Consider the following 111,017-nt stretch of genomic DNA (forward strand, 5'->3'; position numbering starts at 1 on the left):
CCCCACCGGGCTGTCGGGTCGGTGTGGGGGGTCCCTCTCCCCCCCCGCCGCGTTGGCGCGTACCAAGACGGATCAGGAAAATAGTTTGAGCGAAGCGAATCTATTTTCCCCGTCTTGGTACGCGCCAACGCGGGAACCCTCCGAAGGAGGGCGGAGGCAGTAGCGGTCGCCTTCTTTTGCTTACTTTTCTTGGCGAGACAAGAAAAGTGAGCGGCTGCCGGGCCGCCCCCGGCGCGCTCCTCCGACCGGAGAAAGATCAGCATTAAGCTAGAGCGTACACAAGCATTCCGTGCAAATGGCCCAGAAGGCTGGTATCAGAACCAAAGCTCAACAAGACCAAGGAAAGCAGCAAATCAATCAGGAAGCCATCAGGAAGCAGCAGGAGGAAACTGCTCCCGCATAACCCGCTTGTTAAGCTTGCCCACGCTAGTGCGCGCCAGTTCAGGAACAAAGCGCACCTGATCCGGCACGCCATAACGTGAAATCTGCCCAGACTCAGCCGCCGCCAACACATGCTGCCGGATATCCTGCTCCGTCACACCCGAAGCAGCGGCATCCTTCTTGAGCACCACCAGCGCCAACGGCCGCTCCCCCCATTTACCGTCCTGAATCCCGATGACAGCAGTCTCGGCCACTGCGGGATGGCGCGTGATGATGTCCTCGATCTGCAGAGAGGAGACCCATTCACCGCCGGTCTTGATGACATCCTTGATGCGGTCGGTCACTTGCAGATAGCCCCTGCCATCGATATGCCCGATATCCTGGGTATGCAGCCAGCCGCCGCGCCACAGGTCTTCGGAAGCCTCGGGCTGGTGCAGGTAACCCTGGGTCAGCCAGGGCGCCCGGACCACCACTTCACCGGTGCTCTGGCCATCGCGCGGACAGTCGTTCATGTCGCCATCGACCGTGCGGATCGCCACCAGCGGCAGCGGCCGTCCGGTCTTGACGCGGATCGCAGCCTCATTCTCGCCCCCGAGTTCCTCGGTAGGCACTTGCGCCAGTGTCAGCACCGGGCAGGTCTCCGACATGCCATAGCCGGTGAACACATCGATGCCGCGCTCGCGCGCGGCACGCGCCAGGCTGCCCGTCATGGCCGAACCACCGATGATCATCTTCCAGCCGGACAGGTCGACCTCGCGCGCCATCTCGCAACTGAGCACCATCTGCAGGATGGTCGGCACACAATGCGAGAAGCTCACCTTCTCGCGCTGGATCAGCTTGCAGATGGTGTCAGGCACATAGCGCCCCGGATAGACCTGCTTGACGCCGGCCATCGTCGCCACATAGGGCAGACCCCAGGCGTGGACGTGGAACATCGGCGTGAGCGGCATGTAGACGTCATCCCGGTGCAGGCGCCCCTGTTGCGGTGCCAGCGCCAGGCCGGCGGTGGTGCCCAGCGTGTGCAGCACCAGCTGGCGATGGCTGAAGTAGACGCCCTTGGGCAGGCCGGTGGTGCCGGTGGTGTAGAAGGTGGTGGCGCGGGCGTTCTCGTCGAAGTCGGGGAAGTCGTAGGCGGCCTCGGCCCTGGAGAGCAAGTCCTCGTATTCGCCGGCAAAGCCCGGGCCTTGCGGGCAGGGCGTGCCGTCGTCGGTGATCACCACGCAGCGCGTGAGGGTGTTGAGCTCGCCACGGATCTGCTTCAACACCGGCATGAAGTCGGAATTGACCAGCAGCACATCGGCCTGCGCATGGTTGAGCGTGTAGGCGATCTGCTCCGGAGAGAGCCGCACGTTCACGGTCTGCAGCACGCAGCCCATCATCGGGATGGCGAAGAAACACTCCAGGTAACGATGGCTGTCCCAGTCCATTACGGCCACCGTGTTGCCGGCCTGCAGGCCCATTTCCTTGAGCACGTTGGCCAGGCGCTGCACGCGCCGGTAGAACTCGGCATAGCTGTGGCGACGATCGCCGTAGACGATTTCCTGTTCCGGCGCGGTGGCCAGTGCACTGTGCAGCAATTGCTTGATCAGCAGCGGATATCCATAGGCGGAGGGCGTCTGGCTGATGGGTTGGGGCATACCGGGTCTCCTCTGTGGCGGCGGGGCCGTCCGTTGTTCGAATGAAGCCCGATGATACCGCCAAGTGCCCTCCAGGATGGTCGCCAGGACGACGAAATTTACATGTGGCAACTCGTCGCCCCGGCACATCACGGCATGCCGCCGCTCAGGGCCTGTCTTCGACCGAGGTCACCGTCAACGCGCCTTCGACGCGGTCGGCGGTGAAGCGGATCTTCTCGCCTTCACGCAGGCGGCCGACGATGTCGGGGCTGGCCTTGAAGACCATGGTCATGCCCGGCATCTGCAGGTTGGGGATGTCGCCATGACGGATGGTGAGCTTGCCGGCGCCGGCGTCGATCTTGCGGATCTCGCCGTCGACCTTGGGGGCGTCGGTCTGGGCATGGGCGTTCAGCGTCGCCAGTGCCAGTGTCAGGGCCGCCAGCAGCGGCAGGGTGCGTAACAGTGTTTTCATCGTATCGGCTTTCTATGAGGTGAGGGAGAAGTCTAAAAAATCCGGTCAGTGGTGGCCCTGATGGCCGCCTTGTGAACCTGGCTTGACCACATCCAGGTCGGCCTTGCCGCTGTCGCTGCCGGGGGCACGCGGTGCAGTCGGGGTGGTGGCATCGCCGCCGCTCCATTCGCGCGCGACCGTGCCGGCCGGGGCGCGGTACCAGCCGGGGTCACGATAGTCGTCGCGGGCCAGTTGCCGGCGTACCTTGACGGTGCTGAACATGCCGCCCATCTCGATGGCGCCATGCGGGCCGCGTCCGGTCATCATCGGCAGGGTGTTCTCGGGCAGGGGCATTTCCATGTCGCCCATGGCGCCGCCGGTCTCGCCCATGGCCATGTAGTCGGGGATGAGCCGGGCGATCTTGCCGGCCACCATGGACTGGTCCACGCCGATCATGGTGGGCAGGTCATGGCCCATGGCATTCATGGTGTGATGGGCCTTGTGACAGTGCAGCGCCCAGTCGCCTTCCTCGGTGGCGTCGAACTCGATGGCGCGCATCTGGCCCACGGCGATGTCGGTGGTGACTTCGGGCCAGCGCGCCGCTGGCGGCACCCAGCCACCGTCGGTGCCGGTGACGGCGAATTCATGGCCATGCAGGTGCAGCGGGTGGTTGGTCATGGTGAGGTTGCCCACGCGGATGCGTACCCGGTCGTTCTGCCGCACCACCAGCGGATCGATGCCGGGGAAGGCGCGGCTGTTCCAGGTCCAGAGGTTGAAGTCCAGCATGGTGCTGACCTTGGGCGTGGCCGCGCCGGGGGCGATGTCGTAGGCGTTCATCAGGAACACGAAATCGCGATCCACACGCATGAAGCCAGGGTCCCGGGGGTGGGTCACCCAGAAGCCCATCATGCCCATGGCCATCTGCACCATCTCGTCGGCATGCGGGTGGTACATGAAGGTGCCGGCGCGCCGTGCCGTGAATTCGTAGACATAGGTCTTGCCCGGCGGGATGGCCGGCTGGGTCAGGCCGGAGACGCCGTCCATGCCATTGGGCAGGCGCTGGCCGTGCCAGTGGACCGAGGTGGCTTCGGGCAGCTTGTTGGTGACGAAGATGCGCACCCGGTCGCCTTCCACCACTTCGATGGTGGGGCCAGGGCTCTGGCCGTTGTAGCCCCACAGGTTGGCCTTCATGCCGGGGGCGATTTCCCGCACCACCGGTTCGGCCACGAGGTGGAATTCCTTGACGCCGTTTTTCATGCGCCAGGGCAGGCTCCAGCCGTTGAGCGTGACCACCGGCTGGTAGGGCCGGCCCTGGGCTGGCTGCAGCGGTGGCTGGGTGACTGCGCTGGCTTGTAGCGGGGCCTCGGGCAGGGCGGCTGCGCCCACCCGGCTGACGGCACCGGCGGAGACGGCCAGGGCCGCGCCCTGCAGGAAGGCGCGGCGACGGGTATCGGTATTGGGGGGAGTCATGGTTGTGTTCCTTGTGTGGGACGGCCACCCAGGGCCAGTTGCAGGCTGGCGTCGGCGATCCAGAAGTCGCGCTGGGCATTGATGGCGGCGTTGACGGCGCTGGCTTGTTCGCGGGCGTCGGCCAGCAGGGTGAAGACGCTGATGAGCATGCCGTTGTAGCGCAGCAGGTTTTCATCGGCGATGCGCTGGCGCAGCGGCAGCAGTTCGTCGCGGTACTGGCGCGCCAGCTCGAAGGCATCCTGACGCTCGCGCCAGGCCTGGCGTGCCTGCGCGCGTGCGTCCAGCACGGCACCGGCCAGCTTGTGGGCCGCTTGCAGGTAGATCGCCTCGGCCTTGGCCACGCGTGCCTGGCCCCAGTCGAAGAGCGGGATCTCCAGCGAGATCTGGTAACCGATCTCGGGTGGCTTGCCGCTTTCGGAAGTGCGCAGCGCGCCCAGGTCCAGCACATTGACGAAACGGGTCGCGCGGGTCAGGCCCAGCGAGGCTTGCAGGCCATCGAGTTCGGTGCGGACGGCTTGCACATCCAGCCCTTGTTGCAGGGCCTGCTGTTCGATGTCGCCGGCTTCTTCCAGCCTGGCCGGCAACGCGGGCAGGCGTTCGGGCAGGGCAAAACCGGGCGCCATGCCGAGCAGGCGGGCCAGGGCTTCCTGGTCTTGCGTGGCCAGCCGGCGGGCCTGCTGCAGGTCGGCGCGGGCCTGGCCGTAGAAGAACTGTTCGCGCGCGGCATCGAGTGCGCTGATGTTGCCACGCCGGGCCATCTGCGCGGCCAGTTCGTGGGCGGCCTCGGCGGCCTCGGCCACCTGTTGCTGGTAGCGCAATCCCTGTTGTGCCGCCACGGCCTTGTAGTAGGCCTGCCGGGTCTGCGCCGCGGTGGCCAGCACGCGGGCGGCCAGCGTCAGTCGTACCTGCTCGAAGCGGCGCGCCTCGATGCGCGCGGCGGCAGGCAGCGTGATCAGGCGCATCAGGCCCAGCGACAGGCTGCGTTCGATCTTGATGTCGTCACCGGCATGGGTGCGCGCAAACGAAAAACCGGGATTGGGCAGGCGACCGGCCTGTACCAGGTCGGCGTCGGCCACGCCCAGCTCGGCGAAGGCGGCTTGCAGGTCGGGATTGTTGATCAGGGCGATCTGGACGGCGGTGTCGGCATCGGCCAGGCGCGCGTGCTGCTGGCCATCGGCGTGCAGCAGCCGGGCGACGCGCTCGCGGCTGGCCTGGTCTTGTCCGGGTGTGCGGTTCCAGGCCGGGGCCTGGCCCAGGCGCTGCTGGCTCAACTGCTCGACCTGGCTGAAACCGGCGTCGGGCGTGATCTGTGCGCAACCGGCCAGCAGCGCACAGGCGGCCGCTGTCGCGGCAACGCCGCGCAGGGGACGTAATACGGGGGGAATCATGGCATCCTCGTCTGATGATGAACGTCATCTGCTGCGCTCCGGGTGACGGGCGCGCAGCAGCTCAGGCGCACGCAGGCGTGCGGTGTCGTCGATCAGGCCAGGGCAGGCGGTCGGTCGGGGTTTTCCGGCAGGTAGCCGACGAAGCCTGCGGTCGGCTGCACGAGGTATTCGCGCGAGGGAAGCTCAGGTGCCGGCGGGGTCGCCAGCGCCAGGGGGAGGAGGGCGCCTACCGTGCAGGCGGCGCAGAAACTGCAGCTGAGGTTGGCGTGATGCTGGCCGTGATGCGCGGGGCTGCCATCATCGCCAGCGGCCACCGACATCGGGACAGTATCGTGATGACCATGATGCGCATGTGCATCGGCACTCATGCCGTGGTCCATGGGTGCCATGGTGTCCATGCGATGCTGCTGCACGGGTTGCACGGGTTGCACGGGCTGCACCTGTGCCGCCTGCGCCATGGCCGGCGCGCAGGCCTGCAGCACGGCGGCGAAACCCTGGATGGGGATCGCCAGCGTCAACAGCCAGAGCAGGAGGATTTTTGCGCGCAGCATCATGGGCGCCAGTATAGACCGGCTGCCGGTCCGCGATCAACCGGCCTGCTGGCCGCTGCGCTGCGGCAGGCCGCGGACCAGGCGCAGACCGTTGAAGACCACGATCAGGCTGGCCCCCATGTCGGCAAAGACCGCCATCCACAGGGAACTCATCCCCGCCAGCGCCAGCACCAGGAACACCGCCTTGATGCCCAGGGCGATGCTGATGTTCTGCGTCAGTACCGCATGGGCGCGGCGACTGAGACGGATGAAGTCGGGGATCTTGCGCAGGTCGTCATCCATCAGGGCGACGTCGGCTGTTTCCAGTGCGGTATCGGTGCCGGCCGCGCCCATGGCGAAACCGGTGCCGGCGCGGGCCAGTGCCGGGGCGTCGTTGATGCCATCGCCCACCATGCCCACGCCTTGCTCGCCATGGCGCCGCGCCAGCGCTTCGATGGCCGCCAGCTTGTCGTCGGGCAGCTGGTCGCCGCGTGCATCGGCGATGCCGGTCTGGGCGGCAATGGCCTGTGCGGTGTGCGGATTGTCGCCGGTCAGCATGATGACCTCCACGCCCAGCGCGCGCAGCTCGGCCACGGCCTGTTTGCTGCCGGGGCGCACGGTATCGGCCACGGCGATGAGCAGTTCGGGGCGATTGGCGCGGCACAGCAGGGTGGTGGTCTTGCCCTGCTTTTCGAATTCCTGCAGGCGGGCTTCCAGCGCCGGGCTGCATTGGCCCAGCTCATGCACCAGGCGGTGATTGCCGAGATGGAACAGCTGGCCGCCGATGATCCCTTGCACGCCACGCCCGGCCAGTGCGGCGAATTGTTCCACCTCCAGCGGGGTGCCGCTTTCCTGGGCGGCGATGGCGCGCGAGACCGGATGGTCGGAGCGGGCCGCCAGCGAGATGGCCAGCTGCAGCAGCGCTGCCTGTTCGCTGTCGGTGTTGAGCGAGACCACATCGGTCACCTGCGGCCGGCCGAAAGTGAGCGTGCCGGTCTTGTCCAGCGCCAGCGCACGCAGCTTGCGGCCCTGTTCCAGATAGACGCCACCCTTGATCAGGATGCCATGGCGCGCCGCCGAGGCCAGGGCGCTGACGATGGTCACGGGGGTCGAGATGACCAGCGCGCAGGGGCAGGCGATCACCAGCAGCACCAGCGCCTTGTAGAGCCAGGGCGTGAAGGCCGCGCCTGCCAGCAGCGGCGGCAGCAGTGCCACCAGCACCGCCATGGCGACCACGGCGGGGATGTAGTAGCGCGCGAAATTGTCGACGAAGCGCTGGGTCGGGGCGCGCTGGCCTTGCGCCTGTTGCACGCTCTTGACGATGCGCGAGAGGGTGGAGTCACCCTGCACGGCGGTCACGCGCAGTTCGAAGGCGCCATGTTCATTGATGGTGCCGGCGAAGACGGCGTCGCCCACCTGCTTGGCTACCGGGATGCTTTCGCCGGTGATGGGGGCCTGGTTGATGCTGGTACTGCCGGCGCTGACCTCGCCATCGAGCGGCACGCGCTCGCCGGGCGCCACGCGCACGGTCGCCGCCAGTGCCACCTCGCGGGCCGGCATGCTGCGCCACTGACCGTCGGCGTCGCGCACCGTGGCCAGGTCGGGCGTCATCGCCATCAGGCCGGCGATGGCGTTGCGGGCGCGGTCCAGCGAAAGCGCCTCGATCATCTCGGCCAGGGTGAAGAGCACGATCACCACCGCCGCCTCCGGCCACTGGCCGATCACGGCCGCGCCGATGACGGCCAGCGACATGAGGAAGTTCATGTTCAGCGAGAAGTTGCGCAGCGCGATCCAGCCTTTCTTCAAGGTGCCCAGGCCACCCAGCAGGATGGCCAGCAGCGCCAGCGCGATCACCGGCAGGGAGCGGTCGTCGCCGCTGGTCCAGGCCAGCACTTCGGCCCCCAGCGCGGCGACGCCAGCCGCGCCCAGCAGCAGCCAGCGGCGCAGCGGGATGCGGTAGGCTGCAGCCTGGTCGGGGGCGTTGCGGGCGGCCTCGGCGTCCAGCGAATCGGACTTCACGGCCGGCAGCATGTCCAGCGCCTTGAGGGTGGACACCAGCGGGGCGATCGAGGGCAACTGGTGTTGCACGGTCAGTTCGCGCTGGATCAGGTTGAATTCGAGCAGGCCCACGCCCGCCATCTGGGAGAGGCGTTCGCGGATCAGCTTTTCCTCGGTGGGGCAATCCATCTTCTGGATGAAGAACACGGCTTGCTCGGTGCTGCCTTCCAGGCGACGGGCAGCCGGGGCGGGCACGGCCGGGCTGTCGTCGCAGGCATGGCTGCCGCAGCAGGCGTGGGCATGCTCGTGCGCATGTCCGTGATCGTGATCGTGTGCATGCCGGTCATGATCGTGGTCATGCGGATGGGGGTGCGAATGTGCGTGCGAATTTACGTGCGAATGTGCGTGTTCTTGTCCAGCCATGTGATGCTCCTTGTGCAGCCAACAGGTTTCAGGGGTATATTAAAAACCCTGAAGTAACTACAAGGTCAAGCAAGGAGTTGGCATGGATACGTTGAAGATCGGTGAGCTGGCCGGACGGGCTGATTGCCCCGTGGAAACCATCCGCTATTACGAGAAGGAAGCGCTGCTGCCCGAGCCCACGCGTTCGCAGGCCAACTACCGGCTGTATGGCGAGCGTCATGTGGAGCGGCTGCAATTCATCCGTCATTGCCGCTCGCTGGACATGACGTTGGACGAGGTGCGCGAACTGTTGCGCCTGCGCGATGCGCCCGAACAGGATTGTGGCGGCGTCAATGCCTTGCTGGACAAGCACATCGGCCACGTCGCCGAACGTATCGCCCAGTTGCAGGGTCTGCAGTTGCAATTGCTGCAGTTGCGCGCCCAGTGCGAGGCCGAACAGCCGGCGCGCGATTGCGGCATCCTGCAGGGCCTGGCCAACCTGCCCGATGAAGCCAAGCCGGCCAACCTGGGCAGTCACGGCGGTGGCTGCCACTGAGCCAGTGGCGCCGGATCAGCGCGCCAGCCAGGCCATCACTTCCTCGATCACTTCATCGGACTTCTCGCGCTGGGGGAAGTGGCCGGCGCCGGGAACCACCACGCGCCGGTAGCCGTTGCCGAAGAGTCTTTCCTTGCCCTCCGAGGTGGAGGGATGGTTGGCGCCATCCTCGGCGCCATGCAGCAGCAGCGTGGGCACCATGATGCGCGGCGTCTGGGCCAGCCTGGCATCCAGTTCCGCATAGGCCGGGTCGCCCTCGGCAAAGCCCCAGCGATGGCGATAGGAGTGCAGGCAGATTTCGGCCCAGTCGGGATTGTCGAAGGAGGCGGCGGTATTGCCGAATTCGCTCTCGGCAAACTTCCACGAGGGTGACCAGCTATTCCACATGAAGCGGGTAAAGCCGCGCCGGTCGTCGCGCAGCTCGGTTTCGCCGCGCGAGGTGGCGAAGAACCAGTGGTACCAGTAGTTGCGCGATTGCTGCAGCGACAGCTTCTGGTCGGGGGTGTTGGTGCCCCAGCCCACCGACAGGGTGATGCAATGGGAGATGCGTTCGGGCGTCTGGGAGGCGGCGATATAGGCCGCACGCGCGCCCCAGTCGTGGCCGATGAGGGCGTAGCGCTGCAGGCCCAGGGCATCGGCGAAGGCCATCAGGTCGGCCCCCAGCGCGGCCAGCTGGCCACTGCGGGGAGTGTCGTCGGACAGGAAACGGGTCGGGCCGTAGCCGCGCAGGAACGGGCGGATCACCTGGTAGCCGGCCGTGCGCAAGGGTTTGAGCAAGGTGTCCCAGGTCCGTACATCATCGGGCCAGCCGTGTACCAGCACCACCGGTGGTGCATCGGGCGGGCCGCTGACTTCGTAGCCGATACGCAGCTTGTCAGTATCGATGAAGCTCAGATGATTGGACTGGGGCATGGCGGGTATTCTCCCTGTTGGTGCACACAGACTTGGTCAAAGAAGCACATTGCGACGACTGGAGATTATCATCTCAGCAAGGAGCGCGTGCGGCAATCCCGAAAAGCGGCTGGCAGATGAAAATTCCTCACCGATGCTGCAGGATCGCCTCCATCATCCAGGCGGTCCGTGCCGCGCTGGCGCCGCACGAAGGATGGGGCGCGCCGCCACGCAGGTGCTCGTGCAGCCTGGCCACGTGGTATTGCTGGATGTGCGCGGGGTTGGGGATGTCCAGTTCCAGTCGTTCGTGCGCCGTGCTCAGCACCAGCGGCTGTTCCTCGAATACCGAGAAGACGATCTTGCCGGCGCTGCCGGTGATCTCGACCCGGTCGGCGCGTTCGAAGCTGCCGAAATGCCAGCTGCCGCTGCCGGTGACGCCACTGTGATAGCGCCAGCTGGCCGCTACCGCGTCACGCGCGCTGTAGAGGCCCTGCTGGTTGGCGCTGCTGCCGGCTGCCTGATCCACCTCACCAAGGAAATGCGAAAACAGGTTCAGGCCGTGGCTGGCCAGGTCATCGAAATAGCCGCCCGGCGCGATGCGCGCGTCGGTGCGCCAGCGGTAGCGACCTTGCAGGTCGTCCGGGCCGGGCGTGCGGGCCAGTTGCCAGTGGATGTGGCGTGGCGTGCCGATGCGGCCCTCGGCCAGCCATTGCCGTACCTGCTCGAAGCGCGGCAGCGAGCGGCGGTAATAGGCCACGAACAGCGGCTGCCCGGCGGCCTCGAAGGCGGCCAGCATCTGCAGGCACTGGTCGTGGCTGGGGGCCATGGGCTTTTCGACGCAGCAGGGTTTGCCGGCACGGGCAACCTTCAGGGCGTAGTGCAGGTGGCTGTCGGGCGGAGTGGCGATGTAGACGGCGTCGATGTCGGCATCGTTGATCAGGGCATCGGCATCGCTGAACCAGCGCGGCACGCCGTGACGCTGCGCGTAGTCGGCGGCGAGGGCCGCGTCGCGCCGCATGACGGCGGCCAGTTCGAATCCGGGCGTATGCTGGTAGGCCGGGCCGCTTTTTTTCTCGGTGACCGCGCCGCAACCGATGATGCCCCAGCGGATCGGCGTCATGCGGCATCTCCGGCCGGCGTGGCGCAGCAGTGGGCATCGCCGCCCAGGGCATCGAGGATGGGGCAGTCGGGGCGATGGTCGCCATGGCAGTCATGCACCAGTTGCTCCAGGGTCGCCTTCATGGCCTGCAGTTCGCCGATGCGCTGGTCCAGTTCGCCGATGTGGGTTTGCGCCAGCTGCTTGACCTTGCGGCTGGGACGCGACTGGTCCAGCCAGAGTCCGATCAGGTCACTCACCTGCACCATGGAAAAGCCCAGCTGCCGTGCCTGGCGGATGAAGCGCAGCAGGTGCACGTCGCGCTCGCGATAGACCCGGTAGCCGGCATCGGTACGGCCGGCCTTGGGGATCAGGCCGGTTTCCTCGTAGTGGCGGATCATCTTGGTCGAGACGCCCGAGGCGCTGGCGGCTTCTCCGATGTTCATGTCTTCACTCCTTCGCATGGGGTTGCCAGCGGCGCAGCAGCAGGGCATTGCTGACCACGCTGACGCTGGAGAAGGCCATCGCCGCGCCTGCCAGCATGGGATTGAGCATGCCCAGTGCCGCCAGCGGGATGCCGACCAGGTTGTAGATGAAGGCCCAGAACAGGTTCTGGCGGATCTTGCCGTAGGTGCGGCGCGAGATGTCGATGGCGTCAGCGGCCAGCCCCGGGTCGCCATGCATGAGGGTGATGCCGGCCGCCTGCATGGCCACGTCGGTGCCGGTGGACATGGCGATGCCGACGTCGGCCGCGGCCAGCGCCGGGGCATCGTTGACGCCGTCACCGACCATCGCCACCACGCGCGTGCCGTCGGCGCGCAGCGCGTTGACGGCGGCGGCCTTGTCGCCCGGCAGCACCTCGGCACGCACGTCGCTGATGCCCAGTTCGCTGGCCACGCGCTGCGCGGCGCCGCGGTTGTCGCCGCTGAGCATGACGGTGGCGATGCCCAGCCCGTGCAGGGTGCTGATGGCGTTCCGGGCGCCGCTCTTGACCTGGTCGCCGAAGGCCAGCAGGCCCAGCACCTGGGCGCCGTGGCCATCGTCATTGCGCCGCGCCAGCCAGGAGAGGGTGCGGCCCTGCTCCTGCAAGGCTTGCGCCTGGGGCGCCATGGCCTCGGTGGGGGCCTGCAATTGCTGCATCCAGCGGCTGCTGCCCAGGTACAGCAGATGACCATCGACTTGCCCCTCGATGCCCAGGCCGGCCACGCTGCGGGCTTCGGTGGCGGTGGGGATGGCCAGATCCTGGCGCTGGGTTGCGGCGTCAAGCACGGCGCGGCCCAGCGGGTGTTCGCTTCTTGCCTGCAAGGCGGCGGCCAGTGCCAGCAGGGTGTCGGCCTGCACGCCGGTGGCCGCCTGCAGTTCGGTCAGGCGGGGCCGGCCCACGGTCAGGGTACCGGTCTTGTCGAAGGCGATCACGTTGACGCGGTGGGCGATTTCCAGCGCCTGCGCGTCCTTGATGAGGATGCCGTGGCGCGCCGCCACACCGGTGCCGGCCATGATGGCCGTGGGCGTGGCCAGGCCCAGGGCGCAGGGGCAGGCGATCACCATCACCGCCACCGCATTGAGCAAGGCCTGCTCCCAGTCGCCGGCGGCCAGGCCCCAGCCCAGCAGCGTTGCCAGCGACAGCAGCAGCACGGCCGGCACGAACACCGCGCTGACCTTGTCCACCAGGCGCTGGATCGGCGCCTTGGCGGCCTGGGCCTGCTCCACCATGCGCACGATGCGCGCCAGAACGGTCTCGGCGCCGATGGCGGTGGTTTCGAACACCAGTGCACCCTCGGCATTGACGGCGCCGGCTGCCAGGGTGTCGCCGGCCTGTTTGGCTTGCGGGTGGCTTTCGCCGGTCAGCATGGATTCATCCAGGTGGCTGCGGCCTTCGCGCACCACGCCATCGACCGGGACCCGTTCGCCCGGACGCAGCACCACCATGTCACCCACGCGCACCTCCGCCAGCGCCACCTCGAACTCCTGGCCATTGCGGCGCACGCGGGCGCGGTCCGGGCGCAGCGCATTCAAGGCCGCGATGGCGTCGGCGGTCTGGCGCTTGGCGCGGCCTTCCAGCCATTTGCCCAGCAAGACCAGCGTGATGACCACGGCCGAGCTTTCGAAATACAGGTGGGGCGCGGCCATGCCATGCGCCTGCATGTCGCCGCCGGCCAGCCATTGCCACAGCGACAGCCCATAGGCAGCACTGGTGCCCAGCGCGACCAGCAGGTCCATGTTGCCCGAACGCGCCCTCAGCGCGCCCCAGCCGGCATGGTAGAAGCGCCAGCCCAGCCAGAACTGCACGGGCGTGGCCAGCAGCCATTGCCACAGCGGTGGCAGGTCCAGGCGCAGGCCCAGCGGCGCCAGCAGCATGGGCAGTACCAGCGGCAGCGACAGCGCCGCCGCCAGTGCCACCGGCCACCAGGAGGGCAGGGTAGTGCCGGGAGCGGCGTCCCGGCCGGCTGCTTCAGGCGGGACGTGCTGTCGGGCGTGGTAGCCGGCCTTCTCGATGGCGGCAATCAGGCTTGCCGGTGAGGCAGCATCCTGGGTGGTGATGCTGGCGCGCTCGGTGGCGAGGTTGACGCTGACGTCGGTCACGCCAGGGACTTTTTTCAGGGCCTTTTCGACCCGCGTGACGCAGGAGGCGCAGCTCATGCCTTCGATATCGAGGCTGATCTCGCTCGCGGCGGAAGAGGTGGTGGTCATGGCGAATACTCCGGAAAGGATGAATCGGACAGCATCATGTTCATCCTTCCCATGATGGGAAGGTCAAGCCTGATTTTCGCACGAATGCACCATGAGGGTGGTTGACCTTGCCATGGTAGGAAGGTTTAAGCTTCCGGTATTGTCACTACCACTTGAATGAAAGGAAATCCGATGAGCACCACCTTCACCGTCAACGACATGACCTGCAACCACTGCGCCGGCGTCATCACCAAGGCCGTCAAGGACGTTGACGCCAATGCCCGTGTCGAGATTGCCGTGGCCGACAAGCGCGTGGTCATCGATAGCAACCTGCCGGCGCAATCCTTTGCCGAGGCGATTGAGGAAGCCGGCTATACGCCAGTTGCTGGCTGAATCCTTGCAAACCGTTCGGGCTGAGTAGCCGCTTGCGGCGTATCGAAGACGCGCGTTCCGGTAATCATCGGAGCGTCTTCGATACGCCGCGTTGCGGCTACTCAGTCCGAACGGTAGTTTTTTTCGCCAGGGCGGGGCGGCTCACTTGCTCAACAGCCGCATCGCCCCTTCCAGCCCATCCATGGTCAGCGGGAACATGCGGCCATTCATCAGCTGGCGGATCAGGGCGATCGACTGGCGGTATTGCCACAGGCCTTCCGGCTCCGGGTTCAGCCAGGCGAAGTGCGGGAAGGTGGCCGTGAAGCGCTGCAGCCAGTCGGCCCCGGCCTCGGCATTGTTGTATTCCACCGAGCCGCCCGGCTGCACGATCTCGTAGGGGCTCATGGTGGCGTCGCCCACGAAGATGAGCTTGGTGTCGGGCGTGTACTTGCGCAGCACGTCCCAGGTCGGGAAGCGCTCGGCATGGCGGCGCCGGTTGTTCTTCCACAGGTAGTCGTAGACGCAGTTGTGGAAGTAGAAGAAGTCCATGTTCTTGAACTCGGTGCGCGCGGCCGAGAACAATTCCTCGGTGCGGGCGATGTGGTCGTCCATCGAGCCACCGACATCGAAGAGCATCAGCACCTTGATCTTGTTCTTGCGCTCGGGCTGCATGCGGATGTCGAGATAGCCGGCATTGCTGGCGGTGGCGCGGATGGTGTCGTCCAGCGCCAGTTCTTCCTCCAGTCCTTCGCGGGCGAAGCGGCGCAGGCGCCGTAGCGCCACCTTGATGTTGCGCGTGCCCAGTTCGCGCTCGCCGTCGTAGTCCTGGTACTGGCGTTCGTCCCATACCTTGACGGCGCTGCGCTGTCCGCCCTTGCCGCCGATGCGGATGCCTTCCGGATTGAAGCCGCCGTGGCCGAAGGGCGAGACCCCGCCCGTGCCTATCCACTTGCTGCCGCCTTCGTGGCGTTCCTTCTGTTCTTCCAGCAATTGCTTGAGGCGCTCCATCAGCTTGTCGTAGCCGAACTTCTCGATGGCGGCCTTTTGCTCGGGCGTCAGGTCGCGCTGCAATTGCTTGACCAGCCATTCCAGCGGGATATCGGGGCGCTTCTCGAAGATGGTTTCCACGCCCTTGAAGTAGGCGCCGAAGGCACGGTCGAACTTGTCGAAGTTGGCCTCGTCCTTGACCAGCGTCAGCCGCGAGAGATAGTAGAACTCATCCAGCGAGGGGACGATGACCTGCTTGTCCATCGCCTCCAGCAAGGTCAGGAATTCCTTGATCGAGGCCGGCACGCCGGCCTGTTTCACGGTATAGAAGAAATCGATCAGCATGGCGGGGGAGAGCGATCAACGGCCCAGCTTGAACTGCAGGTGCCGGCGCACGGTCGGCCACTCCGATTCGATGATGGAAAACACCACCGTATCGCGCAGCGAGCCGTCGGGCATGCGCTGGTGGTTGCGCAGGATGCCATCCTGCTTGGCCCCCAGGCGGGCAATGGCCGCGCGCGATTGCTGGTTCATCCAGTGGGTGCGGAACTCGACGGCGATGCAGTGCATGTCCTCGAAGGCATGGTTGAGCATCATCAGCTTGCACTCGGTATTGATGCCGGTGCGCTGGGCGCTGGCGGCATACCAGGTGGAGCCGATCTCGACGCGGCGATTGACGGCGTCCGCATTCATGTAGGTGGTCATGCCGCACAACGCGCCGGTGTCGTTGCGGCGGATCACGAAGGGCAGCATGCTGCCCTGTTGCTGCAGCTGCAGGCGGCGCTCGATTTCGGCGCGCATGTTCTCCGGCTTGGGGATGGCCGTGTACCAGAGCTTCCACAGCTTGCCGTCGGAGACAGCAGCGATGAGGGCATCGTGGTGCTCGGGGTGCAGCGGCTCGACATTGGCGAACTGGCCCTTGAGCGTGATCGGCGACAGGAATTGCATGGCGGCTCCGGATGAGGTCAGCGATGTTTCAGCAAGGTGTTAGCGGTTGTTGCGCGACATGAAGACCAGCCGCTCGAACAGATGCACGTCCTGCTCGTTCTTGAGCAGGGCGCCATGCAGCGGCGGCACCACGGCCTTGTTGTCCTGGCTGTGCAGGGCTTCGGGCGGGATGTCCTCGGCCATGAGCAGCTTGAGCCAGTCGATCAGTTCCGAGGTCGAGGGCTTCTTCTTCAGGCCGGGCACGTCGCGCACCTGGTAGAAGGCTTCCAGCGCCTGCGCCAGCAGCTCTCGCTTGATGTGCGGGAAGTGCACGTCGACGATCTGCTGCATGGTGGCCTTGTCGGGGAACTTGATGTAGTGGAAGAAGCAGCGGCGCAGGAAGGCGTCCGGCAATTCCTTCTCGTTGTTGGAGGTGATCACCACCAGCGGCCGGTGCCTGGCGCGGACCAGTTCGCGCGTCTCGTAGACGTAGAACTCCATGCGGTCGATCTCGCGCAGCAGGTCGTTGGGGAACTCGATGTCGGCCTTGTCGATCTCGTCGATGAGCAATACCACCGGTTCTTCGGAGGTGAAGGCCTGCCACAGCACGCCCTTGACGATGTAGTTGTGGATGTCCTTGACGCGCTCGTCGCCCAGTTGCGAATCGCGCAGGCGCGAGACCGCATCGTATTCGTAGAGGCCCTGCTGGGCCTTGGTGGTGGACTTGATATGCCATTGCAGCAGCGGCCGGCCCAGTGCGGCGGCCACTTCTTCGGCCAGCATGGTCTTGCCGGTGCCGGGTTCGCCCTTGATCAGCAGCGGGCGCTGCAGGGTGAGCGCGGCATTGACCGCCAGCTTGAGGTCATCGGTGGCGACGTAGTTCTCGCTACCGGTAAATTTGGTCTTGCCGGAAGAAGTGGCGGAATGATCGGGCATGGATGTTGTCCTTGTGAGGTCTCGCTCTGGAAGCTGCCGGCCCGGTCGCATGTGGCGCTGCACCACCGGGGGCAGTCGATTTGTTCGAGTATAAGGGAAAACGCGGGCTTTCCCGGCACCGCTTGAAATCGGCGAAAACGTTCCTATATAGGGGGCTCCGCATGCAACAAACTGATAGCGCCCAAGGCGCTCACTGCTCATGAAATTTCTTTTCTTCAAGATGCTGGTGATGTGGAGACGAATGCGTCACGGCATGCAGGCGCGTTACATGGACAGGCAGGATGTCGGACGACAGCTGGAAGTCCTGATGCGCCGCATCGATCCCTCGGCCAGCTGGCACGAGCGCGCCAACTGGATGATCGACCTGGCCGAGTGGCTGCGCCATCGTCCGGCGGTCTCGCTGCTGGATCGCCAGTCCTGGCACCAGGTACGGCGCCAGCGCCTGGCCATCATGCTCGACTGGCTGGACCAGCATCGCGATGTACGTCGCACGGTGCAGAATGCCCTGCAAAAGACGCTGCGCGAGGCCACCGGCCCCGAACTGTTTTCCACCACCGGCCTGCCGCACGAGCCCGGCTTCTTCGGCGAACTGGCCGAACGGCTGGCGCGCCTGCTGCTGCCGCGTCATCTGTCGCCGACCGACCTGTCTTCGCTCTTCACCGCCATGTTCCCCGATCCGGACGATGCCGCCTGGCTGCTGGAGCTGGACAATGACCTGCTGGTGCGCCTGTGGAAGCTCATGGCCGACGACGGCATCTCCCACATGTACTGGCAGCAGGTCGAGGAAGCCATCACCTACCTCACCATGACCGTGGTGGCCGATGGCATCAGCCCGGCCTTCCGCCAGCGCCTGGAACCGAAGATGCCCATGCGCGCCACGCCATTCCTGGCGCTGCGGCGCGAGGTGGAAAGCTGGCTGCGCGCCCAGCCCGGCGATGTCGGCGCATTGCGCAGCGTGCGCATGCTGGTGGCCGTGTGCCACGCGCAGACCGATCGCATCTATGCCCACCTGGATGAGTATGGTGTCTCGGTCAGTCTGGTCTATCGGGTCGAGCGCATGCGCGCCCACCTGCAGCGTATCGGTCGGCTCATCGACGTGCGCGCGGGCGTAGCAAGTGTGCAGAGTGTGCCGAGTGTGCAGGGAGTGTCCGGCGCTGCCGGCACAGCCGGTGCCGGGCGTATGCAGCTGCTGCTGGCCGACCTGATCTCGGCGCATCATCATCGCGACTCGGTACGCGGCCTGATGCGGCGCAGCTTTGCGCTGCTGGCGCGCAAGATGGTCGAGCGCAATGCCGATCACCGCGAGCAGGCCATCGCCCATGACCGCACCAGCTACCGCAAGGTGCTGCGCGCGGGTCTGCTGGGTGGTGCGGTGATGGCGGCGACGGCGCTGGTGCAATCCAGCCTGTCACGCTGGGGCGCAACGCATTTCGTTGATGGCGTGCTGGCCTCGCTGAACTATGCGGGCAGCTTCCTGCTGATCGCCGCGCTCGGGGGCGTGCTGGCCACGCGCCAGCCGGCCGTGACCGCGCCTGCGCTGGCCGCCCGCATGGGCGAACTCGATGCCGAGGGCATGCGTGGCCTGATCGCCGAATCGGGGCGACTGCTGCGTTCGCAGTCGGCAGGTATCTTCGGCAACCTGCTGGCAGTGATCCCGGTCACTGTCGGCCTGGCTGCCCTGGGCTGGCTGCTGCTGGGGCGCCCGCCCATGTCGCCGGAGCAGGCGCGCCAGGACCTGGCAGCCTTGTCCCTGGTCGGCCCCACGCCCCTGTATGCCGCGATGACTGGCGTGCTGCTGTGGCTGGCCAGCCTGGCGGCGGGCTTTGCCGACAACTGGTTTGCGCTGCGCCGGGTGGGGGAGGTGGTGTCCAACCACCGTCGCCTGGTGCATGGCCTGGGGCCCATGCGTGCCCAGCGCTGCGCCGCCTGGCTGGAGCGCAACGTCGCCACCATCGCCGGCAGCCTGGCGCTGGCGTTGATGCTGGGCATGGCACCGGTGGTGGCGGCCTTTTTCAGCCTGCCGCTGGATGTGCGCCAGGTCACGCTGGCCGCCGGTACCGTGACGGCGGCCGCCTTCAGCCTGGGCTGGCAGGTTCTGATCACCCCCTCGTTCTGGCTGGCCGCCGGAGGCGTGGCGATCACCGCACTGCTGTCGGTGGCCACCGCGTTCGCCTGCGCCCTGGCCCTGGCCCTGCGTGCACGCGATCTGCCGCGTCGCGCGCGCAATGTGGCCATGCGCGCGGTGCTGCGTCGTTTTGTCGTCCGTCCGCTGTTCTTCATCCTGCCCGAAGGCCCGCGTGCGGCAGTGCGGGATGAATCGGCCGGAGAGGACGACGACGAGGACGATCCCGGCGATGATGAGGACAGCCAACAGCGCCATGCCGCCTGAACTTGCCATCAGGAACATGTAATACCGTTAATATTGCAGCGCATATAAGCAGGGAATCGGCCCGCAGTCCGCCATGGGTGGGCTGTTGCGGCCGATTGTGGGGCTTTCTGCCCAGGGATGACGATGCCGGGTTTATTGGTTAGAATCGAAATCGTTTTTTGCGTAAGGCAGGGGGAGTGGAGAGACAAGCTTGAGCCGAAACACCGGTTGAGCCAAAGCAGAACAGCCAAACCTGCAACACCAGGACAATCTAACGAGTACGATAAAGTTTGCTGCTGGTAGCAAAAGATGCGTGTTGTCGAGTATCCGTTTCCCGGAGGGACGGATTGCAAGCCCATTCACCTTACCCTGCTAACATGAAAAAACACCTCGTGTTTCTTGCCTTGCTTGGCGTCGTCGGCAGTGCGTCCGCAGCGGACATCGTCGGCAATGCCAAGGCTGCTGAAAACAAAGTCTCCATGTGCATCGGTTGCCATGGCATCCCCGGCTACAAAGCCAGCTTCCCCGAGGTCTACCAGGTCCCGATGCTGGGCGGGCAATCCGCCAAGTACATCGAGAACGCGCTGCGCGCCTACCAGAAGGGGGAGCGCAAGCATCCCTCCATGATGGGTATCGCCGGTGGCCTGTCGGACCAGGACATTGCTGACCTGGCCGCTTATTATTCGCAGCAGAAGTGAGGGGGATGCACGAGATGAAGAAGATCCTGATGGTCCCGGCGCTGCTGGTAGCGGCCTGGACGGCACCGCTGGCGGTCTCTGCCGCCGACTTGGCCAATGGCCGCGCGCTGGTCGAGAAATACAATTGCGCCTCCTGCCACGGCAAGGACTACAACTCCCCCATCGATCCTGGCTATCCCAAGCTGGCCGGCCAGCATGCCGATTACCTCAAGCATGCCCTGACCGCCTACCGGCGCGGCGACACCGCCATGAACGGCCGCAACAATGCCATCATGTCGGCCCAGGCCAAGCCGCTGACGGACCGCGACATCAACGACATCGCAGCCTATCTGCACAGCCTGCCGGGCTCGCTGGTGCTGCGCAAGTAAGCCCGCCGCTGGTACGCACCGAAAAAAAAGCCACGTCGTCACCGGCGTGGCTTTTTCATGGGCGCAGCGCGGCTTCAGCCCTGCGCGCGCCGCTTGATGTTCTCGATATAGGCTGCGCCATCCGGGGGCAGGCCATTGCGTTGCGCATTCCAGATCATCTCGCCCAGGGCTTCCATGATCTCGTGATGCGCATCGTGCTCGGAGCCACGGCGCTGCGCCAGCAACTGGAAGGCCGCGCGGATGCCGGGCGGCTGGTCGATGGAGATCTGCTCCGTGATCGACAGGTGCATGGACAGGTGCAGGAAGGGATTGGTCTGCCCGTGCTCGACCGAGTAGTCGGCGGCCAGGGCTTCGTCGACGTCGCGTAGCGCGTCCTGGTATTCGGGGTGCTGGATGATCCAGTCGCGGGCGATGGCCTCCAGCGGGGTCAGGATCTCGTGGCCCTGGTGCTTGCGATAGGCTTCGCAGAAGAAGCGGCGGACATCGTGCTGGGACGGCGTGAACATGGTGGTGCAGGAATCGGTGGCAAACTGCTATTGTACGCTGCAACGCCATGAGGTTCAGGCGGGCAGCTGAATGTGCCACGGGGCGCGATGTTGCAGTAATATTCTTTCCAATTGGCAATTGTCTGAATGATCCATCCGGGTCCACGGCGACCGCAAGGTTTGCGGCGCGGGATCTGGTGCTGGTACCACAGAGCGAAAAGCAAAAAGGGGGAATGGCACATGCTTGCAGCGGGCAGCCGATTAATGCGTCGACGCCGGGGCGTCTCCCTCCTGCATGGCCTGCTCGCGCTGGGCCTGGCGCTGGCCTTGCCTTGGGCCGGCGCTGCCGAGCCGTCCGAGCCGCAAGAACCCCTCACATTGCTGATCGGCTTTGCCGGCCCCTTGAGCGGTGGTGCCGCCGGGGTGGGGCGGAGCATGCAGAACGCCGTGCAGCTGGCGCTCGATGAGGCCAACCGGCGCGGCCTGCGCGTGGGCGGCAAGGAAGTTCGTCTCAAGCTGCTGTCCCAGGACGACCGCGCCGATCCGGCGGCGGCCGAATACGTGGCGCGTTACCTGGTCGAGCAGCACGTCACCGCCGTGGTCGGCCACTGGACCAGTGGCACCAGCCTGGCGGCCGCGCCGGTCTACCATGCAGCCGGCGTGATCCAGATCTCGCCGTCGGCGATGAGTCGCCAGCTGACGCTGCTGTCCTATCCGCGCATCTTCCGCACCATTCCCAACAATGAAAGCGTAGGGCGGCTGGCCGCCCAGTATGCGGTGGGCACCCTGGGCGCCAAGACGGTGGTGGCGATCGACGACCGCACCCCCTTCGGGGCCGGGCTGGCCGATGAGTTCGCCCAGACGGTGGAGCGGATGGGCCTGCAGATGGCGGCGCGCTATTCGGTCAGCGACAAGACCTCGGATTTCAACGCGGCGCTGATGCAGGCGCGCAAGCTGCGTCCGGACCTGATCTTCTTCGGAGGACTGGACTGGCAGGCCGGGGTGCTGGCCAAGGCGATCAAGCGCCTCAAGCTCGATGCACGGCTGATGGCTTCGTCCGGCACGGTGGGATTGACCTTCCTGATGCGCGCCGGCACCGACGGCAATGGCACCCTGGTCTTGGAGCCGGGGCCGCCGCAGGACAAGATGCCGGGCTGGAAATCCTTCCGCCAGCGCTACAACCAGCGTTTCGATTCGAATATCGATCTCTATGCCGTCTTCGCCTACGACGCCGCGCAAGCCATCATCAATGGCATCCGTCTGGCTGGCAGCACCGATCCCGACGCCATTGCGCTGGCCATGCACCGCCTGCGCTTCGAGGGGGTAGGTGGGGTGGTGGCCTTCAACGAGGAAGGCGACCTGCTGCATCCTAGCTATACGATGTACGAGGTGCAGGACCAGCACTGGACGCCGGTGGCCCGCTTCAACGGCTTGCCGCGCTAGTCCGGGGCGCGCCGGCGCCCATCGGCGCGATCAGACGCCCTTGGCCGGCAGCGGGGTCTTCTGCTTGAACTCGCACAGGTCGGCGATGATGCAGTTCCAGCATTGCGGTTTGCGGGCGATGCAGGTGTAGCGCCCATGCAGGATCAGCCAGTGGTGCGCGTCCTGGCGGAACTCGGGGGCGACGAACTTGATGAGCTTGCGCTCGACCTCGTCCACGTCCTTGCCCGGCGCAATGCCGGTGCGGTTGGAGACGCGGAAGATATGCGTGTCCACCGCGATGGTGGGATGGCCGAAGGCGGTGTTCAGGACCACATTGGCGGTCTTGCGGCCCACGCCTGGCAGGGCTTCCAGTTCCTCGCGCGTCTGCGGCACTTCACCACCATGCTGTTCGATCAGGATGCGGCAGGTCTCGATGACGTTCTTGGCCTTGGTGCGATACAGCCCGATGGTCTGGATGTAGGGCATGAGCTGGTCCACCCCCATGCGATAGAGCTGCTCCGGCGTATTGGCCACCGGATAGAGCTTGCGCGTGGCCTTGTTGACCGAGACATCGGTGGCCTGGGCCGAGAGCAGCACCGCGATCAGCAGCTCGAAGGGCGTGGTGTAGTCCAGCTCGGTGGTGGGCGTCGGATTGGCCTGACGCAGGCGTTCGAAGATTTCGCGGCGTTTGGTCGGGTTCATGGGCGTGGCTTGTCGCTGGGGGAGGGGGCGGCGGAGGTGGCGGCATCGGCGGCTTGCAGCTTCTTCAGGCGGGCGCGCTCCATGGCGGCCTGGATGATGGCTTTCTTGCGGGCCTGCTCGGCCTGTTCTTCAGGCGTGCCCCCCATGGCCGCCTCGACTTCCTTGAGCTTGGCAGCGGCCTTGGTGGCCAGGCGGGCATCGTTTTCTTCCTTGTCACGACGCAGCCGCGCAGTGCGCCAGTCATGACGGGCACGGGCGGCGTCAGCCTGCTCCTGGCTCCAGGCATGCCAGCCGGTGCGTCCCGGGGTGATGTCTTGCATCGTGATGCAGTCCACCGGGCAGGGCGCCACGCACAGGTCGCAACCGGTGCAGAGATCGTCGATGACGGTATGCATCTGCTTGGCCGCGCCGGCAATCGCATCAACCGGGCAAGCCTGGATGCACAGCGTGCAGCCGATGCAGGCGGCTTCATCGATCACCGCCAGGCGGCGCACCTGTTCGCTGCCGTTGACGGGGTTCAGCGGGATCACCGGACGACCCAGCAGTTGCGCCAGCCGCGCCACCCCCTCGGCACCGCCGGGCGGGCACTGGTTGTAGCTGGCCTGGCCGTCAGCGATGGCTTGCGCATAGGGACGGCAAGCCGGGTAACCGCACTTGGTGCATTGGGTCTGCGGCAGCAGGTCTTCGATGCGATCGGCCAGCGATGCGGCAGCGTTGGGGGCGGTGGTGGCGGATGTGGTGGCGGATGGCGGCACGGCGGTGGGGCGGTGGAGCAGTTCAATAAGGCAAAGGCGGTATTATCCGGCCAAATGCGGGGGAAGTCATGCCCGCGAGATCAAGGAAAAACGGCGCCACCGTCAGGACGGGGCGCCGTGTTGCCGGGCGATGGGCCGATCAGGCGTGGCTGCGGATGAATTCGCCGATCTTGGGGCAGACCACCTCGCGCCAGCGGCGACCCGAGAAGATGCCGTAGTGGCCGGCCTTGGGGACCGTGAAGTGCTGCTTGCGCGACTTCGGGATGCTGCTGCACAGTTCCTGCGCCGCTTCGGTCTGGCCGGAGCCGGAGATGTCGTCGAGTTCACCTTCGATGGTAAACAGCGCCACCGACTTGATGTCCTGCGGACGTACCGCCTTGCCTTCCAGCTCCCAGGTGCCGCGTGCCAGGTTGAAGTCCTGGAACACCACCTTGATGGTCTCCAGATAGAACTCGGCCGGCATGTCCAGCACGGCGTTGTACTCGTCGTAGAACTTGCGGTGTTCTTCGGCGGAGGCGTCGTCGCCGTCACGCAGGTGCATGTAGAAGTCCCAGTGGCTCTGGGCATGGCGGCGCGGGTTCATGGCCACGAAGCCGGCATGCTGCAGGAAGCCCGGGTAGACCTTGCGACCAAAGCCGGGATAGTTGGCCGGCACGCTGTAGATCACCGTGTTCTCGAACCAGGAGTAGGGCTTCTCGGTAGCGAGGTCGTTGACCGACGTGGGCGACTTGCGGGCATCGATGGGGCCACCCATCATGGTCATGGTCTTGGGCAGGTGGGGATCGTTGGCGCTGGCCATGAGCGAGATCGCCGCCAGCACCGGCACGGTGGGCTGGCACACCGAGATCACGTGGACGTCGGTGTCCAGGAAACGGATGAAGTCCTGGACGTAGTACACGTAGTCATGCAGGTGGAAGCTGCCTTGCTCGACCGGCACCATGCGGGCATCGGTCCAGTCGGTGATGTAGACGTCATGCTCCTTGAGCAGCGCCCGCACGGTTTCACGCAGCAGCGTGGAGTGATGGCCCGACAGCGGCGCCACCACCAGCACGGTGGGCTGGTGCAGGGCGGCCGCCTGGCGCGCGGCCAGATCCTTCTTGAAGTGGATCAGGCGGCAGAAGGGCTTGCTCTCCACCACTTCTTCCACGATGCCGATGGGCTTGCCCTCGACCTCGACGGTGCCGATATTGAAGCCCGGCTTTTCATATTCTTTTGACAAGCGGTACAGCAATTCATAGCCGGCAGCGATGCGCTGCGAAAAAGGCGTGTGGGCGAGCGGGGAAACCGGATCGGAGAACAACTTGGCGGAGGTTTCCGCCCATTGCATCATCGGGTTGAGGAACGCGCGATTGAATTCATGCAGTTGATAAAGCATAGCTAGCTGACCTTTATACAAGCACTGGCTGGCCTGCCTGCCCGGCGCGTGGACGTGGTCCGGTGCGTCGGCAGCATGAACGCAGCAAGCATGTGCAACAAACGTTTGGCGATGGTATCGGGCTGACACGGACTGAACATTCTGAATATGTTCAGTTTGTCAACATTTTCCTTGTTGCGACGCAGTAGCATAGCACGCTTTATCATGCGACCTCGTTGCTGGTAAGACCAGCGCCGTATCATCCCCGCAAATGCGGTGCCGGCGCCACATTGCGCCGGTCCGGAAAGCACAAAGCCCCTGCATGGGCAGGGGCTTTGGGTGGTCCGCCAGCCACCAGGGCCGGCCGGCTCGCTCGACAGCAGGGTGCTTAGTCGAAGACCGGGCTTTCCACGCCCAGGATCTTGTGCAGCTTGGGCGAGGTGGTGGTGTACTGCATGTGGATCTTCTTTTCCGGGAAGATATAGGGGGCGGCGCCGAAGGCGGCCAGCGCGGCTTCGTGGAAGCCCGACAGGATCAGCTTCTTCTTGCCCGGATAGGTGTTGATGTCGCCCACGGCGAAGATGCCCGGGATGTTGGTCTCGAACTTCTCGGTATCCACCACCTTCAACTGCTTGCGCTCGATGTCCAGGCCCCACTCGGCGATCGGGCCCAGCTTGGGCGACAGGCCGAAGAAGACCAGCAGCATGTCCAGCGGCAGGCGGCGGGTGACGCCGTCGGCGCCGGTGACCTTGACCTCGGCCAGCTTGCCATCCTTGATCTCGGTGCCGGTGACCTGGCCGATGACCAGTTGCATCTCATACTCTTCGCACAGTTCCTTCATCTTTGCGACCGAGGCCGGGGCGGCGCGGAATTCCTCGCGACGGTGCAGCAGGATCACCGATTCAGCCTTGCCCACGAAGTTCAGCGCCCAGTCCAGGGCGGAGTCGCCACCGCCGCAGATGACGATGTTCTTGCCTTCGAACTGCGCCGGATCCTTGACGCGGTAGAACACCTGCGAGCCTTCGAACTGCTCGATGCCTTCGACCTTCAGGGTACGCGGCTGGAACGAGCCCACGCCGGCGGCGATGAAGATGGTCTTGGTGATGAAGCGGGTGCCGGTGGAGGTTTCGAGGTCGAAACGGCCGTCTTCGCGCTTGTTGACCAGGGTCACTTCCTGGCCCAGGTGGAAGGTCGGCGAGAAGGGCTCGATCTGCTTCAACAGGTTGTCGGTCAGTTCCTGGCCGGTGCAGACGGGCACGGCCGGGATGTCATAGATGGGCTTGTCCGGATACAGTTCCACGCACTGGCCGCCGACCACCGGCAGCGAATCGATCACGTGCGCCTTGATTTCCAGCAGGCCAAGCTCGAACACCTGGAACAGGCCGACCGGGCCGGCGCCGATGATGACGGCATCGGCGTCGATGATGCCGTTGACTGCCGCGCTCTGGACATTGTTTTCCATGATTTCTTGATATTCCTGTTTCAGTTGGGAGGCTTTCTCGCACTCAGATACTGGCTAACGGCACGCGCCGTGTTGCTGTGGATAGGCCCGGGATGACAAAGCCGGCCTGGACTAGAGGCCGCGTGGCCGGCAGGGTTTTTCCTGCCGAGCAAATACAAACGGTTGCGCATCTGGCTTGGGCGATGGTGCTGCCAGGCTGGATGCGCAACCGCAATTCTGGGGGAACTGGCCCCGGTACGACTTGATTGTGCGCAGCGATCAGCGCTGCAGATATTGCAGTTTGTCAGTCTTGTCCTTCCATTCCTCGGCGTCGGCCAGCGGGGCCTTGGTCTTGGTGATGGAGGGCCAGTTGCGGGACAGGTCGGCGTTCAGGGCAATGTAGGGCTGCTGGTCGCCGGGCACGTCTTCTTCCGCGTAGATCGCGTTGACCGGGCATTCGGCCACGCAGACGGCGCAGTCGATGCATTCGTCGGGGTCGATGGCGAGGAAATTGGGGCCTTCGCGGAAGCAATCCACCGGGCAAACATCCACGCAATCCGTATAGCGGCAACGGACGCAGGAATCGGTGACAACGTGGGTCATAACTGTCCTATCTTTAAAATTTCTTCAAACCGATGGCTAACTGCGCCGCAATTGATGGCAATATGGCACGGTTAAAATCATGTTGCAGCAGGTTAATGTGCACGACGTTGTACACCTTGCGTGGTTTCCCCCGCCTTGTGGGCGGCCCCGGAAACGCGCGATGCGACCCGCTGCAAAGCCTTGTATTTTAAGGTAATTCGATTTTTCTCACAAATGAGGCTTATACAGATTACGTATAAGTAAATAAACAAGCCAGCGATAGAACCAGCCACCGCCAGGGTCTTCCGGATCGCCGCAAACGCGCACGGAGCAAGGCCATTCGCGGCCTGGCCGGTCCCGCGCATCAAGAAAAGGAAGTCCCGGCGTGAACGCTGAAGACACCAACAAGCCCCCCCGTTTCCGATTGTTCCGGCTGCCTGCCCTGGTGGGGCTGGTCGCCATGCTGGCGCTGCCATGGATGCCGGAGGCGGCCGCTGCCGACGCCATCCGCATCGGCGAGATCAATAGCCAGCATCGTCTTTCCACCGCCGGGCAAGCCTATCGCAATGGCCTGCTGCTGGCCTTGGAGCAGATCAATACTGGTGGTGGTGTGGCCGGCCGTCCCCTGCAACTGGTGACGCGCGACGACGGTGGCGACACCGGCCAGGCCGCCCGCAATGCCCGCGAACTGGTCGAGCGCGAGCATGTCCAGGTCCTGACCGGCACCATGCTCTCCGACGTGGCCCTGGCCGTGGCGCGCGAAGCCGCCCGCAGCAAGACCGTGCTGGTGGTGGGCGATGCCCTCTCCGACGCCATCACGCTGGACAAGGGCAACCGCTATACCTTCCGCGTGCGTCCCTCGACCTATATGCAGGCTGCCATGCTGGCCGAGCAGGCCGCCCGCATGCCGGGGCGGCGCTGGGCAGTGGTGGCCCCCAACTATGAGTATGGCCAGAGCGCGGTGTCCAGCTTCAAGCTGCTGCTCAAGGCGGCCCGCCCGGATGTGGAATTCGTCGCCGACCAGTGGCCGGCGCTGGGCAAGATCAAGGCCGACGACGTCGCCCGGGCGATCCGCCAGTCGCGTCCGGATGGCATCTTCAATGCCACCTTTGGCGAAGACCTGCAGAAGTTCGTGCAGGCCGGCAACCGCCAGCAGCTCTTCGAGGGCGTGCAGGTCGTCTCCATGGCCTCGGCCGGAGCGCAGAGCCTGGATCCCAGCCAGAGCGAGGCAATCCGTGACTGGCTGGCCATCGGCTATCCCTGGGACCAGATCAATACCCCTGAGCACCAGCGCTTCCTGGACGCCTACCTCAAGCGCTTTGGCGAGCGTCCGCAACTGGCCTCGGTGTTCGGCTATACCACCATGATGGCCATTGCCAACGGTCTGAAGAAGAGCGACGGCGTCGAGGGCGAGGCCCTGGTGGAAGCCTTGCGCGGCCTGCACCTGGTGTCGCCGCTGGGTCCGGTGAGCTTCCGTGCGCTGGACCAGCAGGCCAGCCTGGGCGCCTTCGTGGGGCTGGTCTCGCAAAAGGACGGGCGCAGCAGCATGCGCGACTGGCACTACCTGGATGGCACGGCCTTCCTGCCGCCGGTGAACTACGTGCGCGGACGTCGACCGGCCTCGGCCATGAAATGATCATGGGGCCATGGCTGAGCGAAAGTCCCCTGGGGAGCCGGGGCTTTCGCTTTGCCGATCTCGGTTAAGATAGCGGACGCGGCGTCCACGGGCGCTGACCATGCAATGCGCGGGGCTGCTCCGGAGCGCCCCGTCGTGCACGTGGCCCATCAACAAGGCAGCATGCGGCGCAGCCGCATCCGGATTTCATGATCATCACTTCCTTACTCGATACCGACCTGTACAAATTCACGATGATGCAGGTGGTGCTGCATCATTTCCCCGGCGCGCAGGTGGAATACCGGTTCAAGTGCCGCAACGACGATATCGACCTGACGCCCTACGTGGACGAGATCCGTGCCGAGATTGCCGCGCTGTGCCGGCTGCGCTTCAAGGAAGACGAACTGAACTACCTGCGCAGCCTGCGCTTCATCAAGAGTGACTTCGTCGACTTCCTCGACCTGTTCCACCTGAACGAAAAGTACATCACCGTCCAGCCCGATCCGGCCGGCAATGGCGAGATCGAGATCAGCGTCAAGGGTCCGTGGCTGCACACCATCATGTTCGAGGTGCCGGTGCTGGCCATCGTCAACGAGGTCTACTTTCGTGCCACCCAGCGTACGCCGGACCTGGAAGAGGGGCGCGCACGCCTGCGCCGGAAGATGTCGGTCATCACCGACGATGCCGAGCTGGCCGGCTGCAAGATCGCCGACTATGGCACCCGTCGCCGCTTCTCGCGCAGCTGGCATGCCGAGGTCATCGACGAGATGAAACAGCACATGGGCGAGCACTTCGCCGGGACGTCCAACGTGATGTACGCGATGCAGCACGACCTGACGCCCCTGGGCACCATGGCCCACGAATACCTGCAGGCCTGCCAGGCACTGGGCCCGCGCCTGCGCGATTCGCAGACCTTCGCCTTCGAGATCTGGGCGCGTGAATATCGCGGCGACCTGGGCATCACGCTCTCGGACGTCTATGGCATGGATGCCTTCCTGCGCGACTACGACATGTATTTCTGCAAGCTCTTCGACGGTGCGCGCCACGACTCGGGCGACCCGTTCGAATGGGGCGAGCGCCTGATCCAACACTATCGCGACAACCGCGTCGACCCGTCCGGCAAGGTGCTGGTGTTCTCCGACAGCCTGGACTTCGACAAGGTGCGCGCCCTCTACCTGCGCTTCAAGGACCGCGCCAAGGTAGCCTTCGGCGTGGGCACCAACCTCACCAATGACCTGGGCTACACGCCGCTGCAGGTGGTCATGAAGATGGTGCGATGCAATGGCCAGCCGGTGGCCAAGCTCTCGGACACGCCCTCCAAGAACATGTGCGATGACCCGGCCTATGTGAACTACCTGCGGCAGGTTTTCCAGATCAAGGCTTGACCTGATTTAAACCATACCTGAAAGTTTTTCCACTGGCCGTTTTTTGCGTGTGGCCGTCGTCCCGGCTGCTATAGTGTGGCTCCCCGCCGTCGTCTGGTGCGCAGGCGGGGATCTCATCTTGATGCCACCTCCCAGGACGACATTTGCAAGCCAGCGCCTTCTTTCTCGCTTTCATTTCCCTGTGCCTTCCCTTGCCGGCTTTTGCTGCCGAGCTTGACGGTGCAGGTCTGTCGGCACTCTGGGCCTTGCCGTTTGCCGGTGTGCTGCTTTCCATCGCGGTGTTGCCGCTGCTGGCCCCGGTCGTGTGGCATCACCATTTCGGCAAGATCGCCGCACTCTGGGCGCTGGCGTTCCTGGTACCGTTTGCCGCCCTCCATGGCATCCATGCGGCGCTGGCCGTGAGCGTGCATGCACTCATCGCCGAATACCTGCCTTTCATCATCCTGCTGTCTGCACTCTTCGCCGTGGCCGGTGGCATCTGCGTGCGTGGCAACCTGCGCGGCACGCCCGCCACCAATACCGGCTTGCTGGCGCTGGGCACGCTGCTGGCCAGCCTCATGGGTACCACCGGCGCGGCCATGCTGCTGATCCGGCCGCTGCTGCGCGCCAACGACGATCGCCGGCATACGGTGCATGTGGTGGTGTTCTTCATCTTCCTGGTGGCCAATGCCGGTGGTTCGCTCACGCCGCTGGGCGATCCGCCGCTGTTCCTGGGCTTCCTGAAGGGGGTGGATTTCTTCTGGACCGCGCGCCACCTGCTGGGGCCGATGGCCTTCCTGTGCGGCGCGCTGCTGCTGGTCTTCTACCTGCTGGATCGGCACTACTACCTGAACCGCGAAGAGCGCGGCCCGCTCGATCCCACGCCCGACTCGCCGCTGCAACTGGAGGGCAGGATCAATTTTCTGCTGCTCGCTGCCATCGTCGGCCTGGTGCTGATGAGCGGCTTGTGGTCGCCCGGCGTGGCGCTGCATCTCATGGGTATCCCGCTGGAATGGCAGAACCTGCTGCGCGATGGGGCCTTGCTGCTGGTGATCCTGCTGTCCCTGTGGATGACGCCGGCCACGGCGCGCGCGGGCAATGCCTTCTCCTGGGGGCCGATGCTGGAAGTGGGCAAGCTCTTCGCGGCCATCTTCCTCACCATCGTCCCGGTCATCGCCATGCTGCGCGCAGGCGAGCAGGGCGCCTTTGCCGCCGTGGTGCGTGCCGTCACCGGTCCCGACGGCCGGCCTGACGATGCCATGTATTTCTGGATGACGGGCCTGCTGTCGTCCTTCCTCGATAACGCGCCGACCTACCTGGTGTTCTTCAACACCGCTTCGGGAGATGCGCGCGAACTGATGGGGCCGCTGGCCTCGACGCTGGCGGCCATCTCCGCCGGCGCCGTCTTCATGGGGGCCAACAGCTACATCGGCAATGCGCCCAACATGATGGTCAAGGCCATCGCCGAGGAACGCGGCATCCGCATGCCCAGCTTCTTTGGCTACATGGCGTGGTCGGCCGGCATCCTGGTGCCGCTGTTCGTGGCCATGCGCTACATTTTCTTCTGATCTCCTGATGCACTTTTCTGACAATGAAACCGATATAACGAGACCATCATGAAACCCAAGATCTTCGTATCCCGCGCCGTCTTCCCTGAAGTATTGGCCCGCCTGGAGCAGCACTTCGAGGTCGAGTCCAACCAGGACGACCGCATCTACACCGCCGCTGAACTGCTGGAAAAAGCGCAGGGCAAGGATGGCCTCTTCACCACCCCCAGCGAGCCGGTGACGGCCGCGCTCTTCGCCGCCAACCCGCAACTGAAGGCGGTCTGCAACATGGCCGTGGGCTACAACAACATTGACGTGGCTGCCGCCACTGCGGCCGGCGTGATGGCCACCAATACCCCCGACGTCTTGAACGAGACCACCGCCGATTTCGGCTGGGCACTGATGATGGCGGCCGCCCGCCGCATCACCGAGTCCGAGCATTTCCTGCGCGCCGGCCAGTGGACGAAGTGGAGCTATGACAGCTTCGTCGGCCCCGACATCCACGGCGCCACCCTGGGCATCATCGGAATGGGCCGCATCGGCCAGGCCATCGCGCGCCGCTCGCTGGGCTTCGACATGCAAGTGCTGTACCACAACCGCTCGCGCCTGGCGCCGGAACTGGAGGCACGCGCCAACAATGCGCAGTACGTCGGCAAGGAAGAACTGCTGCAGCGCGCCGACCACGTGGTGCTGGTGCTGCCGTATTCCAAGGAAACCCACCACACCATCACCGCCACCGAGCTGGCCCTGATGAAGCCGACCGCCACCCTGACCAACATCGCCCGTGGCGGCATCGTCGATGACGCCGCCCTGATCGCGGCCCTGCGCGAAGGACGCATTGCCGCCGCCGGCGTGGATGTGTTCGAGAACGAACCGGCCTTCAAGCCGGAGTTCCTGGGCCTGTCCAACGTGGTGCTGACACCGCATATCGCCAGTGCCTCCACGCCGACCCGCCTGGCCATGGCCAATTGCGCGGCGGGCAACCTGATTGCCGCCTTGTCGGGCCAGCGTCCGCCCAATCTGCTCAATCCCGATGTGATCAAGGCCTGAACAAGGCCTGATGCGGCCATCCCAAATGAAACGGGCGCCCCCGGCATGGCTGGGGGCGCCCGTTTTACTGGTGCGGCCGTCGGCGGGTGCCGGCGGCGGCGCCTGCATCAAGCCTTCAGGTCATTGAAGATGTCGATGTATTCCTGCTGTGCCTCGGCCTGTGGCTTGCCCTTGACGGCAGCCCAGGCGTCGTACTTGGCGCGGGCGACAAAATCGGTCATGCCGGGGCGATCGCCCTGGACATCACCGTTGCTGCCCTGCTTGTAGAGGCCATACATCTTCAGCAGCGTCATGTTGTCAGGACGCTCGGGCAGGCTCTTGGACTCTGCCACGGCGGCTTCGAATTGTTCTTGCAGGCTGCTCATGTGTGCTCTCCTCCCTGCGCCTCAGACGGCCAGCAGTTCGACTTCGAAGATCAGGGTCGCATTGGGCGGGATCACGCCACCGGCGCCGCGGGCACCGTAGCCCAGGCCGGCGGGAATGATGAGCTTGCGCACGCCACCGACCTTCATGCCTTGCACGCCTTCGTCCCAGCCCTTGATGACGTGGCCGGCGCCCAGCGGGAAGGCGAACGGGTCATTGCGGTCCTTGCTGGAATCGAACTTGCTGCCGGCGCTGCCGTCTGCATTCTGCAGCCAGCCGGTGTAGTGCACCGTGACATGGCTACCGGCCTTGGCTTCGTCGCCGCCGCCAACGTTGATTTCTTCGTATTGCAGCCCGGAAGCTGTCGTGATCGTGGACATCGTGTTCCTTTCGGTAGGGGATTAGGGTGGCGCGGCCGGCCCGTCCTGACCTTCATTGACATCTGAAGATGCTTCCAGGTAACAAAGGCAGGTCTCCAGCCAGGTCAGATGGGCGCCAGGCCGCTCCGGCAGCGGCATGCGACCGGAACGGCAGGCAGTGTAAACCAAAATGCCGGAATATTTGCACAATGCGTCAGCAGCGTGTCAGCGGGAACGCCAGGGCGGGCGTTAATGTCCCAGGACGTGCTCCGTGCACGATGAGATCAGGTATTTTTGCTTAAAGTTCGTCATGTTGCGTCGATTCAGTCAACTTTTTTCCCTTTCCCTGCGCGCCGTGTGCGCCAGTGCCGTGCTGGCCGCCGTGGCCGCGTCGGCGCATGCCAATGTGGTCGTGGTCCTCAATTCCGGTGACGCCTCCGTGTCGCTGCTGGACCCGACCGGCGAGAAGCCGCTCTCGACCTTCTCGGTCGGCAAGGAGCCGCACCACCTCATGGCCACGCCGGACAACAAGTCGCTCATCGTTGCCAGCGCCACCGGCAACCAGTTGCTCTTCCTCGATCCCAAGACCGGCGAAGTGCAGCGCAAGATCCGCGACATCATCGATCCCTACCAGATCGGCTTCACCCCGGACCAGAAGTGGTTCGTGGCCACCGGCCTGCGCCTGGACCGTGTCGATGTCTACAGCTATGACGGCCAGGACCTGAAGCTGTCCAAGCGCATCCCGCTGGCCAGGACGCCCAGCCACATCGCCTTCGACAACGGCAGCACCACCGCCTTCATCACCCAGCAGGGCAGCGACGAGGTCAGCGCCATCGACCTGGCCACACAGCAGGTCAAGTGGACTCTCCCCGTGGGCAAGCTGCCGGCCGGTATCGTCATGACGCCGGACAACAAATACTTGTTGGTCGGCATCATGGGCAGCGACTATGTCCAGGTGATCGACTGGCGCACCCAGAAGCTGGTCAAGCAGATCAAGACCGGCGTGGGCGCTCACAATTTCCGTGGCCAGGGTGACAAGCGTTTCATCTACGTCTCCAACCGCATCGCCAACACCATCAGCGTGGTGGACATGACCACGCTGGAAAACGTCGGTACCATCAAGGTGCCGGGCGGCCCCGACTGCATGGAAGTGACCGCCGATGGCAAGACCATGTGGGCGACGTTGCGCTGGGTCAAGAAGGTCGCCGTGATCGACCTGGCCAGCCGCCAGGTGGTCAAGGTGATTCCGGTGGGACGTTCGCCGCACGGCATCTATCTCTACAACCGTGCTCCCGATATCTGACCCGACCGCCCCTGACTACCCATGAAGCAGTGCTTGTCGATGAAACAACTGCGCGGCCTGAGCCTGTGCGCCATCCTGGCCACCGGCCAGGCCGTTGCCCAATCTGCGCCGCCAGTGGCGGCCTGCAAGGGCAAGATCTACCTGACCTTCGATACCGGCAGCCAGTCGCAGGCCGAGCTGATCGAGCAGACCCTGCAGCGCCACCATATCAAGGCCACCTTCTTCCTCGCCAACGAAAAGACCATCCACGGTGACTATTCGCTCGATCCGGGCTGGCAGCCGCTGTGGAAGCGCCTGGCCCAGGAAGGTCATGCCTTTGGCACGCACACCTTCGACCACGTCTATGTGGTGCGTGATCTGCCGGGTGGAAAAATCGAGGTGCGCCCGCAGTTTGGCGCACAGGCCGGCAAGAAGCTGCAATGGACGCCCGCCCAGTATTGCCAGGAGATGAAGCAGGTCGACCAGCGCTTCTTCGAACTGACCGGGCGCAAGCTCGATCCGCTGTGGCGCGCTCCGGGCGGACGACTCACCCCCAACCTGCTCAAGGCCGGGCAGGCCTGCGGCTATGCCCATGTGGCCTGGGCACCGGCCGGGTTCTCGGGCGACGAATTGCCCAGCGACAAGTTTCCCAATGCCGAGCTGCTGAAGAAGGCGCTGGATGGATTGAAGGATGGCGACATCTTCCTGGCCCACATGGGCATCTGGTCGCGCCAGGATCCTTGGGCACCCGCGGTGCTGGAGCCGCTCATCAGTGGCCTGGAGCAGAAGGGTTTCTGCTTTGCCACCCTGCGGGAGCATCCCGCCTATCAACACCTGTTTGTCGCCGGCAAGGAACACTGACGCAGCACGGCAGTCGAAGCGGGGCAGTGGGCTTCGGGGGAAGCCTCGGCGCTCCCGCGGCGCCTGCCGGTCACCTCCGCATTGCCAAGCAAGATCCCCGTCAAGAACAAGACATCCATGATCCAGACCATTTCCGACCTCTTTGCCACCGTCCAGGGCTGGCTGTTCCAGACCCTGGTGCAACCACTGGTGTTCTTCGTGGGCATGGGCGAGTTTGTTGAAGAAGCCTTTACCGGTACCGAATTCATCCTGGTCGGCATCTGCGAACTGGTGATCCTCTTCCTGATCCTGCGCCCGCTGGAGTCGATGATCCCGGTCCATCCCATCACCGACCCGCGCGCCCGCTGGAACGATTTCATCTACACCGTCCTGCAACGCCTGGGCGTGATCCCCATCGTCGCCTTCCTGCTGCTCGACCCGACCCTGTCCTATATCTCCGAGGCACTGCACCTGGAAGGCTGGGGCACCTTCAACCTGGACCAGATCTGGCCGGGCGTGACCGACCGTGCGCTGGTGAGCTTCCTGCTCTACATGGTGGTGCTGGACCTGTGCGAGTACGTCTACCACTGGGCGCAGCACAATGTGCGCTGGATGTGGGCGCTGCATAGCCTGCATCACAGCCAGCAGAACATGAACCTGTGGAGCGACGACCGCAACCACATGCTCGACAACCTGGTGCATGACCTCATCTTCGGCCTGATCGCCGTGCTCATCGGCGTGGAACCGTCGCAGTACATCCTGCTGGTGTCGGTCTCGCGCATGTTGCAGAGCCTGCAGCACGCCAATGTGCGCATCCATTTCGGCCGCATTGGCGAGTACCTGCTGGTGTCGCCGCGCTTCCACCGCACCCATCACGCCATCGGCCTGGGACATGAAAGCCGGGGCCGCAATTCGCTGGGCGGACACAATTTCGCGGTGCTGTTCCCGATCTGGGATGTGCTCTTCCGTACCGCCCATTTCAGCCAGGGTTTCGCCATGACCGGCGTGCGCGACCAGCTGCCGCCGCCGGCCGGCAAGGGGCGCGACTATGGTCGTGGCTTCTGGAGCCAGCAGTGGCTGGGTCTCAAACGCATTCGTGAATTCACCCGCCGGAAGGCTCGCTGATGCGCCTGTTCCTGGCTTCCTTCGGCCGCGCCCTGCTGGCGCAACTGCATATCCGCATGCTGCTGCTGACGGTGCTGCCGTTTGTCGTCTCGCTGGGTTTGTGGGGCCTGTGCCTGTGGCTGGGGCTGCAATCGGTGATCGACTGGCTGCAGGGCTATTTCGTGGCCAACAACATGTTCGGCGAAGCCGGCAGCGTGCTGGCCTGGTTCGGCATGGGCGCCCTCAAGACGGTGCTGGTGCCAATGCTGGCCATGTGGGCGCTGCTGCCGCTGATGATCCTGACCGCACTGGTGTTCGTGGGGCTGTTCACCATCCCGGCGGTGGCCCGGCACATCGGTGCGCGCCATTACCCGATGCTGGATAAACGCCATGGTGGCAGCGTCCTGGGCAGCCTGTGGACCTCGCTGTGGTGCTTTGCCGTGTTCACCGTCCTGTGGCTGTTGACGATCTGGGTGTTCCTGGTGCCGCCCCTGGCCCTGGTGGTGCACGCCCTGTTGTGGGGCTGGCTGACCTACCGCGTCATGGCCTATGACACCCTGGCCGACTACGCCAGCGCCGAGGAGCGGCGCGCCGTGCTGCACCTGCATCGCTGGCCGCTGCTGGCCATCGGCACCATCGCCGGCGCACTCGGGGCGGCCCCCACGCTGCTCTGGCTGGGTGGCGTGCTGTCGGTAATCCTGCTGCCTTTCCTGGCCGCCGTGGCAATCTGGTTGTATGTGCTGGTGTTTGTCTTCACCGGCCTGTGGTTCCAGTTCTATTGCCTGGAAGCCCTGTTGCGCCATCGCAGCGGCCAGCCGCCCGATGGCCCGCCGGTGGGCGAGACCGTCGACGTGACACCGCGTTGAGCTTGGACGCAGCCCGGGCGGATCGGGCATAATCGCTGGAGTTTGATCAACTTTACCGGCAGAGCAGACTCATGGCATTCGGACTCATCATCATCGGCGACGAGATCCTCTCGGGACGCCGCATCGACAAGCACTTCCCCAAGGTCTTGGAGTTGCTCTCGCAACGCGGCCTGCAACTGGCGTGGGCCGAGTATGTGGGCGACGACCCGGCACGCATCACCGCCACCCTCAAACGCACGCTGGCCAGCGACGATGTAGTGTTCTGCACCGGTGGCATCGGCGCCACACCGGACGATCACACCCGCCAGTGCGCGGCCGCCGCCCTGGGTGTGCCGCTGGTGTTGCATCCCGAGGCCAAGGCCAAGATCCAGGAACGCATCTCCGATACCGCCCGCGAAGCCGGCGTCACCCCCAATTTCGATGCGCCGGACAACCTGCACCGCCTCAAGATGGGCGAATTCCCGCAGGGCGCCGCCATCATTCCCAATCCCTATAACAAGATCCCGGGTTTCTCGCTGAGCAATACCAGTGGCACGGGCGCGCATCACTTCGCGCCGGGCTTCCCGGTGATGGCCTGGCCGATGTTCGAGTGGGTGCTGGAGACGCAATATGCCGACCAGTTCCACCGCCATGCCTGGGCCGAGCGCTCCATGCTGGTGTTCGAGGCGATGGAGTCGACGCTGACACCGCTGATGGAAGCCATCGAAGCCAAGTACCCGCTGGTGAAGGTGTTCAGCCTGCCGCACGTGGGCGACGAGAAGATCCGCCGGCATATCGACCTGGGGGTGAAGGGTGATCCGGAACAGGTCGGCCCGGCCTTCGAGATGATGCAGGAAGGCTTGCGCCAGCTGCATGCCGAATTCGAGATCGCTGCCTGAGCGGGCTGCGCCGGGCAGGGACGAAAAAATGCCCCGGCAAGACCGGGGCATTTCCATTCATGACGACAGGACTGCGTGATTACTTCTTGGCAGCGCGGCTGACCTTGGTACCGGCTTGCGACAGCTGGTCAACGGCGTTGCTGACATTGGCTTCCAGCACTTCGGCGGCTTGCTTGGCGTTCTTGGTGAACTGCTCGTAGCCGGCGCTGAGGTTGCCGATGGTCGACTTGAACAGCGAGATGGCCTGTTCGGAACCGGCCGGGGCGTTCTTGGAGACTTCGTCGATGATGGCCACGACCTTGCGGTTCACTTCGGCGATCTGGGCTTCGGCAGCCTTGGTCAGTTCAGCCTGGGTGCTGGAGAAGATGCCGCTGAGGTGACGGCCGTAGGCGACCGACTTTTCCAGCGTCGGCTGGGCCTGGGCGCTGGTGAGGGAGAAGAACTCCTGGGGGTCCTTGGCCGCGAACAGCTTCTGGGCCGTCGCCTGGGTTTCTTCCAGCGAAGACTTGGCTGCCTTCAGGTTCAAGTCCACCAGTTTTTCCACGCCTTCAAAGGTCTTGCTGGCCAGCTGGCTGAACAGGGCGATCTGCGCTTCGGCGTTGGCTTTGGCAGCAGCGGAAAATTGCTCGGTGTAGGTCGTCATGTTGACACTTCCTTCTCATTGATGGGGTTGAAGAACAAGGCAGCGACTACGGCGAATTGCTTACGGACCGATCTGGAAAAAAGAGGATCTCCGGTGTAATTTCTTATTTGAATATGATGCGATGCACAAGGCGATTCTAGATTAAAAGATCATAAAGTCAATGATTTCATTGTGCGGGAATCGGAAATTGTTGTGCAAAGTTGATCCACGTCTAATCAAGGACTTGCGTGCATTTTGCGCCAGGTGGGGAGGGGTGTGCAAGCTCATTTATCCTCACAGGCAGCCCGGGGAACTAGTTGTCCGACGAGTGTTTTGCTGGCAATTGTTGCGACGCAGAAATGTATAAATAAGATTAATTGAAAGTTACGTTTGAAAGCCTACTACAGCGACCACTTCGTCCTGCCCCTGCCACCTGGCCATCGCTTCCCCATGATCAAGTACCGCATGATCCGCGAGGGCGCGGCGCGGGCGGTGGCCGACCTTGAGTTCCATGAAGCCATGCCGGCCAGTGATGGCGAGCTGGCCCTGGCCCATCATCCCGACTACATCGCCCGTGCCAGCCGGGGCGAGCTGACGGCGGCCGAGCAACGCGAGATCGGTTTCCCCTGGTCGCCGGAGATGGTGGAGCGCTCGCGCCGCTCCTCCGGTGCCACCATTGCCGCCTGTCGTGCCTCCTTCAGCGAGGGCATCGCCGTCAACCTGGCTGGCGGCACCCATCATGCCTATGCCGATCATGGTGCCGGCTTCTGCGTGTTCAACGATGCCGCCATCGCCGCGCGGCTGATGCAGGCCGAACGCCGGGCCGCCCGCGTGGCCATCGTCGACCTGGATGTACACCAGGGCAACGGCACGGCCTCCATCCTGGCGCGGGATGACTCGGTGTTCACCCTGTCGTTGCATGGCGAAAACAACTATCCCTTCGAGAAAGAGCGCAGCGACCTTGATGTGGCCTTGCCCGACGGCATTGGCGACGCCGACTACCTGCAGGCCTTGCAGGGCGCGCTGGCGACGCTGCAGGCACGCTTCGCGCCGCAATTGCTGATCTACCTGGCCGGTGCCGATCCCCACGAGGGCGATCGCCTGGGCAAGATGAAGCTGAGTCTGGCCGGGTTGGCGGCGCGCGACGAGGCGGTGTTTTCCCATGCGCGCCAGCACGAAATCCCGGTTGCGGTTACGATGGCGGGCGGTTACGGACGGGACATCGAACAGACCGTCGCCGTCCATATACAAACGATAAGACTCGCCAGCCTCCACGCCGCCCGCTGGAGCGCATGAGGAAATGAACCGGGCCGTCCGGCCCGTCGATGGAAAGACACATGATGCAATCCCCCGCTGGCGCAGGCCGGCCGCGCCAGCTCCTGATGAGCCTGGTGCCCCTGTTGTTCGTATTGATCTGGAGTACCGGCTTCATCGTGGCCAAGTTCGGCCTGCCTTACGCTCCACCGCTGACCTTCCTGCTGTTGCGCTTTACCGGTGTGCTGGTGTTCCTGCTGCCGCTGGTGCTGCTGTTCCGTGCGCCCTGGCCGCGTGGCCGCATCCGCCATGTCGCCGTGGCCGGTGTGCTGTTGCAGGCCGGTTACCTGGCCGGTGTCTGGTGCGCCATCAAGATCGGCATGCCGGCCGGCTTGTCGGCCCTGATCGTGGGCCTGCAACCCATCCTTACCGCGTTTGCCGCTCCCTTGCTGGGCGAGTCGGTGCGCGGTCGGCAATGGATAGGATTGGCGCTGGGCCTGTGTGGCGTGGGCCTGGTGGTGGCCAACAAGATCTCGCTGATCGGCCTGTCCACGGCCAGCATCGGACTGTGCGTGTTTGCGCTCCTGTGCATCACGGCCGGCACCCTGTACCAGAAACGCTATTGCGCCCACTTCGACCTGCGCACCGGCACCGTGATCCAGTTCACGGCCTCCATCGTGGTGGTCCTGCCGTTGGCCATCGCCTTCGAGGGGCTGGACTGGCATCTCAGCCAGGTGGCGTGGACACCGCAATTCATCGGCGCGCTGTTGTGGTCGGTATTGGCCCTGTCCATCGGCGCCATCTTCCTGTTGTTTGCGCTGATCCGCCGCAGTGCCGCCACCAGCGTCACCAGCCTGCTTTACCTGACGCCACCGACCACGGCCGTGATGGCCTGGCTGATGTTCGGCGAAGCCTTCAGTCTCATCGGTGCGCTCGGTATGCTGGTGGGGGTGATCGGTGTGGCCTTCGTGGTGCGCAAGTAGGCGCACCAGCTCTCAATCGTCATCGTTGTCCGGCATCAGGGTCACCAGCTTCAGGTCCGGACGATTGGCGACACGGAAATTGACCTGCCGGTAGCGCAGTTCCCCCTGTTGCGGATGGCGGAAGCGGCGCTCGCCTCCTTCGCGTTCGACCACATCCTGCAGGCGCCAGGCGCGCTTGAAGAGGGCGTTGCCGGCCGAGAGTTCGTCCACCAGCGCCTGCACCTCCGGATCATCCAGGAGGCTGGCGCAGTCAGCCCGGAATTCCGCCACCACGCGGCGCGCGCGCTGCTCCCAGTCCACTGTCAGGGCCTGTGCCGCGGCACTGGCGAACATGAAGCGCAACAGGTTGGGATGGCCGCTGCGCACATCCAGCCAGCCGCTGAAGAGCTTGCGCGCCGGCGCATTCCAGGTCACGGCATTCCAGTAGCGATCCAGCAGATAGGCCGGGGCGCGGAAGTGCCGGACCGTCTCCAGGATTTCCGGGGCGATATGGTCCGAGGCCTGTTGTTCGGGCAGTACCGGATCCTTCTTTCCCGCCAGTTCAAACAGGTAGGCGCGCTTGGCGCGCGGCAAGTGCAGCGCCTCGGCAATGCGTGCCAATGCCTGGGGCGAGACCGAGTCGGTGCGCCCCTGTTCGATCCAGGTGTACCAGGTCACGCTGATGCCGCACAACTGCGCCACTTCCTCGCGCCGCAGGCCCGGCGTGCGGCGGCGTCCGCCCAGGGCCAGGTGGGGCAGGCCGGCTTGCGAGGGCGGGGTCTGTTCACGTTGGGTCTTGATGAAGTCACCAAGGGCGCGGCGGGCGAGATCGGCTTCCATGAGCGGGGCAGGGTATCGAGAGTATTGGTTTAGGTAATAGTATAAACACCCAACTTGTAACAGGATAGGAAAGCGCTAGACTGGATCACCTCATCCACTTGCAACACCTTTCACCACTGCACTCCAGGAGCCAACGCCATGCGCAGCCACCAGCAAGTCGTCACCGAACAGTTCGGCACCACCGCCGCCGCCTATCTCACCAGCGCCGTTCACGCCCAGGGCGTGGACCTGCAGGAACTGGCGCAGATCGCCGCCACCATTCCCCAGGCGCGCGTGCTGGACCTGGGCTGTGGCGGCGGCCACGCCAGCTTTGCCGTGGCGCCGGTGGTGGAGAAGGTGATCGCCTATGACCTCTCGGCCGAGATGCTCGATGTGGTCGCCAGCGCCGCCCGCGAACGTGGCCTGGCCAACCTGGCCGTACGCCAGGGCAGCGCCGATCGCCTGGACTTCCCCGATGCCAGCTTCGACCTGGTCTGCACCCGCTTCAGTGTGCACCACTGGCGCAACCTGCCGCAGGCCTTGCGCGAGATCCAGCGCGTGCTCAAGCCGGGTGGCCGCTTCATCGTCATCGACACCGCCGCCCCGGCCGATGTGCTGGCCGATACCTATGTCCAAGCCATCGAGTTGCTGCGTGATACCTCGCATGTGCGCAATATCAGCCTCAGTTCCTGGCGCAAGCTGCTGCGCCAGGCCGGCTTCGACATCGCCAGCGACAAGACCTGGAAGCTGCGCCTGGAATTCGCCACCTGGGTGGCCCGCATGCGCACGCCGGCCGACAACATCACCGCCATCAGAGCCCTGTGGAAGAGCGCGCCGCAAGAGGTGAAGACCTATTTTGCGCTGGAGCCGGATGATTCCTTCTCCATCGACGTCGCCATGCTGGACGCCCGCAAGCCCTGAGTTGCACGGAGCCGGGGGATTGTGCCTCCCAAGGTCAACCCCAGCCCCCGGTTCGTCGTTATCCATTCATTCCAGATCGCACGAAAGCGAATATCTATAGCCGATATTGCCCGCTGTCATTCACATGACAGTCCGGTAAACGGCATTAGGCTGGTATGATCCGTCGGTTGGCGACGGTGATTTTGCTAGATAAAAGTCTAAGAAAATCGAGCAAAAATTCAGATAGCCGCAAGAAAATGCCGGGAAAAGCGGGGGACGCCTTCCTGGTCGACAAGTAGAAAGCCGTTTAAAACAATGCGCTAACTACTTAATTCTCTTGCGAAAATTCTGCTTTTTGCTACACTGCCAACGTTTCTCTTGTGTACTATCAGGGTAAATTGGGGGGAGGTCCACCTATGTTCAAATCAGCGCTGGCTATTTTCACATCGCTACTTTTCATCCACGCTGGTTTGGCTCCCGCCGCAGCCCAGACGGTCGATAACACCACCGCCAAGAAGCCGGTCAAGAAGGTCGTCGTCAAGCGCGCCGTGGCCAAGGGTTCGCTGAACAATCGCGAAAAGCTGGTGCGCAAGGTCACCGTGGTCAAGGGCAAGCGTCAGGTCAGCTACCAGCGCGTGGCCGTCGCCCCCGCCGTTCCGGTGGTGCCGCCCGTGATGACCGCCGGCGACATCGCCGGCCTGAACCTCACTCCCGATCCCCTTGCCCTGCGCTCCAATGTGGCGCTGGTGATCGACCAGGCCAATTCCCAGGTCCTGTTTGAAAAGAATTCCTCGGTAGCCCTGCCGATTGCCTCCGTCACCAAGCTGATGACCGCGCTGGTGGTGGTTGAGGCCCACATGAACATGGAAGAAGTCCTCAGCGTCACCGACGACGATGTGGACCGCGAGAAGCACAGCAGCTCGCGCCTGCGCGTGGGTGCGACGCTGAGCCGCGACGACATGTTGCACATCGCCCTGATGAGTTCCGAAAACCGCGCTGCCTCGGCGCTGGGTCGCAACTATCCGGGTGGCTTGCCGGCCTTCGTGGCGGCCATGAATGCCAAGGCCCGCTCGCTGGGCATGATGGATACCCGCTATGTCGATTCGACCGGCCTGTCCAGCCAGAACGTGGCCAGCGCCCGTGACCTGGCCAAGCTGGTGGTGGCGGCCTACAACTATCCGATCATCCGCCAGTACTCCACCGATCCCAAGTACATGGTGGAACCCAGCGGCCATGCCCTGCAATACAACAGCTCCAACCGCCTGACCTCCAGCAAGGAGTGGGACATCGGCCTGCAGAAGACCGGTTTCATCAATGAGGCCGGTCACTGCCTGGTGATGTACACCCGTATCGAAGGCCGTCCCATCGTGATGGTCTTCCTCGATTCCAAGGGCCGTCTGTCGCACGTGGGTGATGCCACGCGCATGCGCAAGTGGCTGGTGGATGACCAGTCGCGCAATCTCACCCGGGTGAAGATGGTGCGGGCTGATGAAGGTTGAGTAGCGTTGTTGCAGGCTTCAGAATAAAAAATGCCGTTCAGTGATGAACGGCATTTTTTTTACCGATGCACCGTTCGACCTGAGTAGGTCCGTTAGGACCGTATCGAAGGCGTACTTGCCGGTGCGACGGTATCCGCGCCTTCGATATGCCGCTGCGCGGCTACTCAGGTCGAACGGCAGGCAATACGCGATCGGCCTATTCAGGCCCGCTCCTTGCGAAACCCCAGCGCCGACGAGATCTGGTTGGCCGTGGTGACCAGGTCATCGACCCATTCTTCCTGCAGGCGGTCAGCCGGGGCCGAGATCGACAGGCCGGCCACCAGCTTGCCGCTGTCGTCGCAGATGCCGGCGGCCATGCAGCGCACGCCCAGTTCCAGCTCCTCGTTGTCGCGCGCATAGCCGAGCGCACGCACCATCGACAGTTCGCGTTCCAGCTTGGTCAGGTCGGTGATGGAGTTCTTGTTGTGCCCGGCAAGCCCGGTGCGGGTGGCATAGGCGCGCACGTTCTTGGGATCGTCCACCGAGAGGAACAGCTTGCCGGTGGAGGTCAGGTGCAGCGGCGCGCGACCGCCGATGGCACGCACCACCTGCATGCCGGAGCGCTCCGAGAAGGAGCGGTCGATATAGACGATTTCATCGGCCTGGCGCACTGACAGGTTGATGGTCTGGTGGGTCTTGCGATGCAGGGCGCGCATGAAGTCCAGCGCCGCCTCGCGTACCGACAGGCGGCTCTTGACGATGTTGCCCAGCTCCAGCAGGCGCATGCCCAGGCGATAGGTGCCGGGTTCCACCCGATCGACGAAGCGCTTGACCACCAGGTCATTGAGGATGCGGTGGGCCGTGGAAGGGTGCAGGTCGGTCGCCGCCGACAATTCCTTCAGGCTGACCGGGTCAGGGTAGGCCGCCAGGGCATCGAGCAGCGACACCATGCGCTCGATCACCTGGATGGAGATGTGTTCCGTCTCGCTTGCCGCTTCTTTTTTCATGGCGCAGCCTTGTGCGTTGCAATATCAGCGTTATACCACAATGTGAAAAGAACAAAAAGTCCGATCGTGCTTTTATTGCCCTGTGGAACCGGCCTGGGGGCTTGATGGAGGCGCGCAAACAGGCTCGGGGTGGGAGCAGCAGTTTCCGCACGGTCGTCTCCCCAACCAAGGCTTTGGTTATAAAGACACGCCGCCTTATTCCAAAGCCTTGATCTTGCATATCTGTTTTCCGCATATCGAGAGAAGAAAGTATTCGTTCTTTTTCAATGGCGGCCTCATTAACCTGTGTGCTCCATAACAACAGAACATTTTCGGGAAACGGATATGCTGAAGAACATCATCAAATCGGTCGCCGCCGCCCTGGTGCTGGCGCAAGCCGCCCACGTGGCGCACGCGGCCGATCTTTCGCTGCTCAACGTCTCTTACGACCCGACGCGCGAACTCTACGCCGACTACAACAAGGCCTTCGCCAAGTACTGGAAGGACAAGAGCGGCGACAACGTCACCATCAAGGCATCCCATGGTGGCTCCGGCAAGCAGGGCCGTTCGGTCATCGACGGCATCGACGCCGACGTGGTGACCCTGGCCCTGGCCTACGACATCGACGAAATTTCGGAAAAGGCCAAGCTGCTGCCGGCCGACTGGCAAAAGCGCCTGCCGCACAACAGCTCGCCCTATACCTCCACCATCGTGTTCCTGGTGCGCAAGGGTAACCCCAAGGGCATCAAGGACTGGGGCGATCTGATCAAGCCGGGTGTCTCCGTGATCACCCCCAACCCCAAGACCTCGGGCGGTGCGCGCTGGAACTACCTGGCCGCCTGGGCCTATGCCAAGCAGAAGGGCGGTAGCGACGATGCTGCCCGCGACTACATCGCCAAGCTCTTCAAGAACGTGCCGGTGCTGGATTCGGGTGCCCGTGGCGCCACCATCACCTTCGTCGAGCGCGGTATCGGTGACGTGCTGCTGGCCTGGGAAAACGAAGCCCTGATCTCCCTGAAGGAATGGGGCCCGGACAAGTTCGACATCGTCGCGCCGTCCATCTCCATCCTGACCGAGCCGCCGGTGGCCGTGGTGGACAAGGTGGCTGACCGTCGCGGTACCCGCAAGGTGGCCGAGGAATACCTGAAGCACCTCTATTCGGAAGAAGGCCAGGAAATCATCGCCAAGAACTACTACCGTCCCATCGATCCCAAGATCGCCGCCAAGTACGCAGCGCAGTTCCCCAAGCTGAACCTGGTGACCATCGACAAGGACTTCGGCGGCTGGCAAAAGGCCCAGAAGACCCACTTCGCCGATGGCGGTACCTTCGACCAGCTCTACGCACCCAACAAGAAGTAAGTCGTCCAACCGGGTGGGCCGGCCAGGCCGGTCCACTCCACACCTTCCTAGCCACCGCAAGCAAAGCAGACTGACATGACCATCCTGTTACTGGCCGGCAGCCCTTCGGCGCCTTCCCGCTCCACCCGCCTGCTGCACCACGTCGGCGACAAGCTGGCGCAGCTCGGCCATCGCTATGCGCGCCTGGATGTGCGCGACCTGCCGGGCCAGGCCATCCTGCGCGCCGACTGGAACGATGCCCAGATCAAGGCGGCATTGGCTACCGTGGAAGAGGCCTCGGCCGTGGTGGTCGCCACGCCCGTCTACAAGGCCGCCTACAGCGGCATCCTCAAGGCCTTCCTGGACCTGTTGCCGCAGTTCGGCCTGAGCAACAAGCTGGTGCTGCCCCTGGCCACCGGCGGCAGCCAGTCGCACATGCTGGCACTGGATTACGCGCTGCGACCGGTGCTCTCTTCGCTGAACCCCAAGCATGTGCTGCCCAGCATCTACGCCACCGAGGCGCAGGTGACCTGGAGCGAGGAAAACGGCCTGGTGCTCGACGCCCCCATCGCCACCCGCGTGGATGAAGGCGTGGCCCAGCTGTCGGCCAGCCTCCTGGCCCTGCACAAGGCGGCACCCGAAGAATTCCGCGAGATCCCGTTCTCGCAACTGCAGTACAGCGTCTCTTACTAACAGCACGCCGGCAGTGTCCGGCGCAGGCAATCCAACCCCACAAGAGAACCGGCTGGTGCAGCGGAAGGATCCCTGCACGCCCCAATCTGGAGAAACCAAGTGAGCACGAACAAGAACAAGACTGCACTGCGCGCCCGCCGCCACACGCTGGCACGCCTGTCCGCCATCGCCCTGGGCGCACTGGCCCTGAGCATGGGCAGCGCCCCCGCGCAAGCACAGCAGGCCAAGGTATTGCGCATCGGTTACCAGAAGGCCGCCAATACGCTGGTGCTGCTCAAGGCCCATGGCGCGCTGGAAAAACGCCTGCAGCCGCTGGGCGTGGAAGTGAAGTGGGCCGAGTTCGCGGCCGGTCCGCAATTGCTGGAAGCGCTCAATGTGGGCTCGGTCGATTTCGGCTACGTCGGCGAAGCACCGCCGGTCTTTGCCCAGGCCGCCGGTGCCGATTTCGTCTACACCGCCTACGAGATTCCGACCCCCGATGCCGAGGGCCTGCTGGTTCCCAAGAATTCACCTATCAAGAGCGTGGCCGAGTTGAAGGGCAAGAAGGTGGCCTTCAACAAGGGCTCCGACGTGCACTGGCTGGTGGTGGCCCTGCTGAAGAAGGCCGGCCTGCAGTACAGCGACATCCAGCCGGTCTACCTGGCCCCGGCCGATGCCCGCGCCGCCTTCGAGAAGGGTGCCATCGATGCCTGGGCGATCTGGGATCCATTCCAGGCCGCCGCCGAGAAGCAGGTTGGCGCACGTCGTCTGGCCTCGGGTGTGGGAGCGGTCAGTCACCACCAGTTCTTCCTGAGCGCGCGTCCCTTCGCAGCCGCCAACCCGCAGGTCGAGAAGATCCTGCTGGACGAGATCACCCGTGAAGGCGAATGGGTGCGTACCCACACCGCCCAGGCCGCCGCCCAGCTCGCGCCCATCCAGGGGCTGGATGCCGACATCATCGAAACCGGCCTGAAGCGCTACGCGCATGTCTACAAGCCGGTCGATGCCCAGGTGCTGGCCGAGCAGCAGAAGATCGCCGACACCTTCTACGAACTGAAGCTCATTCCCAAGCCGCTGAAGGTCAGCGACGCCGTACTGAAATAAGACATTCGCGCGCCCGCCGCGCCACAGGAGTCAATGATGGATGTGTTCTGGTTTATCCCTACCCACGGCGACAGCCGCTATCTCGGTACCGCCGAGGGGGCGCGCGCGGTCAGCCACGATTACATGAAGCAGGTCGCCGTGGCGGCCGATACGCTGGGCTATGACGGCGTGCTGCTGCCGACCGGCCGCTCCTGCGAGGATGCCTGGGTGGCCGCCTCCAGCCTCATCGACGCGACCCGTCGCCTGAAATTCCTGGTGGCGCTGCGCCCCGGCCTGATGCCGCCGACCCTGGCCGCACGCATGGCCGCCACCTTCGACCGTCTCTCCAACGGACGCCTGTTGATCAACGTCGTCACCGGCGGTGATCCGGGCGAGCAGGAGAGCGACGGCATCTTCGGCAGCCACGCCGAACGCTACGAGATCTCCGACGAGTTCCTCAAGATCTGGCGCTCCGTGCTGGCCAAGACGCACACCGGCGGCACCACCGATTTCGAGGGCAAGCACTTGCGCGTCAAGGGCGCCAAGGCGCTCTATCCGCCCGTGCAGAATCCACACCCGCCGCTGTACTTCGGTGGCTCATCGGACGACGGCATCGCGCTGGCCGCCGAGCAGGTGGATGTCTACCTGACCTGGGGCGAGCCGCCGGCTGCCGTGGCCGACAAGATCGCCCGGGTGCGCGCACGCGCTGCCCAGGCCGGCCGCACGGTACGCTTCGGCATCCGCCTGCAGGTCATCGTGCGCGAAACCAATGAAGCCGCCTGGCGCGCCGCCGATGAACTCATCAGCCGCCTGGACGACGAGACCATCGCCAAGGCCCAGGCCAACTTCGCCCGCATGGATTCGGAAGGGCAGCGCCGCATGTCGGCCCTGCACGGCGGCAAACGCGACAAGCTCGAAGTGAGCCCCAACCTGTGGGCCGGCGTGGGCCTGGTACGCGGCGGTGCCGGCACTGCCCTGGTGGGCGATGGCCCAACGGTGGCGGCACGCATGAAGGAATATGCCGACCTGGGCATCGATACCTTCATCATGTCCGGTTATCCGCACCTGGAAGAAGCCTATCGCTTTGCCGAGCTGGTGTTCCCGCTGCTGCCGCGCGCCCAGCGCAAGGATCTGCCGGGTCACAACCTGACCGGTCCCTTCGGTGAGATCGTCGGCAATACCGAGATCCCCAAGGCCGCGCCGGTGCGCGTGTCGGCCAGCTGAGGCGAGCATGACGAGCGCATCCAATCCCGCCATCAGCACGGCCCCGGCCAGCCAGCAGACCGGCAGCCGCCCCAAGGCGGCCAGTCGCAAGTCGGGTTCACGTGGTGGCGCCTGGATAGGCTGGCTGTTGCCATTGGCACTGCTGGCCTGGTGGGAGCTGGCCGCGCAGGCTGGCTGGCTGTCCAGCCGCATCCTGCCGGAACCCTTTGCGGTCCTGAAGGCTGCCTGGAACCTGTCGGCCTCGGGCGAGCTGTGGCGCCACCTGGCGGTCTCCAGCGGTCGCGCCGCCTCCGGCTTTGCCGTCGGTGCGGGGCTGGGTCTGGTGCTGGGCCTGCTCTCGGGCAGCCTGCGCTCGGCCGAGCTGCTGCTCGATACCACCCTGCAGATGGTGCGCAACATTCCGGCGCTGGCGCTGATCCCGCTGGTGATCCTGTGGTTCGGCATCGACGAGACGGCCAAGCTGTTCCTGGTCTCGGTGGGCGTGTTCTTCCCGGTCTATCTCAATACCTTCCACGGCATCCGCTCGGTGGACCAGGGCTTGATCGAGATGGCCAGGAGTTACGGCCTGTCAGGCTGGCCGCTGTATCGCGACGTGATCCTGCCGGGCGCCTTGCCGTCCATCCTGGTGGGGCTGCGCTTTGCGCTGGGCCTGGTGTGGGTGCTGCTGATCGTGGCCGAGACCATCTCGGCCCAGGCCGGCATCGGCTACATGACCATGAATGCCCGCGAATTCCTGCAGACCGATGTGGTGCTGGTGGGCATCCTGCTCTACGCCCTGCTGGGCAAGCTGGCCGATACCGCGGCGCGGGCGCTGGAACGCTTCTGGTTGCGCTGGCATCCAGGCTATCAATGACACCGGGTCAGGAGAACCGCATGCGCAACGACGCACAGGAAAACCAGGAACTGAGCCGCGCCGCCGGTCGTGGCGTGGGCATCCGCTTGCGGGCCTTGAGCAAGGCCTTCAGCGGACGCACCGTACTGCATGACATCGACCTGGAGATCGCCCCGGGTGAATTCGTCGCCATCGTCGGTCGCAGCGGCTGCGGCAAGAGCACGCTGTTGCGCCTGGTGGCGCAACTGGATGCAGCCAGCGGCGGCGAGGTGGTCTATGAACACGCCGGCAGCGGCGAGCCCGAGATCCGCATCCTGTTCCAGGATGCGCGCCTGCTGCCGTGGAAGCGCGTGCAAGCCAATGTCGCCCTGGGCTTGCCCCGGCAGGCGGCGCCACAGGCACTGCAGGCATTGCGCCAGGTCGGCCTGGAGCAGCGTGCCGGCGAGTGGCCGGCGGTGCTCTCGGGCGGCCAGCGGCAACGCGTGGCGCTGGCCCGTGCCCTGGTGCACGATCCGCAACTGCTGTTGCTGGATGAACCGCTGGGCGCGCTCGATGCGCTCACCCGCATCGAGATGCAGAGCCTGATCGAGTCGCTCTGGCGCGAACGCGGTTTCACCGCCTTGCTGGTGACGCACGACGTACAGGAAGCCATCGCCCTGGCCGACCGCGTGCTGCTCATCGAGGATGGCCGCGTGGCGCTGGACCAGCGTATCGACCTGGCCCGTCCGCGCTCACGTGGACAGGCGCAGTTTGCCGCGCTGGAAGAGGCGATCCTGGCACGCGTGCTGCGCCATCCCGGTAGTGATGCGCAGGCAGAGGATGCCTCCCTGGTGGCCTTTGCGCCGCGCGGTGTACAGCAGGTGCAGTGGGCGGTCTGACGCTGGACCAGGCTAAATGATTGACATGAATTGGCGCTTGTTGCGACATCTGGAGCGATTCACCTGACCGTTCGTCCTGAGTAGCGGCGTCGCCGCGTATCGAAGGTGCGCTGTCTTTGCATCCCCGGGCGCCTTCGATACGGCCCTGCCGGGCCTACTCAGTCCGAACGGTGCGTGATGTATCCGGCAACAAGCTCGTATTGATTGATGGAATTGCACCATCTAGACGATTTCAACCCATGCGGCGCGGCAGGTGCCGGCGCCGCCTTATCAAGGAGCAGAGCATGACCATTCAAGCCATCAACGTCCGTAACCAGTTCAAGGGCAAAGTCAAGGCCATCATCGAAGGTTCGGTGGTCTCGGAAGTCGACGTCGAAACCCCGGCCGGCATCGTGACCTCGGTCATCACCACCCGTTCGGTCAAGGACCTGGGCCTGACCATCGGCAGCGAAGTCGTGGCGCTGGTCAAGGCCACCGAAGTCTCGATCGCCAAGCTGTGATCGCATGGCCGCTCCGGGAGGCCAGCCTCCCGGACGGCGTATTTTTTCAGGAGCAGGGCCGATGACCTATCAGGCACTGAACGCTTATCTGGCACGCCTGCACACCGGCGACGCGACGTCTTCCAAGGTCTGGCTGGACGAACAGGGTCGCGCCGTGGGGCGTTTCTTCAATACTTCACTGACATCGGCCTTCCAGCCGGTGCGCAGCTTCGACGATGGCCAGGTCATCGCCTGCGAGGCCTTTGCCCGCAGCCACTCGGCCGCCGACGACGGCCTGCATCTGTGGAAGCTGCTGGACCAGGCCGCCAGCGACGACGAATCGGTCGAGCTGGACCGGCTATGCCGCATGCTGCATGCCATCAATTACTTCCGCCAGGCCGGCGCGGATGCGCCCGAGCTGCACCTGTCGGTGCATGCGCGCCTGCTGGCCGCGGTCAACAACAACCATGGCGTGGCCTACCGGCGCATCCTGGCTGCGCTGGAACTGCCGCACGAGCGCATCGTGCTGCAATTGCCGGTGGTCACGCCCAACCAGCGCTGGTTGCTGAACTATGTGCTGGACAATTACCGTCGCAACGGTTTCCGCCTGGGCGTGTCGGCCAACAGCCCGCTGGAAGCACTGGGCCTGCTGGACAAGGTCAAGCCCGACCTGATCAAGGTCGATGCTCGCGAGCTGGCCGATCCCGACAGCGTGGCCTTGCTGTTGCTGCGGGCGGCCGAGCAGGGCGTGCGCATCTTCTTCAAGCGCGTCGAAAGCCTGGAAGTCTTCGACCGGCTGATGCAGTATGGTCAGGCACTGGCCCAGCCCATCCAGGCCCAGGGTTACCTGTGGGATGTGCCGGGCGGGCGCCTGCCCGTGACCGGACTGAAGAACGCCGCCTGAGCCGGGGCTGCATCCACCATTGCATCGCGGGAGCCCAGGATGAATTCCTCACTTCAAACCGCCGGCACGCGCAGCCAGTTGAGCGACTACCGCGTGCTGGTGGCTCCCGGCCTGCACGGCAGCGGGCCGGAACACTGGCAATCGCGCTGGCAGCGTCTTTATCCGGCCTTCGAGCGGGTCGAGCAGCCGGACTGGAGCCAGCCCGACCTGCCGCGCTGGTCGCAGCGTCTGGGCCAGGTGCTGGCCGAGGATGGCCGGCCCACGGTGATCGTGGCGCATAGTTTCGGCTGCCTGGCGACGGTGCATCGCGCCGCTGCCCTGCAGGCCGCCGCCGGTTCGGCCGTGCCGATCGTGGCGGCCTTGCTGGTGGCGCCGGCCGATCCGGTCAAGTTCAGCGTCAGCGCCGCGGTGCGTCACCGGCTACCGTTTGCGGCGCTGGTGATCGGCAGCGACGACGATCCCTGGATGAGCGCGCCGCGCGCGCGCCACTGGGCCGAGGCCTGGGGCGCAGGCTTCCACAATGCCGGGGCGCAAGGGCATATCAATGCCGACTCCGGCCTGGGCGACTGGACCACCGGCCAGCAATGGCTGCTGGAGCTGGTCGATACCATCGCCTGAGCACTTTCCTGTGTGACAACGTCAAGCCGCATTGGCGTTGGATATCGAGGGCGCCTTATGCGCTTTTCTTCTAAAGGAATGCAAAAAACTTCGTTCTCTTTATAACTAACGGGTGCGAATATCGCTCACCTATAGTCGCATTTGTAATAAAAAGAGAACGACATGTCCGCTTCCCCTGTTTCCATTGCCGCCCCCCGGGCCGCAGCCGCGCCCGCCGCCAGTGGTCGGGGTCAGCGTGTGCTGCCGGGCTTCCGGCTGTCGCTGGGCTTCACCATCTTCTATCTGGCGCTGATCGTGCTGATCCCCTTGTCAGCGATCTTCCTCAAGACCTTCACCCTGACCTGGGATGGCTTTGTGGAAGCGGTGACCTCGCCGCGCGTGATGGCCTCCTACCGGCTCAGCTTCGGTGCCTCGCTGATCGGCGCCTTCCTCAACGTCATCTTCGGCGGCATCGTGGCCTGGGTGCTGGTGCGCTACCGCTTCCCCGGCAAGCGCATCATCGATGCCCTGGTGGATTTACCCTTTGCCCTGCCCACGGCGGTGGCCGGCATCGCGCTGACCACGCTGTATTCGCAGAACGGCTGGCTGGGCAAGCTGCTCGCGCCCCTGGGCATCAAGGTGGCGTTCACGCCGCTGGGCGTGCTGGTGGCACTGACCTTCATCGGCCTGCCGTTCGTGGTGCGTACCGTGCAACCGGTGCTGGAAGAGGCCGAGCGCGAGCTTGAAGAAGCCGCTGCCAGCCTCGGCGCCAGCCGCTGGCAGACCTTCACCCGTGTGATCTTCCCGACCATCCTGCCGGCCCTGCTGACCGGTTTTGCGCTGGCCTTCGCGCGCGCCTCGGGCGAATACGGCTCGGTGGTCTTCATCGCCGGCAACATGCCGATGGTCTCCGAGATCACGCCGCTGTTCATCGTCACCAAGCTGGAGCAATACGACTATGCCGGTGCCACCGCCATTGCCATGGTGATGCTGGTGGTGTCCTTCCTGCTGCTGCTGACCATCAACCTGTTGCAAGCCTGGACCCGCAAGCGCGGCCGGGCAGAGAGGAACTGACATGAGTGGCGCTCCGTCCTCCGTGCTCAATGCCGCCGCCAACCAGGCCATCGCCCGTGGCGAACCACCGCTGACCCCCGGCGCCACCGGCGAACCCGCCTGGGTACGCGCATCGCTGATCGGCGTGGCGCTGGTGTTCCTGACCCTGTTCCTGTTCGTGCCGCTGGTGGCCGTGTTCTACGAGGCGCTGCGCAAGGGCTGGGATGTGTATGTGGCCTCCATCACCGAAGCCGATGCCTGGTCGGCCATCAAGCTGACCCTGCTCACGGCCGCCATCGCGGTGCCCCTGAACCTGGTCTTCGGCGTGGCAGCTGCCTGGGCGATTGCCAAGTTCGAGTTCCGTGGCAAGAACCTGTTGCTGACCCTGATCGACCTGCCATTCTCGGTCTCGCCGGTGATCTCGGGCCTGATCTATGTGCTGCTGTTCGGCCTGCAAGGTTACTTCGGTCCCTGGCTGCGCGAGCATGACATCAAGATCCTCTTCGCCGTGCCGGGCATCGTGCTGGCGACGGTCTTCGTGACCTTCCCGTTCGTGGCGCGCGAGCTGATTCCGCTGATGCAGTCGCAGGGCAGCGAGGAGGAAGAGGCGGCCCTGGTGCTGGGTGCCTCCGGCTGGCGCACCTTCTGGCATGTGACCCTGCCCAACATCAAGTGGGGCCTGCTGTATGGCGTGATCCTCTGCAATGCCCGCGCCATGGGCGAGTTCGGTGCGGTATCGGTGGTCTCCGGCCATATCCGTGGCGAGACCAACACCATCCCGCTGCAGGTCGAGATCCTCTACAACGAATTCAACATCACCGGCGCCTTCGCCGTGGCCTCGCTGCTGGCTTTCCTGGCCCTGGTCACGCTGGCGATCAAGAGTTTCATCGAATGGCGACTGCAACAGCAGCACAGCCTCGGCGAGCAAGAATAAGGAGTCGCACATGAGCATCGAAGTCCATCACATCCAGAAGCGCTTCGGCAGTTTCACCGCGCTCAATGATGTTTCGCTGAATTTCCCGGCGGGCGAACTGACCGCCTTGCTGGGCCCCTCGGGCTGTGGCAAGACCACGCTGTTGCGCATCATCGCCGGCCTGGAGTCGCCCGATGCCGGCCAGGTGCTGCTCGATGGCGAAGACGCCTCGGCGCGCCATGTGCGCGAGCGCCAGGTCGGTTTCGTGTTCCAGCACTATGCGCTGTTCAAGCACATGACCGTGTTCGAGAACATCGCCTTCGGCCTGCGCGTGAAGCCGCGCAGCCAGCGTCCGTCGGAAGCGGTCATCCGCGAGAAGGTCAAGAGCCTGCTGGAGCTGGTGCAGCTGGACTGGCTGGCCGACCGCTATCCGCCGCAGCTCTCGGGCGGCCAGCGTCAGCGCATCGCCCTGGCGCGCGCGCTGGCGGTGGAGCCGCGCGTGCTGCTGCTGGACGAACCCTTCGGCGCCCTCGATGCCAAGGTCCGCAAGGAATTGCGCCGCTGGCTGCGCCGCCTGCATGACGAGCTGCACGTCACCAGTATCTTCGTCACCCATGACCAGGAAGAAGCGTTGGAAGTGGCCGACCAGGTGGTGCTGATGAACAAGGGGCAGGTCGAGCAGATCGGCACCCCCGAGGCGGTCTACAACCATCCCGCATCGCCCTTCGTGTATGGCTTCCTGGGCAACGTCAACCTGTTCCATGGCCGCCTGCATGAAGGTGTGCTCGATGCCGGTGGCGCCCGCTTCGATGCGCCCGGCCACGATGACATCCGCAATGCCGCCGGCGTCGGTTTCGTGCGTCCGCATGACCTGGACGTGGAGCGCTACGCCCCCGGTGCCGAAGGCATCGTGGTGCAGCTGCGCCGGGCCCATGCCATCGGACCGCTGGCCCAGCTGGAGCTGGAGCGCGACGACAATGCCGAGCTGATCGAGGCGGTGATCCCCAATGAACGTTTCGCACAATTGAACCTGAAGAATGGCGAGACCCTGGTCGTGCGTCCGCGCCGCCTGCAGGTCTTTGCCCAGCAGGACGGAGGACAGGCACGATGAATTTCCAGCAATTGCGGTCCATCCGCGAAGCCGCGCGCTGCGGCTTCAATCTCACCGAAGTGGCCAATGTGCTGTTCACCTCGCAACCCGGCGTGAGCCGCCAGATCCGCGAGCTGGAAGAAGAGCTGGGCGTGGAAATCTTCGAGCGCAACGGCAAGCGCCTGACCGGCCTGACCGAACCCGGCAAGGGCATCCTGGGCATCGTCGAACGCCTGCTGCTGGAGGCCGAGAACCTGCGTCGCGCCAGCAAGGAATACGCCGGCGAGCAGAGCGGCACGCTCTCCATCGCCACCACCCACACGCAGGCGCGCTATGTGCTGCCGCGCGTGGTGCAGGCCTTCCGCGATGCCTTCCCGCAGGTGCGCATCGCCCTGCAGCAGAGTGCCCCGGAACACATCGCCGAATGGGTCATCTCGGGCAAGGCCGATATCGGCATCGCCACCGAAGGCCTGTCGCAGTTCAAGGAGCTGGTGTCCTTTCCCTGTTATACCTGGAGCCACGTGATCGTGGTGCCGCAGGGCCATCCGCTGCTGGGGCTGGAAGAGGTCAGCCTGGAAGACCTGGCGACCTGGCCGCTGATCACCTATGACGTCGGCTTTACCGGCCGCGGTCACATCGATGACGCCTTCCGCCAGGCCGGCATCGAACCCGACATCGTGTTGACCGCGATGGATTCGGACGTGATCCAGCAATACGTGTCGCTGGGCATGGGCGTGGGCCTGGTGGCCTCGATGGCGGTAGACCAGGGCAAGCACCAGGAGATGGTGGCCATCAATGCCTCGCATCTCTTCAAGGCCAACATCGCCCGGCTGGCGGTGCGGCGCGGTGCCTACCTGCGCGGCTACGCGTTCGACTTCATCCAGCAGTTCGCGCCCGACCTCAAGCGCGCCGACATCGTCAACGCGCTCAACGAGGCCAATGCCCAGCAGTAGCTCGGGCGTGCGCTACAGGTTCTTGCGATAGACCACGAAGCCGGAATCGTCGGCCACCGTGTTGTAGAGCCGGCGCGCGGTCGCATTGGTGTGGTGGGTCTGCCAGTAGACCCGCTCGGCGCCATCGGCGGCGGCGCGCCGGTAGAGCTCTTCGATCAGGGCGCGTCCCACCCCCTTGCCGCGCGCATCCTCGGCCGTGTACAGATCCTGCAGGTAGCAGGTCGGACCGACCAGGCTGGTACTGCGGTGATAGAGGTAATGGGCGATGCCCAGCAGGCGATCGCCGCTCACCGCCACCAGGCCATGCACCGGCTCGGCCGCGTCATGCAGGCGGGCCCAGGTGGTCTCGGTGATGTGGGGCGCCAGGGCGGTGGGGCCGCTGCGGCCGTAGAAGGCGTGATAGCCATCCCACAGCACTTTCCATTGCGCGAAATCCTCGGGCCGGGCGCTGCGAATCTCGACCTTGCCGGTCATCTCTGTCTGCTGGTCCATCCATGCTCCTTGGTTCAGGGGAGGGGAAGCAGCAGTATATCCATCTGTGCACATCGGCTCCGGACATGAAAAAAGCCCGCTTGATGAAGCGGGCTCTTGCATGCCGGTGGCGCGGTGCTGGTGCTTACGCCTTGCCGGTCTGGCTGGTCGTCGTGGTGCTGGTATTGGTGCTCGACGTGGCGCTGGCCTGAGCCGGCTGGCTCGTGGCATTGAGCACGTCGGTGAAGTTGACCGCAGGCTTCTTGGGCGTTGGCGGCATGGTCGCGTGTGCGGTGCTGTTGTGGCTGGAAGAGACGGAATTGATCGACATGGTTTTGATCCTCAAGAAAGCTTTGCCCCCCGGGCAGCAGGCCCAGACTCGTACTGCCGGGGAAGTATAGGCGTGCGGCGCAGGGATGCCGTGCGCGTTAACCCAGACTTGCGGATCTTTACCTGCTTTAGCGCGCCAGGCTGCAGGCACGCAATTGACAGCCGCGCTTACTTGCGCAAGCGCGCCGCGCATTGATCGCGCAGGCCGGTGTCTTCCGGCGCATCGTCGTCTCCTTCCGAGGGGGCGGCGCCGGCAGGATGGGCGCACTGGCGATAGCGCGCCACGTAGCGTGCGAACTCGGCACGCGCCTGCGCCCTGGGCAGGGCGGCCAGGCGCGTGATGAAGCCACGGCTGCCGATCTCGAAGTGCTGGTAGTCGATGGGTTCTTTCCAGTTGCCGCCCCAGATCAGGAAGCCATGGTCGTAGAACACGCCGACCACGTCCTCGGCCATGCCAGGCTTGACCGGCGTGCGCGCCAGGTAATCCGCGCCGGCTGCCGGCAGGACTTCCTGCTGTGCCGTGCCGGCATGGGTGACATAGGGATTGTGCAGCGGATTGATGTCGATGGCCGCGCCATAGGCATGCTTGGACCAGCCACCCCCACCGGTCATCGGCCGGCCATTGAAGGCCGAGCTGTTGTTGGCGGCCATGGATTTCTGGTCGTCACCCTCGAAGGCTTCCAGCGGCTGTGCGCCGGCCAGCGGGAAGGAGCGCAGCAGCAGTTCGCCGAACAGTGACTCGACCTCCGGCGCCACGGCATCGAGCACCACCACCGAACCCCGGCGGGTCATGCCGTCGAAGTCGCTGTAGTCGAAGCTGACCATGGACAGGCGCGCGCAGGGCACCGGGTTGGTCGCCGTGATGACCTTGCGTGTGCTCATGTCGGCGCATTGTGCACTGGTCAGTGGCCGGATGTCGGCGTGGGCGGCGCCGGCCAGCGCCAGACCGCCTAGCAGGGGCGCGAGCAGGCGCAGGAAGGGGGAGGTTGTGGTCGTCATGGAAGCCGATGATACGGCTTTTTTGCCGCCTGGGTCTTGTCTTTGGCACAAGATTGCCGCCGATGGCTGACATCAAGATGCGCCGTTTTCTGACAGTAGCCGAGGGCAGAAGCGGGAATAATCGGTACCCAGCCACATCGTCGAACTTCGGCATACCGATGACCTTCGGCAAATCCGATCAACAACCTTTGGAGGCAAAACATGCAGATTCGCCACACCCTCTTGGCTGCCGCCGTCTTGACCGCCGTCCTGGCAGGTTGCAACAAGCAGCGCGACGAAGCCCCCGCCAGTCCCGCTGCCACCCCGCCGGCCAGCGCCCCGGCGACACCGGGCATGACACCGCCGACCCCGGCACCGACCCCGGCACCAGCCGACCAGGGCAGCTCGACTGCCACGCCGGCGGCGCCTACGCCGGCCGCCCCGGCTGATTCGTCGGCCACGCCACCGGCGACGCCGCCGGCCAGCGGCGACACGGCGGGCGGCGAGAAGAAGTAAGCCCGCCGGCGCAGTTCATCACCGCATCCAGAAGAACGGCCACAGCCGCATCATCATCCCGCAGTGGGAACAGCACTGCATGCGCCGCGACAGGAGACTGTCGCGGCGTTTTCTTTTGCCTGGATGGGGGGGCGGAGTCGGGTCTGAACATCTGTGCAATTCTTTCCGAACTTTTTACAGAGGCCCTGACTCCTAGCGGTGGTTGAACTGTTCCTTCAACCTCCCTTTAAAACGGGAACTTGCCCGCAGTGTATTGGCTGCGGGCTTTTTTCTTTTGGCGTCCGGCCTGCCTCACTTGCCCGTGCGCGCCTTCACGACCGCGATCATGGCGCCGAAGGCCGGCCCCATATTGGCTTCCAGCGTGGGATACATGCGCGAGATGCTGCCGTCGAGGTAGAGCGCATCGCTGCACTTGAGCGTGTCGCGCAGGAACATGGCGAAGTCGTAGAAGCTGATCGGGTTGCGTGCGATGGCCAGGGTCACCACGCCGGCCGCATCCAGGCAAGCGGCATTGCGCACCACGGTGTTGGCCGAGTCGGGATCGAAGCGGGGATTGATACGCCCGTCCACGATCAGCAGCGGCCCGGACTGCGTGGCATACCGCGCCACCGTATTCCACAGGCCGATCTCGGCCTCATAGTCGGTGGTCTCCACGATATAGGCCTGGCGCTCGCCCAGCACGAACACCCCATTGGGCTGCAGATAGAAATTGCCGTAGGCGTTCTTGCGCGTGTTGAGACGGCGCAGCTGCGTACCGTTTTCCACATACAGGCCCAGCGGCTGCAACTGCTTGTCATAGATGCCGGCATTGGTGGCGCAGACCATTTCCTGGCCCTGGGTGCGCAACTGCGCATCGAGCCGGGCGAAGTTGCCCAGCGGGGTGCCGCTGGCATCCTTCCAGTACATGCGGATGGTATCGGTGCGCGGGTCGGCGCGGCAGGTGCTGATGAAGACCTGGTGGTATTGATACTGCTTCAGTTCGGCGGCCATGCCGGGCAGGTGGCCGGCGAGGGCAGTCGCCAGGACCAGGGTGGCGCGCAGCAGGGCCAATGGCCGGGGCAGGCAGGAAGACAAAAGGGGCATCAGGGCAATCTCGTTCTGCGGGAGCGGTGCGGCAGCCCGCAGGAGCAGGCGTGAGCAGGCGGCTATTGTAAATGCCCGCGGGGGCCTCTCGCCACCTATCTCCCTTGATCCGGCGCAAAGCCAGGCCTGGCAAGGTTTTGCGAGAATCGCGAAAAGTTTTGTCATGTTGCGCTGCGAAGAGATGGCGATTTTTCAAAAAGAAAGAAAAACAGCATGAAATGTGCGAGAAATCGAATTTGACAGCGCAAAAATGACGGGGCATACCGAATTCTCAAAAAAAAGTTGTCCTCTATGACGGTGGTGTTACACTCTGCCCCCATGCAACGGCCGGCCTCGAAAACAATCGGGGCCAGAGAACCGAAGCCCAACGTGCGCCGGCCCGCCAGCCGGGTTCAGGCGCCCCTTGAATCGAAGATATCTGGAGGAAACGTCAATGAAATTCGCAAGCCGTCTGACCAAGATCGCCCTGGCCGCTGCCACCTTCGCCGCCGTATCCGGCGCTGCCCACGCTGAAACGGTCAAGATCGCCATCGCCGGTCCCCTCACTGGTGCCGTGGCCCAGTACGGCGACATGGTCAAGGCCGGTGCCCTGACCGCCATCGAACAGATCAACGCCGCCGGCGGTGCCAACGGCAACAAGTTCGAAGCCGTGCTCATGGACGATGCCTGCGAACCCAAGCAAGCCGTGGCCGTGGCCAACAAGATCGTCAGCCAGGGCATCAAGTACGTGATCGGTCACGTCTGCTCCGGTTCCACCATCCCGGCCTCCGATATCTATGAAAACGAAGGCGTGGTGATGATCACCCCGTCGGCGACCGCTCCGCAACTGACCGAAGCCAAGCCGCACAAGTTCATCTTCCGCACCATCGGCCGCGACGACCAGCAAGGTCCTGCCGCTGCCCGTTACGTGATCGAGAAGCTCAAGCCCAAGAAGGTTGCCGTCCTGCACGACAAGCAATCCTACGGCCAGGGCGTGGCTACCTCGGTGAAGTCGGCCCTGGACGCCGCCAAGGTGCCGGTCGTTCTGTTTGAAGGCATCAACGCCGGCGACAGCGACTACTCCGCCATCATCACCAAGCTCAAGTCGCAAGGCGTGGACTTCGTCTACTTCGGCGGCTACCACCCGGAAATGGGCCTGATCATGCGCCAGGCGCGTGAGCAAGGCATCAAGGCCGTGTTCATGGGTCCGGAAGGCGTGGGCAACAAGGACATCACCGCCATCGCCGGTCCTGCTTCCGAAGGCATGCTGGTGACCCTGCCGGCCGACTTCGCCGCTGATCCGGCCAACGCCGCCCTGGTCAAGGCCTTCGGCGCCGCCAAGCGCGATCCGAATGGTCCGTTCCAGATGCCGGCCTACTCGGGCGTGAAGATCATTGCCGATGCCATCACCGGCGCCAAGTCCACCGATCCGGAAAAGGTCGCGGCCTACATCCACGCCAACAGCTTCAAGACTCCGATCGGCAACGTCGAATACGACAAGAAGGGCGACCTGAAGGCCTTCAAGTTCGTCGTCTTCACCTGGCACAAGGACGCCACCAAGACCGAGGCCAAGTAATATTGCGCTCTCGTTGGCGCGATTGTCTGACCTGACGTCAACCCTGCGAAATGCCCCATTGCTGTATGAATGGGGCATTTCCACATTTGGTACCCCTCCATGAATGACTTACTCCCACAACTGACCCAGCAGCTCGTCAACGGGCTCTCGCTGGGCGCGATCTACGCTCTGATCGCCATCGGCTACACGATGGTCTACGGCATCATCGGCATGATCAACTTTGCCCACGGCGAGATCTACATGATCGCCTCCTACGTGGGCCTGGTGACGCTCACCGCCATCGGCGTGCAGTCCGGCTATCCCTTGCCGCTGCTGCTGGGTGGCGCACTGATCGTCTCGGTGCTGGTTACCGGTCTCTATGGCTGGACCGTCGAGCGCGTGGCCTATCGCCCGCTGCGCGGCGGCCCGCGCCTGGTGCCGCTGATCTCGGCCATCGGCATGTCCATCTTCCTGCAGAACTACGTGCAGATCGGCCAGGGCGCACGCGACATGTCGGTGCCGGTGCTGATCTCGGGCGCGCTGGAATTCCAGATGGGCAGCGACTTCACCGTCACCGTGCCGTATTCGCGCATGGTCATCGTCGGTGTCACGCTGCTGCTGATGGTGGCCCTGACGCTGTTCATCGCCCGTTCGCGCATGGGCCGCGCCTGCCGCGCCTGCGCCGAGGACATGGGCATGGCCAACCTCTTGGGCATCGATACCAACCGGGTGATTTCCTTCACCTTCGTATTGGGCGCGATGCTGGCGGCGGTCGGCGGCGTGCTGATTGCGCTGACCATCGGCAAGCTCAATCCCTACATCGGCTTCATCGCCGGCATCAAGGCCTTCACGGCGGCGGTGCTGGGCGGCATCGGCAGCATCCCCGGCGCCATGCTGGGTGGCGTGCTGCTGGGCCTGGCCGAGACCTTTGCCGCGGGTTACCTGCCTTCCGAATACAAGGACGTGGTGTCCTTCGGCCTGCTGGTGCTGATCCTGCTGTTCCGTCCGACCGGCCTGTTGGGCAAGCCGGACGTGGAGAAGGTCTGAGCGCGCAGCGCCTGACGGACAACGAATTATTCAAGGAGGCGTGATGCCTGAGACTTTCAAGAATGCCGTGGCGGCGGCGCTGGTGACCGCCATATTGACCATCCCCCTGCTGGGCATGCAGCTGCAGCTGGAAGGCTACCGCGTGGTGCTCAACACCCACTGGACGCCGGTGCTGGTGGCGGTGCTGGCCGTGTTCCTGTTCCAGCTGGCCAAGCCTGCGCTCTCGCGTAGCAGTGCCGCCATCAAGCTGCCGGCGCTGCCGCGCCTGCAGGCCGGCCAGCAACGCGTGGTCGTGCTGATCCTGCTGGTGGTGGCGCTGGTGTGGCCCTTCTTCGGTTCGCGCGGTTATGTGGACGTGATGACCCTGGCCCTGATCTACGTGGTGCTGGGCCTGGGCCTAAACATCGTGGTCGGCTTCGCCGGCCTGCTGGACCTGGGCTATGTGGGCTTCTACGCCGTGGGTGCGTATACCTATGCGCTGTGCAACCAGTACTTCGGCCTGTCGTTCTGGGAATGCGTGCCGCTGTCGGCTGCCGCCTCGGCGCTGTTCGGCTTCCTGCTGGGCTTCCCGGTGCTGCGCCTGCGCGGTGACTACCTGGCCATCGTGACCCTGGGCTTCGGCGAGATCATCCGCCTGCTGCTCAACAACATGACCAGCCTCACCGGCGGCCCCGACGGCGTCTCCGGCATCCCCAAGCCCAGCGTGTTCGGCCTGGTGATGGCGCGCAATCCCGTCACCGAAGGGGGGACCACCTTCCACCAGGTGTTCGGCCTGAGCTACCAGGGTGGTCACATGGTGATCTTCCTGTACTTCCTGGCCTTGCTGATGGTGCTGTTCACCTACTTCGTCACCAGCCGCCTCTTGCGCATGCCCATGGGCCGCGCCTGGGAAGCGCTGCGCGAAGACGAGATCGCCTGCCGTTCGCTGGGCATCAACCCGACCAAGGTCAAGCTCTCGGCCTTTACGCTGGGCGCCGCCTTCGCCGGCCTGGCCGGTTCCTTCTTCGCCGCCCGCCAGGGCCTGGTGACGCCGGAATCCTTTACCTTCATCGAGTCCGCCCTGATCCTGGCCATCGTCGTGCTGGGCGGCATGGGCTCGCAGCTGGGCGTGATCCTGGCCGCCATCCTCTTGACCGTGCTGCCGGAACTGGCGCGCAGCTTTGCCGAGTACCGCATGCTGATCTTCGGTCTGGTGATGGTGCTGATGATGATGTGGCGTCCGCAAGGATTGCTGCCTGCCACCCGTCCGCATGTGGAGCTGCCGCAATGAGTCAATCCATGAAAACCATGCTGGACGTCTCCAGCCTGTCGATGCGCTTTGGCGGCCTGCTGGCCGTGGACGGCGTATCGCTGTCGGTCAAGGAGCGTGAAGTCTTCGCCATCATCGGCCCCAACGGCGCCGGCAAGACCACTGTCTTCAACTGCATCAGCGGCTTCTACCAGCCGACCTCGGGCGAGATCGCGCTGGACGGCGTCTCCATTGCCCGCCAGCCCAGCCACCAGGTGGCGCAGCAGGGCCTGGTGCGGACCTTCCAGAACATCCGCCTGTTCAAGTCCATGACGGTGGTGGAAAACCTGCTGGTGGCACAACACCACCAGGTCAACACCAACCTGCTGTGGGGCCTGCTGAAGACCCCGGCCTATCGCCGTTCCGAGCAGGAAGCGCTGCAACGCGCCGCCTACTGGCTGGACCAGCTGGGCCTGACTGCGCTGGCCAACCGCGAGGCTGGCACGCTCTCCTACGGCCTGCAGCGCCGGGTGGAAATCGCCCGCTGCATGATCACCAAGCCGCGCCTGCTGCTGCTGGATGAACCGGCGGCCGGCCTCAATCCGCACGAGAAGCAGGAGCTGGCACAGCTGATCGACCGCCTGCGTCGCGAGCATGGCGTGGCCGTGCTGCTGATCGAACACGACATGAGCCTCATCATGGGCATCTCCGATCGCATCCTGGTCATGGAGCACGGCAAGCCCATCGTCACCGGCACGCCGGAACAGGTGCGCAGCGACGAGCGCGTGATCAAGGCTTACCTGGGAGAAGAATGATGTTGCAGTTTGATAAGGTGCATACCCACTACGGCGCCATCGAGGCGCTGCACGGCGTGTCGCTGAACGTGGAGAAGGGCGAGATCGTCACCCTGATCGGTGCCAACGGTGCCGGCAAGACCACGCTGCTGATGACGCTGTGCGGTCGTCCGCGTGCCTCCAGCGGCCGTGTGATCTTCGAAGGCCAGGACATCACCAGCCTGCCTACCCACGAGATCATGCGTCGCGGCCTGGCGATCTCGCCGGAAGGCCGTCGTGTCTTCCCCAGCCTGACCGTGCTGGAAAACCTCAAGATGGGCGCCTTCTTCGCCACCAACGAGGCCATCGAGCAGGGTATCGAGTACGTCTTCGGCCTGTTCCCGCGCCTGAAGGAACGCGCTGCCCAGCGCGCCGGCACCATGTCCGGCGGCGAGCAGCAGATGCTGGCCATCGGCCGTGCGCTGATGAGCAAGCCGCGCCTGCTGCTGCTGGACGAGCCCACCCTGGGCCTGGCGCCGCTGGTGATCGCCCAGATCTTCGAGATCATCCGTACCATCCGCGCTAGCGGCGTGACGGTGTTCTTGGTCGAGCAGAACGCCAACAAGGCACTGGGCGTGGCCGATCGTGGCTATGTGCTGGAAAACGGTCATGTGGTCATGTCCGATACCGGCGCCAACCTGCTGGCCAATAGCGATGTGCGCAAGGCCTATCTGGGGCATGGCTGACCGCGGCTGACTTGCTGGACGTCTCCTGCTCCAGGGAAAGCGCATCTGCGGATGCGCTTTTTTTATGCCGCTGGGTGGGCAGCGGAGTGAGGATTGTTAACGGTAAGTGACATCCGGGTTTGTTTCGGGCTATCCTCGACATTCGACGAGGAGACGCATGAAAAAGATTTCACATAACATCAAGAGAATCGGGAAGATCGGCGCAGGGGGCGCCCTGTTGTCGTGCATGCTCTGTCTTGCCAACCTGGCCCATGCCGACCGGCTGGCCGATATCAAGGCGCGCGGTACGCTGGTCTGCGCTACCCTGGCCAACAACGAGCCGCTGGGCTTTCCTGATCCACAGACGCGTCAGATCGTCGGTTTCGATGTCGACATCTGCGCCGCCGTGGCACGCAAGCTGGGTGTGGAAATGGAGCAGAAGAGCGTGACCGTGGAGGCGCGCATTCCCATGCTGTCGCAAGGCGAGGTTGACCTGGTCTCGGCGGCGCTGGGCTATACCCGCGAACGTGCGCGGCTGATCGACTTCACCGCCTCGCACTACCAGAATCCGATCAAGATCGTGGTGCAGTCCGATTCTGGCCTGAACCTGGTCACCGACCTGGCCGACAAGCGCATCAGCGCCAACCGCAACTCGACCCCTGAAGAATCGGTGCATCGAGTCCTGCCCAAGGCCACCGTACAGACCTTCACCGATACGCCGCAAGCCTTCCTGGCATTGGCCCAGGGCAAGGTGGATGGCCTCGCCATCTCGATGCCCTCGGGGATCCGCTTCGTCAGCGAGTCGGCCGGGCGCTTCCGCTTCGTCGAGGGGGCGCTGGCCTGGGAGCCGACCGCGCTGGGCGTGAAGAAGGGCGAACACAAGCTGCTGGCAGCCGTCAACCAGGCCCTGTCGGCGCTGGAAAAAGAAGGCGAACTCGATGCCATCTGGAGCAAGTGGTTCGGGCCCAAGACCAAGTTCAACATTCCCCGCGACAAGAAGCTCACGCCGATTGCCAACCTGCGCTAGGCCTGTCCGGGCCGTCCAAGGAAAAAACGATGCCGAGGCATCGTTTTTTTTATCCGTCGCCGGCGATCACCTGTACTGACTGGGCCGCCTGAGCCGCCTGTGCTGCCGCCTCGTCGAAGATCTCCGCACACGGTGCGTGATAGATCGGGGGGGAGGCCCCCAGTCGCGCCGACAGCTCCTGTGCCATCTGCAACAGGGTCGCCCGCATGGCTTCGCTGGCGGCCGGATCGAAGCGCAGCGTCAGGCCAAAGATGGTCAAGGCACCTACCAGCGCGTTGCCGGGGCCGAACACCGGGGCCGACATGGACGAAGAGAGCGGATTGTTGATCCCCACCGAAATGCAGACATAGCGTCCGCCCGAGCGGGCCGCATTGCCCGGTACGGAGAAGAAGCGCAGCACCTGTGCGCTGGAGGTCTGGTCGATGGGAAAAAGACTGCCCGCCTTGACGGTGGCCTTCACCGAGGCCGGGGTCTCGGCGGCATACAGACACAGCCGCTGCTCCTGCTGGCGGATGTAGAAGGCGGTGCTTTCTCCGGTCGCGCGTACCAGCTTCTCCAGCGTGGGCACGATGAAGTCGGCATAGTCGAACCGGGCCTCGAAGGCCTTGCCCAGCTGGAAGGCGCGCGGCCCCAGCTGGTAGGAATTGTCAGCACGTTGTACTACGTATCCCGCCTTGATGAATGACATCATGTAGCGGTGGATCACGCTCTTGAACAGCCCCGTACGTGCTTCCAGCTCGGTCAGGCCGAACGGCTCGGGGGCATCGATGAAGGCGCTCAGGATCGCCAGGCTGCGTTCGGCACCGAGCACGGTGCGGTCGGGCGCCGCATCCTTTTCTTTCTTGTCGGGCTCATTCTCTTTTTTCATAAATCGATTTCGAATTTCGGAATGGGGCGAGGTTATCACCTTTTTTGATTGGCGCGGCGCACCAAAAAATACCGTCGGCGCTGCATTCCTGCACCTGCTTCGGGAGTCTGGCTGCCGCTGACAGGGTTTTTTGCACCGCCGCGATGCATATGCTAAGTGACTGAAAAATAAGGGTAAATTGTGCTTGTTTAAAAATCATAATGCAATTATGATTTATTCACGCTGTGTTCGTTGTTCAACCTGGGAAAGGATAGAAAATGACTTTGGGGCGCTTTGACAAGACCTGTATGGCCATCGCGGCTGCGGCCGTTTCGCTGGTGTTTTCGACGGCGGCGCATGCCGACCGGCTGGCCGATATCAAGGCACGCGGCACCCTGGTGTGTGCCACGCTGACCAGCAGCGAACCGCTGGGCTATCCCGACCCGGCGACCCGTCAGGTGGTCGGCTTCGATGTCGACATGTGCGGTGCGGTGGCCAAGCAGCTGGGCGTGAAGCTGGAGCACAAGGGTGTCTCGGTGGAGGCACGCATTCCGGAACTGACGCTGGGCCGGGTCGACCTGGTGGTGGCCGCGCTGGGTTACACCAAGGAGCGCGCCCAGCAGATCGATTTCACCGCCGCCCACTACCAGACGCCGATCAAGCTGATCGCCCATAGCAACGGCGGCTTCAACAAGGTCGAGGACCTGGCCGAGAAGCGCATCAGCGCCAACAAGGGTTCCACCCCCGAGCTGTATGCCCGTCGCGTGTTGCCCAAGGCCACCATCCTGACCTTCCAGGACACCCCGGCGGCCTTCCTGGCACTGGCCCAGAACAAGGTGCAGGGCCTGGCCCTGTCGCAGCCCTCGGGCATCCGCTTCGTCAATGAATCCGAGGGCAAGTACAAGTTCCTCGATGGCGCGCTGGCCTGGGAGCCGACCGCCATGGGCGTGAAGAAGGATGAGCCGGCCCTGCTGGCGGCCGTCAACGATGCCCTGGAGAAGCTGGAGAAGAGCGGCGAGACCGATGCCCTGTGGACCAAGTGGTTCGGTCCCAATACCAAGTTCAACATCCCGCGCGAGAAGAAGCTCACGCCGATCTCCGCCTTCCAGTAAGCCTTTCTTTCCCGCAGCAATGATCACGCATCACGCGCACCGGCCATGCCGGTGCGCGCGGGACCGGCTTGCCCTTCGCCTGGGGCTGCACATGTGCGCCAGGCAGTCTTAGCAAGGAAGCGATTACATGCTCAATCTCGATTTTGGCGCGGTGCTACAGGGCCAGTACCTGGACTGGCTCATCGGCGGCGCCGTCACCACGCTGTGTCTGTTCGCCGCCGCCTGGGTCTGCGCCTTCCTCCTGGCCGTCGTGCTGGTGGCCCTGCGCGCCATGGCGCTGCCACCGCTGGAGTGGCTCATCGCCGCCTATGTGAATTACCACCGCAACGTGCCGGGGCTGGTACAGATCTTCGTCTGGTACTTCGGCATTCCCGAGCTGTTGCCGGCCTCCATCACCGGCTTCATCAACGACCATAACGGTGAATTCATCTTCGCCCTGATCGCCTTGTCGCTCAACAGTGCCGCCTACATGTCCGAAGACCTGCGCAGCGGCATGCGCTCGGTGGCGGCCACGCAGATGGAAGCGGCGCGGGCGCTGGGCCTGTCCTACCTGCAATCGATGCGCGACGTGCTCTTGCCGCAGGCCATCCGCATCTCGATACCGCCGCTGGTGAACCAGTCGTTGTCGCTGTTCAAGTCCACCAGCCTGGCCATGGCCATCGGCGTGGCCGAGATGACCTACGCCAGCCGCCAGATCGAAAACGAAACCTATCGCACCTTCGAGACCTTCGCCCTGGCGTCGGCCTTCTACCTGCTGATGTCGTGGTCGATCATGGCCGTGGGTGCCTGGTACAACGGCCGCCATCTGAAAGTGAAGGGGCGCTGACATGCACGCTATCCTCGATATCCTCGACATCCTCCATACCTACGGCCTGCAACTGCTGATCGGCGAATTCCCGCACGGTCCGCTGGGCGGCCTCGCCCTGACCCTGATCCTGGCAGTGACAGGACTGATCTGCGCCTTCCCCCTGGCGGTGCTCTTCGGCATCGCCCGCACCAGCACCCTGCGCTGGGTGGCCTGGCCGGCCGGTGCCATCGTGCATACCCTGCGCGGGCTGCCGGTGCTGATGCTGATCTTCTGGGCCTACTTCATCGTGCCGCTCTTGACCGGCAAGTCGATCTCCGGCACCACCACGGTGATCTGCGCGCTGGTGGCCTACGAGACCGCCTTCCTGGGCGAGGTCATCAAGGCCGGCATCCAGGCCATCCCGCAAGGGCAGGTCGAGGCCGCGCGTTCGCTGGGCATGGGCTACTTCACCACGCTGCGCGAGGTGGTGCTGCCGCAGGCCTTGTTCAACATGATCCCGAGCATCCTCAACCAGCTGATCTCGCTGATCAAGAACACCTCGCTGGCCTACATCATCAGCGTCAACGAACTCACCTATGCGGCTTACCAGGTCAATGCGCAACTGCTGACCAAGCCCTTCCAGGTGTACTTCCTGCTGGCCATGACCTACTTCGTGCTGTGCTACGTGCTCAGTTCGCTGGTGGGGCTGGCCGAGCGCCGCATCAAGCAAAAACGTCAATTCAGGAGCCTCTGATGATCCGATTCAACAATGTGAACAAGTGGTACGGCGACTACCACGCCCTGCGCGGTGTCAACGAGGAAATCAAGCGCGGCGAAGTGGTCATCGTCTGTGGCCCGTCGGGCTCGGGCAAATCGACCCTGATTCGCACCATCAACCGGCTCGAACCCATCAACGATGGCCAGATCTACGTGGATGGCAAGGACGTGCACGGCAACGGGGTCGATATCAATACGCTGCGCAGCCGCATCGGCTTCGTGTTCCAGTCCTTCAACCTGTTCCCGCACATGAGCGTGGAACGCAATGTGATGTTGGCCACCCAGCGCGTGCGCAAGCTCTCCGAGAAGGAGGCCCGCGACAACGCCATGGCCCTGCTGGAGAAGGTGGGCCTGGCCAACAAGGCGCAGTCCTATCCCGGCCAGCTCTCGGGTGGCCAGCAACAGCGCGTGGCCATTGCCCGCGCGCTGGCCATGAAGCCGCCGGTGATGCTGTTCGACGAACCCACCTCGGCACTGGACCCGGAGATGGTGGGCGAGGTGCTGCAGGTGATGAAGCAGCTTGCTTCCGAGGGCATGACCATGGTGTGCGTCACGCACGAGATGGGCTTTGCCCGCGAAGTGGCTGACCGCCTCATCTTCATGGCCGATGGCCAGGTGCTGGAGCGCGCCACGCCGCAGGATTTCTTCGAGCGGCCGCAGCATGAGCGCGCCCGCAAGTTCGTGGCCGACATCCGCCACGCCTGAGCGCACGATTTCCCCCCACGGGACGGCTTGCCGTCCCCAAGACTTCCAAGACGAGACCACCATGGCATTCATTTCCGATTCACTCTCCCGCATCAAGGCTTCGGCCACCATCGCCGTCACCCAGAAGGCGCGCGAACTGGCCGCCCAGGGCCGCAACGTGATCGCCCTGAGCTCGGGCCAGCCTGACTTCGACACCCCCGACAACATCAAGCAGGCCGCCTACGCCGCCATCGCCCGTGGCGAGACCCGCTATACGGCGGTAGCCGGCATCACCGAACTGCGCGAAGCCGTGGTCGCCAAGTTCAAGCGCGAGAACCAGCTCGACTACAGCGTGGCCCAGACCATCGTCTCCAACGGCGGCAAGCAGGTCATCGCCAACGCCCTGATGGCCACCATCAACGTCGGCGACGAGGTGATCGTGCCGGCGCCTTACTGGGTCTCCTATCCGGAACTGGTGGCCCTGTGCGGCGGCCATGTGGTGTATGCCAAGACCACCCGCGAAGCGGGCTACAAGCTGCGCCCCGAAGCGCTGGAGGCCGCCATCACCCCGCGCACCAAGTGGCTGATGTTCAACTCGCCCTGCAACCCCAGCGGCGCGGCCTACAGCCGTGCCGAGATCGAAGCCCTGGCGGAGGTGCTCAAGCGTCATCCGCATGTCTGGATCCTCTCCGACGACATCTACGAACACCTGACCTACGGCGACTTCGAATTCACCACCCCGGCCCAGATCGCGCCCGAACTCTACGAGCGCACCCTGACCATGAATGGCGTCTCCAAGGCCTATGCCATGACCGGCTGGCGCATCGGCTATGCGGCCGGCCCGCTGGCACTGATCAAGGCCATGGAAAAGATCCAGGGCCAGCTGACCTCGGGCGCCAGCTCGGTCTCGCAATGGGCCGCGCTGGAAGCCCTGAACGGCCCGCAGGACTACATCCACGAGAGCCGCAAGGTGTTCCAGGGCCGTCGCGACCTGGTGGTGTCGCTGTTGAACCAGGCCGAGGGCGTGGATTGCCCGGTGCCGGAAGGCGCCTTCTATGTCTTCCCGTCGTGCGAGCGCCTCATCGGCAAGCGCACCGAAGACGGCCAGGTCATCGGCAGCGACGAGGACTTCGTCTCGGCGCTGTTGCAGGCCGAGGGCGTGGCGCTGGTGCATGGCAGTGCCTTCGGGCAGGGACCGAACTTCCGCCTGTCCTATGCCGATTCGACTGACCGCCTGCGCGAGGCCTGCCTGCGGGTGCAGCGTTTCTGCGCGACGCTGCGCTGATCCTTTCCCTATCCCTAATCCCTTAGCAAGGAGAACCCCATGTCAGCAGGATTCCGCATCCTTGCGCGCGCGCGCAAGGTCAGCGAGCAGGACGTCAAGAACTTCGCCGCCATCCCGGTGGCCAACATCAGCGATTCGATGGCGCGCATGAGTGCCGGCGGGGCGCGCCTGCGACCGCTGCACCGCGGCGGCAAGCTGGCCGGCGCGGCCATCACGGTGAAGTCGCGTCCGGGTGACAACCTGATGGTGCACAAGGCGCTGGACCTGGCCGAGCCCGGCGATATCGTCGTGGTCGATGCCGGTGGTGACCTGTCCAACGCCATCATCGGCGAGCTGATGGTGGCACACGCCATCCGGCGCGGCCTGGGCGGCATCGTCATCAACGGTGCGGTGCGCGACCTGGATGCCATCCAGGCCGGCAGCTTCCCGGTGTTCGCCGCCGGCGTGACGCATCGCGGCCCCTACAAGGATGGTCCCGGCGAGATCAACGTGCCCATCGCCATCGATGGCATGGTGATCGCTCCCGGCGATCTGGTGGTGGGGGACAACGACGGCCTGCTGTGCGTGGCCTATGAGGACATCGCCACCGTCTATGCCGCCGCCAAGGCGAAGAACGATGCCGAAGCCGATCAGATGGCCGCCATCCAGGCCGGCAGCAATGACCGTGGCTGGGTCGATGCCGCCCTGAAGCGGCTGGGTTGCGCGCAGCCCGCCCAGGCGGAGCCGCGCCATGGCTGATGCCGCTGCGTCACCGCACCTGCAGGTTCGCCCGGACTGGCTGGCGCTGACGCAGGAAGCGGTGCTGGAGCCGGACCTGCCCATCGTCGACGCCCATCATCACCTCTGGGATCGCCCCGGTGGCCGCTACCTGTTCGAGCAGTGGATGGCCGACCTCGCCAGCGGCCATCGCATCACCGACACGGTCTTCGTGCAATGCCGCTCGATGTACCGGCAGGAGGGCCCGCAGGCCATGAAGCCGGTGGGCGAGGTGGAGTTCGCCAATGGCGTGGCGGCGCAATCGGCCAGCGGATTGTATGGCCCGGTGCGAGCCTGCGCGGCCATCGTCGGCTTTGCCGACCTGATGCTGGGCACCGAGGTGCAAGCCGTGCTGGAAGCCTTGCAGCAGGCCGGCAACGGCCGCCTGCGCGGCATCCGCAACACCACCGCCTGGCATGCCGACGCGGCCATCCGCAGCAATCCGCAACCGCCACCGCCGGGCCTGCTGGGCCAGGAGAACTTCCGCGCCGGTGCGCGCCTGCTGGCCCGCTATGACCTGTCGCTGGATGTCTGGGCCTATCACACCCAGCTGGATGAAGTGCTGGCGCTGGCACAGGCTTGCCCGGAGACCCGCTTCGTCCTCGATCACTGCGGCGGCCCGCTGGGTGCAGGCCCCTACGCCGGCCAGCGCGAGGCGGCGCGGCGCGAGTGGGAGCGCGGCATGCAGGCCATCGCGGCCTTGCCCAATGTCTGGCTCAAGCTGGGCGGGCTGGGCATGGCGGTAGGCGGCTGGGATTTCCATCTGCAGGCGGCACCGCCGGATTCGATCCAGCTGGCGCAGGCCTGGCGACCCTACATCGAGACCTGTATTGACCTGTTCGGCCCGCAGCGCTGCATGTTCGAGAGCAATTTCCCGGTGGACAAGGGCATGTTCGGCTATGTCAGCCTGTGGAATGCCTTCAAGCGCCTGACCGTGGCCCTGACTGCGCAGGAGCGCGCGGCGCTCTTCGGCGGCACGGCGCGGGAGGTCTATCGTATGCAGACGGCGGGGCGGTGATAGCATATCGGCCTCATTTGGGCGCTCCGGCGCCCTTTGTGATTCCCCAGCTTTGAAAGCAGACAGTGCAAGTACACACCAGCAGCGGCGCCCAGCATGACGCCGACGGCCTGCCCGCCAGGCAGCGTTTCCTCGCCATCGCCACCGTGGTGCTGGCCGTTTCCATCGCCGTACTGGACGGCTCCATCGCCAACCTGGCCCTGCCGGCCATCGCCGCCGACTTCAAGGCCAGCGGCGCCGATGCCATCTGGATCATCAACAGCTACCAGATCGCCATGGCGGTGTGCCTGCTACCGCTGGCGTCCTTGGGTGAGGTGGTCGGCTATCGTCGGGTCTACCTGGGCGGCTTGCTGCTCTTTACGCTGTCTTCGTTCGCCTGCGCCGTCAGTGGCGACATGCTGCAACTGAGCCTGGCGCGCGTGCTGCAGGGGCTGGGCGCGGCCGGCATCCTCAGCGTCAATACCGCGCTGATCCGCTTCATCTATCCCACCCGGCTGCTGGGCCGGGCTATCGGCTACAACGCCCTGGTGGCTGGCACCGCCAATGCCCTGGGGCCGACCGTGGCTGGCTTCATCCTGCATCTGGCGTCGTGGCACTGGCTGTTCCTCATCAACATTCCGCTGGGCCTGCTGTCGCTGGTCATCGGCTGGAAGGCGCTGCCGGTCAATCCGCTGTCGGCGCGCAAGTTCGACCGCCAGAGCGCCTTGCTGTGCATGGGCTTCATTGGCCTGCTGCTCTATACCGTCGATGCCATCGGCCACCTGCAAGGGGGCTGGGTGGTGGCGGGTTGCGCCTTGCTGACGGCGCTGTGCCTGATGCTGTTGCTGAAATGGCAATCCCATAGCGCGCCCATGCTGCCGCTGGACCTGCTGCGGATTCCGCTCTTTGCGCTCTCCATCGGGACCTCGTTCTGCTCCTTCGCGGCGCAGATGTCGGTGTTCGTGATGCTGCCCTTCATGCTGCAGAACTACCTGGGCATGGGGACCGCCCGCGCCGGCCTGCTGCTCACAGCCTGGCCCATAGCGGTGGCGCTCACCGGCGTGGTCGCCGGCAAGCTGTCGGACCGCCTCTCCGCCGGCCTGCTGGGCGGTATCGGTCTGGGCATCATGTGTCTGGGATTGCTGTCCTTGCTGACGGTGACACCGGCCACCCCGGACGGTGTGATCGCGGCCATGTTCGCGGTTTGCGGTTTCGGTTTCGGGCTGTTCCAGTCGCCCAACAACCGTACCCTGATCAGTGCCGCGCCACGCGAGCGTACCGGCGGCGCCAGCGGCATGCTGGGCACGGCACGACTGACCGGACAGACCGTGGGGGCGTCGGTGGTGGCGATGATGCTGGAATTGTTTGCCGCACCCTATGGACTGGTGCTGTGGTGCGCGGCGGCGCTGGCGGGGGCGGCTTGCCTGGTCAGCTTCTCGCGGTTGCGCTATGCGGAAGCCCGGACCAGGGCAGGGAAGTAGGGATCAGCCAGCAGTGGCCAGGGTGCCGCCGTCGGCATACTGATGGGCGGCCTGGGCGGCCATCGACAGGGCCATGCCCAGGTAGTTCTCGCCACGCATGCGCTGGCGGGCGTCCTGCTGTTCCAGGGTGAACAATTGCTGGTAGAGCGCGCGGATCTGCTGTTGCAGCAGCTTGCGCTGCTGCTTGCCGTCCTTGTTGCCCGGGAAGCGGCCCAGCGACTGCGCCTGCTGCTGCAGCACCAGGATGCGGCTGCCCAGTTCGGCAAGCAGCTCGGCCGGATCGCTGTCGAGCGTATCGGTGGCGGCTGCGGCGGGGACGTCAAGGTCGTATGCGACTGTCATGCGAACTCCAGCCCGGGTGGGGCGCAAGTGATTCGGATTTGTCTTGGAAAGAGTTACGGCAGCTTCCCGCAAAGCTTGAGCCCGATATCGCATGACAAGAAAAAGGCGGAAGCCCCGTCGGGGTGCTTCCGCCTTCTTTTTTCGCTCGGACGGGAAGGAAATTTCCCGCCAGATCAGTCACTTAGATCACACCGCGACGCATCTGGTCCAGCTCGATCGATTCGAACAGGGCCTTGAAATTTCCCTCTCCAAAGCCGTCATTGCCCTTGCGCTGGATGATTTCATAGAACACCGGTCCGATCAGGTTCTGGGTAAAGATCTGCAGCAGCAGGCCCTGACCGGCGGTCGGCGCGCCATCGATGAGGATCTTCAGCGCGCGCAAGGCCTCCAGGTCTTCGCCATGACCGGGGATGCGACGCTCCACCAGGTCGTAGTAGGTGGCGATGGTGTCCTGCAGCGGCACGCCGCGCGTGCGCAGGGCGCGCACGGTCTGGTAGATGTCGTCCGTGCCCAGGGCGATGTGCTGGATGCCCTCGCCGTTGTATTGCTTGATGAATTCCTCGATCTGCGACTTGTCGTCGGCACTCTCGTTGATGGGAATGCGGATCTTGCCGCAGGGGCTGGTCATGGCGCGCGAGCGCAGGCCGGTGACCTTGCCTTCGATGTCGAAATACTTGATCTCGCGGAAATTGAACAGGCGGGTATAGAACGAGGACCAGGTATCCATGGCGCCACGCACCACGTTGTGGGTCAGGTGGTCGATATAGGTCAGGCCCACACCCTGGGGATGGCGCTCCACGCCCGGATAGAACTGGAAATCGACGTCATAGATCGAACCCTGGTCGCCGTAGCGGTCCACCAGATAGAGCAGGGAGCCGCCGATGCCACGGATGGCGGGAATGTTCAGCTCCATCGGCCCCAGCTTGGCGGGCACGCCTTCGGCACCCAGTTCCAGGGCGCGCTTGTAGACATGGGCGGCATCCTTGACGCGGAAGGCCATGGCATTGACCGAGGCACCATGCACCTTGGCGAAGGCCGACGCGGTGCTGTCGGGTTCGGCATTGAGGATGAAATTGACCTGGCCCTGGCGATACAGGGTGACGTTCTTGGAGCGGTGGCGCGCTACGGCGGTGAAGCCCATCAGTTCCAGCACGCTGGCAATGGCGGTGGGGTCGGCGGCGGTGTATTCGACGAACTCGAAACCGTCGGTCCCCATGGGATTGTCGAACAGGTCGCGGCTGCCAGCCGAGCTCAGGTGGGTGTCTGCGTGGCCCATGGTGTGTCTCCTTGTCATGTGGGTAGCCGGGATCCGGCCATGAAGGGAGTTTATTGCGTCAGGACCGCAATTTGTGATTGTTATTTGCGCATCAACCCGGTTAATATGCACAAATAATTCTTAAATAAGCAAATTGGAGAGATAAATGAGCATCATCAATGTGGACCGCTATGATCTGGCCCTGCTGACCGAGTTGCAGCGTGACGGCCATATCACCAATAGTGCGCTGGGACAGAAGGTGCACCTGTCGACCTCGCAGATCAGCCGCCGCGTGCAGCGACTGGAAGAGGCGCACGTCATCGAACGCTATACCGCCGTGCTGGACCCGGCCGTGGTCGGCCTGGGCGTGACCGCCTTCACCACCGTGACGCTGGACCGCCAGGGCGAGACCCGGGGCGAACTGTTCGAGAAGTCGGTGGAGACCATGCCGGAGGTGACGGAATGCTTTTCCATCACGGGCGAGGCCGATTATATCCTGCGCGTGGTTGCCCCCGACCTGGCGAGTTTTTCCGAGTTCATGATGACGCGCCTGCTGCGCCTGCCTGGCGTGACCAACGTCAAGTCCAACATCACCCTGAAGAAGGTCAAGCAATCCCATGAATTGCCGCTGGAACACGTGATGCAGCCGGTCAAGTCGCGCCAGCGCATCCGCTTCTCGCAATAAGCAATAAACGAGCAGCGAAAAGCGGGCAGGGCGGCAGGACGAATTCAAAAGCAAGCGCCGGAGTGCGGCACCTGTGCGAGGCTCCTAGAATCGGGACATTGCCATCCCAGGAGCGCATCATGCCTACCATGACATCCAGACCCCAAGCCCCCGCGACGCCAGTCTTGCCTGCCGTGCCTACCATGACCGGCGACGACACGCGCTGGCGCGCCGTGCAGCAACGTGATGGCAGCGCCGACGGCCAGTTCTGGTATTCGGTGCGCAGCACCGGCGTCTATTGCCGGCCTTCGTGCGGCGCGCGCACGCCGCTGCGCAAGAATGTGGCCTTCCACGACAGTTGCGCCGATGCCGAGGCGGCCGGATTTCGTCCCTGCAAGCGCTGCAAGCCCGACCAGCCCTCCCTGCAGCAGCGCCAGGCCCAGGCGGTGGCGCAGGCCTGCCGCCTGATCGAGCAGGCCGCGCAGTTGCCCGGGACCGAGGCGCTGGCCCTGGCGGTGGGCCTGAGCCGCTACCATTTCCATCGTCTGTTCAAGCAGCATACCGGGCTCACGCCCCGCGCCTATGCCGAGGCGCATCGCGCGGGGCGCCTGCGTGAGCAACTGGCCGGCAGTCACAGTGTCACCACCGCCATGTACGACGCCGGCTTCAATTCCAGCGGGGGCTTCTATGCCAGCAGCACCGCGCAACTGGGCATGAAGCCGGGCGTGTTCCGCGAGGGCGGACCGGGCGAGCGGATCCGCTTTGCGGTAGCCCAGTGCTGGCTGGGCGCGGTGCTGGTGGCGGCCACCGACCGTGGCATCTGTAGCGTGGCGCTGGGCGAGGATGCCGATGCGCTGGTGCGGCAATTGCAGGACCGCTTCCCCCGGGCCGAGCTGAGCCCCGGCGATGAGGCCTTCGAGCAGACGCTGGCCCAGGTGCTGGCCGCGCTGGAAGATCCGGCAAGAGCTACCGCACTGCCGCTGGATGTACGCGGCACGGCCTTCCAGCAACGGGTATGGCAGGCGCTGCGCGCGGTGCCACCCGGGGTGACCCTGAGCTACGCCGAACTGGCGGCCCGGCTGGGCCAGCCGACGGCGGTGCGTGCCGTTGCCAATGCCTGCGCGCACAACGAGATTGCCGTTCTGATCCCTTGTCATCGCATCGTGCGCCTGGATGGCTCACCCTCCGGCTATCGCTGGGGCGTGGCACGCAAGACGGCCTTGCTGGACCGGGAAGCCCGTCAGCCCGGCAAACAGGAGCGCGACTGAAGACGGCCGCACGCGCGGCTACAATAGCTTTTCATTCATTGCTGGAGTTGCGCATGCATGTTCTTGGCAAGGCCGGTCTCACCCTGGCGGGCGTCGCCCTGATCATCGGTGGGCTGATGGCCTGTTCGCCACTGGCGGCCATCAATGCCGTAACGCCCTCGTCCACCTATGTCAAGACCGAGGGAGTGGCCTATGGCGGCAGCGACAACCCACGTCAGAAGCTGGACATCTACCGGCCCGCAAAGCCGCCCGCCGATGCCGCGCGGGGCTTGCCGGTGGTGGTGTTTTTCTACGGCGGCAGCTGGAACGAAGGCAGTCGCAAGGACTACGCCTTCGTCGGCGAAGCCTTGAGTTCGCGCGGTTTCATCGCCGTGTTGCCGGACTACCGCCTCTATCCTGAAGTCCGTTATCCCGACTTCTTGACGGACTGCGCCCAGGCCGTGGCCTGGACGCTACGCTCGGTGCGGGCCTTGGGGGGCGACCCGCAGCGCGTCTTCGTCATGGGGCACAGCGCCGGTGCCTACAACGCCGCCATGCTGGCCCTGGATGCGCGCTGGCTGCGCCAGGCCGGCAGCTCGCCGGCCGACTTGCGTGGCTGGATAGGGCTGGCCGGTCCCTATGACTTCCTGCCCATCGACAATGCCGACGTCAAGCCGGTCTTCTTTGCCCCGGATTCGCCGCCTGATTCCCAGCCGGTGCGGCATGTCCAGGCCGGTGCGCCGCCGGCGCTGCTGATCGCCTCGCACCAGGACAAGCTGGTCTCGGCCGAGCGTAATACGGCCGGTCTGGCGCGCTTGCTGCGCGCCCAACAGGTGCCGGTGGTGGAACGCTATTTCGATAATACCTCGCACGCCTCGCTGGTAGGGAGCCTGGCACGCCCACTGCGCCTGCTTGCCCCCACGCTGGACGAGGTCAGCCAGTTCATCACCGCCCCGCCAGATCGGGCGCCAGCCCCATGACCGGTGACCTCTTCGCCGGCCTGGCCCGCGAGCCCAGTGTGGAGCCCATTGTCGATGGTGCGCTGCTGCTGCGTGCCTTCGTCGACGAGCAGGAGCAAACACGCCTGCTGCAGGGGATCGCCCTGGTGCTGGACGCGTCGCCCCAGCGCCACATGCAGACGCCGGGCGGCTTCCGCATGTCGGTGGCCATGAGCAATTGCGGCCAGCTCGGCTGGGTCACGGACCGGCGCGGCTATCGCTACCAGCCCATGGATCCCCTGAGCGGGCAGCACTGGCCGCCGATGCCCGAGGCTTTCCTGGCGCTGGCCACGCGCGCGGCGGACGCGGCCGGGTTTGCCAATTTCGTCCCCGATGCCTGCCTGGTCAATCGCTATGAACCCGGTGCGCGCATGTCGCTGCACCAGGACCGCAACGAGACCGACATGACCCAGCCCATCGTCTCGGTCTCGCTGGGCTTGCCGGCCACCTTCCTCTTCGGCGGCCTGGCCCGCAGCGACAAGCCGCGCCGCATGCGCCTGGAAAGCGGCGACGTGGTGGTCTGGGGCGGACCGGCGCGGCTGGCCTTCCATGGCATCGATCCCTTGGCCGAGGGCGAACATGCGCTGACCGGGGCTTGCCGCTACAACCTCACGTTCCGCCGCGCGGGCTAGCGCCCGATCCGCGCAATCCCACCGCCAGGCCACCCACGATGGCCAGGGCGCCGACCACCATCGACACCGACAGGGGTTCCTGCAAGACCCAGGCCGAGGCGATCACGCCAAACAGCGGCGACAGGGCATTGAGCATCAGGGCCCTGACGCCCAATCGCGCCACCACCCAGTTGAACAGGGCCACGCTGACAATGCTGACCAGCAGGCCGTGATAGGCGCTCTGCAACAGCAAGGCCGGCAGCGGCTTGGCGAAGGTCTGTCCGCCCAGCCAGGGGAGCGCCAGCAGCATGGCGCCCAGCGAGAGCACCTGGGTCAGGGCCACGGCGTCCAGCGGGGCGATCTTCCAGCTGCGGTTGAGCACCAGATACCACGCCCACATGAAGGCCGACAGTACGAACAGCAGGTCACCGCGCCACGCGCCGGCCGGGGCCAGGCCGCCGCTGGCGAGGATGGCGTTGGAGCCGACCAGCACCAGGCCCGCCAGCAGGAGCAGCACGCCCCATAGTGAAAACCGCTCACGCTGGCCGAACACGAAGCGGCTGATCGCCATGCCGAACAGCGGTGTCAATGCCGGATGGATCAAGGCGCCGTGCGAGGCCGGGGCATAGTTGACCCCGCCCACCAGGACCAGGCTGAACAAGGGGCCCGACAGCAGGAACAGCACCAGCCCACGCGGCCAGCCGACGCCGCAGGCATCGGCCAGACCGCGCTTGCAGGCGTAGGGCAGGATCAGCAGGCCGCTGGTGAGATAGCGCACCAGGGTGGCATCGTAGGGGGTGAGGCCTTGCTGGAAACCATAGCGCGAAATCACGGGCTGGATGCCCCAGATCAGCGCGACCAGGATGCCGGAGAGTATCGGTGGATTCATGTGGGGAGCCTTCATCAAAGCCAGCACAGTAGAGCAAAGGGGCTTTGACTGACTTTCGATCAGCGGTCAATAATATTCGAATCTACGCCATCACATCCCTGGACCATGCCGACCCAGCCCCACACCTCGACTTCCCCGGTCAAGCTGCCGATCCACCAGGTCGATGACATCGCCCGACCGGTGGTGGTGGCGGGCGCCGACTATCCCGGCGGCTCCCTGCAGGCCTGGCACAGCCATCGCCGGGCGCAGCTGCTGTTCGGGCTGGGCGGACTGATGCAAGTGGTCACGCAGGACGGCGCCTGGGTGGTGCCGCCGCAGCACGCGGTATGGATTCCCTCGGGGCGCGAGCACCAGAGCCGCATGCTCTTGCCGGTGACCACCTGCAGCGCCTTCGTGGAACCCGACCATGTGCCGCGCAATGCGGCCAGCTGCCAGGTGCTGGAGGTCGGGCCCTTGCTGCGCGAGTTGCTCATCGAGGCGACCCGCATCGATCCCCGCTACGAACCGCACAGCCGGGAGGAGTACCTGATGCGGCTGTTGCTGGAAGAGATCGGTCGCGCCCGCGAGATTCCGGTGCATGTGCCGCTGCCGCAGGACGAGAAGCTGGGCGCGTTGTGCCGGGCCTTCATGATGGAGCCCTCGATCCAGTCACGGCCCGGCCAATGGGCCGAGCGCTTGCACATGAGCGAGCGCACCTTCAACCGCAAGTTCCTGGCGCAGACGGGCATGGGCTTCCAGCAGTGGCGCCTGCGCGCCTGTATCGTCAATGCGATCTCGCGACTGGCGCTGGGGCATGCGGTCACGGTGATTGCCTATGACCTGGGCTATGAGCGGCCGGCGGCCTTTTCGACGATGTTTCGGAAGATGACCGGACATGTGCCGTCCGCCCATCCGGCGGCGCAGGGTGATGCCAGACGTGGGCGCTAGCGGTGGCGTGGCAGCGTAAGGCTTGTCCATTCGTTAACAGTGGGAAATATAGGCTTTTTCCTTCGTGATACCCGGCCTGATTTGAGGTAAATTGGTCGGTCATCGTACGACTAGATGGCCGTTCTCCCTACCTCGGGTAGCAGGAGAGCGGTTGGAGACAGGGAGAGGGCGCCATGGCGCGAGACGTCCGCACGACGCCCCCACCCATGCAGCCGCCCCAGGGCAGCGCTGCACACATAACGAAAACTCAATTTGGGAAGCGAGAACATGTCTTTTCTGGAAAATCTGCGGGTCTCGGCCCGTCTTGCATTGCTGTCGGCGCTGTTCGTGGTGGCCATGCTGGTGATGGTCAGCTGGGGTATCTTCAGCCTGCACGGCATCAGCGCCCAGGAGCGGCAGATGTACCAGGAGCGCATTGCGCCGATGCAAAAACTCAATACCGCCGCACTGGCCATGGCCATCCATTTCCGGCGCGGCTATTCCTACATCTATCCCAACGCCGGCGACCCCAAGTCGCGCATCGGTACCCGGACCCTGAACCAGAAGGCCGAGGCGCAGATCCAGGAAGCCTTTGACTACCTTCAGGGCGCCGAGAAGAGCCCGGAGCTGGAGCCGCTGGTGGTGGCGATGAACCAGGCCTGGCCGGCCTACCGGGAATCCTTCCAGCGTCTCATGGACAAGGCCGACCAGGATGATGTGCCGGGCGCCCTGGCCGAGCTGCAGAAGACCACCGACCCTGCCCACGTCAAGCTGCGCGACGTGTTCCTGCAGATCGTCAAGCAATATGACCAGGCGGTCCAGGACCGCATCAGCCGGTCGGCCGAAAGCGCCGATCGCACGGCCTGGTATCTGGTGGCGCTGCTGGGCGCCATGATCCTGGTGGGGGTGGTCGTCAGCGTCCTGATCCAACGTTCCTTCACGCGCCAGCTGGGCGGTGAGCCCCTTTATGCCGTGGCCATCGCCCAGGCCATCGCCGATGGCGATCTGGCTGGCCGGGTCAAGCTGCGCCAGGGCGACCAGGGCAGTGTGCTGGCGGCCATGGAGAGCATGCGGCTACGCCTGTCGCATCTGGTGCAGGAGGTCTACAAGAGCTGCCACGCCATCGACACCGGCGCCTCCGAGATCGCCGACGGCAATCTGAACCTGAGCCAGCGCACCGAAGAACAAGCCTCCAACCTGGAGCAGACCGCCGCTTCCATGGAGCAGCTGACCGGCTCGGTGCGGCAGAATGCCCAGACCGTGGGCGAGGCCGTCCAGCGTGCCGGCGATGTCAGCCAGGCCGCCAGTCATGGCGGCGATGCGGTCGCGGGGGTGGTCGAGCTGATGGGGGATATCGCCTCCAGTTCCGCCCGCATCAAGGAGATCATCGTCGTGATCGATGGCATCGCCTTCCAGACCAATATCCTGGCCCTGAATGCGGCCGTGGAAGCGGCGCGTGCCGGCGAGCAGGGGCGCGGCTTTGCCGTGGTGGCCTCCGAGGTGCGCACGCTGGCGCATCGTTCGGCCCAGGCGGCGCGCGAGATCAAGAGCCTCATCGAAGACAGCGTGGACAAGGTCGACAGCGGCTATGCCAAGGTGCAGGAAGCCTCGCAGGCCATCAGCGGCGTCGTGAGCCAGGTGCGCCAGGTCGCGACCCTGGTCACCGAGATCGGGGTGTCCACCCAGGAGCAGACCCAGGGCATCGCACAGGTAGGAACGGCGGTGGAACAACTGGACAACGTGACCCAGCAGAACGCGGCCCTGGTGGAGCAGTCGGCGGCGGCGGCGGAGAGCTTGAGCGCCCAGGCCAGCAAGCTGGTGGAGCTGATGCAGGTCTTCAAGCTGCCGTCTGGCGTCGAGCCGCGGGATGAAGCGGCGGGCGTGGCTATGGCGGCCAGGCCGTCAGCGCGCCTGGCAGTGGCTTAAGTTCGGCCGCCATCCGCGCATAAAAAAAGCCGGAGCATTTCGCTCCGGCCAACCATTCTGCGAGGGATGCAGAAGAGACAGACGTCAGAACCAGCCCGCTCAGGCGCCGGCCAGGCGCGGTGCCTGGGCACGGCCCGACGAACTCATGTAGCGCGCCACCGACAGGTCTTCGTGGGCGATGGCGGGGCGGCGGCCGGAGATCAGGTCGGCCAGCAACTGGCCCGAGCCGCAGGACATGGTCCAGCCCAGCGTGCCGTGGCCGGTGTTGATGTAGAGGTTGGACACCGGCGTGGCGCCCACCACCGGAGTGCCGTCCGGCGTCATCGGGCGCAGGCCGGTCCAGAAGCTGGCCTGGGCGGTATCACCGGCGCCCGGGAACAGGTCGTTGACCACCAGTTCCAGCGTGGCGCGGCGCTTGGCCTTCAGGGCGGTGTCATAGCCGACGATCTCGGCCATGCCGCCCACGCGGATGCGGTCGTCGAAGCGGGTCACGGCGATCTTGTAGGTTTCGTCGAGGATGGTCGAGACCGGGGCCGCCTTGGCATCGGTAATGGGCACGGTGATCGAGTAGCCCTTCAGCGGATAGACCGGGATGGCCGGCACGCCCGGCACATCGGCCAGCAATTGCGGCGAGTAGGAGCCCAGTGCCACCACGTAGCGGTCGGCCTGCACCAGTTCGCGGCCGCAGACCACGCCGGCGATTTCACCGCCGGCCATGGCCAGGGCGTCGATGGCCACGTCGTAGCGGAACTTCACGCCGATCTGCTCGGCCATCTTGGCCAGGCGGGTGGTGAAGAGCTGGCAGTCGCCGGTTTCGTCATTGGGCAGGCGCAGGCCGCCGGTGAGCTTGCCGCGCACCTTGTGCAGCGCCGGTTCGGCGCCACCGAGTTGTTCCGGAGAGAGCAGTTCGAAGGGGACGCCAGCTTCCTGCAGCACGGCGATGTCCTTGGCCGCGCCATCCAGTTGTTCCTGGGTGCGGAACAGTTGCAGCGTGCCTTGCTGGCGACCTTCATAGGGGATGCCGACATCGGCGCGCAGGTCGCGCAGGCAATCGCGGCTGTATTCGGCCAGGCGCACCATGCGTTCCTTGTTGACGGCGTAGCTGTCGGCATTGCAGTTGCGCAGCATCTGCCACATCCAGCGCAGCTGGTTCAGCGTGCCGTCAGGGCGGATGGCCAGCGGGGCATGTTCCTGGAACATCCACTTCAGGGCCTTGAGCGGGATGCCGGGAGCGGCCCAGGGCGAGGCATAGCCCGGCGAGATCTGGCCGGCGTTGCCGAAGGAGGTCTCCAGCGCCGCGCCCGGCTGGCGGTCCAGCACCGTGACGTCGTGGCCGGCGCGGGCCAGATACCAGGCACTGGTGACACCGATGACGCCGCTTCCAAGAATGACCACTCGCATGGCAGAACCCCCGTTTGTTCGATGGCGCAGGCAGGCGCCGCTGGATTAGAAGATTCAGCTATGATATTGGCGATTAACTAGCGTTTGTTTGTGTATTTATTGGCCGTTTCATTAATAATTAACGTCAATCTTTCAAAAACGGGAAAAACCCATGCGTACCCAGCAGCAATCCATCCGCACCCTCGACAAGCTCGATCACCGCATCCTGGCGGTGCTGCAAAAGGACGGCCGGATTTCCATGAAGGAGCTGGGCGAGCAGGTCGGCTTGTCGGTCACGCCCTGCATCGAACGGGTGCGCCGCATGGAGCGCGATGGCGTCATCACCGGCTATTACGCGCGCGTCAATCCCGAGACGCTGGGGGCGACCCTGCTGGTGTTCGTGGAGATCACGCTGAACCACAAGTCGGGCAACATGTTCGAACAGTTCCGGCGCGAGGTATTGCGCATTCCCGAGGTGCAGGAATGCCACCTGGTCTCGGGCGACTTCGACTACCTCATCAAGGCGCGCATCCGTGGCATGGCCGAATACCGCAAGCTGCTGGGCGACATCCTGCTGCAGCTGCCGGGCGCGGCACAGTCCAAGAGCTATGTGGTGATGGAAGAGATCAAAGAAACCCTGGCCCTGCCGCTGGATGATTGAGCGCAAACAGGGCGCAACTATAGGCGGGCGGGCGATGCGCGGACTTGCGCCAGTTGCTTGAAAGAGACTGTACTTGATTCCGGCATGCGTTCCTGTACATACTGGAATGCGTTGACGTGTCCTAGACTTCAGACACTGGAACCATTCCGTAGTCTCCCGACCCGCACATCATGCCTTCCAAACCAAGAATCGAGCAATACAATCAACCCGCAGGCGGCTGGGGCGCGCTGAAGTACGTCGCGCTGAACCTGGTCAAGGAACACGTCGCCGACGGCAAGGGCATCCGCACCCTGCTGTCGCAGAACCAGCCTGACGGCTTCGATTGCCCCGGTTGTGCCTGGCCGGACCGCGAGCACACCTCCACCTTCGAATTCTGCGAAAACGGCGTCAAGGCGGTGGCCGCCGAGGCCACCAAGAAGCGCGTCACGCCCGAGTTCTTCGCCCAGCACACCGTGGCCGAGCTGATGCAGCAGTCCGACTATGAGCTCGAAGAGCATGGCCGCCTGACCCATCCCATGGTCTACGACGCCGTCTCCGACAAGTACCAGCCGATCGAATGGGCCGATGCCTTTGCGCTCATGGGCCGTCATCTCAATGCCTTGCCCGATCCGGACATGGCCGACTTCTATGTCTCCGGTCGCGCCAGCAACGAGGCGGCCTTCCTGTTCCAGCTGTTCGTGCGCCAGTACGGCACCAACAATTTCCCCGACTGCTCCAACATGTGCCACGAGCCCACCAGCGTGGGCCTGCCGGGCACGGTCGGCATCGGCAAGGGCACCGTGCTGCTGGATGACTTCGACCTGTGCGACACCATGTTGCTGTTCGGCCAGAATCCGGCCACCAACCACCCGCGCATGATGGGCGAGCTGCGCCACGCCTCCAAGCGCGGCGCCACCATCGTGGCCATCAATCCGTTGAAGGAACGCGGCCTGGAACGCTTTGCCGATCCGCAGAGCAAGGTCGAGATGCTGACCATGGGCAGCACCCGGATCAGCTCCATGTTCATCCACCCCACGCTGGGCGGTGACCTGGCGCTGATCAAGGGCGTCATCAAGCGCACCATCGAGCTGGATGATGCAGCCAAGGCGGCCGGTGCCGAGCGCGTCATCGACGTCAATTTCATCGAGGAACACACCGCCGGCTTCGAGGAATTCGCCGCCCAGGCGCGTGCCGAGAGCTGGGACGACATCATCGCCGAGTCCGGCGTTTCGCGTGAGGACATCGAAAAACTGGCGCAGGTCTACGTCAAGGGCCGTGCCGTCATCGCCACCTGGGGCATGGGCCTGACCCAGCACAAGCATGCGGTGGCGACCATCCAGCTGCTGTCGAACATGATGATGCTGCGCGGGAACATCGGACGCCCCGGCGCCGGCCTGTGTCCGGTGCGTGGCCACTCCAACGTGCAGGGCGACCGCACCGTGGGCATCGACGAAAAGCCGACGCCAGCCTTCCTCGATCGTCTGGAACAGGTGTTCGGTTTCAAGGCCCCGCGCCATCACGGCAATGACACCGTCGGCTCGGTCATGGCCATGCTGGAAGGCCGCACCAAGGTCTTCATCGGCCTGGGCGGCAACTTCGCCATGGCTACGCCCGACACCCCGCGCACCTTCGAGGCCATGCGCTCCTGCAACCTGACGGTGCACATCACCACCAAGCTCAACCGCAGCCACCTGGTGCACGGAAAGGACGCCCTGATCCTGCCGACCATGGGCCGCACCGAGATCGACGTGCAGAAGTCCGGTCCGCAAGGCGTGACGGTGGAGGACTCGATGAGCATGGTGCACGTCTCCTACGGCATCAACAAGCCGGCCTCCGAGCACCTGATGTCGGAGACCGCCATCGTGGCGCATCTGGCCGAAGCCACCATGAAGTCGCGCAACAACGGCCCCAAGATCGACTGGCTGTGGTACGCCGAAGATTATTCACGCATCCGCGATGCCGTCGAGAAGGTGTATGACGCCTTCAAGGGCTACAACGAGCGCATCACCAATCCGGGCGGCTTCCACCTCGGCGTGGCCTCGCGCGACCGCGTCTGGAAGACCGGCAGCGGCAAGGCCAACTTCATCGTCCATGACATTCCCAAGGACACGCCCATCCATCGCGCCCGCGCGATCCATGGCGAGAAGCTGCTGACCCTGATGACGACTCGCTCGCACGACCAGTACAACACCACTATCTATGGCATGGACGACCGTTATCGCGGCGTGTTCGGCCAGCGCCGGGTGGTCTTCATCCATCCGCAGGACCTGCAGATGCTGGGCCTGAAGGATGGTGAATGGGTCGATATCACCAGCGTCTGGGATGACGGCGTGGAGCGTCGTGCCGATGGTTTCCTGCTGGTGGAATACGACATTCCGCGCGGTTGTATCGGCAGTTACTATCCCGAGACCAATCCGCTGGTGCCGCTGGAAAGCTTTGCCGACCAGGCCCGTACGCCGACCTCCAAGTCGATTCCGGTCTTGCTGTCGCGTTCGGCGGTGCAGCGCGCGGCGGCGTAAATGGGGGAGACCGTGATGGACAGCGAAACGCCCGCCACCGAGGATGCCGGCTTGCAGGCCAGGGCGCAGCAGATGGGCGTACCGCCCGAGGTGCTGCTGATCGTCGAGACCCTGCAGCTTGACGCCGAGGAGAAGGCGGGCGGCGCGCTGTCGCTGGCGCGGCTGTCCAAGCGCACGCAGCTGCGCATGAGCACGCTGCGACGCTTCCTCTCGGCGCTGGAAGAGGCCGGCGTGGTGGGCGTGGAAATGAACGAGGATGGTACTGGCAGCGTCAGCTTGCTGGTACCGCCGCAGTAGGTTTTACCTGTGGAGCGCCTCGGCGGTGGCGCTCCGTGGACGACATCACACCGCCAGTTCCTGCACCAGCTTGCCCACCAGTTTCAGGGCCTGCTCGATCTCCCGCGACCACGGATAGCTGTAGTTGAGCCGGATGAAATGGCTGTAGCGGTTGGTCGCCGCAAAGATACGCCCCGGCGCCACCGTGATGCCCAGCGCCAGGCTGCGGCGGTACAGCTCCATCGCATCCACGCCCCCGGGCAATTCCACCCAGAGTACATAGCCGCCTTCCGGTTCCGACACCCGCGTGCCGGCCGGAAAGAAGCGCAAGACGAAATGCCGCATCAGCTCGCGCTGCTGGGCGAAGCTGCGTCGCACCCGCCGCAGGTGGCGCTCGTAGCCGCCCTGGGTCAGGTATTCGGCGATGGCGCGCTGGGGCGCGGCGGGGGTAGCCAGGGTGTTCAAGAACTTGAGTTTTTCGACCTGGTCGCGGTAGCGCCCCGGTATGGCCCAGCCGATGCGGTAGGCCGAGGTCAGGCTCTTGGAGAAGGACGAACAGTGCAGCACCAGGCCCTCGCGGTCGTAGTTCTTCAGCGAAGAGGGATGGGCGTTGCCGTAATACAGCTCGCTGTAGACGGCGTTTTCGATCAGCGGCATCTGGTGCTGCTCGGCCAGGCGTACCAGTCTTTGCTTTTCGCTGTCCGGCATCTGGAAGCCCAGCGGGTTCTGGAAGTTGGGCATGACCATGCAGGCCGCCACCGGCTGCGTCTTCATCCGTTCTTCCAGGGCGCCGACATCGATGCCGCGTTGCGCATCGGTAGGAATTTCCAGGGCCCGCATGCCCAGCCGTTCGATGGCGTGCAGCATGGCGTAGAAGGTCGGGGTCTCCACCGCGATGGTGTCGCCGGGACGGGCCACCGCCTGCAAGCAGAGATTGATGGCCTCGGTGGCGCCGACGGTGACGACGATTTCCTCGGGGTCGACCTTCAGGCCGTTTTCCAGGTAGCGGCGGGCGATCTGGCGCAACAGCTCGGGGTGTCCCGGTGGCAGGTCATCGAACACGCTGGACTGGCTGGCGCTGCGGGCGATGCGGCCGGCGTATTGCGCCAGCCGCTGCGAGGGAAACAGCGCCGGATTGGGGTAGGGCGAACCCAGCGGGACGGTGCCATCCTGCTGGATGGTCTTGAGCGTGGCCAGCACCAGCCGGCTGACGTCGACTTCGGTGGATTCCTGCCAGGCCGGGTGATCGTCGGGGGCGCTCGCCTTGGGACGGGGGGCCGGCTTGCCGCTGACTTGCACCTGCTCACGTACGAAGTAACCCGATTGCGGATGGCTTTCGATGATGCCGCGGCTTTCCAGCAGTTCATAGGCGCGCACCACGGTGGTGACACTGACCTTGTGCTGCTGGCTGGCAATGCGTACCGAGGCGATGCGTTCGCCCGGATGCAGCACGCCTTCGCGGATCGAGGTGGCCAACTGCTCGGCGAATTGTTTGTAGAGAGGCGTGACGGCCATGGAGCGGGAATGTGGGGGGTGTTAGAGTGATTGCTTCGCATTTTACAAGGACGGCGCCATGATCACCGTGCATCACCTGAACAACTCGCGCTCCCAGCGCGTCCTGTGGCTGCTGGAGGAGCTGGGCCTGGAGTACCAGATCAAGTTCTACCAGCGCGATCCCAAGACCATGCTGGCCCCGCCGGAGTTGTTGCAGGTGCATCCGCTGGGCAAGTCGCCGGTCATCACCGATGGCGATGTGACGGTGGCCGAATCGGGCAACATCGTCGAATACCTGCTGGAGCGCTATGGCGCCGACAGCGGCCTGCTTCCCGCCCCCGGCACCCCCGAGCGCCTGCGCTACCGCTACTGGCTGCACTTCGCCGAAGGCTCGGCCATGCCCTGGCTGTTGCTGGGACTGATCTTCAGCAAGATGCCCAAGGCCGTGCCGGCATTGATCCGCCCGATTGCCCGCATGATCTCGGACGGCATGCGCAGCCGCCTGGTGGCACCGCAGCTGGAGCGCCAGCTGCGCTACATGGAGGCCGAGCTGGGCAAGGATGGCTGGTTTGCCGGCAAGGCGATCAGTGGCGCCGATATCCAGATGAGTTTCCCGGTGGAGGGCTTGCGCGCGCGTGGCGGGCTGGATGGGCGCTATCCCAATCTGCTCAGGTTCCTGGAAACCATCCATGCGCGCCCCGCCTACCAGCGCGCGCTGGAGCGCGGCGGTCCCTACGAACTGTTGCGCTGACGCCGGCCGACCTTAGGCCGGCAGCTGCACCAGGGCGCGCAAGCCGCCCTCGTCACGGTTGTGCAGGGCCAGACGTCCGCCATGGGCTTCGATGCAGGAGCGGGCGATGGCCAGCCCCAGGCCGACGTGGTTGACCTGCTGGCCGCGATGGCGTGCCGGATCCAGGCGTACGAAGGGTTTGAAGACCTCTTCCAGATGCTGGGCATCGATGCCCGGGCCGTCATCATCGATGCTGATGTGGATGGCGCCATCGGCTTGCGGCAGCAGTGACAGGCGCGCCCGCTGGCCGTAATGGGCGGCGTTGTCCGCCAGGTTGGAGAGGGCGCGCTTGAGATGCACCGGGCGGCAGCGATAGGGCAGGGGCAGCGATGGCGCCTGCGCCAGCCGGACATCGCGACCCTGCGCGACCTGTTCCTCGACGATCCCGCGCATCAGCGCCTGCAGGTCGATCTCCTGCGTGGCTTCGCCGTGGGCATCGTCGCGGGCGAAGCGCAGGGTTTCTTCCACCATCACCCGCATCTCGTCCAGGGTGCGGATCATCGCCGCTCTCAGCATCTCATCGTCCACCAGCTCGGCGCGCAGGCGCAGCGAGGTGATGGGCGTGCGCAGGTCGTGGCTGATCGCGGCCAGCATGCGGGTGCGATCCTCGACGAAGCGATGCAGGCGTTGCTGCATCAGGTTGAAGGCACTGGTGACTTCGCGCGCCTCCAGTGGACCGGTGACGGGGAGCGGGGCGACCTGTTCGCCATGGCTGACGCACTCGGCGGCCTGGGCCAGCGCCTTGATGGGACGCAGGATGCGGCGCAGGAACACGGCCACGATCAGCAAGACCGGCAAGGTGCTGACCGGCACCGAGAAGCGCAATGGTCGCAGCCAGCCCTGCGAGAGCACCGGATGCTGCAGGGTCGTGAGCCACAGGCCCGCGGGGGTGCGCAGGGCGATGCGCAAGTCGGCCGGAGCATCGTCGGGCTCGAACAGGCTGATGCGGATCGCTTCTGGCGGCAAGTCCAGCAGGGCTTGCAGCCGGCTGGCGAGGATCTCCTGGTCGCGGCCATCCTGATGCGTTTCATCGATGTCCGGTACCGAGGTCAAGCGGTAGCTGTCAGTGGCAGGACTGGCCACCGCCAGGGCTTGCCTGGCCTGTTCCGGCGGCAGTGTCGCCAGCCGCCAGGCCAGGGCTGCCTGTGCGGCCATCTGGTCGCGCGAGATGACGTGGATGCGCTCGCCATTGGTGAGCACTACCGACAGGCCGATGGCATGCGCCGCCACCAGCCCCAGCAGGAGCAGGGCCAGCAGCTGCCCGGTCATGGTACGCGGCCACAGCCGCCACGGTCTCCTCGGTGTCATGAGGGGGACGCGTCGGTACTGACCTGGGCGGCCAGCAGATAGCCGTTGCCCCAGATGGTCTTGAGCAGGCTGGGCTTGCGTGGATCGGATTCGAGCTTCTTGCGCAGGCGGCTGACCTGGCTGTCGATGCTGCGGTCGAACGCCAGTGCCTCGGTGCCGGCGGTCAGGTCCAGCAGGCGATCGCGCGAGAGGACGGTGTTGGGATGCTCCACCAGTACCCGCAGCAGCCGGTACTCGACGCTGGAGAGGGTGACGCTGGCGCCTGCGCTGTCGAGCAGTTCGCGTCGTTCCACATCCAGGGTCCAGGTATCAAAGAGGTAGCGACGTACCGGCAGCGGCAGCGACAGCACCGGCGCCGGCGCCAGTGCCGGGCCCGTCAACTGGCGCGCCAGCCGACGCAGCACGCTGCGGATGCGGGCCAGTAACTCCGGCGGATCGAAAGGCTTGACCACGTAGTCGTCGGCGCCGGTATCGAGGCCGCGAACGCGGTCGCTGCTGGCCGCCATGGCCGTCAGCAGGATCACCGGCGTGCCGAGGTGTTCACCGATGTGGCGGCACAGCGAAAGGCCATCCTCGCCCGGCATCATCACATCCAGCACCACCAGGTCGAATGCCTGCGCCTGCAGCAGTGCGCGCGCCTGCGCGGCGCTGAAGGCCATGCTCACCTGCAGGCCCTGGCGGCGCAGGTAGGCGGCCAGTGGCTCGCAGATATCGGGGTGATCGTCCACCACCAGGATGTGGCGTTGTGCCTGCATGTTCTTCCTTCCCTTGTGACCGGCGCGACAGCTTCCGGCTTGCCACACTTTGACAAACTTTTGTGGATTTTAAATGAATATAATTCTCATTTGCAAATCGACAGCAATCGACCAGGACCGATCCGGTCCGGCGCCATTCCCGTTCCGACGCGATATTGCAGGCCCCCAGAAGGCCCGCAGGGGGAGTGCTTGCGCCCGGATTCCGGCCGCGGTCGCACTGGCATCCACAAGGGGAATACCAACATGCACGCTCACACTCATTTCACGCCCACCCGCATGGCCGTCGCCGTGGCCGCCGCATTGGCCGCAGCATTGTCCATGCCTGCAGGCCTGGCCCATGCCGAGCAGGCGCAGCAGGGACTCAAGGAGGTGGTGGTCACGGCCACCGGCTTCGAGCAGGAAGTGGTGGATGCACCGGCCAGCATCACCGTCATCAAGCCCGAGGAACTGAAGAAGAAACCCTTCCGTGACCTCACCGATGCCTTGAAGGATGTGGAAGGCGTGACCGTCACCGGCACTGCCAGCGAGAAGGACATCTTCATCCGCGGCCTGCCCGGCGCCTATACGCTGATCCTGGTGGATGGCAAGCGCCAGAGCACGCGCGATGCGCGCACCAATGGCAATGCCGGCTTCGAACAATCGTATATTCCGCCGCTGGAGGCGATCGAGCGCATCGAGGTGGTGCGGGGTCCGATGTCCTCGCTGTATGGGTCCGATGCCATGGGCGGCGTCATCAATATCATCACCAAGAAAGTGGCGCGCAAGTGGGGTGGGGCGGTGAGCTTCGACACTACGCTGCAGCAGCATGGCGACTATGGCGATGCCTACCAGGGCCAGTTCTACCTCAATGGCCCGATTGCCACCGACGTGCTGGGCCTGCAACTGTGGGGCAAGGTCTACAAGCGCCAGGAAGACCGCATCCTCAACGGCAATACCAAGGCCCTCGATACCGACTTCACCGCCCGCCTGGCGCTCACGCCCAACAAGGATCACGACATCCTGGCCGAGATCGGTACCAGCCAGGTACGTCGCGACGGCTCGAACTATCACACCCTGGCCGCGACAGCGACCACTGCCGACACCTATACCGAGAACCCGCGCGACCACATGTCGCTGTCGCATACCGGCCGCTATGGCTGGGCCACCTCGGATGTATCGATTGCCTATGAAAAGGCGCAGCGCAAGAGCTATACCGAAAGCCCGGTCGGCAGCGACCGCTACACCCTGGCCACGCGTGCGCCCAAGATCGAGAACCTGGTCATCGATGGCAAGTTCTCCATGCCGCTGGAGGCACACTGGCTGGTGCTGGGCGGGCAGTGGAACGAGGCCAGGCTGACCGACGTCAATCCGGGCGTGAGCAGCACCATCACGCAGCAATTCAAGATCGCCCAGAGGGCCCTGTTCGTCGAGGATGAATGGAAGCTCACCGAGCGCCTGGCCCTGACCGGCGGCCTGCGCCTGGACAACCACGAGATCTACGGCAACCACTGGAGCCCGCGCCTGTATGCGGTCTGGCACGGCAGCGATGAACTGGTGGTCAAGGGTGGCGTTTCGCGGGGCTTCCGCGCGCCCGAGATCCGCACCATCGCGCCGGGCTATGCCTACACCACCGGCGGTGCCGGCTGCACCGTGGGGCCCACCGGTACCTGCGGCGTGATCATCGGCGACCCCAACCTCAAGCCCGAGACCAGCACCAGCTGGGAACTGGGCGCGCTGTGGGACAACAAGGCCGGCCTCTCGGCGGGCGCCACGCTGTTCTATACCGACTTCAAGGACAAGGTCAGCAATGCCCTGGTGTACAACGCCGATGGCTCGATTGCGCGCTGGTCGGCCAACAGCAACTATCGTCTCTGGACCAGCTACAACGTCGATCGCGCCACCATCAAGGGCATCGAGCTGACCGGTCGCTGGCAGGCCACGCGCAGCCTGGCCTTCAAGTCCAACTACACCTATACGGACTCGCGCCAGAAGGGCGGCAGCTATGACGGCTATGCGCTGGCACGCACGCCCAAGCACATGTTCAACCTGCGCGCCGACTGGACCCCAGCCGATGCCTGGACGCTGTGGAGCGCCTTCAATTACCACGGCAAGGAAGTCAATGCCGCCGCCCGTGTGGGGACCGCCGGTACCACCATCTCGTCCTCGGGCGTGAAGGAGTACAAGGGCTACGCGCTGGCCGACCTGGGTGTCACGCACGACATCAGCAAGCTCACCTCGGTCAGCGCGGCCATCTATAACCTGACCGACAAGCGCCTGGACGAGCAGAGCTTCAACACGGTCGGCGAAGGTCGCCGCCTGTGGGTCAGCCTGACGCAGCGTTTCTGATGCGCGGCGCCAAGCTGCAACGGCGGCGCCTGCTGGTCGCCGCGATGCTGGCGGGCCTGCCCGCGCTGGCCAGCGCCCAGCCGGACCTGTCACAGCCGCTGGGGCCGGGCATCGCCGAGCGCGGTTCGGCCTGGTATCGCTTCGAACGCCTTGACCTGCGCTCCGCCGATGGCCGGCGCGGCTACCGGGTGATGGTCGGCATCCCGCGCCAGGCGGCACCGGTGGCGGGCTATCCGGCCATCGTCCTGCTCGATGGCAATGCCGCGCTGGCCGCCATCGACGAGGCCCAGTTGCAGGACTTGCAGGCGGGGACGCCACCGGTGATCGTGGCCATCGGCTATGACACGACGCTGCGTTTCGATGTCACGGCGCGGGCCTATGACTACACGCCGCCTATCCCGGCCGGGCAGGTCGATGAAGAAACCCTGCGCGGACGACAGGGCGGTGGGGCCGATGGATTTGCCGCGCTGATCGAAGAGCGCATCCTGCCGCAGGTGCGCGCACGGGTGGCGCTGGATGACACGCGCCTGGCCGTGTGGGGCCATTCCTATGGCGGGCTGTTCGTGTTGCATACGCTGTTCACCCGGCCTGGGCTGTTCTCGCGCTATATCGCTGCCAGCCCGTCGCTGTGGTGGCAGCAGGGCGTCATCCTGGACGAGGAGCGCCGTTTCACCGGCGCCCCCGGCGCGCAATTGTGGGTGATGGTGGGCGAGGCCGAACAGCGCCAGCGCCGCAATACCAACGCGGCCGGCGCAGGGGATGCGGGGACGCAATCGGCCCTGGCGGCGCGCGCCGCGCTGCCGCCGCAGGCCTTGCCCGAGCTGCTGGCGCGCCTGCGCACGCAGCATGGCTTGCCGGTGCAGTGGCGCAGCTTCCCCGGCATGGCCCATGGCCCCATGCTGCCGGCGTCACTGGCACCGGCGCTACGCATTGCGGCTGGCCTGCCGCCCTGGCTGCAGCCCTGAAGGAGGCGGGAGGCGGTTTTGTATCGCCGTGTATCGCAAAGTAAAAGAGCCGTGAGGGAGGTGGTTTTGTTCAGCGGCGGCGTTATAATTGAGAATTATTATTATTTGCGAAGAGCCGCCGCGTTCGTTGCCCCCGATGAAGGATCAAGCCGCCATTCCCGTCAATCCGCTCGCAGACCAGCAGCGCCGCGCCTTCTGGCTCAAGCAGTTGCACCAGTGGCACTGGATCAGTTCGGGCCTCTGCCTGGTGGCGATGCTGGCCTTTGCCGTGACCGGGCTGACGCTGAACCATGCCGCCCAGATCGAGGCGCGGCCGCAGGTCAGCCATCGCACCACGCAGCTGCCCGAGAAACTGCTGGCACCGCTGCGTGCGCAGGCCGAGGCCGCCGACGGCAAGCGTGGCGGCAGCAAGGAACCCTTGCCACCGGCCCTGCGCCAGTGGATCGCCAGCGCGCTGTCGGTGACCGTGGGCGAGCAGGCGGCGGAGTGGTCGGCCGACGAGGTCTATGTGGCGCTGCCGCGTCCGGGTGGGGATGCCTGGCTGCGGGTGGCGCTGGAGCAGGGCCAGGTCGAGTACGAGAGGACCGATCGCGGCTGGATCTCCTACTTCAACGACTTGCACAAGGGCCGCAATACCGGGACCGCCTGGAGCTGGTTCATCGATGTCTTTGCGGTGGCCTGCCTGGTGTTTTGCGTGACCGGCCTGTTCCTGTTGCAGATGCATGCCGGCAAGCGCCCCGCGACCTGGCCGCTGGTGGTGCTGGGGCTGGTGGCGCCGCTGTTGCTGGCGCTGGTGCTGATGCACTGATTGATTCACTGATTTTTCCATTGAGCCGGTCAGGCACCGCGGTGTCTGCAGCCATTCATCCTGTTTCTCTTTAGCGAGGTCACATGAAGCGTAGTCAACGCGCACTGCTCAAACCGACCGCCCTGGCACTGGCCATGGCGGCGCTGTTTGCCCAGGCTATCCCGGCCGGGGCAGCCGAGATGAACCTGAAGATCGAGGTCCCGACCCTGAACGTGGCCGAGTACCACCGTCCCTACCTGTCGGCCTGGATCGAGCGTGCCGACCAGAGCGTGGCGGCCAACCTGGCGGTCTGGTACGACCTCAAGAAGAAGGACAAGGAAGGCGAGAAGTGGCTCAAGGACATGCGCCAGTGGTGGCGCCGCAGCGGTCGCGAACTGCAGATGCCCGTCGATGGCGTCAGCGGTGCCACCCGCGCGCCGGGCGAGCAGAAACTCAACTTCGGCAGTAGCAAGGGACCGCTGGCCGGCCTGGCTCCGGGTGACTACGTGCTGATGGTGGAGGCGGCGCGCGAAGTCGGTGGCCGCGAACTGGTGAAGCTGCCCTTCCAGTGGCCGCCCAAGGCCGCACAGGAAGCCCGTGCACAAGGCAGCAGCGAACTGGGCGCCGTCAGCCTGGACCTGAAACCCTGAGCCCGTCACAACCACACCCACAAGGAGGATTAGCCATGACCATTTCCCTCAAGCGCCTGGCCGGCCGATCGATGAAGATCGCCGCGCTGGCCCTGGCCATCAGCCTGCCGCTGTCGGCCCACGCCCATCGCCAGTGGCTGCTGCCTTCGGCCACCGTCCTCTCGGGCAGTGAAGCCTGGGTGACGGTGGATGCCGCCGTCTCTAACGACCTGTTCTACTTCGAGCACTTCCCGCTGCGCCTGGATGGCCTGGTGGTGACCGGGCCCGATGGCAAGCCGGTGCAGGCCGTCAATGCCGCCACCGGCAAGTATCGCAGCACCTTCGACGTGCAACTGAGCCAGCCCGGCACCTACAAGATCGCGGTGGTCAACAATGGCGTGTTCGCCAGCTACAAGCTCGATGGCCAGCAAAAGCGCTGGCGCGGCAGCGCCGAGGCCCTGGCCAAGGAAGTGCCGGCCAATGCCACCGAATTGAAGGTGACCCAGATGAACAGCCGCGTGGAGACCTTCGCGACCGCCGGCAAGCCGACCAGGACCGCGCTGGCGACCACCGGCGTGGGCCTGGAGTTGCAGCCCATCACCCATCCCACCGACCTGGTGGCGGGTGACACGGCCAGCTTCCAGCTGCTGCTCGATGGCAAGCCGGCGGCCGGCGTGGAAGTGGAACTGGTGCCGGGCGGCATCCGTTATCGCGACAAGCTGCAGGACAGCAAGCTCAAGACCGATGCCGAGGGCAAGTTCAGCGTGAAGTGGAGCGGCCCCGGCATGTACTGGATGGAGGCCAGCGTGTCCGACCAGAAGACCACGCTGCCGCAAGCCGGCCAGCGTCGTTCCACCTATATCGCCACGGTCGAAGTGCTGCCCTGATCGTCCGCTGAGTGGAGTCCTGGCGCCTGCATTGCAGGCGCCGTTTTTGTTTTGGATTTTGGATACCGACGATGTCCCATCGCGTACTGATCCCCCTCGACATGGAGGCCCCGCCCCGGGTGCCACCCGGCGCGCTCACGCATCGCCTTGGTGGCGCCACCATGGGTACCAGCTGGAGCGTGCAGGCGCTGGCCCCGCGCAGCGTGCCGCGTGAGTGCATCGAAGCGGCCATCACTGCGCAATTGCAGCGGGTCATCGACGAGATGAGCACCTGGCAGCCGGACTCGGTCATCAGCGTCTTCAACCTTGCCCCGGCGGGCAGCTGGCATGCCTTGCCGCCAGCCTTTTGCGCGGTGCTCGATGCGGCCCAGACCATGGCTATCGATAGCGATGGCGCCTTCGATCCTACTGTCGGCCCGCTGGTCGATGTGTGGGGATTCGGCCCCGGTAGCGCGCCGCTGAAGGAGGGTTTGCGCCTGCCGGATGCCGCGCTGTTGCAGGCTACACGCGCGCGCTGTGGCTGGCAGCGCATCGAGTTCGATCGTGCGGCGGGCAAGATCCGTCAGCCTGGTGGCCTGACCCTGGATTTCTCAGGCATCGCCAAGGGCCATGCCGTGGACCTGGTGGCGCAGGCCCTGCGTGAGGCGGGATGCGTGAGCTGGCTGGCCGAGGTGGGTGGCGAATTGTCTGGCTGGGGCGTGAAGGAGGATGGGCAGCCCTATTGGGTGGCGCTGGAACGACCGCCCCAGGACCCCGGCGCGGGGATGACGGTGGCGCTGCACGGACTGGCGGTGGCGACCTCGGGCGACTATCGCCGCTACTTCGACCATCAGGGCCGGCGCTATGCCCACACCCTTGATCCGCGCACGGGCGAGCCGGTGCGTCATGCCCTGGCGTCGGTGACCGTGCTGCACCGGCAATGCATGGTGGCCGATGCGCTGGCGACCGTGTTGACCGTGATGGGGGAGTCCGCCGGACTGGCCTTTGCCCGTCAGCGCGGGATCGCCGCGCTGTTCATCGCCAGCCAGGAAGAGGGCTATCGCGAAACCCTGACGCCGGCCCTGGCCGCGATGCTGGAGTGAGCGTGGACTTGCAGATGCGTTACTTCGTGGCAGCCCTGGTCGCATTGAGCTACCTGGTGTTCTGCGTGCTGACGGTCGTGAAGCATCGTCGCACCCAGCAGCGGCAGCAGGCGCAGTGGGGCGAAGGGCGGCGCGACGCCGTGCTGGTGGCCTTTGCCAGCCAGACCGGGATGGCCGAGCAACTGGCCCTGCAGACCATGCACAGCCTGCGACGGGCCGGCATGGCAGTGCGCATGGCGCCGCTGGGCGACATCACCGAGGCCGATCTGCAGGCGACGCAGCTGGCCCTGTTCGTGGCCAGCACCACGGGCGAGGGCGATGCGCCCGATGCGGCAGCGGGCTTTGCGCAACGGATGGCGCGCACGGCGCCGGAGGCATCGCTGGCCGGGTTGCGATTCGGCGTGCTGGCCCTGGGAGACCGCAGCTATCAGCAATACTGTGCCTTCGGACTGGCCCTGCAAGCCTGGCTGCGACGCCATCATGCCCAGCCGCTCTTCGATGCCATCGAGGTCGACAATGGCGACGCCGGCGCCTTGCGTCACTGGCAGCATCAGTTGAGCGTGCTGAGCGGCCACAGCGATGATGCCGACTGGAGCGCCCCGACCTATGGGCGCTGGCGCCTGGCGCAGCGGCGCCTGTTGAATCCCGGCAGCCTGGGCGATCCGGTGTTCCATCTCGCGCTCACGCCGCTGGATTTGCCTGCCCCGGCGTGGCAGGCCGGCGATATCGCCGAGATCGGCCCGCGCCATGGCGCGGGGGAAGTCCAGCGCTTCATGCAGGCCCTGGGGCTGCAGGACGCGGCCTTGGCGGAAGCACTCGCCGGCTACCAGTTACCCCATGATTCGGCTGGGCGCGAGGCCTTGCGCGGCCTGCCGCCGGCCTCCCTGCTGGCGCAATTGCAGCCCTTGCCGCATCGCGCCTATTCAATCGCTTCGCTGCCGCAGGACGGTGCGCTGGAGTTGCTGGTGCGCCTGATGCACCAGCCCGATGGCCGTCCCGGACTGGGCTCGGGTTGGCTGGGCCTGCATGCAGAGCAAGGGCAGGAGATCGCCCTGCGCGTGCGCAGCAACAGCGCCTTCCACCCACCCGCCGATGAGCGGCCCCTGATCCTGGTGGGCAATGGCACCGGGCTGGCCGGCCTGCGCGCCCATCTGCGCGCACGCGTGGCGGCCGGGCAGCGGCGCAACTGGCTGGTGTTCGGCGAGCGCTCGCGTCAGCACGATTACTTCCATGGCGACGAGATCGACGCCTGGCAGGCGCAGGGCTGGCTGGAGCGCCTGGACCTGGCCTTCTCGCGCGATCAGGCAGAACGTGTCTACGTGCAGGACAAGCTGCGCGAGGCCGCCGATGAACTGCGCACCTGGGTCGGGCAGGGCGCCAGCCTGTATGTCTGCGGCAGCCTGCAGGGCATGGCCGCCGGTGTGGCGGCGGCGCTGGAAGAGGTCCTGGGCGAAGCCACCCTGATCGCCCTGGCAGAGCAGGGACGCTACCGTCGCGACGTGTACTGAGCACTGCCGGCCGGCCCGTTTGTTGTTGCTGGTTCTCCCGGATTTGCCTTTTCTCCCCGTTGCGCGAGAGAATGTCACGTCAAATCAATGAGATAAGAACAACATGAGCATATTCACCAGTCTCCTGCTGATCCTGCTCCTGGTGGTGGTCAGTGCCTTTCTTTCCTGCGCCGAGATTTCCATTGCCGCCGCGCGCAAGATCCGCCTGGAAATGATGTCCAAGGAAGGCGTGCACAATGCTGACCGGGTCCTGGCGCTGCAGGCGCAGCCGGGCAATTTCTTCACCGTGGTGCAGATCGGCCTGAATGCCGTGGCCATCCTGGGCGGCGTGGTCGGCGAGCCGGCCCTGACCCCCCACATGCGCGAGATCATCAGCACCTTCTACACCGGCCCGTGGCTGGAGAACGCCAGTTTTGCCATGTCCTTCCTGGTGGTGACGGCCTTCTTCATCCTCTTTGCCGACCTCATGCCCAAGCGCCTGGCGATGGCCTCGCCGGAGCGCGCCGCGGTGGTGCTGGTCAAGCCCATGCTGCTGCTGGAGACGCTGTTCAGGCCGCTGGTGTGGTTCTTCAACAGCCTCTCGAAGTGGATCTTCACGCTGTTCGGCCTGCCGCAGGTGCGCCAGGATGTGATCACCCCCAACGAAATCCACGCCATGGTCGATGCCGGCGCCCAGGCCGGTGTGCTGCTGACCCAGGAGCATCACCTGATCGAAAACGTGTTCGAGCTGGAAAGCCGCTACGTGCCCTCGGCCATGACGCCGCGCGACAGCATCGTCTACTTCCTGCTCACCGACAGCGAAGCCACGATACGCCAGAAGATCATCGACCATCCGCATTCGCGCTTCCTGGTCTGCGACGGCCATATCGATGCGGTGCTGGGCTACATCGACAGCAAGGACGTCTTGAAGCGCCTGCTCAAAGGTGAGCAGTTCTCGCTGGCCGACAAGGGGCTGGTGCATAGCCCGCTGTCCATCCCCGACAGCCTGAACCTGTGGGAAGTGCTGGAGCGCATGAAGGCCATGGACGAGGACCTGGCCATCGTCGTCAATGAATATGCGCTGGTGGTGGGCATCATCAGCATCACCGATGTCACCGGCGTGTTGATGGGCAACCTGCTGGCCATCACCGAGGAAGAGCAGCAGATCGTGCGGCGCGACGAGAATTCCTGGCTCATGGATGGCCTCACGCCCTTGAACGACGTGATGAACGAGCTGGACATCGACGAATATCCCAACCCGGTCGGCTACGAGACCCTGTCCGGATTCATCATGTACATGCTGCGCAAGATCCCCAAGAAGACCGACTTCGTGCTCTTCTCGGACTTCAAGTTCGAGGTGGTCGATATCGAGGGCAACCGCATCAACCAGTTGCTGGTGACGCGCTTCAAGCAGGACAGGCACGAGAAGGCCGACAAGGAAACGGCGACAAACTGATTCCGGTTTTGAGAGTTTTCCTATGCCCAGCTGGCAGTGAAATGGCGATACTTCAGCGGTCGCCTGTTGGCAAGACTGGTACTCGGGGATAGCAGGCGACGGTAGTCAAGGCAGTACCGCAGCAACCGCTGTAACCGCAGTAGCAGTAACGGTAGTAACCATAGCAGAGATCGTCGTGGGCGAGCCCGCATCCGCAAGGATGCGGGCTTTTTGTTGTACCGTCGGGGGATGCTTGCCGGTGGTGTTCAGCCGCGCAATTGCGCGCCGTGGTTACGCTCGGAGACTTGAGCGTTGAGGGTCCAGAAATCGTACAGCACGCCCAGCAGGAACACGCCGCCGGTGAGCAGGTAGAGGATGCCAGAGAGCCACTTGCCGATGTACATGCGGTGGACGCCGAAGACCCCCAGGAAGGTCAGCAGCAGCCAGGCCACCGAGTAGTTGTTGTCACCACCGACGAAGCGGCGGTCGGCTTCGCGGTCCATCGAGGGAATCAGGAAGAGGTCGACCAGCCAGCCGATGCCGGCCAGGCCGAAGGTGAAGAACCAGATCGTGCCGGAGACGGGCTTGCCGTAATAGAAGCGATGGGCGCCGGTGAATCCGAAGATCCAGAGCAGGTAGCCCAGGGTTTTGCTGTGGGTGTCATTGGTCATGCAGGCTCCATGAAAAGTGCCGGAAAAAGTAATCCGCCCGCGCATTGTAGTGCGCGGGCGGCGTTCCGGCTCATCCATGTGGAGTCACGACGGAGGGAGGAAGTTCGCGTCAGGCCCCCTTGGCCGGCAGGCGGCGCGCACCCGTCAGCGGCCGTTGCACGATCTGCGTCAGCAGCACGCCGACCAGGCTCACACCACCGCCGATGAGGTGGTAGGCATGCATCTCTTCGTGCAGCAACAGGATGGCCAGCAAGGCCGTCAGCAGCGGCAGCAGGTTGATGAAGATGCTGCAGCGATTGGGCCCCAGACGCTTGACGCCCTCGATCCACAGATAGGACAGCAGGATCGAGGAGCCGATGCCGGAGTAGCCGATCAGCGGCAGCGTGCGGGCATCCAGGGCGGCACTGCCGGGGGCCAGCAGCAGGAACTGCGGCAGCATGAACACCAGCCCGGCGATGGCTTGCACATAGATGGCCTGCCAGGCCGGCACGTTCATCTTCCAGTGCTTGAGCAGCACGCCATAGAGCGAATACGACAGCGCGGCCAGCAGCATGAGTGCATCGCCCAGATGGACGCCACCGCGCAGCGCCTGCGAGACATCGCCCTGGCCCACCAGGTAGAGCAGGCCGGCGAAGGACAGTACGCCACCGGCGGCCATGCCCAGCGTCACCGCTTCACCCAGCACCAGCACCGACAGCAGGGCGGTCAGCAAGGGGATCAGGGCGGTGACGATGGCCATGTTGGTGGCCGTGGTGCTGACGGCGGCGCGATAGGACAGGCTCTGGAAAAACGCCATCGCCAGCAGGCCCGAGAGCGCCAGCTTCCACCAGTGACGGCGGATCAGCGCGCGGTTGCGCCACAGCGGACCCAGGACAAAGGGGCTCATCAGCACCAGCAGCAGGATCAGCCGGTAGAAGGTGATGGCCACCGGCGAGATGGCGCTGGCGGCGAGCTTGGAGACGATCACGTTGCCGGCCCACAGGACGATGGCAAGAAAGGGGTAGAGATAGGCGGTCATCGGCATGATGTTCTTTTTTCAGGGTTCAGGGAGGTCAGGGGCTCATCCTGCCCGGTTTGGGGATGTCATTCGCGTGCTAAGATGCCGATACTTAGCGTAGAAGTGACACTCCCGCCTTCTTTATCCATGGACAGCGCCGACTACCAGCACCTGATCGCCGCCGATGCCCCCTGCGGGGCGCTGGCCATCGACTATCCCCATGCGCATGTGATCCCGCCGCATCGCCATCCGCACGCCCAGCTGCTGTATGCCATCGAAGGCGTGCTGTGCGTGGAGACGGCCGACGGCCGCTGGGTAGTGCCACCCACGCGCGGCGTGTGGCTGCAGGCGGACGTGGAGCACCAGGTGCGCATGCGCGGCGCGGTCAAGATGCGTACCGTCTTCATCCATGACGGCCATCTGCCCGGCCTGCCGCTGCAAAGCTGCGTGCTGGATATCCCGCCGTTGTTGCGCGAGCTGATCGTGGCCGCCGTCGGCCTGGGGCAGGGGACCGAACTGGCACCGGCATCGCGCGCCTGGCATCTGCTGCACCTGCTGGTGATGGAGTTGCGCTCGGTGCCGGTATTGCCGCTCTACCTGCCGCTGCCGGCCGATCCCGGCCTGCGTCGCCAGTGCGAGGCGCTGATGCAGGAGCCCGATCTGCAGCTGACGGTGGAGCAACTGGCCGACCAGCTGCACATTGCCACGCGCACCTTCCACCGTCGTTTCCGCGCCGGCACCGGCATGCGCTTCGCTCACTGGCGCCAGCAGGCCCGGCTGCTCCTGGCGCTGGAACAGCTGGCGCGTGGCGACAAGGTCATCGACGTCGCGCTGGCGCATGGCTACACCAGCCAGAGCGCCTTCGCCGCCATGTTCCGCAAGCATTTCGGCAGCGTGCCCAGCCGGTTTTTCCGTAATGTCGACGAGGTGCTTGGCTAGCTTGCAACGATGCGCATTTGCCACGCCAGCGGCACGCTTTGGGGCGCTTGCCCGCAAGAAAAGCTCAACTGGTATAAACTGTGAAGCTTCAGGAGGCACAGAACCTCCATCCCCCTTCACTCGCCAATCCGTTGCAATCGTGCGACCTTCGCTGCTCATTCCGCTTATTGTCGGCTGTGCGCTGTTCATGGAAAACATGGACGCCACCGTGCTGGCCACCTCCCTTCCTGCGCTTGCGCGCGATCTCAACCAGGATCCGATCACCCTCAAGCTGGCCATGACGTCCTACGTGGCGGCACTGGGTGTGTTCATTCCTATCTCCGGCTGGATGGCCGACAAGCTGGGGGCGCGCAAGGTCTTCAGCGCCGCCATGGTGGTCTTCATGGCCGGTTCGATCCTGTGCTCGATCTCGGGCTCGCTGGTCACCTTCGTGGCGGCGCGCTTCCTGCAGGGCATAGGCGGGGCCATGATGGTGCCGGTGGGCCGGGTCATCATCGCCCGTTCGGTGGACAAGTCCGAGCTGGTCAAGGCGGTCAGCTACCTGACCTTGCCAGCGCTGCTAGGGCCGGTGGTGGGGCCGCTGCTGGGGGGCTTCATCACCACCTATTTCCATTGGCGCTGGGTGTTCCTGATCAATATCCCGTTCTGCTTCCTGGGCCTGTATCTGGCGCAGCGTTTCATCCAGAACTTCGTCGAGGATGATCCCGCGCCGCTGGATGCCAAGGGTTTCGTGCTCACGTCGGTGGGGGCGGCCATGATCATGCTGGGACTGTCGCTGTTCGGCAGCCACCTGGTCGATGGCGCCACACCGGTGGCGATGTGTGCCATCGGCGTGATCGCGCTGGCGATGTACTACCGCCACTCGACCCAGATCGAGTATCCCTTGCTGGATTTCCGCCTGCTGCGCATTCCCACGCTGCATGCCAGCGTGGTGGGCGGCTCGCTGTTCCGCATCGGCATCGGTGCCGTGCCTTTCCTGCTGCCGCTGGCCTTGCAGGAAGGCCTGGGCATGACCGCCTTCCAGGCCGGCAGCATCACCTGTGCCTCGGCCTTCGGCTCGCTGTTCATCCGCTTGCTGGCCAGCCGCGTGCTGCGCCGCTATGGTTTCCGCACGGTGCTGATGGTCAATGCGGTGTTTGCCGGCATCGCCCTAGCGGCCTATGGCATCTTCAGCATGCACACGCCTTACCTGCTGATCGTCGCCATCGTGCTCATGGGTGGCGTGTTCCCGGCGCTGCAATTCACCTGCCTGAACTCCATCGCTTACGCCGACATCGACAACCGCGACGCTGGCCGCGTCACCAGCCTGGCCAGCGTGATCCAGCAATTGTCGCTGGGCCTGGGCGTGACGGTGGCGGGTATCGCGCTGCAATTGTCCAATCACGTGCAAGGGCATGAGACCATCGTCGAAGCCGACTTCTGGCCGGTCTTCCTGGTGATCGGCCTGTTCTCGGTGGCCTCGGTGCCCATCAGCGGCAAGCTGCCGCGCAACGCCGGACTGGAACTGTCGCAGGGTAAATAAGGGACTGGTATGATGCCGGTCATCCCTCGTGACCGGAGACCCTGCACCATGTCCCATCCTTCCTCTTCGCTGCGCCGCCTGGTGGCGGCCAGCTGCCTGCTCGCCAGCTGCGGCGCCTTCGCTTTCTCCCTGTCCGACCTGAGCAACCAGGACGCCACCGCCGGCCTGAAGGCGGCGCTGGAGAAGGGCGCTAATACCGCCGTGTCCAACCTGGGCCGGCAAAACGGCTTCCTCGACAACGACAAGGTCAAGATCCACCTGCCCAGCGCCCTGGAGCAAGCCATGCCCATCATCCGCATGACCGGGCAGGGCGCCCAGGTCGATGCCCTGGTGACTGACATGAACCATGCCGCCGAAGCCGCCGTGCCGCTGGCCAAACCGCTGCTGGTCAATGCGGTCAAGTCCATGTCGGTCACCGATGCCAAGAACATCCTCAGCGGCGGCGACACCTCGGTGACCGATTTCTTCCGCCAGAAGACCTCGGGTGACCTGGCGGTGAAGTTCCTGCCCATCGTCAAGCAGATCACCGACAAGAATGGTCTCTCGGGCCGCTACAACGCCGTCATGGGCCAGGTCGCCAAGACCGGCCTGGTCAGCGGCGACCAGAGCACCGTCGAGGGCTATGTCACCCAGCGCGCGCTGGATGGCTTGTTCCTGATGATCGGCGAGGAAGAAAAGGCCATCCGCAAGGACCCGGTGGGAACCGGCAGCGCCATCATCGGCAAGGTGTTCGGCGCCTTGCACTGACATCGACGCACACTATCGGCCTGACCGGCCGGACTGGCTATCTCGACATCGCCGCTTCCGAAGAGGGAGCGGCGATTTTTTTTGCGCGAATTTCTTGTCGGCCAAGCTCGGCAGGGACCGCCAGGGGCAAGGGATGGCGGCGGATTGGACGTTTACGCTTTGCAGTCTTTTAACGACATTTTCGATGCCGTTGGGAACTTTTTAAAGCGCTTCATATCTGCAAGTTATGGATTCAAATTCCTACATTGCTGGACAGCATTAAGCAATTGCATTAAACTATCGTTTGTCTTAGCGACATTTCTTGTTCAACAACGACTCTCAGCAGTGTCCGATCCGCGTTAGCGGGTTGTCCAAATTTCCGGCTGGCAGCGCGAACGCAACTCCGTCCTCCACGGTAAGCCGTTCCCATCCCTGTCCGGTATGCATCATGCCGAGGCTGGCTTCATCGCTTCGGTTTCATCGCTGCCCTGCAGCTTTCGGTTCGCATCCAAACGATACGCCCAGATGGGCAAGCGAACCCCTGAAAACTTGACTCTACAACCCGTCGTCGCGGCGTCATGTCGTGCCGGCTATACCAACAGGGGGTAACATGACACGTGTTCGTCACGTCTTCGCCGGCGCTATCGGGATTGCGCTGGTCCTTGCAGGCCTGGTCTGGTGGATCGGTCCGGACGTCATCCAGAAGTACCGCGGTGACCTGGTCTACTACACCGGCAAGCACCTGGAACTGGTGTTCTGTTCCATGGCGCTGGCCCTGGCCACCGGCATTCCCGCTGGTATCGCGCTGTCGCGTCCTTCGATGCAGCGCAGTGCAGAAAAATTCATCCAGATCTTCAACATCGGCAACACCATCCCGTCGATCGCGGTGCTGGCGCTGGCGCTGGCCTTCTTCGGCATCGGCAATGGCCCGACCATCCTGGCCCTGTGGCTGGCCTCGCTCCTGCCCATCGTGCGCAACACCTACGAGGGCTTGAAGAACGTGCCGGCCGCCATGAAGGAAGCCGCGCGCGGCATCGGCATGAAGCCCTACCAGATCCTGTTGCGCGTGGAATTGCCCAATGCGCTGCCCATCATCGTGGGTAGTGTGCGCACCGCGCTGGCCATCAATGTGGGCACCGCGCCGCTGTCGATGCTGATCGGCGGCGAAAGCCTGGGCGGCCTGATCTTCCCCGGCATCTATCTCAACAACCACGGCCAGCTGTTGCTGGGCGCTGCCGCCACGGCCTTGCTGGCCCTGGTGCTCGATGCCCTGGTGACGACCCTGTCGAGCTGCTACCTGGCACGACGCGGCCTGCGCACCTGATGCAGGTTTCCATCACAAGAATGGCCGCATGCCGTCATCACGGCGCAGCGGCAGAGAGGACAGCATGACATCCAAGACCATCGTCAAAACCGCCCTGTGCGCCCTCGCCATGGGCCTGGCCCTGTTCGGCACGGCCGGCGCACAAGCGCAGAACCTGGTCATCGGCGGCAAGAACTTCACCGAGCAGTTGCTGCTCTCGGACATGACCGCGCAATACCTGCGCGCCAAGGGCTATGACACCGAACTCAAGAACGGCCTCGGTACCACGCTGATGCGCTCGGCGCTGGAGAGCGGCCAGCTCGACATCGTCTGGGATTACACCGGCACCGCGCTGATCGTCTACAACCACATCGAAGACAAGCTCGATCCGGAGCAGATCTACCAGAAGGTCAAGGCGCTGGATGCCCCGCGCGGCCTGGCCTGGCTCAATGAGTCCGGGCTCAACAACACCTATGCCTTCGCCATGCCGCGCAAGCTGGCCGAGCAATACGGCATCCACACGCTGCAGGACCTGGCCGATCGCATCAATGCCGACGACCGCGAGGGTGGCAAGCCACACCTCATGGGCGTGGACTACGAGTTCGCCTCCCGTCCCGATGGCCTGGGTCCGATGCAGGACCTGTACGGCTTCAGGCTGGAGCGCAGCGAGGTCAAGCAGATGGACCCCGGTCTGGTCTATACGGCCCTGAAGAACGAACAGCTCTTCGTCGGCCTGACCTATGCCTCGGACGGTCGTATCAAGGGTTTCGACCTGCAGCTGCTGGACGATGACAAGGGCTACTTCGCCGCCTACAAGGCCACCCCGGTGGTGCGCCAGGACATCCTGGACAAGAACCCCGCGCTGGCCGGGCAACTCAATGCGCTGGCCGCCAAGATCGACACGGCCACCATGACCGAACTGAACAAGCGCGTCGACATCGACCAGGAACCGGTGGCCAAGGTGGCGGCCGACTTCCTCAAGCAAGCCGGCCTGATCTGAGGAGGACACCATGAACATCTTCCAATACCTGCAATCAGACTGGCCCACCATCCTGGAACTGACCCTGCAACACCTGAAGCTGGTGGGCATTGCGGTCAGCCTGGCCATCATCGTGGGCGTGCCGCTGGGCATCCTGATCGTGCGCGTGCGCTGGCTGGCTGGTCCCCTGATGGGGCTGGCTACGGTGGTGCTGACCCTGCCCTCGATCGCGCTGTTCGGCCTGATGATCCCAGTGTTCTCGCAATTCGGCGCGGGCATCGGCCCCTTGCCGGCGATCACGGCCGTGTTCCTGTATTCGCTGCTGCCGATCATGCGCAACACCTACCTGGCGCTGGAGAACATCGAAGCCGGCATCAAGGAAGCCGGCATCGGCATCGGCATGACCTTCTGGCAGCGCCTGCGCATGGTGGACCTGCCGCTGGCCGTGCCGGTGATCCTGGGCGGCGTGCGCACCGCCGTGGTGATGAATATCGGTGTGATGGCCATTGCGGCGGTCATCGGTGCCGGTGGGCTGGGGGTGCTGATCCTGCACGCCATCAGCCAGAGCAACATGCAAAAACTCGTGGTCGGCGCCGTGATGATCAGCGTCCTTGCGATCATCGCCGACACCCTGCTGCAACGACTGCAGAAAATCCTGACACCGAAAGGAGTTCAAAAATGATCGAATTAGACC

General features: G+C 64.7%; 110 protein-coding genes (1 of these 110 running past the window's edge). 72 read left to right on the forward strand and 38 right to left on the reverse strand.

The annotated features are described in order from the left end of the window. Window positions 1–368 precede the first annotated feature (368 nt). The 6 genes from ACIPHN_RS21415 to ACIPHN_RS21440 form a co-directional block, all read right to left on the reverse strand. Window positions 369–2,018, reverse strand: coding sequence for a fatty acid--CoA ligase (locus ACIPHN_RS21415; protein WP_400439868.1), 1,650 nt, complete (start codon window positions 2,016–2,018; stop codon window positions 369–371). A gap of 145 nt (window positions 2,019–2,163) precedes the next feature. Further along, the gene (locus ACIPHN_RS21420) at window positions 2,164–2,460 is read right to left on the reverse strand and encodes a copper-binding protein (protein ID WP_400440174.1); all 297 of its coding nucleotides are present in this window, start codon (window positions 2,458–2,460) and stop codon (window positions 2,164–2,166) included. A gap of 54 nt (window positions 2,461–2,514) precedes the next feature. Continuing rightward, window positions 2,515–3,918 carry a multicopper oxidase family protein gene (locus ACIPHN_RS21425; protein WP_400439871.1) on the reverse strand — a complete coding sequence of 468 codons (1,404 nt, stop codon included), beginning with the start codon at window positions 3,916–3,918 and terminating at the stop codon, window positions 2,515–2,517. Continuing rightward, window positions 3,915–5,306: a TolC family protein gene (locus tag ACIPHN_RS21430; RefSeq protein ID WP_400439873.1), complete on the reverse strand. Its 1,392-nt coding sequence runs from the start codon at window positions 5,304–5,306 to the stop codon at window positions 3,915–3,917. Before ACIPHN_RS21430 ends, ACIPHN_RS21425 begins: the two co-directional genes overlap by 4 nt. Before the next feature lie 92 nt (window positions 5,307–5,398). Next, complete coding sequence (locus ACIPHN_RS21435) at window positions 5,399–5,857, reverse strand: hypothetical protein (RefSeq protein WP_400439876.1); 459 nt, start codon at window positions 5,855–5,857, stop codon at window positions 5,399–5,401. 36 nt (window positions 5,858–5,893) lie between these two features. Beyond that, window positions 5,894–8,257 carry a heavy metal translocating P-type ATPase gene (locus tag ACIPHN_RS21440; RefSeq protein ID WP_400439878.1) on the reverse strand — a complete coding sequence of 788 codons (2,364 nt, stop codon included), beginning with the start codon at window positions 8,255–8,257 and terminating at the stop codon, window positions 5,894–5,896. 82 nt (window positions 8,258–8,339) lie between these two features. Between ACIPHN_RS21440 and cadR the strand changes: the two genes are divergently transcribed. Beyond that, window positions 8,340–8,792, forward strand: a complete 453-nt coding sequence (gene cadR, locus ACIPHN_RS21445; protein WP_400439880.1) for a Cd(II)/Pb(II)-responsive transcriptional regulator — start codon at window positions 8,340–8,342, stop codon at window positions 8,790–8,792. 15 nt (window positions 8,793–8,807) lie between these two features. Here cadR and ACIPHN_RS21450 read toward each other — a convergent pair whose 3' ends face one another. The 4 genes from ACIPHN_RS21450 to ACIPHN_RS21465 all read right to left on the reverse strand — a co-directional run bounded on the left by ACIPHN_RS21450 (window position 8,808) and on the right by ACIPHN_RS21465 (window position 13,470). Beyond that, on the reverse strand, window positions 8,808–9,704 hold the full coding sequence (locus tag ACIPHN_RS21450; protein ID WP_400439883.1) for an alpha/beta fold hydrolase: 897 nt from the start codon (window positions 9,702–9,704) through the stop codon (window positions 8,808–8,810). Window positions 9,705–9,831: 127 nt separating this feature from the next. Beyond that, window positions 9,832–10,803, reverse strand: a complete 972-nt coding sequence (locus ACIPHN_RS21455; protein ID WP_400439885.1) for a Gfo/Idh/MocA family protein — start codon at window positions 10,801–10,803, stop codon at window positions 9,832–9,834. Continuing rightward, complete coding sequence (cueR, locus tag ACIPHN_RS21460) at window positions 10,800–11,225, reverse strand: Cu(I)-responsive transcriptional regulator (RefSeq protein ID WP_400439887.1); 426 nt, start codon at window positions 11,223–11,225, stop codon at window positions 10,800–10,802. Before cueR ends, ACIPHN_RS21455 begins: the two co-directional genes overlap by 4 nt. A 4-nt stretch (window positions 11,226–11,229) precedes the next feature. Then, on the reverse strand, window positions 11,230–13,470 hold the full coding sequence (locus ACIPHN_RS21465; protein ID WP_400439890.1) for a heavy metal translocating P-type ATPase: 2,241 nt from the start codon (window positions 13,468–13,470) through the stop codon (window positions 11,230–11,232). Between the two features lie 171 nt (window positions 13,471–13,641). On the opposite strand from ACIPHN_RS21465, the gene ACIPHN_RS21470 reads away from it, so the two are divergent. Further along, entirely contained in the window at window positions 13,642–13,842 is a 201-nt protein-coding gene (locus ACIPHN_RS21470; RefSeq protein WP_400439892.1) for a heavy-metal-associated domain-containing protein, read from the forward strand. 141 nt (window positions 13,843–13,983) lie between these two features. On the opposite strand, the gene ACIPHN_RS21475 is transcribed toward ACIPHN_RS21470, so the two are convergent. Genes ACIPHN_RS21475 through ACIPHN_RS21485 form a run of 3 tightly spaced genes read right to left on the reverse strand, consistent with a single transcriptional unit; the run spans window position 13,984 to window position 16,671 of the window. Then, window positions 13,984–15,153, reverse strand: coding sequence for a VWA domain-containing protein (locus tag ACIPHN_RS21475; protein ID WP_400439895.1), 1,170 nt, complete (start codon window positions 15,151–15,153; stop codon window positions 13,984–13,986). 15 nt (window positions 15,154–15,168) lie between these two features. Continuing rightward, window positions 15,169–15,756, reverse strand: a complete 588-nt coding sequence (locus tag ACIPHN_RS21480; RefSeq protein ID WP_400439897.1) for a GNAT family N-acetyltransferase — start codon at window positions 15,754–15,756, stop codon at window positions 15,169–15,171. A gap of 39 nt (window positions 15,757–15,795) precedes the next feature. Next, a complete protein-coding gene (locus ACIPHN_RS21485; RefSeq protein ID WP_400439900.1) occupies window positions 15,796–16,671 on the reverse strand; it encodes an AAA family ATPase in 876 nt (291 codons plus the stop codon). 199 nt (window positions 16,672–16,870) lie between these two features. Here ACIPHN_RS21485 and ACIPHN_RS21490 point away from each other — a divergent pair, with 199 nt between their 5' ends. From ACIPHN_RS21490 to ACIPHN_RS21500, 3 genes are all read left to right on the forward strand, one after another. Further along, window positions 16,871–19,060, forward strand: coding sequence for a preprotein translocase subunit TatB (locus tag ACIPHN_RS21490; RefSeq protein WP_400439901.1), 2,190 nt, complete (start codon window positions 16,871–16,873; stop codon window positions 19,058–19,060). 356 nt (window positions 19,061–19,416) lie between these two features. Then, window positions 19,417–19,737 (forward strand): c-type cytochrome, encoded by a 321-nt coding sequence (locus ACIPHN_RS21495; protein ID WP_400439904.1) that lies wholly within the window; start codon window positions 19,417–19,419, stop codon window positions 19,735–19,737. A gap of 14 nt (window positions 19,738–19,751) precedes the next feature. Next, window positions 19,752–20,105, forward strand: a complete 354-nt coding sequence (locus ACIPHN_RS21500; protein ID WP_400439906.1) for a c-type cytochrome — start codon at window positions 19,752–19,754, stop codon at window positions 20,103–20,105. Between the two features lie 74 nt (window positions 20,106–20,179). Here ACIPHN_RS21500 and ACIPHN_RS21505 read toward each other — a convergent pair whose 3' ends face one another. Further along, window positions 20,180–20,611, reverse strand: coding sequence for a DUF1841 family protein (locus tag ACIPHN_RS21505; RefSeq protein WP_400439909.1), 432 nt, complete (start codon window positions 20,609–20,611; stop codon window positions 20,180–20,182). A 243-nt stretch (window positions 20,612–20,854) separates the two neighbouring features. On the opposite strand from ACIPHN_RS21505, the gene ACIPHN_RS21510 reads away from it, so the two are divergent. Further along, window positions 20,855–22,033 (forward strand): branched-chain amino acid ABC transporter substrate-binding protein, encoded by a 1,179-nt coding sequence (locus ACIPHN_RS21510; RefSeq protein ID WP_400439911.1) that lies wholly within the window; start codon window positions 20,855–20,857, stop codon window positions 22,031–22,033. A 30-nt stretch (window positions 22,034–22,063) separates the two neighbouring features. Here the strand turns inward: ACIPHN_RS21510 and nth are convergent, their stop codons facing one another. The 5 genes from nth to fdxA form a co-directional block, all read right to left on the reverse strand. Beyond that, on the reverse strand, window positions 22,064–22,714 hold the full coding sequence (nth, locus tag ACIPHN_RS21515; protein ID WP_400439914.1) for an endonuclease III: 651 nt from the start codon (window positions 22,712–22,714) through the stop codon (window positions 22,064–22,066). Continuing rightward, window positions 22,711–23,469: an electron transport complex subunit RsxB gene (rsxB, locus tag ACIPHN_RS21520; RefSeq protein ID WP_400439917.1), complete on the reverse strand. Its 759-nt coding sequence runs from the start codon at window positions 23,467–23,469 to the stop codon at window positions 22,711–22,713. Before rsxB ends, nth begins: the two co-directional genes overlap by 4 nt. A gap of 139 nt (window positions 23,470–23,608) precedes the next feature. Further along, complete coding sequence (locus ACIPHN_RS21525; protein ID WP_400439920.1) at window positions 23,609–24,844, reverse strand: polyhydroxyalkanoate depolymerase; 1,236 nt, start codon at window positions 24,842–24,844, stop codon at window positions 23,609–23,611. Between the two features lie 367 nt (window positions 24,845–25,211). After that, on the reverse strand, window positions 25,212–26,285 hold the full coding sequence (locus ACIPHN_RS21530; protein ID WP_400439922.1) for an NAD(P)/FAD-dependent oxidoreductase: 1,074 nt from the start codon (window positions 26,283–26,285) through the stop codon (window positions 25,212–25,214). 258 nt (window positions 26,286–26,543) lie between these two features. After that, window positions 26,544–26,867 (reverse strand): ferredoxin FdxA, encoded by a 324-nt coding sequence (fdxA, locus tag ACIPHN_RS21535; RefSeq protein ID WP_400439925.1) that lies wholly within the window; start codon window positions 26,865–26,867, stop codon window positions 26,544–26,546. A 439-nt stretch (window positions 26,868–27,306) separates the two neighbouring features. Between fdxA and ACIPHN_RS21540 the strand changes: the two genes are divergently transcribed. The 4 genes from ACIPHN_RS21540 (at window position 27,307) to ACIPHN_RS21555 (ending at window position 32,422) form a co-directional block, all read left to right on the forward strand. Continuing rightward, a complete protein-coding gene (locus ACIPHN_RS21540) occupies window positions 27,307–28,482 on the forward strand; it encodes an ABC transporter substrate-binding protein (RefSeq protein ID WP_400440176.1) in 1,176 nt (391 codons plus the stop codon). Between the two features lie 188 nt (window positions 28,483–28,670). Continuing rightward, window positions 28,671–29,846 carry a nicotinate phosphoribosyltransferase gene (gene pncB / locus ACIPHN_RS21545; protein WP_400439928.1) on the forward strand — a complete coding sequence of 392 codons (1,176 nt, stop codon included), beginning with the start codon at window positions 28,671–28,673 and terminating at the stop codon, window positions 29,844–29,846. A 191-nt stretch (window positions 29,847–30,037) separates the two neighbouring features. Beyond that, window positions 30,038–31,393, forward strand: a complete 1,356-nt coding sequence (locus tag ACIPHN_RS21550; RefSeq protein ID WP_400439931.1) for a sodium:proton antiporter — start codon at window positions 30,038–30,040, stop codon at window positions 31,391–31,393. 48 nt (window positions 31,394–31,441) lie between these two features. Then, entirely contained in the window at window positions 31,442–32,422 is a 981-nt protein-coding gene (locus ACIPHN_RS21555) for a 2-hydroxyacid dehydrogenase (RefSeq protein ID WP_400439934.1), read from the forward strand. 107 nt (window positions 32,423–32,529) lie between these two features. Here ACIPHN_RS21555 and ACIPHN_RS21560 read toward each other — a convergent pair whose 3' ends face one another. After that, entirely contained in the window at window positions 32,530–32,787 is a 258-nt protein-coding gene (locus ACIPHN_RS21560) for an acyl-CoA-binding protein (protein ID WP_400439937.1), read from the reverse strand. A 21-nt stretch (window positions 32,788–32,808) separates the two neighbouring features. Then, complete coding sequence (locus tag ACIPHN_RS21565; protein ID WP_198980975.1) at window positions 32,809–33,165, reverse strand: FKBP-type peptidyl-prolyl cis-trans isomerase; 357 nt, start codon at window positions 33,163–33,165, stop codon at window positions 32,809–32,811. A gap of 289 nt (window positions 33,166–33,454) precedes the next feature. On the opposite strand from ACIPHN_RS21565, the gene ACIPHN_RS21570 reads away from it, so the two are divergent. The 5 genes from ACIPHN_RS21570 (at window position 33,455) to ACIPHN_RS21590 (ending at window position 38,114) form a co-directional block, all read left to right on the forward strand. Further along, entirely contained in the window at window positions 33,455–34,447 is a 993-nt protein-coding gene (locus ACIPHN_RS21570; RefSeq protein ID WP_400439940.1) for a YncE family protein, read from the forward strand. A 21-nt stretch (window positions 34,448–34,468) separates the two neighbouring features. After that, window positions 34,469–35,287: a polysaccharide deacetylase family protein gene (locus tag ACIPHN_RS21575; protein ID WP_400439943.1), complete on the forward strand. Its 819-nt coding sequence runs from the start codon at window positions 34,469–34,471 to the stop codon at window positions 35,285–35,287. Between the two features lie 117 nt (window positions 35,288–35,404). Next, window positions 35,405–36,391 carry a sterol desaturase family protein gene (locus tag ACIPHN_RS21580; RefSeq protein WP_400439945.1) on the forward strand — a complete coding sequence of 329 codons (987 nt, stop codon included), beginning with the start codon at window positions 35,405–35,407 and terminating at the stop codon, window positions 36,389–36,391. Next, window positions 36,391–37,236, forward strand: a complete 846-nt coding sequence (locus ACIPHN_RS21585) for an EI24 domain-containing protein (protein WP_400439948.1) — start codon at window positions 36,391–36,393, stop codon at window positions 37,234–37,236. The genes ACIPHN_RS21580 and ACIPHN_RS21585 overlap by 1 nt, the downstream gene beginning before the upstream one ends. A 71-nt stretch (window positions 37,237–37,307) precedes the next feature. Further along, window positions 37,308–38,114, forward strand: a complete 807-nt coding sequence (locus ACIPHN_RS21590; RefSeq protein WP_400439951.1) for a competence/damage-inducible protein A — start codon at window positions 37,308–37,310, stop codon at window positions 38,112–38,114. Window positions 38,115–38,193: 79 nt separating this feature from the next. Here the strand turns inward: ACIPHN_RS21590 and ACIPHN_RS21595 are convergent, their stop codons facing one another. Further along, entirely contained in the window at window positions 38,194–38,757 is a 564-nt protein-coding gene (locus ACIPHN_RS21595; protein WP_400439954.1) for a phasin family protein, read from the reverse strand. A 429-nt stretch (window positions 38,758–39,186) separates the two neighbouring features. On the opposite strand from ACIPHN_RS21595, the gene ACIPHN_RS21600 reads away from it, so the two are divergent. Both ACIPHN_RS21600 and ACIPHN_RS21605 read left to right on the forward strand, forming a co-directional pair. Next, a complete protein-coding gene (locus tag ACIPHN_RS21600; protein WP_400440179.1) occupies window positions 39,187–40,032 on the forward strand; it encodes a histone deacetylase in 846 nt (281 codons plus the stop codon). Window positions 40,033–40,073: 41 nt separating this feature from the next. Further along, a complete protein-coding gene (locus ACIPHN_RS21605; RefSeq protein ID WP_400439956.1) occupies window positions 40,074–40,973 on the forward strand; it encodes a DMT family transporter in 900 nt (299 codons plus the stop codon). A 12-nt stretch (window positions 40,974–40,985) separates the two neighbouring features. On the opposite strand, the gene ACIPHN_RS21610 is transcribed toward ACIPHN_RS21605, so the two are convergent. Further along, a complete protein-coding gene (locus ACIPHN_RS21610) occupies window positions 40,986–41,792 on the reverse strand; it encodes a helix-turn-helix transcriptional regulator (RefSeq protein ID WP_400439959.1) in 807 nt (268 codons plus the stop codon). Window positions 41,793–41,930: 138 nt separating this feature from the next. On the opposite strand from ACIPHN_RS21610, the gene ACIPHN_RS21615 reads away from it, so the two are divergent. Together ACIPHN_RS21615 and pbpG are read left to right on the forward strand one after the other, a co-directional pair. Further along, a complete protein-coding gene (locus ACIPHN_RS21615; RefSeq protein ID WP_400439962.1) occupies window positions 41,931–42,692 on the forward strand; it encodes a class I SAM-dependent methyltransferase in 762 nt (253 codons plus the stop codon). Window positions 42,693–43,087: 395 nt separating this feature from the next. Then, complete coding sequence (gene pbpG / locus ACIPHN_RS21620; protein ID WP_400439965.1) at window positions 43,088–44,170, forward strand: D-alanyl-D-alanine endopeptidase; 1,083 nt, start codon at window positions 43,088–43,090, stop codon at window positions 44,168–44,170. Between the two features lie 200 nt (window positions 44,171–44,370). Here pbpG and ACIPHN_RS21625 read toward each other — a convergent pair whose 3' ends face one another. After that, window positions 44,371–45,156 (reverse strand): IclR family transcriptional regulator, encoded by a 786-nt coding sequence (locus ACIPHN_RS21625; protein ID WP_400439967.1) that lies wholly within the window; start codon window positions 45,154–45,156, stop codon window positions 44,371–44,373. Window positions 45,157–45,480: 324 nt separating this feature from the next. On the opposite strand from ACIPHN_RS21625, the gene ACIPHN_RS21630 reads away from it, so the two are divergent. The 13 genes from ACIPHN_RS21630 (at window position 45,481) to ACIPHN_RS21690 (ending at window position 57,151) form a co-directional block, all read left to right on the forward strand. Continuing rightward, window positions 45,481–46,494: a sulfate ABC transporter substrate-binding protein gene (locus ACIPHN_RS21630; RefSeq protein ID WP_400439970.1), complete on the forward strand. Its 1,014-nt coding sequence runs from the start codon at window positions 45,481–45,483 to the stop codon at window positions 46,492–46,494. Window positions 46,495–46,569: 75 nt separating this feature from the next. Then, complete coding sequence (ssuE, locus tag ACIPHN_RS21635; RefSeq protein ID WP_400439972.1) at window positions 46,570–47,166, forward strand: NADPH-dependent FMN reductase; 597 nt, start codon at window positions 46,570–46,572, stop codon at window positions 47,164–47,166. Window positions 47,167–47,265: 99 nt separating this feature from the next. Next, window positions 47,266–48,249, forward strand: coding sequence for a sulfonate ABC transporter substrate-binding protein (locus tag ACIPHN_RS21640; protein ID WP_400439975.1), 984 nt, complete (start codon window positions 47,266–47,268; stop codon window positions 48,247–48,249). A 36-nt stretch (window positions 48,250–48,285) separates the two neighbouring features. After that, window positions 48,286–49,452, forward strand: a complete 1,167-nt coding sequence (ssuD, locus tag ACIPHN_RS21645; protein WP_400439978.1) for an FMNH2-dependent alkanesulfonate monooxygenase — start codon at window positions 48,286–48,288, stop codon at window positions 49,450–49,452. A gap of 7 nt (window positions 49,453–49,459) precedes the next feature. Further along, the gene (ssuC, locus tag ACIPHN_RS21650) at window positions 49,460–50,305 is read left to right on the forward strand and encodes an aliphatic sulfonate ABC transporter permease SsuC (RefSeq protein WP_400439981.1); all 846 of its coding nucleotides are present in this window, start codon (window positions 49,460–49,462) and stop codon (window positions 50,303–50,305) included. 20 nt (window positions 50,306–50,325) lie between these two features. Then, entirely contained in the window at window positions 50,326–51,162 is an 837-nt protein-coding gene (locus tag ACIPHN_RS21655) for an ATP-binding cassette domain-containing protein (RefSeq protein WP_400439984.1), read from the forward strand. 284 nt (window positions 51,163–51,446) lie between these two features. After that, window positions 51,447–51,662, forward strand: a complete 216-nt coding sequence (locus ACIPHN_RS21660) for a molybdopterin-binding protein (protein ID WP_006464491.1) — start codon at window positions 51,447–51,449, stop codon at window positions 51,660–51,662. 61 nt (window positions 51,663–51,723) lie between these two features. After that, on the forward strand, window positions 51,724–52,545 hold the full coding sequence (locus ACIPHN_RS21665; protein WP_400439988.1) for an EAL domain-containing protein: 822 nt from the start codon (window positions 51,724–51,726) through the stop codon (window positions 52,543–52,545). A gap of 39 nt (window positions 52,546–52,584) precedes the next feature. Then, window positions 52,585–53,163, forward strand: a complete 579-nt coding sequence (locus ACIPHN_RS21670) for an RBBP9/YdeN family alpha/beta hydrolase (protein WP_400439990.1) — start codon at window positions 52,585–52,587, stop codon at window positions 53,161–53,163. A 162-nt stretch (window positions 53,164–53,325) separates the two neighbouring features. Beyond that, on the forward strand, window positions 53,326–54,216 hold the full coding sequence (gene cysT / locus ACIPHN_RS21675) for a sulfate ABC transporter permease subunit CysT (protein ID WP_400439993.1): 891 nt from the start codon (window positions 53,326–53,328) through the stop codon (window positions 54,214–54,216). A 1-nt stretch (window position 54,217) separates the two neighbouring features. Further along, entirely contained in the window at window positions 54,218–55,129 is a 912-nt protein-coding gene (gene cysW / locus ACIPHN_RS21680) for a sulfate ABC transporter permease subunit CysW (RefSeq protein WP_400439995.1), read from the forward strand. Between the two features lie 10 nt (window positions 55,130–55,139). Beyond that, on the forward strand, window positions 55,140–56,219 hold the full coding sequence (locus ACIPHN_RS21685; RefSeq protein WP_400439998.1) for a sulfate/molybdate ABC transporter ATP-binding protein: 1,080 nt from the start codon (window positions 55,140–55,142) through the stop codon (window positions 56,217–56,219). Next, window positions 56,216–57,151 (forward strand): CysB family HTH-type transcriptional regulator, encoded by a 936-nt coding sequence (locus ACIPHN_RS21690; protein WP_400440000.1) that lies wholly within the window; start codon window positions 56,216–56,218, stop codon window positions 57,149–57,151. The genes ACIPHN_RS21685 and ACIPHN_RS21690 overlap by 4 nt, the downstream gene beginning before the upstream one ends. A gap of 12 nt (window positions 57,152–57,163) precedes the next feature. On the opposite strand, the gene ACIPHN_RS21695 is transcribed toward ACIPHN_RS21690, so the two are convergent. From ACIPHN_RS21695 to ACIPHN_RS21705, 3 genes are all read right to left on the reverse strand, one after another. Beyond that, window positions 57,164–57,643 carry a GNAT family N-acetyltransferase gene (locus tag ACIPHN_RS21695; protein ID WP_400440003.1) on the reverse strand — a complete coding sequence of 160 codons (480 nt, stop codon included), beginning with the start codon at window positions 57,641–57,643 and terminating at the stop codon, window positions 57,164–57,166. Window positions 57,644–57,767: 124 nt separating this feature from the next. Beyond that, window positions 57,768–57,953, reverse strand: coding sequence for a hypothetical protein (locus tag ACIPHN_RS21700; protein WP_400440006.1), 186 nt, complete (start codon window positions 57,951–57,953; stop codon window positions 57,768–57,770). A 167-nt stretch (window positions 57,954–58,120) separates the two neighbouring features. After that, window positions 58,121–58,951: a M15 family metallopeptidase gene (locus ACIPHN_RS21705; RefSeq protein ID WP_400440009.1), complete on the reverse strand. Its 831-nt coding sequence runs from the start codon at window positions 58,949–58,951 to the stop codon at window positions 58,121–58,123. Window positions 58,952–59,152: 201 nt separating this feature from the next. On the opposite strand from ACIPHN_RS21705, the gene ACIPHN_RS21710 reads away from it, so the two are divergent. Then, a complete protein-coding gene (locus ACIPHN_RS21710) occupies window positions 59,153–59,446 on the forward strand; it encodes a hypothetical protein (RefSeq protein ID WP_400440012.1) in 294 nt (97 codons plus the stop codon). A 291-nt stretch (window positions 59,447–59,737) separates the two neighbouring features. Here the strand turns inward: ACIPHN_RS21710 and ACIPHN_RS21715 are convergent, their stop codons facing one another. After that, entirely contained in the window at window positions 59,738–60,529 is a 792-nt protein-coding gene (locus ACIPHN_RS21715) for a phosphodiester glycosidase family protein (RefSeq protein ID WP_400440015.1), read from the reverse strand. A gap of 433 nt (window positions 60,530–60,962) precedes the next feature. Here ACIPHN_RS21715 and ACIPHN_RS21720 point away from each other — a divergent pair, with 433 nt between their 5' ends. The 6 genes from ACIPHN_RS21720 to ACIPHN_RS21745 all read left to right on the forward strand — a co-directional run bounded on the left by ACIPHN_RS21720 (window position 60,963) and on the right by ACIPHN_RS21745 (window position 66,863). Next, entirely contained in the window at window positions 60,963–62,084 is a 1,122-nt protein-coding gene (locus ACIPHN_RS21720) for a branched-chain amino acid ABC transporter substrate-binding protein (protein WP_400440018.1), read from the forward strand. Window positions 62,085–62,183: 99 nt separating this feature from the next. After that, window positions 62,184–63,110: a high-affinity branched-chain amino acid ABC transporter permease LivH gene (livH, locus tag ACIPHN_RS21725; RefSeq protein WP_198981005.1), complete on the forward strand. Its 927-nt coding sequence runs from the start codon at window positions 62,184–62,186 to the stop codon at window positions 63,108–63,110. 43 nt (window positions 63,111–63,153) lie between these two features. Beyond that, complete coding sequence (locus ACIPHN_RS21730; RefSeq protein ID WP_400440021.1) at window positions 63,154–64,380, forward strand: high-affinity branched-chain amino acid ABC transporter permease LivM; 1,227 nt, start codon at window positions 63,154–63,156, stop codon at window positions 64,378–64,380. Then, on the forward strand, window positions 64,377–65,153 hold the full coding sequence (gene livG, locus ACIPHN_RS21735; protein WP_400440024.1) for a high-affinity branched-chain amino acid ABC transporter ATP-binding protein LivG: 777 nt from the start codon (window positions 64,377–64,379) through the stop codon (window positions 65,151–65,153). Before ACIPHN_RS21730 ends, livG begins: the two co-directional genes overlap by 4 nt. Continuing rightward, entirely contained in the window at window positions 65,153–65,857 is a 705-nt protein-coding gene (locus ACIPHN_RS21740) for an ABC transporter ATP-binding protein (RefSeq protein ID WP_198981008.1), read from the forward strand. The genes livG and ACIPHN_RS21740 overlap by 1 nt, the downstream gene beginning before the upstream one ends. Window positions 65,858–66,014: 157 nt before the next feature. Next, the gene (locus ACIPHN_RS21745; protein WP_400440027.1) at window positions 66,015–66,863 is read left to right on the forward strand and encodes an ABC transporter substrate-binding protein; all 849 of its coding nucleotides are present in this window, start codon (window positions 66,015–66,017) and stop codon (window positions 66,861–66,863) included. 49 nt (window positions 66,864–66,912) lie between these two features. On the opposite strand, the gene ACIPHN_RS21750 is transcribed toward ACIPHN_RS21745, so the two are convergent. Beyond that, window positions 66,913–67,731 carry an IclR family transcriptional regulator gene (locus tag ACIPHN_RS21750; protein ID WP_400440030.1) on the reverse strand — a complete coding sequence of 273 codons (819 nt, stop codon included), beginning with the start codon at window positions 67,729–67,731 and terminating at the stop codon, window positions 66,913–66,915. Window positions 67,732–68,018: 287 nt separating this feature from the next. On the opposite strand from ACIPHN_RS21750, the gene ACIPHN_RS21755 reads away from it, so the two are divergent. The 8 genes from ACIPHN_RS21755 (at window position 68,019) to ACIPHN_RS21790 (ending at window position 75,589) form a co-directional block, all read left to right on the forward strand. Continuing rightward, window positions 68,019–68,822: an ABC transporter substrate-binding protein gene (locus tag ACIPHN_RS21755; RefSeq protein ID WP_400440033.1), complete on the forward strand. Its 804-nt coding sequence runs from the start codon at window positions 68,019–68,021 to the stop codon at window positions 68,820–68,822. Between the two features lie 127 nt (window positions 68,823–68,949). Next, a complete protein-coding gene (locus tag ACIPHN_RS21760; RefSeq protein WP_400440035.1) occupies window positions 68,950–69,648 on the forward strand; it encodes an amino acid ABC transporter permease in 699 nt (232 codons plus the stop codon). Window positions 69,649–69,667: 19 nt separating this feature from the next. Next, complete coding sequence (locus ACIPHN_RS21765) at window positions 69,668–70,363, forward strand: amino acid ABC transporter permease (protein WP_400440182.1); 696 nt, start codon at window positions 69,668–69,670, stop codon at window positions 70,361–70,363. Continuing rightward, entirely contained in the window at window positions 70,363–71,091 is a 729-nt protein-coding gene (locus tag ACIPHN_RS21770; RefSeq protein WP_400440036.1) for an amino acid ABC transporter ATP-binding protein, read from the forward strand. Before ACIPHN_RS21765 ends, ACIPHN_RS21770 begins: the two co-directional genes overlap by 1 nt. Window positions 71,092–71,152: 61 nt before the next feature. After that, window positions 71,153–72,355, forward strand: coding sequence for a pyridoxal phosphate-dependent aminotransferase (locus ACIPHN_RS21775; protein ID WP_400440039.1), 1,203 nt, complete (start codon window positions 71,153–71,155; stop codon window positions 72,353–72,355). 39 nt (window positions 72,356–72,394) lie between these two features. Next, window positions 72,395–73,093 (forward strand): RraA family protein, encoded by a 699-nt coding sequence (locus ACIPHN_RS21780; RefSeq protein WP_400440041.1) that lies wholly within the window; start codon window positions 72,395–72,397, stop codon window positions 73,091–73,093. Continuing rightward, the gene (locus ACIPHN_RS21785) at window positions 73,086–74,129 is read left to right on the forward strand and encodes an amidohydrolase family protein (RefSeq protein ID WP_400440044.1); all 1,044 of its coding nucleotides are present in this window, start codon (window positions 73,086–73,088) and stop codon (window positions 74,127–74,129) included. The genes ACIPHN_RS21780 and ACIPHN_RS21785 overlap by 8 nt, the downstream gene beginning before the upstream one ends. Window positions 74,130–74,194: 65 nt before the next feature. Beyond that, complete coding sequence (locus ACIPHN_RS21790) at window positions 74,195–75,589, forward strand: MFS transporter (RefSeq protein WP_400440046.1); 1,395 nt, start codon at window positions 74,195–74,197, stop codon at window positions 75,587–75,589. A 3-nt stretch (window positions 75,590–75,592) separates the two neighbouring features. On the opposite strand, the gene ACIPHN_RS21795 is transcribed toward ACIPHN_RS21790, so the two are convergent. Beyond that, on the reverse strand, window positions 75,593–75,931 hold the full coding sequence (locus tag ACIPHN_RS21795; protein WP_400440049.1) for a hypothetical protein: 339 nt from the start codon (window positions 75,929–75,931) through the stop codon (window positions 75,593–75,595). A 181-nt stretch (window positions 75,932–76,112) separates the two neighbouring features. Further along, window positions 76,113–77,207, reverse strand: coding sequence for a 4-hydroxyphenylpyruvate dioxygenase (hppD, locus tag ACIPHN_RS21800; protein ID WP_400440051.1), 1,095 nt, complete (start codon window positions 77,205–77,207; stop codon window positions 76,113–76,115). A gap of 145 nt (window positions 77,208–77,352) precedes the next feature. On the opposite strand from hppD, the gene ACIPHN_RS21805 reads away from it, so the two are divergent. From ACIPHN_RS21805 to alkB, 4 genes are all read left to right on the forward strand, one after another. Further along, a complete protein-coding gene (locus ACIPHN_RS21805) occupies window positions 77,353–77,871 on the forward strand; it encodes an Lrp/AsnC family transcriptional regulator (RefSeq protein WP_198981021.1) in 519 nt (172 codons plus the stop codon). Between the two features lie 119 nt (window positions 77,872–77,990). Further along, window positions 77,991–79,118 carry a bifunctional DNA-binding transcriptional regulator/O6-methylguanine-DNA methyltransferase Ada gene (gene ada / locus ACIPHN_RS21810; protein WP_400440054.1) on the forward strand — a complete coding sequence of 376 codons (1,128 nt, stop codon included), beginning with the start codon at window positions 77,991–77,993 and terminating at the stop codon, window positions 79,116–79,118. Between the two features lie 53 nt (window positions 79,119–79,171). Further along, a complete protein-coding gene (locus ACIPHN_RS21815) occupies window positions 79,172–80,077 on the forward strand; it encodes an alpha/beta hydrolase (protein WP_400440057.1) in 906 nt (301 codons plus the stop codon). Then, complete coding sequence (gene alkB / locus ACIPHN_RS21820) at window positions 80,074–80,727, forward strand: DNA oxidative demethylase AlkB (RefSeq protein WP_400440060.1); 654 nt, start codon at window positions 80,074–80,076, stop codon at window positions 80,725–80,727. Before ACIPHN_RS21815 ends, alkB begins: the two co-directional genes overlap by 4 nt. On the opposite strand, the gene ACIPHN_RS21825 is transcribed toward alkB, so the two are convergent. Then, window positions 80,705–81,595 carry a DMT family transporter gene (locus ACIPHN_RS21825; RefSeq protein WP_400440063.1) on the reverse strand — a complete coding sequence of 297 codons (891 nt, stop codon included), beginning with the start codon at window positions 81,593–81,595 and terminating at the stop codon, window positions 80,705–80,707. The two genes, alkB and ACIPHN_RS21825, sit on opposite strands and share 23 nt — an antisense overlap. Window positions 81,596–81,700: 105 nt before the next feature. Here ACIPHN_RS21825 and ACIPHN_RS21830 point away from each other — a divergent pair, with 105 nt between their 5' ends. Together ACIPHN_RS21830 and ACIPHN_RS21835 are read left to right on the forward strand one after the other, a co-directional pair. Continuing rightward, complete coding sequence (locus ACIPHN_RS21830; RefSeq protein ID WP_400440066.1) at window positions 81,701–82,522, forward strand: helix-turn-helix domain-containing protein; 822 nt, start codon at window positions 81,701–81,703, stop codon at window positions 82,520–82,522. Window positions 82,523–82,789: 267 nt separating this feature from the next. Further along, window positions 82,790–84,427, forward strand: a complete 1,638-nt coding sequence (locus tag ACIPHN_RS21835) for a methyl-accepting chemotaxis protein (protein WP_400440069.1) — start codon at window positions 82,790–82,792, stop codon at window positions 84,425–84,427. A gap of 99 nt (window positions 84,428–84,526) precedes the next feature. Here ACIPHN_RS21835 and ACIPHN_RS21840 read toward each other — a convergent pair whose 3' ends face one another. Continuing rightward, window positions 84,527–85,828 carry a D-amino acid dehydrogenase gene (locus ACIPHN_RS21840; RefSeq protein ID WP_400440072.1) on the reverse strand — a complete coding sequence of 434 codons (1,302 nt, stop codon included), beginning with the start codon at window positions 85,826–85,828 and terminating at the stop codon, window positions 84,527–84,529. Between the two features lie 151 nt (window positions 85,829–85,979). Between ACIPHN_RS21840 and ACIPHN_RS21845 the strand changes: the two genes are divergently transcribed. The 3 genes from ACIPHN_RS21845 to ACIPHN_RS21855 all read left to right on the forward strand — a co-directional run bounded on the left by ACIPHN_RS21845 (window position 85,980) and on the right by ACIPHN_RS21855 (window position 89,263). Beyond that, complete coding sequence (locus ACIPHN_RS21845) at window positions 85,980–86,468, forward strand: Lrp/AsnC ligand binding domain-containing protein (protein ID WP_400440075.1); 489 nt, start codon at window positions 85,980–85,982, stop codon at window positions 86,466–86,468. A 170-nt stretch (window positions 86,469–86,638) separates the two neighbouring features. Next, a complete protein-coding gene (locus tag ACIPHN_RS21850) occupies window positions 86,639–88,966 on the forward strand; it encodes an FdhF/YdeP family oxidoreductase (RefSeq protein ID WP_400440078.1) in 2,328 nt (775 codons plus the stop codon). Between the two features lie 15 nt (window positions 88,967–88,981). After that, a complete protein-coding gene (locus ACIPHN_RS21855) occupies window positions 88,982–89,263 on the forward strand; it encodes a helix-turn-helix domain-containing protein (protein ID WP_400440081.1) in 282 nt (93 codons plus the stop codon). Window positions 89,264–89,308: 45 nt separating this feature from the next. On the opposite strand, the gene ACIPHN_RS21860 is transcribed toward ACIPHN_RS21855, so the two are convergent. After that, entirely contained in the window at window positions 89,309–90,757 is a 1,449-nt protein-coding gene (locus ACIPHN_RS21860) for a PLP-dependent aminotransferase family protein (protein ID WP_400440083.1), read from the reverse strand. Window positions 90,758–90,815: 58 nt separating this feature from the next. On the opposite strand from ACIPHN_RS21860, the gene ACIPHN_RS21865 reads away from it, so the two are divergent. Then, window positions 90,816–91,487 (forward strand): glutathione S-transferase, encoded by a 672-nt coding sequence (locus ACIPHN_RS21865; RefSeq protein ID WP_400440086.1) that lies wholly within the window; start codon window positions 90,816–90,818, stop codon window positions 91,485–91,487. Window positions 91,488–91,499: 12 nt separating this feature from the next. Here ACIPHN_RS21865 and ACIPHN_RS21870 read toward each other — a convergent pair whose 3' ends face one another. Both ACIPHN_RS21870 and ACIPHN_RS21875 read right to left on the reverse strand, forming a co-directional pair. Next, window positions 91,500–92,795, reverse strand: coding sequence for an ATP-binding protein (locus tag ACIPHN_RS21870; protein ID WP_400440089.1), 1,296 nt, complete (start codon window positions 92,793–92,795; stop codon window positions 91,500–91,502). Between the two features lie 35 nt (window positions 92,796–92,830). Further along, complete coding sequence (locus ACIPHN_RS21875) at window positions 92,831–93,589, reverse strand: response regulator (protein WP_400440092.1); 759 nt, start codon at window positions 93,587–93,589, stop codon at window positions 92,831–92,833. A gap of 243 nt (window positions 93,590–93,832) precedes the next feature. Here ACIPHN_RS21875 and ACIPHN_RS21880 point away from each other — a divergent pair, with 243 nt between their 5' ends. From ACIPHN_RS21880 to ACIPHN_RS21915, 8 genes are all read left to right on the forward strand, one after another. Further along, complete coding sequence (locus ACIPHN_RS21880) at window positions 93,833–95,914, forward strand: TonB-dependent receptor domain-containing protein (RefSeq protein WP_400440095.1); 2,082 nt, start codon at window positions 93,833–93,835, stop codon at window positions 95,912–95,914. After that, window positions 95,914–96,879 carry an alpha/beta hydrolase gene (locus tag ACIPHN_RS21885; RefSeq protein WP_400440098.1) on the forward strand — a complete coding sequence of 322 codons (966 nt, stop codon included), beginning with the start codon at window positions 95,914–95,916 and terminating at the stop codon, window positions 96,877–96,879. Before ACIPHN_RS21880 ends, ACIPHN_RS21885 begins: the two co-directional genes overlap by 1 nt. A 136-nt stretch (window positions 96,880–97,015) precedes the next feature. Then, on the forward strand, window positions 97,016–97,687 hold the full coding sequence (locus ACIPHN_RS21890; RefSeq protein WP_400440100.1) for a PepSY-associated TM helix domain-containing protein: 672 nt from the start codon (window positions 97,016–97,018) through the stop codon (window positions 97,685–97,687). Window positions 97,688–97,770: 83 nt separating this feature from the next. After that, entirely contained in the window at window positions 97,771–98,316 is a 546-nt protein-coding gene (locus ACIPHN_RS21895) for a DUF2271 domain-containing protein (RefSeq protein ID WP_400440101.1), read from the forward strand. Between the two features lie 35 nt (window positions 98,317–98,351). Then, window positions 98,352–99,182 (forward strand): DUF4198 domain-containing protein, encoded by an 831-nt coding sequence (locus ACIPHN_RS21900; RefSeq protein ID WP_400440104.1) that lies wholly within the window; start codon window positions 98,352–98,354, stop codon window positions 99,180–99,182. 71 nt (window positions 99,183–99,253) lie between these two features. Further along, window positions 99,254–100,264 carry an FAD:protein FMN transferase gene (locus ACIPHN_RS21905; RefSeq protein ID WP_400440107.1) on the forward strand — a complete coding sequence of 337 codons (1,011 nt, stop codon included), beginning with the start codon at window positions 99,254–99,256 and terminating at the stop codon, window positions 100,262–100,264. A 14-nt stretch (window positions 100,265–100,278) separates the two neighbouring features. Beyond that, the gene (locus ACIPHN_RS21910; RefSeq protein ID WP_400440184.1) at window positions 100,279–101,772 is read left to right on the forward strand and encodes a sulfite reductase subunit alpha; all 1,494 of its coding nucleotides are present in this window, start codon (window positions 100,279–100,281) and stop codon (window positions 101,770–101,772) included. A gap of 103 nt (window positions 101,773–101,875) precedes the next feature. Next, entirely contained in the window at window positions 101,876–103,207 is a 1,332-nt protein-coding gene (locus ACIPHN_RS21915) for a hemolysin family protein (protein WP_400440110.1), read from the forward strand. 245 nt (window positions 103,208–103,452) lie between these two features. Here ACIPHN_RS21915 and ACIPHN_RS21920 read toward each other — a convergent pair whose 3' ends face one another. Both ACIPHN_RS21920 and ACIPHN_RS21925 read right to left on the reverse strand, forming a co-directional pair. After that, window positions 103,453–103,857 carry an NINE protein gene (locus ACIPHN_RS21920; RefSeq protein ID WP_400440112.1) on the reverse strand — a complete coding sequence of 135 codons (405 nt, stop codon included), beginning with the start codon at window positions 103,855–103,857 and terminating at the stop codon, window positions 103,453–103,455. A 109-nt stretch (window positions 103,858–103,966) separates the two neighbouring features. Then, window positions 103,967–104,881 (reverse strand): DMT family transporter, encoded by a 915-nt coding sequence (locus ACIPHN_RS21925; protein ID WP_400440115.1) that lies wholly within the window; start codon window positions 104,879–104,881, stop codon window positions 103,967–103,969. 120 nt (window positions 104,882–105,001) lie between these two features. Between ACIPHN_RS21925 and ACIPHN_RS21930 the strand changes: the two genes are divergently transcribed. From ACIPHN_RS21930 to ACIPHN_RS21960, 7 genes are all read left to right on the forward strand, one after another. Next, window positions 105,002–105,793 carry an AraC family transcriptional regulator gene (locus tag ACIPHN_RS21930; RefSeq protein ID WP_400440117.1) on the forward strand — a complete coding sequence of 264 codons (792 nt, stop codon included), beginning with the start codon at window positions 105,002–105,004 and terminating at the stop codon, window positions 105,791–105,793. Window positions 105,794–105,980: 187 nt separating this feature from the next. Continuing rightward, the gene (locus ACIPHN_RS21935; protein ID WP_400440120.1) at window positions 105,981–107,315 is read left to right on the forward strand and encodes an MFS transporter; all 1,335 of its coding nucleotides are present in this window, start codon (window positions 105,981–105,983) and stop codon (window positions 107,313–107,315) included. 48 nt (window positions 107,316–107,363) lie between these two features. Then, on the forward strand, window positions 107,364–108,062 hold the full coding sequence (locus ACIPHN_RS21940; protein ID WP_400440122.1) for a DUF4197 domain-containing protein: 699 nt from the start codon (window positions 107,364–107,366) through the stop codon (window positions 108,060–108,062). A gap of 589 nt (window positions 108,063–108,651) precedes the next feature. Then, window positions 108,652–109,365 (forward strand): ABC transporter permease, encoded by a 714-nt coding sequence (locus ACIPHN_RS21945; protein ID WP_400440125.1) that lies wholly within the window; start codon window positions 108,652–108,654, stop codon window positions 109,363–109,365. Between the two features lie 64 nt (window positions 109,366–109,429). Continuing rightward, window positions 109,430–110,344 carry a glycine betaine ABC transporter substrate-binding protein gene (locus tag ACIPHN_RS21950; protein WP_400440127.1) on the forward strand — a complete coding sequence of 305 codons (915 nt, stop codon included), beginning with the start codon at window positions 109,430–109,432 and terminating at the stop codon, window positions 110,342–110,344. 10 nt (window positions 110,345–110,354) lie between these two features. After that, window positions 110,355–111,005 carry an ABC transporter permease gene (locus tag ACIPHN_RS21955; protein ID WP_400440130.1) on the forward strand — a complete coding sequence of 217 codons (651 nt, stop codon included), beginning with the start codon at window positions 110,355–110,357 and terminating at the stop codon, window positions 111,003–111,005. Further along, window positions 111,002–111,017: the beginning of an ABC transporter ATP-binding protein gene (locus tag ACIPHN_RS21960; RefSeq protein WP_400440133.1), read on the forward strand. It continues 1,118 nt past the right edge of the window; the window shows 16 of its 1,134 coding nt (coding positions 1–16); it begins with the start codon at window positions 111,002–111,004; its stop codon lies off the right edge, out of view. The genes ACIPHN_RS21955 and ACIPHN_RS21960 overlap by 4 nt, the downstream gene beginning before the upstream one ends.

It is taken from the genome of Herbaspirillum sp. NPDC087042 (assembly GCF_044745245.1).
Taxonomy (GTDB): domain Bacteria; phylum Pseudomonadota; class Gammaproteobacteria; order Burkholderiales; family Burkholderiaceae_D; genus Herbaspirillum.

Bases quoted from the DNA above. Each gene is read 5' to 3' on its own strand.
- ACIPHN_RS21570 (WP_400439940.1), top strand. From the start codon at position 33,455: ATGTTGCGTCGATTCAGTCAACTTTTTTCCCTTTCCCTGCGCGCCGTG.
- livG (WP_400440024.1), top strand. From the start codon at position 64,377: ATGAGTCAATCCATGAAAACCATGCTGGACGTCTCCAGCCTGTCGATG.
- ACIPHN_RS21845 (WP_400440075.1), top strand. From the start codon at position 85,980: ATGCGTACCCAGCAGCAATCCATCCGCACCCTCGACAAGCTCGATCAC.
- ACIPHN_RS21690 (WP_400440000.1), top strand. From the start codon at position 56,216: ATGAATTTCCAGCAATTGCGGTCCATCCGCGAAGCCGCGCGCTGCGGC.
- ACIPHN_RS21500 (WP_400439906.1), top strand. From the start codon at position 19,752: ATGAAGAAGATCCTGATGGTCCCGGCGCTGCTGGTAGCGGCCTGGACG.
- nth (WP_400439914.1), bottom strand. From the start codon at position 22,714: ATGAACCCGACCAAACGCCGCGAAATCTTCGAACGCCTGCGTCAGGCC.
- ACIPHN_RS21580 (WP_400439945.1), top strand. From the start codon at position 35,405: ATGATCCAGACCATTTCCGACCTCTTTGCCACCGTCCAGGGCTGGCTG.
- ssuE (WP_400439972.1), top strand. From the start codon at position 46,570: ATGACCATCCTGTTACTGGCCGGCAGCCCTTCGGCGCCTTCCCGCTCC.
- ACIPHN_RS21870 (WP_400440089.1), bottom strand. From the start codon at position 92,795: ATGACCGGGCAGCTGCTGGCCCTGCTCCTGCTGGGGCTGGTGGCGGCG.
- ACIPHN_RS21795 (WP_400440049.1), bottom strand. From the start codon at position 75,931: ATGACAGTCGCATACGACCTTGACGTCCCCGCCGCAGCCGCCACCGAT.
- ACIPHN_RS21925 (WP_400440115.1), bottom strand. From the start codon at position 104,881: ATGCCGATGACCGCCTATCTCTACCCCTTTCTTGCCATCGTCCTGTGG.
- ACIPHN_RS21780 (WP_400440041.1), top strand. From the start codon at position 72,395: ATGTCAGCAGGATTCCGCATCCTTGCGCGCGCGCGCAAGGTCAGCGAG.
- ACIPHN_RS21605 (WP_400439956.1), top strand. From the start codon at position 40,074: ATGATGCAATCCCCCGCTGGCGCAGGCCGGCCGCGCCAGCTCCTGATG.
- ACIPHN_RS21525 (WP_400439920.1), bottom strand. From the start codon at position 24,844: ATGCTTTATCAACTGCATGAATTCAATCGCGCGTTCCTCAACCCGATG.
- ACIPHN_RS21655 (WP_400439984.1), top strand. From the start codon at position 50,326: ATGCGCAACGACGCACAGGAAAACCAGGAACTGAGCCGCGCCGCCGGT.
- ACIPHN_RS21665 (WP_400439988.1), top strand. From the start codon at position 51,724: ATGACCTATCAGGCACTGAACGCTTATCTGGCACGCCTGCACACCGGC.
- ACIPHN_RS21945 (WP_400440125.1), top strand. From the start codon at position 108,652: ATGACACGTGTTCGTCACGTCTTCGCCGGCGCTATCGGGATTGCGCTG.
- ACIPHN_RS21900 (WP_400440104.1), top strand. From the start codon at position 98,352: ATGACCATTTCCCTCAAGCGCCTGGCCGGCCGATCGATGAAGATCGCC.
- ACIPHN_RS21485 (WP_400439900.1), bottom strand. From the start codon at position 16,671: ATGCCCGATCATTCCGCCACTTCTTCCGGCAAGACCAAATTTACCGGT.
- ACIPHN_RS21630 (WP_400439970.1), top strand. From the start codon at position 45,481: ATGCTGAAGAACATCATCAAATCGGTCGCCGCCGCCCTGGTGCTGGCG.
- ACIPHN_RS21590 (WP_400439951.1), top strand. From the start codon at position 37,308: ATGGCATTCGGACTCATCATCATCGGCGACGAGATCCTCTCGGGACGC.
- ACIPHN_RS21815 (WP_400440057.1), top strand. From the start codon at position 79,172: ATGCATGTTCTTGGCAAGGCCGGTCTCACCCTGGCGGGCGTCGCCCTG.
- ACIPHN_RS21880 (WP_400440095.1), top strand. From the start codon at position 93,833: ATGCACGCTCACACTCATTTCACGCCCACCCGCATGGCCGTCGCCGTG.
- ACIPHN_RS21530 (WP_400439922.1), bottom strand. From the start codon at position 26,285: ATGGAAAACAATGTCCAGAGCGCGGCAGTCAACGGCATCATCGACGCC.
- ACIPHN_RS21685 (WP_400439998.1), top strand. From the start codon at position 55,140: ATGAGCATCGAAGTCCATCACATCCAGAAGCGCTTCGGCAGTTTCACC.
- ACIPHN_RS21775 (WP_400440039.1), top strand. From the start codon at position 71,153: ATGGCATTCATTTCCGATTCACTCTCCCGCATCAAGGCTTCGGCCACC.
- cueR (WP_400439887.1), bottom strand. From the start codon at position 11,225: ATGAACATCGGAGAAGCCGCCAGCGCCTCGGGCGTCTCGACCAAGATG.
- ACIPHN_RS21610 (WP_400439959.1), bottom strand. From the start codon at position 41,792: ATGGAAGCCGATCTCGCCCGCCGCGCCCTTGGTGACTTCATCAAGACC.
- ACIPHN_RS21950 (WP_400440127.1), top strand. From the start codon at position 109,430: ATGACATCCAAGACCATCGTCAAAACCGCCCTGTGCGCCCTCGCCATG.
- ACIPHN_RS21575 (WP_400439943.1), top strand. From the start codon at position 34,469: ATGAAGCAGTGCTTGTCGATGAAACAACTGCGCGGCCTGAGCCTGTGC.
- ACIPHN_RS21745 (WP_400440027.1), top strand. From the start codon at position 66,015: ATGAAAAAGATTTCACATAACATCAAGAGAATCGGGAAGATCGGCGCA.
- ssuD (WP_400439978.1), top strand. From the start codon at position 48,286: ATGGATGTGTTCTGGTTTATCCCTACCCACGGCGACAGCCGCTATCTC.
- ACIPHN_RS21480 (WP_400439897.1), bottom strand. From the start codon at position 15,756: ATGCAATTCCTGTCGCCGATCACGCTCAAGGGCCAGTTCGCCAATGTC.
- ACIPHN_RS21425 (WP_400439871.1), bottom strand. From the start codon at position 3,918: ATGACTCCCCCCAATACCGATACCCGTCGCCGCGCCTTCCTGCAGGGC.
- ACIPHN_RS21840 (WP_400440072.1), bottom strand. From the start codon at position 85,828: ATGCGAGTGGTCATTCTTGGAAGCGGCGTCATCGGTGTCACCAGTGCC.
- cadR (WP_400439880.1), top strand. From the start codon at position 8,340: ATGGATACGTTGAAGATCGGTGAGCTGGCCGGACGGGCTGATTGCCCC.
- ACIPHN_RS21505 (WP_400439909.1), bottom strand. From the start codon at position 20,611: ATGTTCACGCCGTCCCAGCACGATGTCCGCCGCTTCTTCTGCGAAGCC.
- ACIPHN_RS21905 (WP_400440107.1), top strand. From the start codon at position 99,254: ATGTCCCATCGCGTACTGATCCCCCTCGACATGGAGGCCCCGCCCCGG.
- ACIPHN_RS21615 (WP_400439962.1), top strand. From the start codon at position 41,931: ATGCGCAGCCACCAGCAAGTCGTCACCGAACAGTTCGGCACCACCGCC.
- ACIPHN_RS21490 (WP_400439901.1), top strand. From the start codon at position 16,871: ATGAAATTTCTTTTCTTCAAGATGCTGGTGATGTGGAGACGAATGCGT.
- ACIPHN_RS21885 (WP_400440098.1), top strand. From the start codon at position 95,914: ATGCGCGGCGCCAAGCTGCAACGGCGGCGCCTGCTGGTCGCCGCGATG.
- ACIPHN_RS21440 (WP_400439878.1), bottom strand. From the start codon at position 8,257: ATGGCTGGACAAGAACACGCACATTCGCACGTAAATTCGCACGCACAT.
- ACIPHN_RS21585 (WP_400439948.1), top strand. From the start codon at position 36,391: ATGCGCCTGTTCCTGGCTTCCTTCGGCCGCGCCCTGCTGGCGCAACTG.
- ACIPHN_RS21595 (WP_400439954.1), bottom strand. From the start codon at position 38,757: ATGACGACCTACACCGAGCAATTTTCCGCTGCTGCCAAAGCCAACGCC.
- ACIPHN_RS21510 (WP_400439911.1), top strand. From the start codon at position 20,855: ATGCGTCGACGCCGGGGCGTCTCCCTCCTGCATGGCCTGCTCGCGCTG.
- ACIPHN_RS21910 (WP_400440184.1), top strand. From the start codon at position 100,279: ATGCGTTACTTCGTGGCAGCCCTGGTCGCATTGAGCTACCTGGTGTTC.
- ACIPHN_RS21455 (WP_400439885.1), bottom strand. From the start codon at position 10,803: ATGACGCCGATCCGCTGGGGCATCATCGGTTGCGGCGCGGTCACCGAG.
- livH (WP_198981005.1), top strand. From the start codon at position 62,184: ATGAATGACTTACTCCCACAACTGACCCAGCAGCTCGTCAACGGGCTC.
- hppD (WP_400440051.1), bottom strand. From the start codon at position 77,207: ATGGGCCACGCAGACACCCACCTGAGCTCGGCTGGCAGCCGCGACCTG.
- ACIPHN_RS21540 (WP_400440176.1), top strand. From the start codon at position 27,307: ATGCTGGCGCTGCCATGGATGCCGGAGGCGGCCGCTGCCGACGCCATC.
- ACIPHN_RS21850 (WP_400440078.1), top strand. From the start codon at position 86,639: ATGCCTTCCAAACCAAGAATCGAGCAATACAATCAACCCGCAGGCGGC.
- ACIPHN_RS21720 (WP_400440018.1), top strand. From the start codon at position 60,963: ATGAAATTCGCAAGCCGTCTGACCAAGATCGCCCTGGCCGCTGCCACC.
- ACIPHN_RS21435 (WP_400439876.1), bottom strand. From the start codon at position 5,857: ATGCTGCGCGCAAAAATCCTCCTGCTCTGGCTGTTGACGCTGGCGATC.
- ACIPHN_RS21865 (WP_400440086.1), top strand. From the start codon at position 90,816: ATGATCACCGTGCATCACCTGAACAACTCGCGCTCCCAGCGCGTCCTG.
- ACIPHN_RS21785 (WP_400440044.1), top strand. From the start codon at position 73,086: ATGGCTGATGCCGCTGCGTCACCGCACCTGCAGGTTCGCCCGGACTGG.
- ACIPHN_RS21770 (WP_400440036.1), top strand. From the start codon at position 70,363: ATGATCCGATTCAACAATGTGAACAAGTGGTACGGCGACTACCACGCC.
- ACIPHN_RS21890 (WP_400440100.1), top strand. From the start codon at position 97,016: ATGAAGGATCAAGCCGCCATTCCCGTCAATCCGCTCGCAGACCAGCAG.
- ACIPHN_RS21555 (WP_400439934.1), top strand. From the start codon at position 31,442: ATGAAACCCAAGATCTTCGTATCCCGCGCCGTCTTCCCTGAAGTATTG.
- fdxA (WP_400439925.1), bottom strand. From the start codon at position 26,867: ATGACCCACGTTGTCACCGATTCCTGCGTCCGTTGCCGCTATACGGAT.
- ACIPHN_RS21695 (WP_400440003.1), bottom strand. From the start codon at position 57,643: ATGGACCAGCAGACAGAGATGACCGGCAAGGTCGAGATTCGCAGCGCC.
- ACIPHN_RS21660 (WP_006464491.1), top strand. From the start codon at position 51,447: ATGACCATTCAAGCCATCAACGTCCGTAACCAGTTCAAGGGCAAAGTC.
- pbpG (WP_400439965.1), top strand. From the start codon at position 43,088: ATGTTCAAATCAGCGCTGGCTATTTTCACATCGCTACTTTTCATCCAC.
- ACIPHN_RS21450 (WP_400439883.1), bottom strand. From the start codon at position 9,704: ATGCCCCAGTCCAATCATCTGAGCTTCATCGATACTGACAAGCTGCGT.
- ACIPHN_RS21560 (WP_400439937.1), bottom strand. From the start codon at position 32,787: ATGAGCAGCCTGCAAGAACAATTCGAAGCCGCCGTGGCAGAGTCCAAG.
- pncB (WP_400439928.1), top strand. From the start codon at position 28,671: ATGATCATCACTTCCTTACTCGATACCGACCTGTACAAATTCACGATG.
- ACIPHN_RS21415 (WP_400439868.1), bottom strand. From the start codon at position 2,018: ATGCCCCAACCCATCAGCCAGACGCCCTCCGCCTATGGATATCCGCTG.
- ACIPHN_RS21940 (WP_400440122.1), top strand. From the start codon at position 107,364: ATGTCCCATCCTTCCTCTTCGCTGCGCCGCCTGGTGGCGGCCAGCTGC.
- ACIPHN_RS21895 (WP_400440101.1), top strand. From the start codon at position 97,771: ATGAAGCGTAGTCAACGCGCACTGCTCAAACCGACCGCCCTGGCACTG.
- ACIPHN_RS21855 (WP_400440081.1), top strand. From the start codon at position 88,982: ATGGACAGCGAAACGCCCGCCACCGAGGATGCCGGCTTGCAGGCCAGG.
- ACIPHN_RS21930 (WP_400440117.1), top strand. From the start codon at position 105,002: ATGGACAGCGCCGACTACCAGCACCTGATCGCCGCCGATGCCCCCTGC.
- ACIPHN_RS21700 (WP_400440006.1), bottom strand. From the start codon at position 57,953: ATGTCGATCAATTCCGTCTCTTCCAGCCACAACAGCACCGCACACGCG.
- ACIPHN_RS21875 (WP_400440092.1), bottom strand. From the start codon at position 93,589: ATGCAGGCACAACGCCACATCCTGGTGGTGGACGATCACCCCGATATC.
- ACIPHN_RS21465 (WP_400439890.1), bottom strand. From the start codon at position 13,470: ATGACCACCACCTCTTCCGCCGCGAGCGAGATCAGCCTCGATATCGAA.
- ada (WP_400440054.1), top strand. From the start codon at position 77,991: ATGCCTACCATGACATCCAGACCCCAAGCCCCCGCGACGCCAGTCTTG.
- ACIPHN_RS21740 (WP_198981008.1), top strand. From the start codon at position 65,153: ATGTTGCAGTTTGATAAGGTGCATACCCACTACGGCGCCATCGAGGCG.
- ACIPHN_RS21710 (WP_400440012.1), top strand. From the start codon at position 59,153: ATGCAGATTCGCCACACCCTCTTGGCTGCCGCCGTCTTGACCGCCGTC.
- ACIPHN_RS21825 (WP_400440063.1), bottom strand. From the start codon at position 81,595: ATGAATCCACCGATACTCTCCGGCATCCTGGTCGCGCTGATCTGGGGC.
- ACIPHN_RS21470 (WP_400439892.1), top strand. From the start codon at position 13,642: ATGAGCACCACCTTCACCGTCAACGACATGACCTGCAACCACTGCGCC.
- ACIPHN_RS21565 (WP_198980975.1), bottom strand. From the start codon at position 33,165: ATGTCCACGATCACGACAGCTTCCGGGCTGCAATACGAAGAAATCAAC.
- ACIPHN_RS21805 (WP_198981021.1), top strand. From the start codon at position 77,353: ATGAGCATCATCAATGTGGACCGCTATGATCTGGCCCTGCTGACCGAG.
- ACIPHN_RS21430 (WP_400439873.1), bottom strand. From the start codon at position 5,306: ATGATTCCCCCCGTATTACGTCCCCTGCGCGGCGTTGCCGCGACAGCG.
- alkB (WP_400440060.1), top strand. From the start codon at position 80,074: ATGACCGGTGACCTCTTCGCCGGCCTGGCCCGCGAGCCCAGTGTGGAG.
- ACIPHN_RS21715 (WP_400440015.1), bottom strand. From the start codon at position 60,529: ATGCCCCTTTTGTCTTCCTGCCTGCCCCGGCCATTGGCCCTGCTGCGC.
- cysT (WP_400439993.1), top strand. From the start codon at position 53,326: ATGTCCGCTTCCCCTGTTTCCATTGCCGCCCCCCGGGCCGCAGCCGCG.
- ACIPHN_RS21475 (WP_400439895.1), bottom strand. From the start codon at position 15,153: ATGCTGATCGATTTCTTCTATACCGTGAAACAGGCCGGCGTGCCGGCC.
- ACIPHN_RS21830 (WP_400440066.1), top strand. From the start codon at position 81,701: ATGCCGACCCAGCCCCACACCTCGACTTCCCCGGTCAAGCTGCCGATC.
- ACIPHN_RS21955 (WP_400440130.1), top strand. From the start codon at position 110,355: ATGAACATCTTCCAATACCTGCAATCAGACTGGCCCACCATCCTGGAA.
- ACIPHN_RS21625 (WP_400439967.1), bottom strand. From the start codon at position 45,156: ATGAAAAAAGAAGCGGCAAGCGAGACGGAACACATCTCCATCCAGGTG.
- ACIPHN_RS21600 (WP_400440179.1), top strand. From the start codon at position 39,187: ATGATCAAGTACCGCATGATCCGCGAGGGCGCGGCGCGGGCGGTGGCC.
- ACIPHN_RS21750 (WP_400440030.1), bottom strand. From the start codon at position 67,731: ATGAAAAAAGAGAATGAGCCCGACAAGAAAGAAAAGGATGCGGCGCCC.
- ACIPHN_RS21760 (WP_400440035.1), top strand. From the start codon at position 68,950: ATGCTCAATCTCGATTTTGGCGCGGTGCTACAGGGCCAGTACCTGGAC.
- ACIPHN_RS21705 (WP_400440009.1), bottom strand. From the start codon at position 58,951: ATGACGACCACAACCTCCCCCTTCCTGCGCCTGCTCGCGCCCCTGCTA.
- ACIPHN_RS21835 (WP_400440069.1), top strand. From the start codon at position 82,790: ATGTCTTTTCTGGAAAATCTGCGGGTCTCGGCCCGTCTTGCATTGCTG.
- cysW (WP_400439995.1), top strand. From the start codon at position 54,218: ATGAGTGGCGCTCCGTCCTCCGTGCTCAATGCCGCCGCCAACCAGGCC.
- ACIPHN_RS21670 (WP_400439990.1), top strand. From the start codon at position 52,585: ATGAATTCCTCACTTCAAACCGCCGGCACGCGCAGCCAGTTGAGCGAC.
- ACIPHN_RS21755 (WP_400440033.1), top strand. From the start codon at position 68,019: ATGGCCATCGCGGCTGCGGCCGTTTCGCTGGTGTTTTCGACGGCGGCG.
- ACIPHN_RS21935 (WP_400440120.1), top strand. From the start codon at position 105,981: ATGGAAAACATGGACGCCACCGTGCTGGCCACCTCCCTTCCTGCGCTT.
- ACIPHN_RS21915 (WP_400440110.1), top strand. From the start codon at position 101,876: ATGAGCATATTCACCAGTCTCCTGCTGATCCTGCTCCTGGTGGTGGTC.
- ACIPHN_RS21860 (WP_400440083.1), bottom strand. From the start codon at position 90,757: ATGGCCGTCACGCCTCTCTACAAACAATTCGCCGAGCAGTTGGCCACC.
- ACIPHN_RS21920 (WP_400440112.1), bottom strand. From the start codon at position 103,857: ATGACCAATGACACCCACAGCAAAACCCTGGGCTACCTGCTCTGGATC.
- ACIPHN_RS21730 (WP_400440021.1), top strand. From the start codon at position 63,154: ATGCCTGAGACTTTCAAGAATGCCGTGGCGGCGGCGCTGGTGACCGCC.
- ssuC (WP_400439981.1), top strand. From the start codon at position 49,460: ATGACGAGCGCATCCAATCCCGCCATCAGCACGGCCCCGGCCAGCCAG.
- ACIPHN_RS21495 (WP_400439904.1), top strand. From the start codon at position 19,417: ATGAAAAAACACCTCGTGTTTCTTGCCTTGCTTGGCGTCGTCGGCAGT.